The organism is Marisediminitalea aggregata (genome assembly GCF_900129565.1).
GTDB lineage: Bacteria > Pseudomonadota > Gammaproteobacteria > Enterobacterales > Alteromonadaceae > Alteromonas > Alteromonas aggregata.
In genome coordinates this window covers 346,030-461,372 of sequence record NZ_FQWD01000001.1, presented here as the reverse complement: position 1 = coordinate 461,372, position 115,343 = coordinate 346,030, and the positions used below count along the sequence as shown (strand labels likewise).

Annotated in this window: 97 protein-coding genes (2 of these 97 only partly in view); 46 read left to right on the top strand and 51 right to left on the bottom strand. The window is 49.4% G+C overall.

Annotation, left to right across the window (positions count from 1 at the left end):
• Positions 1-322: the 3' end of an O-antigen ligase family protein gene (locus BUB81_RS01925; protein ID WP_073317393.1), read on the top strand. Its footprint begins 1,085 nt before the window's first position; only the last 322 of its 1,407 coding nucleotides appear in the window; the start codon falls outside the window, past its left edge; its stop codon occupies positions 320-322.
• Here BUB81_RS01925 and BUB81_RS01920 read toward each other — a convergent pair.
• The gene (locus BUB81_RS01920; protein WP_073317390.1) at positions 310-987 is read right to left on the bottom strand and encodes a hypothetical protein; all 678 of its coding nucleotides are present in this window, start codon (positions 985-987) and stop codon (positions 310-312) included. The genes BUB81_RS01925 and BUB81_RS01920 overlap by 13 nt on opposite strands.
• Before the next feature lie 521 nt (positions 988-1,508).
• Between BUB81_RS01920 and BUB81_RS01915 the strand changes: the two genes are divergently transcribed.
• The 3 genes from BUB81_RS01915 (at position 1,509) to BUB81_RS01905 (ending at position 5,894) form a co-directional block, all read left to right on the top strand.
• Positions 1,509-2,624 carry a hypothetical protein gene (locus BUB81_RS01915; protein WP_073317387.1) on the top strand — a complete coding sequence of 372 codons (1,116 nt, stop codon included), beginning with the start codon at positions 1,509-1,511 and terminating at the stop codon, positions 2,622-2,624.
• 484 nt (positions 2,625-3,108) lie between these two features.
• The gene (locus tag BUB81_RS01910; RefSeq protein ID WP_073317384.1) at positions 3,109-4,965 is read left to right on the top strand and encodes a bifunctional acetyl-CoA hydrolase/transferase family protein/GNAT family N-acetyltransferase; all 1,857 of its coding nucleotides are present in this window, start codon (positions 3,109-3,111) and stop codon (positions 4,963-4,965) included.
• Entirely contained in the window at positions 4,962-5,894 is a 933-nt protein-coding gene (locus BUB81_RS01905) for a histone deacetylase family protein (RefSeq protein ID WP_073317381.1), read from the top strand. Before BUB81_RS01910 ends, BUB81_RS01905 begins: the two co-directional genes overlap by 4 nt.
• A gap of 33 nt (positions 5,895-5,927) precedes the next feature.
• On the opposite strand, the gene BUB81_RS01900 is transcribed toward BUB81_RS01905, so the two are convergent.
• The 5 genes from BUB81_RS01900 to BUB81_RS01880 form a co-directional block, all read right to left on the bottom strand.
• Positions 5,928-6,569 carry a hypothetical protein gene (locus BUB81_RS01900; RefSeq protein WP_217653439.1) on the bottom strand — a complete coding sequence of 214 codons (642 nt, stop codon included), beginning with the start codon at positions 6,567-6,569 and terminating at the stop codon, positions 5,928-5,930.
• A 251-nt stretch (positions 6,570-6,820) separates the two neighbouring features.
• The gene (locus BUB81_RS01895) at positions 6,821-7,348 is read right to left on the bottom strand and encodes a DUF6436 domain-containing protein (protein WP_073317379.1); all 528 of its coding nucleotides are present in this window, start codon (positions 7,346-7,348) and stop codon (positions 6,821-6,823) included.
• Positions 7,348-8,826, bottom strand: a complete 1,479-nt coding sequence (locus BUB81_RS01890) for a methyl-accepting chemotaxis protein (RefSeq protein ID WP_073317376.1) — start codon at positions 8,824-8,826, stop codon at positions 7,348-7,350. The genes BUB81_RS01895 and BUB81_RS01890 overlap by 1 nt, the downstream gene beginning before the upstream one ends.
• A gap of 255 nt (positions 8,827-9,081) precedes the next feature.
• A complete protein-coding gene (locus BUB81_RS01885) occupies positions 9,082-10,053 on the bottom strand; it encodes a zinc transporter ZntB (protein WP_073317373.1) in 972 nt (323 codons plus the stop codon).
• Positions 10,050-10,928, bottom strand: a complete 879-nt coding sequence (locus tag BUB81_RS01880; RefSeq protein WP_073317370.1) for a mechanosensitive ion channel family protein — start codon at positions 10,926-10,928, stop codon at positions 10,050-10,052. The genes BUB81_RS01885 and BUB81_RS01880 overlap by 4 nt, the downstream gene beginning before the upstream one ends.
• A gap of 116 nt (positions 10,929-11,044) precedes the next feature.
• On the opposite strand from BUB81_RS01880, the gene BUB81_RS01875 reads away from it, so the two are divergent.
• Together BUB81_RS01875 and BUB81_RS01870 are read left to right on the top strand one after the other, a co-directional pair.
• A complete protein-coding gene (locus tag BUB81_RS01875) occupies positions 11,045-11,566 on the top strand; it encodes a DUF1439 domain-containing protein (RefSeq protein ID WP_139241477.1) in 522 nt (173 codons plus the stop codon).
• A 4-nt stretch (positions 11,567-11,570) separates the two neighbouring features.
• Complete coding sequence (locus tag BUB81_RS01870; protein WP_073317365.1) at positions 11,571-12,443, top strand: ATP-grasp domain-containing protein; 873 nt, start codon at positions 11,571-11,573, stop codon at positions 12,441-12,443.
• 41 nt (positions 12,444-12,484) lie between these two features.
• Here the strand turns inward: BUB81_RS01870 and BUB81_RS01865 are convergent, their stop codons facing one another.
• The 4 genes from BUB81_RS01865 to BUB81_RS01850 all read right to left on the bottom strand — a co-directional run bounded on the left by BUB81_RS01865 (position 12,485) and on the right by BUB81_RS01850 (position 16,342).
• Positions 12,485-13,768, bottom strand: a complete 1,284-nt coding sequence (locus BUB81_RS01865) for a DUF3300 domain-containing protein (protein ID WP_073317362.1) — start codon at positions 13,766-13,768, stop codon at positions 12,485-12,487.
• Positions 13,769-13,891: 123 nt separating this feature from the next.
• A complete protein-coding gene (ribA, locus tag BUB81_RS01860) occupies positions 13,892-14,509 on the bottom strand; it encodes a GTP cyclohydrolase II (protein WP_073318621.1) in 618 nt (205 codons plus the stop codon).
• 91 nt (positions 14,510-14,600) lie between these two features.
• On the bottom strand, positions 14,601-14,930 hold the full coding sequence (locus tag BUB81_RS01855) for a DUF3630 family protein (protein WP_073317359.1): 330 nt from the start codon (positions 14,928-14,930) through the stop codon (positions 14,601-14,603).
• Positions 14,918-16,342, bottom strand: coding sequence for a protein adenylyltransferase SelO (locus BUB81_RS01850; protein ID WP_073317356.1), 1,425 nt, complete (start codon positions 16,340-16,342; stop codon positions 14,918-14,920). Before BUB81_RS01850 ends, BUB81_RS01855 begins: the two co-directional genes overlap by 13 nt.
• Before the next feature lie 126 nt (positions 16,343-16,468).
• Between BUB81_RS01850 and BUB81_RS01845 the strand changes: the two genes are divergently transcribed.
• Entirely contained in the window at positions 16,469-17,143 is a 675-nt protein-coding gene (locus BUB81_RS01845) for a glutathione S-transferase (RefSeq protein WP_073317354.1), read from the top strand.
• Between the two features lie 54 nt (positions 17,144-17,197).
• On the opposite strand, the gene recQ is transcribed toward BUB81_RS01845, so the two are convergent.
• The gene (recQ, locus tag BUB81_RS01840) at positions 17,198-19,051 is read right to left on the bottom strand and encodes a DNA helicase RecQ (RefSeq protein WP_073317351.1); all 1,854 of its coding nucleotides are present in this window, start codon (positions 19,049-19,051) and stop codon (positions 17,198-17,200) included.
• 127 nt (positions 19,052-19,178) lie between these two features.
• Here recQ and BUB81_RS01835 point away from each other — a divergent pair, with 127 nt between their 5' ends.
• On the top strand, positions 19,179-20,516 hold the full coding sequence (locus BUB81_RS01835; protein WP_073317348.1) for a magnesium transporter: 1,338 nt from the start codon (positions 19,179-19,181) through the stop codon (positions 20,514-20,516).
• A 39-nt stretch (positions 20,517-20,555) separates the two neighbouring features.
• Positions 20,556-21,443, top strand: a complete 888-nt coding sequence (gene rarD, locus BUB81_RS01830; RefSeq protein WP_073318618.1) for an EamA family transporter RarD — start codon at positions 20,556-20,558, stop codon at positions 21,441-21,443.
• Between the two features lie 40 nt (positions 21,444-21,483).
• Here the strand turns inward: rarD and BUB81_RS01825 are convergent, their stop codons facing one another.
• Positions 21,484-22,524 carry a zinc-dependent alcohol dehydrogenase family protein gene (locus BUB81_RS01825; RefSeq protein WP_073317345.1) on the bottom strand — a complete coding sequence of 347 codons (1,041 nt, stop codon included), beginning with the start codon at positions 22,522-22,524 and terminating at the stop codon, positions 21,484-21,486.
• Between the two features lie 144 nt (positions 22,525-22,668).
• Between BUB81_RS01825 and BUB81_RS01820 the strand changes: the two genes are divergently transcribed.
• Together BUB81_RS01820 and BUB81_RS01815 are read left to right on the top strand one after the other, a co-directional pair.
• Positions 22,669-23,136: an Lrp/AsnC family transcriptional regulator gene (locus tag BUB81_RS01820; protein WP_073317343.1), complete on the top strand. Its 468-nt coding sequence runs from the start codon at positions 22,669-22,671 to the stop codon at positions 23,134-23,136.
• A gap of 171 nt (positions 23,137-23,307) precedes the next feature.
• Positions 23,308-23,760 carry a nuclear transport factor 2 family protein gene (locus tag BUB81_RS01815; RefSeq protein ID WP_073317340.1) on the top strand — a complete coding sequence of 151 codons (453 nt, stop codon included), beginning with the start codon at positions 23,308-23,310 and terminating at the stop codon, positions 23,758-23,760.
• Positions 23,761-23,774: 14 nt separating this feature from the next.
• Here the strand turns inward: BUB81_RS01815 and BUB81_RS01810 are convergent, their stop codons facing one another.
• From BUB81_RS01810 to uvrD, 4 genes are all read right to left on the bottom strand, one after another.
• Positions 23,775-25,139 carry an MATE family efflux transporter gene (locus BUB81_RS01810; protein ID WP_073317337.1) on the bottom strand — a complete coding sequence of 455 codons (1,365 nt, stop codon included), beginning with the start codon at positions 25,137-25,139 and terminating at the stop codon, positions 23,775-23,777.
• A gap of 21 nt (positions 25,140-25,160) precedes the next feature.
• Positions 25,161-25,613 carry a MarR family winged helix-turn-helix transcriptional regulator gene (locus tag BUB81_RS01805; RefSeq protein WP_073317334.1) on the bottom strand — a complete coding sequence of 151 codons (453 nt, stop codon included), beginning with the start codon at positions 25,611-25,613 and terminating at the stop codon, positions 25,161-25,163.
• 180 nt (positions 25,614-25,793) lie between these two features.
• Positions 25,794-27,032, bottom strand: coding sequence for a GGDEF domain-containing response regulator (locus BUB81_RS01800; protein WP_073317330.1), 1,239 nt, complete (start codon positions 27,030-27,032; stop codon positions 25,794-25,796).
• Between the two features lie 10 nt (positions 27,033-27,042).
• Entirely contained in the window at positions 27,043-29,211 is a 2,169-nt protein-coding gene (gene uvrD / locus BUB81_RS01795; RefSeq protein WP_073317327.1) for a DNA helicase II, read from the bottom strand.
• A gap of 296 nt (positions 29,212-29,507) precedes the next feature.
• Between uvrD and cysE the strand changes: the two genes are divergently transcribed.
• Positions 29,508-30,317 (top strand): serine O-acetyltransferase, encoded by an 810-nt coding sequence (cysE, locus tag BUB81_RS01790; RefSeq protein ID WP_073317324.1) that lies wholly within the window; start codon positions 29,508-29,510, stop codon positions 30,315-30,317.
• Between the two features lie 81 nt (positions 30,318-30,398).
• On the opposite strand, the gene BUB81_RS01785 is transcribed toward cysE, so the two are convergent.
• Genes BUB81_RS01785 through BUB81_RS01750 form a run of 8 tightly spaced genes read right to left on the bottom strand, consistent with a single transcriptional unit; the run spans position 30,399 to position 36,669 of the window.
• Positions 30,399-31,118, bottom strand: coding sequence for an HAD-IA family hydrolase (locus tag BUB81_RS01785; RefSeq protein ID WP_073317321.1), 720 nt, complete (start codon positions 31,116-31,118; stop codon positions 30,399-30,401).
• Between the two features lie 23 nt (positions 31,119-31,141).
• Positions 31,142-32,065, bottom strand: coding sequence for a tyrosine recombinase XerC (gene xerC / locus BUB81_RS01780; RefSeq protein WP_073317318.1), 924 nt, complete (start codon positions 32,063-32,065; stop codon positions 31,142-31,144).
• A complete protein-coding gene (locus BUB81_RS01775; protein ID WP_073317315.1) occupies positions 32,065-32,763 on the bottom strand; it encodes a DUF484 family protein in 699 nt (232 codons plus the stop codon). Before BUB81_RS01775 ends, xerC begins: the two co-directional genes overlap by 1 nt.
• On the bottom strand, positions 32,760-33,590 hold the full coding sequence (gene dapF, locus BUB81_RS01770) for a diaminopimelate epimerase (protein ID WP_073317312.1): 831 nt from the start codon (positions 33,588-33,590) through the stop codon (positions 32,760-32,762). The genes BUB81_RS01775 and dapF overlap by 4 nt, the downstream gene beginning before the upstream one ends.
• Before the next feature lie 36 nt (positions 33,591-33,626).
• The gene (gene lysA / locus BUB81_RS01765) at positions 33,627-34,877 is read right to left on the bottom strand and encodes a diaminopimelate decarboxylase (protein ID WP_073317308.1); all 1,251 of its coding nucleotides are present in this window, start codon (positions 34,875-34,877) and stop codon (positions 33,627-33,629) included.
• A complete protein-coding gene (gene lptM / locus BUB81_RS21825) occupies positions 34,877-35,029 on the bottom strand; it encodes an LPS translocon maturation chaperone LptM (protein ID WP_139241476.1) in 153 nt (50 codons plus the stop codon). Before lptM ends, lysA begins: the two co-directional genes overlap by 1 nt.
• A gap of 52 nt (positions 35,030-35,081) precedes the next feature.
• The gene (locus tag BUB81_RS01755; RefSeq protein ID WP_073317305.1) at positions 35,082-36,149 is read right to left on the bottom strand and encodes an MJ1255/VC2487 family glycosyltransferase; all 1,068 of its coding nucleotides are present in this window, start codon (positions 36,147-36,149) and stop codon (positions 35,082-35,084) included.
• A gap of 1 nt (position 36,150) precedes the next feature.
• The gene (locus tag BUB81_RS01750; RefSeq protein WP_084526120.1) at positions 36,151-36,669 is read right to left on the bottom strand and encodes a phosphatase PAP2 family protein; all 519 of its coding nucleotides are present in this window, start codon (positions 36,667-36,669) and stop codon (positions 36,151-36,153) included.
• Positions 36,670-36,874: 205 nt separating this feature from the next.
• On the opposite strand from BUB81_RS01750, the gene rraA reads away from it, so the two are divergent.
• The gene (gene rraA, locus BUB81_RS01745; protein ID WP_073318612.1) at positions 36,875-37,360 is read left to right on the top strand and encodes a ribonuclease E activity regulator RraA; all 486 of its coding nucleotides are present in this window, start codon (positions 36,875-36,877) and stop codon (positions 37,358-37,360) included.
• On the opposite strand, the gene BUB81_RS01740 is transcribed toward rraA, so the two are convergent.
• The 3 genes from BUB81_RS01740 to mpl are packed head-to-tail and all read right to left on the bottom strand — an operon-like array spanning position 37,357 to position 40,160.
• Positions 37,357-38,154 carry a S1/P1 nuclease gene (locus tag BUB81_RS01740; protein ID WP_073317303.1) on the bottom strand — a complete coding sequence of 266 codons (798 nt, stop codon included), beginning with the start codon at positions 38,152-38,154 and terminating at the stop codon, positions 37,357-37,359. The genes rraA and BUB81_RS01740 overlap by 4 nt on opposite strands.
• Positions 38,155-38,175: 21 nt before the next feature.
• Entirely contained in the window at positions 38,176-38,796 is a 621-nt protein-coding gene (locus BUB81_RS01735; RefSeq protein ID WP_073317300.1) for a flavin prenyltransferase UbiX, read from the bottom strand.
• Positions 38,797-38,807: 11 nt separating this feature from the next.
• Positions 38,808-40,160: a UDP-N-acetylmuramate:L-alanyl-gamma-D-glutamyl-meso-diaminopimelate ligase gene (gene mpl, locus BUB81_RS01730; protein ID WP_073317297.1), complete on the bottom strand. Its 1,353-nt coding sequence runs from the start codon at positions 40,158-40,160 to the stop codon at positions 38,808-38,810.
• 201 nt (positions 40,161-40,361) lie between these two features.
• Here mpl and BUB81_RS01725 point away from each other — a divergent pair, with 201 nt between their 5' ends.
• The 4 genes from BUB81_RS01725 to BUB81_RS01710 all read left to right on the top strand — a co-directional run bounded on the left by BUB81_RS01725 (position 40,362) and on the right by BUB81_RS01710 (position 43,155).
• Positions 40,362-41,330, top strand: coding sequence for a class 1 fructose-bisphosphatase (locus BUB81_RS01725; RefSeq protein WP_073317294.1), 969 nt, complete (start codon positions 40,362-40,364; stop codon positions 41,328-41,330).
• Between the two features lie 119 nt (positions 41,331-41,449).
• Positions 41,450-41,983: an inorganic diphosphatase gene (gene ppa, locus BUB81_RS01720; RefSeq protein WP_073317291.1), complete on the top strand. Its 534-nt coding sequence runs from the start codon at positions 41,450-41,452 to the stop codon at positions 41,981-41,983.
• 72 nt (positions 41,984-42,055) lie between these two features.
• On the top strand, positions 42,056-42,538 hold the full coding sequence (locus tag BUB81_RS01715; RefSeq protein ID WP_073317288.1) for a DUF3299 domain-containing protein: 483 nt from the start codon (positions 42,056-42,058) through the stop codon (positions 42,536-42,538).
• Between the two features lie 83 nt (positions 42,539-42,621).
• Positions 42,622-43,155, top strand: coding sequence for a PH domain-containing protein (locus tag BUB81_RS01710; RefSeq protein ID WP_073317285.1), 534 nt, complete (start codon positions 42,622-42,624; stop codon positions 43,153-43,155).
• Between the two features lie 182 nt (positions 43,156-43,337).
• On the opposite strand, the gene BUB81_RS01705 is transcribed toward BUB81_RS01710, so the two are convergent.
• Positions 43,338-45,320, bottom strand: coding sequence for an alpha/beta hydrolase family protein (locus BUB81_RS01705; RefSeq protein ID WP_245819097.1), 1,983 nt, complete (start codon positions 45,318-45,320; stop codon positions 43,338-43,340).
• Positions 45,321-45,567: 247 nt separating this feature from the next.
• Between BUB81_RS01705 and BUB81_RS22070 the strand changes: the two genes are divergently transcribed.
• Positions 45,568-45,726: a hypothetical protein gene (locus BUB81_RS22070; RefSeq protein WP_175555753.1), complete on the top strand. Its 159-nt coding sequence runs from the start codon at positions 45,568-45,570 to the stop codon at positions 45,724-45,726.
• A 42-nt stretch (positions 45,727-45,768) separates the two neighbouring features.
• The gene (locus BUB81_RS01700) at positions 45,769-46,629 is read left to right on the top strand and encodes a CPBP family intramembrane glutamic endopeptidase (RefSeq protein ID WP_073317282.1); all 861 of its coding nucleotides are present in this window, start codon (positions 45,769-45,771) and stop codon (positions 46,627-46,629) included.
• On the opposite strand, the gene BUB81_RS01695 is transcribed toward BUB81_RS01700, so the two are convergent.
• A complete protein-coding gene (locus tag BUB81_RS01695) occupies positions 46,626-48,254 on the bottom strand; it encodes a family 43 glycosylhydrolase (protein ID WP_073317279.1) in 1,629 nt (542 codons plus the stop codon). The genes BUB81_RS01700 and BUB81_RS01695 overlap by 4 nt on opposite strands.
• Before the next feature lie 392 nt (positions 48,255-48,646).
• Here BUB81_RS01695 and BUB81_RS01685 point away from each other — a divergent pair, with 392 nt between their 5' ends.
• Entirely contained in the window at positions 48,647-49,933 is a 1,287-nt protein-coding gene (locus tag BUB81_RS01685; RefSeq protein WP_073317272.1) for an ammonium transporter, read from the top strand.
• A gap of 100 nt (positions 49,934-50,033) precedes the next feature.
• Here BUB81_RS01685 and BUB81_RS01680 read toward each other — a convergent pair whose 3' ends face one another.
• From BUB81_RS01680 to uvrA, 3 genes are read right to left on the bottom strand one after another with little or no spacing between them, the layout of a single operon-like run.
• Positions 50,034-50,726 (bottom strand): 2OG-Fe(II) oxygenase, encoded by a 693-nt coding sequence (locus tag BUB81_RS01680; RefSeq protein ID WP_073317269.1) that lies wholly within the window; start codon positions 50,724-50,726, stop codon positions 50,034-50,036.
• A 5-nt stretch (positions 50,727-50,731) separates the two neighbouring features.
• Positions 50,732-51,136, bottom strand: coding sequence for an acyl-CoA thioesterase (locus tag BUB81_RS01675; protein ID WP_073317266.1), 405 nt, complete (start codon positions 51,134-51,136; stop codon positions 50,732-50,734).
• Between the two features lies 1 nt (position 51,137).
• Positions 51,138-53,969, bottom strand: coding sequence for an excinuclease ABC subunit UvrA (gene uvrA / locus BUB81_RS01670; protein ID WP_073317263.1), 2,832 nt, complete (start codon positions 53,967-53,969; stop codon positions 51,138-51,140).
• Positions 53,970-54,145: 176 nt separating this feature from the next.
• Here uvrA and BUB81_RS01665 point away from each other — a divergent pair, with 176 nt between their 5' ends.
• The gene (locus tag BUB81_RS01665) at positions 54,146-55,489 is read left to right on the top strand and encodes an MFS transporter (RefSeq protein WP_073317260.1); all 1,344 of its coding nucleotides are present in this window, start codon (positions 54,146-54,148) and stop codon (positions 55,487-55,489) included.
• Between the two features lie 7 nt (positions 55,490-55,496).
• On the opposite strand, the gene BUB81_RS01660 is transcribed toward BUB81_RS01665, so the two are convergent.
• The 3 genes from BUB81_RS01660 to BUB81_RS01650 form a co-directional block, all read right to left on the bottom strand.
• Positions 55,497-55,958 (bottom strand): NfeD family protein, encoded by a 462-nt coding sequence (locus BUB81_RS01660; protein WP_073317257.1) that lies wholly within the window; start codon positions 55,956-55,958, stop codon positions 55,497-55,499.
• A gap of 5 nt (positions 55,959-55,963) precedes the next feature.
• Positions 55,964-56,899: an SPFH domain-containing protein gene (locus BUB81_RS01655; protein WP_073317254.1), complete on the bottom strand. Its 936-nt coding sequence runs from the start codon at positions 56,897-56,899 to the stop codon at positions 55,964-55,966.
• A 138-nt stretch (positions 56,900-57,037) separates the two neighbouring features.
• A complete protein-coding gene (locus BUB81_RS01650; RefSeq protein WP_073317251.1) occupies positions 57,038-57,445 on the bottom strand; it encodes a VOC family protein in 408 nt (135 codons plus the stop codon).
• Between the two features lie 204 nt (positions 57,446-57,649).
• Between BUB81_RS01650 and tkt the strand changes: the two genes are divergently transcribed.
• Positions 57,650-59,644: a transketolase gene (gene tkt, locus BUB81_RS01645; protein ID WP_073317248.1), complete on the top strand. Its 1,995-nt coding sequence runs from the start codon at positions 57,650-57,652 to the stop codon at positions 59,642-59,644.
• A 53-nt stretch (positions 59,645-59,697) separates the two neighbouring features.
• Here tkt and BUB81_RS01640 read toward each other — a convergent pair whose 3' ends face one another.
• Together BUB81_RS01640 and tal are read right to left on the bottom strand one after the other, a co-directional pair.
• On the bottom strand, positions 59,698-60,657 hold the full coding sequence (locus tag BUB81_RS01640) for a S41 family peptidase (RefSeq protein ID WP_073317245.1): 960 nt from the start codon (positions 60,655-60,657) through the stop codon (positions 59,698-59,700).
• Positions 60,658-60,791: 134 nt separating this feature from the next.
• Positions 60,792-61,742, bottom strand: coding sequence for a transaldolase (gene tal, locus BUB81_RS01635; protein WP_073317242.1), 951 nt, complete (start codon positions 61,740-61,742; stop codon positions 60,792-60,794).
• 214 nt (positions 61,743-61,956) lie between these two features.
• Between tal and BUB81_RS01630 the strand changes: the two genes are divergently transcribed.
• From BUB81_RS01630 to BUB81_RS01580, 11 genes are all read left to right on the top strand, one after another.
• The gene (locus BUB81_RS01630; RefSeq protein ID WP_073317239.1) at positions 61,957-63,615 is read left to right on the top strand and encodes a ribulokinase; all 1,659 of its coding nucleotides are present in this window, start codon (positions 61,957-61,959) and stop codon (positions 63,613-63,615) included.
• Entirely contained in the window at positions 63,612-64,304 is a 693-nt protein-coding gene (locus tag BUB81_RS01625; protein WP_073317236.1) for an L-ribulose-5-phosphate 4-epimerase, read from the top strand. Before BUB81_RS01630 ends, BUB81_RS01625 begins: the two co-directional genes overlap by 4 nt.
• 38 nt (positions 64,305-64,342) lie before the next feature.
• The gene (gene araA, locus BUB81_RS01620) at positions 64,343-65,842 is read left to right on the top strand and encodes an L-arabinose isomerase (protein ID WP_073317233.1); all 1,500 of its coding nucleotides are present in this window, start codon (positions 64,343-64,345) and stop codon (positions 65,840-65,842) included.
• Positions 65,843-65,965: 123 nt separating this feature from the next.
• Positions 65,966-66,550, top strand: a complete 585-nt coding sequence (locus BUB81_RS01615) for an HAD family hydrolase (RefSeq protein WP_073317230.1) — start codon at positions 65,966-65,968, stop codon at positions 66,548-66,550.
• A 131-nt stretch (positions 66,551-66,681) separates the two neighbouring features.
• Positions 66,682-67,887, top strand: coding sequence for an aldose epimerase family protein (locus BUB81_RS01610; protein ID WP_139241475.1), 1,206 nt, complete (start codon positions 66,682-66,684; stop codon positions 67,885-67,887).
• 15 nt (positions 67,888-67,902) lie between these two features.
• The gene (locus BUB81_RS01605) at positions 67,903-69,867 is read left to right on the top strand and encodes a glycoside hydrolase family 97 protein (RefSeq protein ID WP_073317223.1); all 1,965 of its coding nucleotides are present in this window, start codon (positions 67,903-67,905) and stop codon (positions 69,865-69,867) included.
• Positions 69,848-71,752 (top strand): family 43 glycosylhydrolase, encoded by a 1,905-nt coding sequence (locus tag BUB81_RS01600; protein ID WP_073317220.1) that lies wholly within the window; start codon positions 69,848-69,850, stop codon positions 71,750-71,752. Before BUB81_RS01605 ends, BUB81_RS01600 begins: the two co-directional genes overlap by 20 nt.
• A 225-nt stretch (positions 71,753-71,977) precedes the next feature.
• Positions 71,978-72,838: an alpha/beta hydrolase gene (locus BUB81_RS01595; RefSeq protein WP_073317217.1), complete on the top strand. Its 861-nt coding sequence runs from the start codon at positions 71,978-71,980 to the stop codon at positions 72,836-72,838.
• A gap of 118 nt (positions 72,839-72,956) precedes the next feature.
• Positions 72,957-73,604, top strand: coding sequence for an outer membrane protein (locus BUB81_RS01590; protein ID WP_073317214.1), 648 nt, complete (start codon positions 72,957-72,959; stop codon positions 73,602-73,604).
• Positions 73,605-73,904: 300 nt separating this feature from the next.
• Complete coding sequence (locus BUB81_RS01585) at positions 73,905-75,995, top strand: TonB-dependent receptor (RefSeq protein ID WP_073317211.1); 2,091 nt, start codon at positions 73,905-73,907, stop codon at positions 75,993-75,995.
• A gap of 142 nt (positions 75,996-76,137) precedes the next feature.
• Complete coding sequence (locus BUB81_RS01580) at positions 76,138-76,839, top strand: tRNA-uridine aminocarboxypropyltransferase (RefSeq protein WP_073317208.1); 702 nt, start codon at positions 76,138-76,140, stop codon at positions 76,837-76,839.
• 32 nt (positions 76,840-76,871) lie between these two features.
• Here BUB81_RS01580 and BUB81_RS01575 read toward each other — a convergent pair whose 3' ends face one another.
• The 3 genes from BUB81_RS01575 to BUB81_RS01565 form a co-directional block, all read right to left on the bottom strand.
• The gene (locus BUB81_RS01575; RefSeq protein WP_073317205.1) at positions 76,872-78,407 is read right to left on the bottom strand and encodes an alpha-N-arabinofuranosidase; all 1,536 of its coding nucleotides are present in this window, start codon (positions 78,405-78,407) and stop codon (positions 76,872-76,874) included.
• 11 nt (positions 78,408-78,418) lie between these two features.
• Positions 78,419-79,384, bottom strand: a complete 966-nt coding sequence (locus tag BUB81_RS01570) for a glycoside hydrolase family 43 protein (protein ID WP_217653444.1) — start codon at positions 79,382-79,384, stop codon at positions 78,419-78,421.
• A gap of 107 nt (positions 79,385-79,491) precedes the next feature.
• Positions 79,492-82,866 (bottom strand): LamG-like jellyroll fold domain-containing protein, encoded by a 3,375-nt coding sequence (locus tag BUB81_RS01565; RefSeq protein WP_073317201.1) that lies wholly within the window; start codon positions 82,864-82,866, stop codon positions 79,492-79,494.
• 368 nt (positions 82,867-83,234) lie between these two features.
• Between BUB81_RS01565 and BUB81_RS01560 the strand changes: the two genes are divergently transcribed.
• The 6 genes from BUB81_RS01560 to BUB81_RS01535 all read left to right on the top strand — a co-directional run bounded on the left by BUB81_RS01560 (position 83,235) and on the right by BUB81_RS01535 (position 93,144).
• Positions 83,235-86,030 (top strand): TonB-dependent receptor, encoded by a 2,796-nt coding sequence (locus BUB81_RS01560; protein ID WP_073318602.1) that lies wholly within the window; start codon positions 83,235-83,237, stop codon positions 86,028-86,030.
• Positions 86,031-86,272: 242 nt separating this feature from the next.
• The gene (locus tag BUB81_RS01555) at positions 86,273-87,694 is read left to right on the top strand and encodes an MFS transporter (RefSeq protein ID WP_073317198.1); all 1,422 of its coding nucleotides are present in this window, start codon (positions 86,273-86,275) and stop codon (positions 87,692-87,694) included.
• Positions 87,694-88,635, top strand: coding sequence for a glycoside hydrolase family 43 protein (locus BUB81_RS01550; RefSeq protein ID WP_175555762.1), 942 nt, complete (start codon positions 87,694-87,696; stop codon positions 88,633-88,635). The genes BUB81_RS01555 and BUB81_RS01550 overlap by 1 nt, the downstream gene beginning before the upstream one ends.
• A 24-nt stretch (positions 88,636-88,659) precedes the next feature.
• Positions 88,660-91,125: a glycoside hydrolase family 127 protein gene (locus BUB81_RS01545; RefSeq protein WP_073317192.1), complete on the top strand. Its 2,466-nt coding sequence runs from the start codon at positions 88,660-88,662 to the stop codon at positions 91,123-91,125.
• Positions 91,126-91,145: 20 nt separating this feature from the next.
• Positions 91,146-91,571 (top strand): FKBP-type peptidyl-prolyl cis-trans isomerase, encoded by a 426-nt coding sequence (locus tag BUB81_RS01540; RefSeq protein ID WP_073317189.1) that lies wholly within the window; start codon positions 91,146-91,148, stop codon positions 91,569-91,571.
• Positions 91,572-91,689: 118 nt separating this feature from the next.
• A complete protein-coding gene (locus BUB81_RS01535) occupies positions 91,690-93,144 on the top strand; it encodes a catalase (RefSeq protein WP_073317186.1) in 1,455 nt (484 codons plus the stop codon).
• Between the two features lie 60 nt (positions 93,145-93,204).
• Here BUB81_RS01535 and BUB81_RS01530 read toward each other — a convergent pair whose 3' ends face one another.
• The gene (locus BUB81_RS01530) at positions 93,205-94,290 is read right to left on the bottom strand and encodes an aromatic ring-hydroxylating oxygenase subunit alpha (RefSeq protein ID WP_073317183.1); all 1,086 of its coding nucleotides are present in this window, start codon (positions 94,288-94,290) and stop codon (positions 93,205-93,207) included.
• Positions 94,291-94,312: 22 nt separating this feature from the next.
• A complete protein-coding gene (locus tag BUB81_RS01525) occupies positions 94,313-95,266 on the bottom strand; it encodes a PDR/VanB family oxidoreductase (protein ID WP_073317180.1) in 954 nt (317 codons plus the stop codon).
• 131 nt (positions 95,267-95,397) lie between these two features.
• On the opposite strand from BUB81_RS01525, the gene BUB81_RS01520 reads away from it, so the two are divergent.
• Positions 95,398-95,865 carry a MarR family winged helix-turn-helix transcriptional regulator gene (locus BUB81_RS01520; protein ID WP_073317177.1) on the top strand — a complete coding sequence of 156 codons (468 nt, stop codon included), beginning with the start codon at positions 95,398-95,400 and terminating at the stop codon, positions 95,863-95,865.
• 18 nt (positions 95,866-95,883) lie between these two features.
• Here the strand turns inward: BUB81_RS01520 and BUB81_RS01515 are convergent, their stop codons facing one another.
• Entirely contained in the window at positions 95,884-96,819 is a 936-nt protein-coding gene (locus tag BUB81_RS01515; protein ID WP_245819096.1) for a LysR family transcriptional regulator ArgP, read from the bottom strand.
• Positions 96,820-96,874: 55 nt separating this feature from the next.
• Here BUB81_RS01515 and BUB81_RS01510 point away from each other — a divergent pair, with 55 nt between their 5' ends.
• From BUB81_RS01510 to BUB81_RS01500, 3 genes are all read left to right on the top strand, one after another.
• Positions 96,875-97,468 carry a LysE/ArgO family amino acid transporter gene (locus tag BUB81_RS01510; protein ID WP_073317174.1) on the top strand — a complete coding sequence of 198 codons (594 nt, stop codon included), beginning with the start codon at positions 96,875-96,877 and terminating at the stop codon, positions 97,466-97,468.
• Positions 97,469-97,661: 193 nt separating this feature from the next.
• The gene (locus tag BUB81_RS01505; RefSeq protein ID WP_073317171.1) at positions 97,662-98,396 is read left to right on the top strand and encodes a tetratricopeptide repeat protein; all 735 of its coding nucleotides are present in this window, start codon (positions 97,662-97,664) and stop codon (positions 98,394-98,396) included.
• A 287-nt stretch (positions 98,397-98,683) separates the two neighbouring features.
• Positions 98,684-101,917, top strand: a complete 3,234-nt coding sequence (locus BUB81_RS01500) for a TonB-dependent receptor (RefSeq protein WP_073317168.1) — start codon at positions 98,684-98,686, stop codon at positions 101,915-101,917.
• An 84-nt stretch (positions 101,918-102,001) separates the two neighbouring features.
• On the opposite strand, the gene BUB81_RS01495 is transcribed toward BUB81_RS01500, so the two are convergent.
• A complete protein-coding gene (locus BUB81_RS01495) occupies positions 102,002-102,388 on the bottom strand; it encodes a DoxX-like family protein (protein ID WP_073317165.1) in 387 nt (128 codons plus the stop codon).
• Between the two features lie 166 nt (positions 102,389-102,554).
• On the opposite strand from BUB81_RS01495, the gene BUB81_RS01490 reads away from it, so the two are divergent.
• Entirely contained in the window at positions 102,555-102,893 is a 339-nt protein-coding gene (locus BUB81_RS01490) for an FKBP-type peptidyl-prolyl cis-trans isomerase (RefSeq protein ID WP_073317161.1), read from the top strand.
• Between the two features lie 40 nt (positions 102,894-102,933).
• Here BUB81_RS01490 and BUB81_RS01485 read toward each other — a convergent pair whose 3' ends face one another.
• From BUB81_RS01485 to BUB81_RS01455, 7 genes are all read right to left on the bottom strand, one after another.
• Positions 102,934-104,451, bottom strand: a complete 1,518-nt coding sequence (locus tag BUB81_RS01485; protein WP_073317158.1) for a tryptophan halogenase family protein — start codon at positions 104,449-104,451, stop codon at positions 102,934-102,936.
• Positions 104,451-105,995, bottom strand: coding sequence for a tryptophan halogenase family protein (locus tag BUB81_RS01480; RefSeq protein WP_073317155.1), 1,545 nt, complete (start codon positions 105,993-105,995; stop codon positions 104,451-104,453). The genes BUB81_RS01485 and BUB81_RS01480 overlap by 1 nt, the downstream gene beginning before the upstream one ends.
• A gap of 27 nt (positions 105,996-106,022) precedes the next feature.
• Positions 106,023-107,534, bottom strand: a complete 1,512-nt coding sequence (locus BUB81_RS01475; protein ID WP_073317152.1) for a tryptophan 7-halogenase — start codon at positions 107,532-107,534, stop codon at positions 106,023-106,025.
• Position 107,535: 1 nt separating this feature from the next.
• Complete coding sequence (locus BUB81_RS01470) at positions 107,536-109,095, bottom strand: tryptophan halogenase family protein (RefSeq protein ID WP_217653438.1); 1,560 nt, start codon at positions 109,093-109,095, stop codon at positions 107,536-107,538.
• Between the two features lie 101 nt (positions 109,096-109,196).
• On the bottom strand, positions 109,197-111,785 hold the full coding sequence (locus BUB81_RS01465) for a glycoside hydrolase family 3 protein (RefSeq protein ID WP_084526113.1): 2,589 nt from the start codon (positions 111,783-111,785) through the stop codon (positions 109,197-109,199).
• Positions 111,786-112,338: 553 nt separating this feature from the next.
• Positions 112,339-113,574, bottom strand: coding sequence for an ABC transporter permease (locus tag BUB81_RS01460; RefSeq protein ID WP_073317149.1), 1,236 nt, complete (start codon positions 113,572-113,574; stop codon positions 112,339-112,341).
• Positions 113,568-114,230 (bottom strand): ABC transporter ATP-binding protein, encoded by a 663-nt coding sequence (locus BUB81_RS01455; RefSeq protein ID WP_084526111.1) that lies wholly within the window; start codon positions 114,228-114,230, stop codon positions 113,568-113,570. Before BUB81_RS01455 ends, BUB81_RS01460 begins: the two co-directional genes overlap by 7 nt.
• Before the next feature lie 212 nt (positions 114,231-114,442).
• On the opposite strand from BUB81_RS01455, the gene BUB81_RS01450 reads away from it, so the two are divergent.
• Positions 114,443-115,036: a DUF3299 domain-containing protein gene (locus tag BUB81_RS01450; RefSeq protein WP_073317143.1), complete on the top strand. Its 594-nt coding sequence runs from the start codon at positions 114,443-114,445 to the stop codon at positions 115,034-115,036.
• A 5-nt stretch (positions 115,037-115,041) separates the two neighbouring features.
• Positions 115,042-115,343 carry the 5' portion of a hypothetical protein gene (locus BUB81_RS01445; RefSeq protein ID WP_139241474.1) on the top strand. The gene runs 151 nt beyond the window's last position, so the window shows 302 of its 453 coding nt (coding positions 1-302); the start codon lies at positions 115,042-115,044; the stop codon falls past the right edge of the window.

Sequence of the window (115,343 nt, the reverse complement as noted above, 5' to 3'; positions counted from 1 at the left end):
AAATATTAGAGGACGGTATACTCAGGCGCACAATGATTATTTACAGTTTGCTATAGAGTATGGAATTCCGGTTTTAGTGTTATTAGGAGTATTTATTGTCCATGCTCTCTACACTACAACGACTGTTCTATTTAAAACCACCGATAAACGAATTGCAGGTGCAGCCGCTGCTTCTTTAATGGCAACACTCGGTATGTTAATGCACATGAGTGTTGATCTGCCTTTAGTTCTTCCAGCAATATCAAGCTATTTTGTACTACTTTTGGCTATCGGTTACGGCGCATTTTCTATTGAAAAGCAAAAAGCAATTCAGGCGCAGTGAAGCTTTTTTCTTGCTACTTTATTGTCGGCCATCCATTTACACATTTCGGCTTGAGCGGCATCTTGCTTTAATAACAATAATTGTAAGGACGAACTACTTTTACGATGAACTAAACCGTAACTTAGGTGGTGTACCAATAAATCGCGCTGCAGATCGGTTATCACCATGGAGTTATTGAGCATTGCCTGGCCAATAATCGCCATATTTACATGCACCATATAGTTATGTGGGCCATATTTGTGGGCTAACGTGAGATATCTGGCAAACTCTTCGTCATTCTGACCTAAATATATTTTTGCCTGCGCAATTAGTGCCCAGTAATTTCCATATGCGGGCTTCAGTTTCGTGGCCGCAAGGTAATAATTGATGGCCGTATGTAAGTACTTAGCCCGCTGGTTATTATCTTCAACGTATTGGTTCATCGATACATATATTGATGCAATTAAAGGGGCGTCGACGATGACGTTGTGACCAAGAAAGTTGCGGTAGTTTAAAAGCGAAATTGCTTTCAAGGCTTGTTGTTCATAGTTTTGCGCTGTGTTTGAACTTGCGTGCTGTATGATCTCTCTTGCCTTTTCTTCGCGAATCGCATTATTGAATTGTTGCCAGGCAGCAAAACAAAGGCAAAGCAATATTGTTGGCAAAAAAAGGCTCAGTAATTTCATAAAATACTCTTGTCCATAAGTAGTGCTTCGCCAGTCGTTCAATTTCTACCTTACAGCAGTGAGTTTGAGTGTAAATAGCTCTATTCATGTTTGTGTTACTGACGGTATTCTTTCCGGTATTTCCTAGCTAACGTCTTCCAACCTGTGTTCTACGTGTTGATATCCAAATTTCTCAAGGCCAAAACAGAGCTAGAGAATCCAATATTAAAAGCCCGCTCATTCGAAGCGGGCTTTTTGTGTGTTGGGATTGTGAACAATTCGCGAATGAAAGTATTAGTGAAGTCAGCTTTGAGCGAATAGCAGACATTCAGCATACTGCAAAAAAGTTTGGATCGAGATGCTATTTTTTCGATGTAGAGCAAGCTTGGGCGCCAATTAATATTCTGGTTAACGTTTAAACAGATACGTATTCATTTAGACATGAAAAAATTTGCTAGATTCACAAAGAGACAATGCTTACGATGCATGCGACGCCGTAAGAGATAGAGCAATAAAAGTTTGCCCTGGGGATTAACATATTCATGAGTTTGCAGAGATATAGAAAAGCTGCGTGTATTGCATTTGCCAGTATCGGGGTGTTAGTAGTTACACTTACTTATTTTTGGCAAAATAACAACAACGTTGATTTAGCGGTATCGACTTCTGAGAGTGGTGGTAATTCCGAAAGCATCACGTCTAAAAAGGTCACTGATGCTGGCTCGAATGGTGAAATTAATGACAGCTTTATCAGTAAAGAGGTTGCTTTGACACTTGATGACGAGTCTCAGCAGTATGTTATATCGAATAATCAAGATAGTGAATCCCGCGACACAGTTTTAACACTTGACGATAACTGGTGCGTTCCACGTGAACAATTGAGTAGTGAAGACGTAAGCTACTTGGCTAAAATTCAACAAGATTGGAATGAAATACAAGGGATTGCGCCGGCTTATACACCTGATGTTGGTTATGGGGACGAGCTCTACGACCAAAGTTCTGCCTATATTGACTCATATCTCGCTATGGAGATTGATAACTTGGAAGACTTGTCTCTTAGTGGTGATAAATGGGCGATGATTGCATATCTACAAAAGCCTAAGGCTTTGTCTAGAAGATCCCGAGAGCGAGAGGTGGCGAAAGAATTGTTAATTTCGGGCGCTACCTATCATGCGATTGAATTTTTGATACGGAACGAGTTCCTACAAGCGAAAACAAGCTTTCGAAACACAAAAAACGCAGAGGGTAGCAGAACACATTTGGTAAATGCAGCAGCATATACCATGCTTGGTTTAAAATACTACAACACTAGTGCTTTGACAGCTTATGCAAGCATGGTTGCGAATGATGAGATGTTTAAAAGTTTTTTAAACCCTTCATTAATTTTGAGCGAATCTAATGATGAAATAATCTCACGCTTTAGTGAGATAACCAAAGAGATTCGCTTGACAAGAAAATCACGAAATATACACGTTCCAGAAGTGCCTGACGAAATAAAGAAGTTGTTCTCATTGGACTTAGCTCATTTTGAGTTCCATCACAAAACAATTATGGCTCAGTTAAAATCATGGCAGGATGCTACGATTGGTGAACTGGGAATATCAGAATGCACTAACGAACACAAAGAAAGATTGGCGAAGATTTACAAAGGACGCAAATAGACATCCTAGGTAGTACATTTCACCAGTGTTTGGAGTCTATTAATCAATGTGGGTGTGTGTTCAATCAATTCACAATCTTCGCTGATGAAACACACTTCACTTATTTCAGACATAAAAAGCGATCTTAAAGTCGATGAAGTATTTTAACTGGGCAGAACGTATTTCGTTGTATTGGTTTACGACTATCCAGATGCAGAATCTAAAGCTTAACTTGCTCAAGTTTCTAAAGAAAAAAGTATAGATGACCGCAATTGACCTAAAGCTGCCATCCAAAAATGTCGACTATAGATTGTGTATCTAACCATTCTATTAGGTTCAATTTTCTGCTTTTCCCAGTCACCTAATCCATTGGTAGCAAATACCCTAAACCAGATCAATATTCCGCCAATTCTGTCTGTGCAGCGTCGTATTCTGTGGCATCATTAGTGTCACTTCATTTCAGGTGAATCGGTGTCAGGAAATACCGATAACAGGGAGCACAGCGATGACAGTAGCATTGCCCCCGCGACCAGACTGGTCGCAGCTAATTAAGTCCGGTTGCCGGGTGTTTGTTGGTGGTAACGCAGGCGTACCCTACGCACTAATTGACGACTTAATTGCCAACAGCAAGGCATACAGCGACATTGAGTTAGTTCATATGCTGGCGCTTGGCGATAACCGCTGGGCAAAAGAGGAATACCGCCAGCTGTTCAAGGTAAACACGTTTTTTATTCACGGTGACGAAGTACGCAGGGCGGTTGACGAAGGCCGCGCCGACTACACGCCGGTGTTTTTGTCTGAAATGTCGAGCTTATTCAGCGATGGCACGCTGCCACTGGATACGGCGCTGGTAATGGTAAGTCCGCCCGATGAATTCGGGTATTGTTCGTTGGGCGTGTCGGTAGACATTTGTATGTCGGCAGCCCGTCACGCCAACAAGGTAGTGGCGCAAATAAACCCACAAATGCCTCGTACAGCCGGGCACTCCTATTTGCATATCAGTGAGTTTGCCGCGGTAATTGAAGCCGACCAGCCGCTACAGGAAATCGAAGCCCCGCCAATCGACAGCGTGACTGAACGTATTGGTCAGTACGTGGCGATGCTGGTAGAAGATGGCGCAACGCTGCAATTTGGGGTTGGCAAAATCCCTAGTGCTACGTTGAAGTACCTGGAGCGCCACAAAGACCTGGGGATCCACAGTGAGATGCTGTCCGACAGCATTATGGAAATCATTGCCTCGGGCGCTATCAGCAACCGAAAGAAAACCTTTCACCCTGGCAAAGTTGTTACCAGTTTTTGTATTGGTAGTCGCAAGCTGTATGACTTTGTGAATAACAACCCGCATATTGAGTTTTACCCCAGTAGCTATGTGAATAAACCCACTAACATCGCTAAAAATGACAACATGATTGCCATTAACAGTGCGCTGGAAGTGGACTTAACCGGACAGGTGGTGGCCGATTCTCTAGGGTTTGATTTTTATAGTGGTATTGGTGGTCAGGTCGACTTTGTTTCCGGTGCGTCCATGAGCAAAGGCGGTAAGCCGATTATTGCCTTGCCCTCTACCGCTAAAAACGAAACCGTGTCGCGCATTGTACCATACATTACAGAGGGCTCAGGCGTTGTAACCTCTCGTGGTAATGTTCACTACATTGTTACCGAGTATGGTATTGCCTCGCTGCGCGGAAAAAGTATTCGCGAGCGAGCACTGGAACTGATTCGGGTGGCTCACCCTAAATTCCGCGCCAAGTTACTGGCAGAAGTGCGTCAGAACTACTGGGTGCCGCACTACCAACAGAAGTACCCCACCGATATTCCTGAGCTGGGCGCCATTCAGCTGCATAAAATGGTAGTGAACGGCGAGAAGTTCTATCTTCGCCCGCTCAATCCGGCGGATGAACGCCGTTTGCAGGAGTTCTTCTATTCGCATACCAAGGAAACACTGCGACTGCGTTACAACTACGATCCCAAACAGATGTCGCGGGAGAAATCCTGTAATTTGGTGAGTGTGGATCAAAGTTCAGATGCGGCCTTGTGCATTGTGCGTCAGGAAGGATCGCGAATTACCATTCACGCCGTTGGCCGGTTTTATTACAACGAGCACGACAATACTTGTGAAGCGGCCTTTGTAACCCGGGAAACCCAGCAGGGTAAAGGCATGGCCAGCAAGCTACTGACCACCCTCATTGATATCGCGCAAAAGCGCAATATCAACAAGATGCTGGCGTTCTGCCGTGCCGACAATAAACCCATGATAGCCATTTTTGAACACCACGGATTTAAACGACTGTTCAGCGGTGATCCGAGCGAAGTTGAACTGGCTCTACCCCTACAGGAAGCAAGCCAGGAGAAAAGCGCATGACCATCAAAATCTTTCGCGGCAAAGACTGTGTGCATCACGATGTGTCAGGAGAGCACCCGGAGCATCCCGACCGCTTGTACGCCATTGATGATCAATTGCTGTCGTCGGGGCTGGACATGGTGTGTCAGCACGCCGATGCAAAACCGGTTAAGCGTGAGAACCTGGCGCTTGCCCATGACCCTTACTACGTGGACAGTATTTTTCAGCGGGCACCTAAAACCGGCGTGATTTGGCTGGAACAGGATACCGGCATGACACCCATTACGCTGAGCGCAGCATTGTATGCCGCCGGCGCTGGTTGTGACGCTGTTGACTGGGTGATGGACGGTGAGAACCGTCAGGCATTTTGTGCAGTTAGACCGCCTGGTCACCACGCTGAATACGACAACGCAATGGGATTCTGCCTGTTTAACAACATTGCGGTAGCCGCGCGCTATGCGGTGAAGAAATACGACTTGTCACGCGTCGCGATAGTGGATTTCGATGTTCACCACGGTAATGGCACCGAGCATATCATAGCGGGTGATCAGAGAATTATGATGTGTTCCTCATTTCAGCACCCGTTTTACCCGCACAGTGGCTCGCCTGTATCTGCCAGTAATATTCTGTGTGCTCCGCTTGAGGCCGGCGCAAACGGCGAAGCCTTTCGCAAAGCCGTGAGTTACTGGTTCGACGCGCTGATTAACTACCAGCCTCAACTTATTCTGATCAGCGCCGGATTCGATGCTCATGCCGAAGATCATATGGGTCAATTACGCCTGCGTGAAGAAGACTACCATTGGGTCAGCCAGCAACTGCGCAAAGTCGCCGACAAGGTTTGTCATGGGCGCATTGTGAGTATGCTGGAAGGCGGTTATAACCTGAGTGCGCTGGGTCGTAGTGTGGTTGCGCATATCAAGGGGCTGCACGGAGACGATACCAGCCATTAGCTGAGTGTCTTGGCGTAGTCGTGCAGCCGTTGCTTATTTCATTGCAACGTTAGCTAACCAGGACGCAATCGGCCAGCCGGCAAGTAGACAATAGGTTATGCGGTTGGCGTTTCTTACTGCAAGTTTGACGTCTGACGTGGGGAGTAGGGTATTCAATTTCTTTGCTACCCAGAATTCTGACCACCAGGACGCAAAATAAAAAGGTACCAGCAGTACCAAGCCTGCAGCCGGTATCATCCAATGCAGATCGGTCTCGTAAGGGATCAACCAAGGGGCTTGCCAGGTAACCGCAAGCACTTTTTCAACGGGGGAGTCTATGCCGTAAGCCCTGCCTCCGCTTGTCGCTATTTGAACGCCGACCAGCAGTAACCAGGTAACAGGAATGCCAACCAGCGTTGAAGCAAGGTTGGATATGCTCACTGTTTTTAATGACTGTCCGAAGGACAAAGACAATCGCTGCGCACAATAAACGGACTCGATAAAGATAATGGGTAACAGCGACATGAGCAGGGCAGGCATCGCCAGAAATAGCATGGGCACGCCTGCGTTAGCGTTTGCCGCAAAGGGAAGCGCAAGGAAACACACCGGCAATACCAATATCCATGATTTTAACTTGCGCTGTCTATTTGGATGTCCGGGTAAGGAATCGGGATTGCGCTGCATAACGGGGAGCATTGGGTTGTCATCCTTGTTACACCAGTTGTTTACAAAGCTTTAGTGAATATTTTAATTGCAAAGTTCCCTTAAAATATCAGCGAGTGCTTTTGGACTATTGTTTGCCTCATTGGGGAGATGAAAGTCCAGAAAAAAGGAATTAGTGCCGATGTGGATTATTGTGCCCTGCAGACAGTAGCTATATAGAAAATTGGGTAAGGCTGATTAGTGAATCAATTTTTGACTATCTATTTTATGAAATAACTGCGTGTCTACACATTACAAAAACAACCGCGGGCCTCAGTGTTTACCGTAGCCCCGAAGTACTGCTCAGTGGTGGCGATTCGGGCAATATCGTCCACTAAGTCATTGCCCTTAAAGCAGCCAAAACCCGTTGCATAAGGGCCAACATAGCGCAGATTACCGTTGTTATCGATAACAGCAAGGGCGGGGAAGTGGCTGATGAGTTTGCTAATAGCCGGATTTTCAGACAGCGACAAGGTGTGAAACTCATAGCCTTTGTCGGCGAGTGATTGGGTTATATCGTATTGATGGCCCTTGCTAAGGTCATTGCAAAAGCAATTGCTGTCAGCGCTAAGATGCACAATAGAGCCGTTGCTCACACCTGCCTCTTGCAACATGCCTGTGAAGGCACTATCGAAGTCCTGCTGGCTGGCAGCTTGTGCCAGTGAGGCGTCTGGATCAAAGTCCTGCATCTGATTGCTGTTTGCTATGAGCAGGGCAACCAATATCGCGGTTGCCCAAACGCCAACCAGTATAGTTGTTTTACGGCTGCTCATTACACTACAAAACGTCTTACCATGGTTTGCAGTGTCTGACACAGAGTGGCCAACGATTGCGACTTTTGCTCCAGTTCCGCGGCGGTACGCGCTTCCTGGGTCGCCAGCTCGTAAATTTTTGCCGTGCTGGCCGCTATCGATGAGGACGCAGTTTCCTGTTCAACCGCCGAGGTTGCGACTTCCATCATGTTGTCCGAGGCCGCCTGGATTTTAGATTCGATGCCTTGCATGTGCGTGGCTGCGCGGTCTGATGCGCTTACTGCTTCGTCAACCAGTTCGATGCACTGATTCATCTGCGTCACTGACGACGCTGTGCTGGCCACCAATTGCTCGGTGATGGTAGAAATCTCGTCGGCACTTTCTTTAGAGCGTATTGCCAGGGTGCGGACTTCGTCAGCAACGACGGCGAAGCCCCGGCCGTGCTCGCCGGCACGGGCCGATTCAATGGCTGCGTTAAGCGCAAGCAGGTTAGTTTGTTCCGCTACGGCGGTAATTGAACGCATGGAATCAGAGATACTGGCGCATCGCTCGTTCAGCTCCTGGTTGGTTTGCGCGGCACTGTTTAATCTGTCGCGCAATGAGCTAATGGTGGTCTTGGTACTTTCAACGGACGTTCTCGACTCTGATGTGTTCGCTTTGGCTTCCTGAGTGATGTCATTGGCTGCGTTAGTGCGCTCAGATGTGTCTTGCATGGTGACCGCAATTTCTTCCGATGCGGCGGAAATACTTCCGATTTCCTGGTGACTCTGTTGGGCGTGCTCACTTAATTCCCGGGTAGCATTTTGCATGAAAGCACTAGTGTCAGCTACGTCATCTGCAAGCTTGGCGGCATTGCTCACCAATTGGCGTATAGCATCCAGTAGTTCGTCAAAGGTGCGCATTACGGGCACCGATTTGTCTATTTTCACCGCAAGGTTGAGACTTTCTTTGTCGCGAATGATGTCTGCAATGGCGGACTCCAGCAACGCGCCCCCTACACCGTCTTCATGACTGCGTTTGGTCATGTACATCAGGGTCAGGCCCTCTGCAAGGGCAAACGCGGCATGCAATAACAAAATGGAGAAGGTGATGTGGTTTTCTTCGAAAATGAATACCCCGGAACCGCCTGCTTGCATGAAAAAGAATAAAATGTGGTGCACCGCTACCGTCGCAGTTGACGTTGCAATGATGCGCCAGTTGCGGAAGTAAGCCAGCATGGCGAGCAGAACAAAAATCTCGAAATGAATTTCGATAAGCCCAAATGCCTGATGGATGTGCAGTGCCGTCATCAACTGAACGCCAATGCCAACAGCATGTCCGCTTATCTCTGATTCCGGGTTAGCATAGCTAAGGTACAAAGGGAGCGCGATAATCGGAATACCCAGCCAGAACGCTACCATTAGCTCGCCGGTAATCAATCCGATGACTACTGAGATAACCAACTGAACAATCAGAATAACTCTGAATATTTGATGGCCTTCTTTAACCCAAGAGAACATACAACACACTCCAATTTGCCCGTTACACGCTAATTGTAGGACAGCATTTACAACTCGCCAGTTAATTCACACAGCTTACGCACCGTCAGCAAAGGGAGCCTTGATTCGAATCAACTGACCATGAGAAAAAGTAAACGAGATTCAAAGACAGAAATAACGAAGTAAGTAATTATTAAATAAGGAAAAGGATCAGTCGATTAACCAAAAGTATGAAGGCGGGCATTGTTTGCCCGCTTTGAATGGTTTGTTTGCAATCTATAGCCAGCGTTTCCATAGCATGGCAATGAGCATGACAACGGCAATCCCGCCCATAGCCATCATGAGCGTTGTAAAGGCATCAGGGGCTTCGGTACCTGGCAGGCCGGCCACGTTCATACCAAATACACCGGTTAAAAAAGACAGTGGTAAAAATATGGCTGTGATCATCGACAGCACATACATGCGAATGCCTTGTTGATCAGCTATTTGGTTGCGTAATTCGTCCTGCAATACTAGTGAACGTTCCCTTGCCAGGTCGAGATCTTCAACGTAACGGGTCATGCGGTCGGCTTGGTCGCGCAATTCAAAAATCAAGCTGTCGTTGATCAGGTTTGGCAGTCGAATCAGCGTGTCCAGGGCATCGCGTTGCGGTGCCAGGTGGCGTCGAATAATCGCGGTTTGTCGACGTAACATAGCGAGCTGTTGTCGATCCTGTTTATTCAGGGCATCAGCTGTTTCGTATTGAGCAAGCTGTTCGTCAATATCTTCGATTTTGTCGTGTATGCGGTCGGCTATGCGGGTAAGCAAAGTGACTAGCAGCTCAGCAGTCGTCGCCGGGGCTTCGCCGCTTTCAATCATTTCCCGGGTGTCCTGCACACTCATCAGACGACGGTTCTGACGTCGCGCGGTCACCATCAGGGTTGGGGTTAACCACAAGCGCAATGACACCATATCATCAGGGTCGGCACCTGGATTTGCGTTAATGCCACGCAGGAAAATCAACGCGCCTTCTTTTATTGGTAGTACGCGCGGACGGGTCTGCAATGCCATCAGGCTATCGGCCACTGAAGACGGCAACGCGAGGGTATCTAATAGTTGCTCGGCATCAGACTCGTCAGACTGCAAATGAACCCATCGATAGGTGTTAGGCGCAATCGGTGTGGTGATGGCTGCTTTATCTACCGTGGCAATGGTGCCGTCAAAGCTAATATCGTACGCCCATAAAAAGGCCTGGTCTGCATTGCTCATGCATTTTCCTTAGGAGATTGAACAAGTTGTAACGTACCATCCAAATGCACATCGCGCTGCGGGTAGGCAATAACGATGTTGTGTTGGTTAAACAGTCCGTCGATGGTAAAGCGAATGTCACTGCGTATTTTGCGTAAATCGCGCTCTGCCGTAGCATTGATCCAAAAATACACCTCAAAAATTAGGGCGTTATCGCCAAAGTCATCAAAAATCACTATGGGTTTGGGCTCGGGCAGAATTTCAGTTTGTTCCAGTACTGCTTGTTCTATAAGACTGGCAACCAGCTTACAGTCTGAGCCATACGCCACGCCGACTTTTACGGTGGTTCGGGTAAGCAAGTCAATCAGCGTCCAGTTGATCACCGTGTTTTCCAACAATTTGCTGTTCGGAATAAGCATGTGTACACCGTCGACACGACGGATTCGTGTTGAACGTGTATTAATGGCTTCTACCACGCCGCGTGCACCGTCGACCTCCAGTACATCTCCGATGCGAATGGGGCGTTCCCACATGAGTATCCAGCCAGAGATGAAGTTATTGATAATGTTTTGCGCACCAAAACCCACACCAATCGCTACGGCACCCGACAAAAAGGCGAAGGCAGTCAGTGGCACATTCATCATATCCAGCGACGTAACGACCAGAATAGCCATGGCCAGGATATAGAAAATACGCTTAAACAGGTGAATGGTGTCGGGGCTGGCGCCCGACGAGCGCAGGCGATAGGTTGCCAGGTGCGCGAGTTTTCGAATCACCCAGATGCCAACCACATACAGCAGTGGCACGGCTATCAGCCCGCCAGTAGTAAACGTGATGTCGAACAGGGTAAATAACTCTGTAGATAAAAAGTTTTTAACTTGTTCAAATGTTTGCATGGTTAAAACCGTTGGATGTATTTGCGCCACATAATACTGGCGCAGCCTCTGGCGGGGCAATTCTTTTATACAAAAACATGTTAGAATGCGGCAAATTTACTGGTGTCTATAAATCTATGAAGTACCTCTTTGCCGGCGCATTGGCGCTTTGTTTGTGGGCCGTTGGCGGTATGCATCAGGCGCACGCATTTATGCTTACCTTGTCTGAGTCACAGCTAAACGCCATGGTGTCAGCTGTGTTTCCGCAAACCCGGGTGTACGAAGACACCCAGTTCACGTTTTCTAACCCTGCCGTCGACCTTGATCCGCTGGAAGATGAAATCAGTGTGAACGTGACCGTTCTGGCAGAACGGGATGGTTTACAGCTCAAAGCGACAGCGACATTGTCGGGTGAATTGTTCTATCACGCGCAATTGGGTCAGTTGCAAATCAAAGAGCCGACACTGGATGAACTCGAGTGGGCCGAACACGGTAATCTGGTACCCGAGTCGCTGTTAAACAGCCTGAAGCGAATGGAAGGCAAACGCTTCCCGTTAATCCTGTTGCTCGACTTCGAACAGTTAGACTTATCGGCCTGGGGTATCCGTCAGCCCAAGCGAGTCGAAATCACGCCAAACGGCCTGTTGATAGAAATCTGATCCCATGAAAAAAATCGCGTTTCTGTCGATGGATAGCCTGGAAGACTTTTTTGTGTACGATGACCTACTTATCGAGCCGTTTGCCAACAATGGCTATGACATCGAAACCGTGTCGTGGCGTAATAGCAGTTGGGATTACAGTGATTATGAGTCGGTTATTGTGCGCAGTCCGTGGGACTATCAGCAGGCACCAGAGGCCTTTATGGCTTGCCTGGAGCGGATTGCAGAGCAAACTCAGCTGATTAACCCGCTGGCGCTGATGCAATGGAATCTGGATAAACGCTATCTGCGAGACCTGGAAGCCAGTGCAGTGGCTGTACTACCGACTATTTGGCTTGATGACTACGATCATGATTTACTCGCGGGTGCTTTTGCCGATTTCGATTGCGATGAGATTGTCATCAAGCCGTGTATCAGTGCAAATGCCGACGATACTTACCGTTTAACCCGCGACACCTTAACGGCTCAACAAGACACACTGGCAGCTGTCTTTACCCGCCGTCCAGCTATGGTACAGCCGTTTGTGACCAGTGTTGTTGAACAGGGCGAAGTGTCGTTATTTTACTTTGCGGGTGAGTTAAGCCATGCCATTCTGAAAACGCCGAAACAAGGTGATTTTCGGGTGCAGGAAGAGCACGGTGGCAGTCTGGCAGTGATATCTCCTGATCAGGCAATGCTAAACAGTGCAGAGCTGGCTTTGCAGGCGATGCCAACTGAGTATTTGTATGCCCGGGTAGACTTGCTTCAACACAACGGACAGTGGTGCATTATTGAGTTAGAGCTCATTGAACCGTCGTTGTATTTTAATCTGGATACGCACTCTCCTCAGTGCTTTGTAAGTGCTTACTTGCGATATATGTCCAATAAAATAAAGTGACAAAAATAAGGCATACCGAGGTATGCCTTATTACTTTGCAGTTAGTGTTGCTTAGAGTGTTGCCTGTTAATATGCGACGCGCTTTGACGCTGAGACTGTTTTACCTGGCGTTGCTTAGACGCCTGACGTTGCTGCGACGGTTGACGGTGCGCTGTCGTTTCGCGCTTCACCTTTCGCTCGTGCTTTTCCTGTTTGTATTGCGGCTTAGCGGGTTTAGAATGTACCGGCTGCGTTGGTTTGTGTTGCTGCGCGACATTCGGGTGAGTACGTTGTGGGTTCACTGCCCGGTGCTCAGCGGCCTGGCGTTGAGGCTTATTGACCTGGGTATAACGCTTTTGCTGTTCGCGAGCGGTCGGTTTATGCGCTTGCAGTTTGAGTTTTTTCTCTATTCTTTGCTGGTGAACCACAGGGCGAACCAGGCTTCTGTCAGGCGCTTGTGCCGAATGATAACGCACGGTCTTGTGCTGCTTAATTACCGACGGCTTACGTTCAACCACGCGGTGCGAATAGCGGGCATGTCGGTTGGCACTATTGTGTTGCCAACGATGGTATTCCCGCACGTTGTAACGCTTACGGTAAGACACACTTGGGTAGTGATGAACGGTTCTGTGACTAACAACAATATGGCGGTCTGGCCAGAATATATGCCCGAAGTAAAAGCCCGCGCCAATGGTGACCCGACTTCCCCAGTAAAAGCCATGATGCAAGCGCACGTTCACATAGCCTGGCCAAATGACCGGGGCGATTGGATGGTGCCAGTGACCATAGGTGATCATTGGATCATAATAGGGCACATACACTACGCGAGGCTGACGCGGCTCTATAACAATGACCCTGTCTTCGTAGCTAACGCGCTGGTAGTCGTTAGTTTCCAGGTTACCGTGCTGCCAGGCTTGTAAACGCAGTGCCTGGACCCGGTCCAGTACCCAGTCCTCATCGGTGAGTACAGCATCACCTACTGATTCCAGCCAGTTCAGGTCCTGACTCATGCGCGACAGAATATCCGGAAATGGCACCAGGGCCTTCACGCTGGGATCCCAGGTTTTAGTTTCAAGCAGCTCGGCCAGCGTATCGTCACTGAGATTGTCATTGCTCTGCTGCCAGCGCTGGGCATCAATGACCTGCAGCGGGTAGGTACTGGCTATCAGAATATGGGTAACCACAGAATCAGGGTACAGGGCAATCGGGGCGAGCAGGGCGTCGAGCTCGGCTTCAGAGACGCGTTGGCTCTGCACCAGTTCGGTTGATTCAGGGGCGCTCATGGCCTGAACCTGTGTGCTTTCCAGCAGGGAAATCAAAATCAAAGACAGGATGCGTTTGTGCATACAGACTCCTCGCGCAAATGCGCTGTGTAATTGGTCTGTATACCGTTATACGCGTGGGTAAATTAACTTTACCTGAACCAAACACAACCCGTTGGTTCAGGTTTACACGCCGGTTAGCGGGGGTTAGTCACCGAGGACGTGCGGATCAAATGCATGACCCAGTTTTTCGGTTTTGGTGCGGATATAGTGTTTGTTGTCTTTGGTTACGCCGTGATCAATGGGTTTACGTGCGACCACATTAATTCCTAACGCTTCCAGCGCTGCCGTCTTGCGGGGATTGTTGGTCATAAGCTCAACGTTTTTGACCTTCAGGGTATCCAGCATCACTTTACACATGTCGTAGGTACGCATGTCGGCATCAAATCCGAGGTGTTCGTTTGCTTCTACCGTGTCCATGCCATTGTCCTGCAGGTGGTATGCGCGGATTTTGTTGATTAAACCAATGCCCCGACCTTCCTGGCGCAAGTACAGCAATACACCGTAACCACGCTCCACAATGTTTTCCATTGCCCGTTCCAACTGGAAGCCACAATCGCAACGCGTTGAAAATAAGGCGTCGCCGGTTAAACATTCTGAGTGGATACGAATCGGCACAACGTCGTCGGGTTGCCAGGAACCATAAGACAGAGCAACGTGTTCAGTGCCACCCTCTTCGACAAAACCATGAATGGTAAACTCGCCTTTGCGGGTGGGGAGTTTGGCTGCGCTAACAAAACGATACTGTGGGGATGTACTGGTCATGAAACTCAATGCCGGTTTAAATCTGACTGTGCTATATGGGGGTTGGGCAGCCCTTTGCAAGGCCTGTAACTGATTTAATATAGCACTTTTTTCATTCATTAGCCACGCGGCAGAGCAATGCTTGCAGCGCCTCAGTGGCGTTTTGGTAATCCTGTGTGTAACCCGACGGGGTGAGCCACATGGCCTCGCACAACCATTCGGCTTGCAGTAACAAATCCATATCGGGGAGTAAATATCGGGCCTGCGCCCGGTCTGCGCCCCATTCCAACTCCGTGGGCGGCTGGTCGAAAACCTTGCCGAGTCCTTCACATAAACGGGTAAATGCCAGCGGTGTGGCTGGCAAGGGAAGGTTAATCATCAGTTGGCCATTGTCGCTTAAGCTGAGTGCTTCAGTGAGGGATTGCGTGGTTAACTGCTGCATGACAAACTCACTGTTTCGCTGCTGTCATCCGGCTGTTCAAAAGGCTCGCTTGCTGTTGTCGACTGATACGGCGTCTGCAACGCTAGCAACAATTGCTTTGCAATCGAAAAATCGCCTTGTTCTGCCGCTGCAATGGCTTGCTGCAGGGTATGGGTACGGGCAATCACCGCAGGGTTTCTGGCTAGCATGCTTGCCTGGCTCTCAGTAGAAGACTGGCGGCGCTGACGATAGTCCTGCCACCATCCGTCAAAGGCATTGCGGTCGATAAAGTGATCGCGCAGCGCCGGTGTTAATGCGTCGTGGTCGGTACTGGCAAGCCATCTGAAGCTTTGCGTGTAGTCGATAGGGTTTTGAGCCAGCATCGCGAGCCACTGATTCAGACAAGCCTCGTGCTCTTTGTCGTTGTCTAAGCCGATACGCGCCAGCATGGTTTGGCGATACACAGCTAAAAAAGCAGGTTCAAACTGCGTCAGGCAGTCTTTGATATCATCAATACTCATGTAGCGAGAAAACGCGTACGCCATGGCATTTAAGTTCCACAGCGCAATTCCGGGCTGGCGATCAAAAGCATAGCGACCTTCGTGATCAGAATGATTAAACACCGCGTCCGATTTAAATTGCTCCATAAATGCATACGGGCCATAGTCGAAAGTAATGCCGTGAATCGACATGTTGTCGGTGTTCATCACCCCATGAACAAACCCATGTACCTGCCACAAGGCTACCATTCTGGCAGTGCGTAATGTAATTGCTTTCAACAAGGCTTTGTGGGGTTCTGCCTGCGACGCACAGTCCGGGAAATGGCGTGTCAGGGTGAAGTCCATGAGCTTGTCTAAAATGTCGAACTCTTTGCTGTGAAAGTAGTATTCGAAGTGCCCGAAGCGCAGGTGACTGGGCGCCATTCTAATCATCATGGCACCCGGCTCGGGTAGTTCCCGGTATACGCGTTCATTGCTTGTGAACATACACAACGAACGTGACGACGGAATGCCGAGATGATGTAAGGCTTCAGAACCAATGTATTCCCGTAACGTTGAGCGCAAGACGGCCCGGCCATCGGCATGACGGGAATAAGGCGTCTGCCCCGCACCTTTGAGATGCAGATCAAATTGCGCACCCTTGTCATCGGTCACTTCGCCAAGCAGTAACCCACGCCCATCACCCAGATACGGATTCCACTGACCAAACTGGTGTCCGCCATACTTTTGCGCCACCGCTTGTTTACCGAGGGCGCCCTGCTCAGAAAAAATCTGTTCAATGATCCCCTGGTCGGTAAACCAGTCGGTTGGTAAATTGAATTGCTCTGCCAGTGCCGTATTTGTCAGGCATAAAGTCAAATCGCTGAGCGGTTGTGGTGTGACCGCACTGACGGTTTCAGTCAGGTCGGTGGCGTAATGGTGACTTAGCTGCATAGAAAACCCAAATACTGATTATGTGCGTATCCTACCATTGAGATGTGCATTTCCGTAGTCAAACAATCTGTTGATCGGTTTGCAGTGCTTGGGCGTATACAATAGGTTTATATCTAAGGAGCCATCATGACAACTTCACCGGAAATCGTACTTCACCACCTTAATAACAGCCGCTCTCAGCGTATTCTTTGGCTTCTGGAAGAACTGGGACTTGCGTACACGGTGAAACACTATCAGCGCGATGCAAAAACGAATCTGGCTCCGGCTGCACTGAAAGACGTGCATGCATTAGGACGCTCGCCGGTACTGACCCATGGCGATCTGGTGTTGGCGGAATCCGGTGCCATCATTGAGTTTCTGGTAGACACCTATGCGCCTCATTTAAAACCGGCGTCTACGGCAGATTTAATCCAATATCGTTTCTGGATGCACTTTGCGGAAGGAAGCCTGATGCCGCCGTTAGTTGCCCGCCTCGTTCTCGGTAAGGCTAAGGAAAAAGCAGGACCGTTTTTCATTAAGCCTATTGTAAACAAGCTGGTCGACGGCATTATTGCTGCCTATTACGGCCCTAACCTTGAACAAAGCCTGAAATACGTGAACGACTACCTGTCTGATCACGAGTGGTTTGCCGGCGATGCACTGAGCGGCGCAGACTTCCAGATGAGCTTCCCGCTTGAGGCAATGCAAGGGCGTGTTGGAAAAGGTCTGTATCCGGGCATAGACGCATTTGTTCAACAAATACACGCGCGTGAAGCCTACCAGCGGGGGCTGGAAAAAGGCGGTGAATACGCTTACGCGTAGCCTTGTTCGCTTCGTATCAAATGGGACATTGTAAGGGGTTAAAAGCGCGGTGACTTAGTCGTCGCGTTCCAGATAGTCCTGAATCAGTTGTAAAAAGGCGTCGCCGTACCGCTGCAGTTTGGTTTTGCCCACGCCACTGACTTCAAGCAGTTGGGCTTCGCTGGTGGGTTTGGCGTCTGACATTTCAGCCAGGGTCGCATCACTGAAAATAACAAAAGGCGGTACATCGTGCTCCTGAGCAAGGACTTTTCGCAAATGTTTCAGACGAGCAAACAGGGCTTTGTCGTAGTTTTTCAGGGCGCCGCGCGCGGGCTTATCCTGTTTGATTTCCAATCGTGGTGTCGCCAGTTCCACTGGGACTTCGCCTTTTAATACTGCCCGGGCGGCTTCTGTCAAACGTAACACTGCATGGTTAGCAACATCGATACGTACATAGCCCCGGTGAATTAACTGGTTAATAATATTGTGCCAGTACTGGTCGCTTTGCGACTTACCAATCCCCCAGGTCGAGAGCTTTTCGTGGCCGGATTCCTGAATGCGTTTGTGTGATTTACCGCGCAGCACGTCAATGACGTATTGTGTGGCAAAGCGTTGCTCCAGTCGAAGAATACAGCTGAGCACCATCTGTGCCGTCACCAGTCCATCGAACGGACGGGGCGGATCCAAACAGATATCACAGTTACCACAGGCTTTGTCACTGAATTGCGAAAAGTAGTTCAGCAGTACCTGACGACGGCAGGTCTGTGCTTCCGAGAACGATTCCATGGCACTGAACTTCTGGAGTTCAATCGCATTGCGCTCGGCATTTTCGCCCTGGTCAATCCATTGCTTCACCCGTGCACTGTCTTTTTCGTCGAACAGCAACATGGCTTCCGCAGGCAAACCGTCACGCCCGGCCCGGCCGGTTTCCTGATAATAGCTCTCAATGCTACGCGGCACGTCATGGTGAACAACGTAGCGAACGTTGGATTTATTGATGCCCATACCAAAAGCGACCGTGGCGACCACAATGTCGATTTTATCGGTAATAAACTGCCGCTGAACAAAGGCGCGTTCATCTGCCTCCATACCCGCGTGATAGGCCGCGCAACGCATGCCCTGGCGGTGAAGCTTGGCGTTTAAATCATCCACCTTGGCGCGTGAATTACAGTAAATAATCCCGCTGCCATCCTGTTGCTTGATATAAGTAACAATCTGGTCGAATGCTTTGTATTTTGGTACCACCCTGTAGCGAATATTGGGTCTGTCGAAGCTTCCCCGATACACCAGTGGATCGATTAATCCTAACTGAAGCAGGATATCCTGCTGCGTGGTGGTGTCTGCCGTGGCGGTTAAACCAATGAGGGGCACATTTGGGAAGCGCTGCTTGAGTAAGCCTAAGCCCCTGTAATCCTGACGGAAATCGTGGCCCCAGTGGGACACACAATGCGCTTCGTCCACCGCGAATAAGGCAATCGGTAACGAAGCCAGCATATTCAGAAAATATGGTTGTAACAGACGTTCAGGTGATACATACACCATGTCGTATTCGCCGTCTTTCAACCCTTGCGTAGTACAGTGTAGTGTTTCCGGATCCAGGCTCGAATTGATATAAGCCGCTTTTACACCGGCTTCGCGTAGTTGTTCAACCTGATCCTGCATGAGAGAAATGAGAGGCGACACCACAATGCCCGTGCCATCGCGTACCATGGCCGGGATCTGGTAACACAGCGATTTTCCGCCACCAGTGGGTAACAATACCAACGCATCTGCGCCGTCAATCAGTTGTGCTATGACTTCAGCTTGCCCATCGCGGAACTCGCGATAGCCGAAGGTATCTTCCAATACTTGTTGGGCACGCGCGAGCGCCTCGGTGTTGTCCGAGGGGAAATCTGACTGTGGAGCAGGGGATGGGGATGTCGCTATCATTGGGCGAAGATTTTACGCGTTTTTGAGGAAATTATCAGGCCTTTTTAAGATCAGTTTTTCCCATTCGGAATTTAAGGAAAAGTGCTATAGTGACGCCCAGTTAACTTGTACCTAGGCGGAGTGCGCTATGGCCGAACCATTACCTAATCTGATTGAAGAAATTGTTGCCGACAACGGAAATGACGATCTGCAATCGGTGGCGGAATCGTTACTGCCCGCAGAACATGTAGAAATAGCAACGCTACTGGAATCACTGCCGGTTGAAGAGCGTTTGTCGTTGTGGGAAGCCCTGCCGGATGACCGCAAAATTGACGTGCTGGTAGAAATGCGGAGCGACCCTCGTGAAGTGCTGATTTCAGCCACCGAGGACGATCAGTGGAGCAAAATCCTCACTGGTATTGACGCCGAGGACTTACTCGAGCTGATGGATTCATTGCCTGCCAAGCTGATGGAGCTGGCATTTCAGGCACTGGACGACCAGCAACAGGGCTACTTCCGCGACGCGACACAGTTTCCCGACGAGCAAATTGGTCACTGGATTTCGCACGACGTACTGGCAATGCCATTAAATGCCAAAGTACGCGACGGTTTGCGCCGCATTCGCCGTAATGTGCCACAGCATTGTGATACGATCTTTTTGATCAACCGTTCCGGACAGTTTTCTGCCGCTGTGAAGCTAACCAAAGTGTTCGGTGCACCAGAGCATTTGCCGCTGGTGGAACTTACCGAGGAGTTTATTCCGGTAATTAAAGGCTCTGACGACAGTACTACCGCGTCTTTACAGGTGCAGCGCAGTGGCTTTGCTGCGTTGCCGGTGGTCGACGATACCAACAAACTGTTAGGCCGGGTCGACATTTTAAGTGCCAGTGAACTGGTCAATGAAAACTACGAGCGTCAGGTGATGGCCACCGCGGGTATGGATGAAGACGAGGATTTATTTGCGCCCGTCGCTAAAAGTGCCCGCAGTCGCGCGTTGTGGTTGGGGATCAACCTGCTCACCGCATTTCTGGCTTCCTGGTTTATTGGGTTGTTCGAAGCAACGTTACAGCAAGTTGTGGCGCTCGCTGTGCTGATGCCTGTGGTAGCAAGCATGGGCGGGATTGCAGGAAGCCAGACGCTAACGCTGATTGTACGGGGTCTGGCACTAGGCCAGGTTACAGGTGCGAACCTGAAAGCTCTGATGACCAAAGAACTGAAAGTCGGCGGGGTGAACGGCGTTATCTGGGCGTTAGTTATCGGCATTGTGGCGTTTTTCTGGTTTAGTGACCCGCTGCTGGGCTTGGTGATCTGCCTGGCTATTTTTATGAATATTCTGGCCGCTGCTCTGGCCGGTGTATTGCTGCCTGTGGTGTTGGATAAGTTGAAAATCGATCCTGCGCTTTCCGGGTCGGTTATTCTCACCACGGTTACCGATATTGTGGGATTTGTTGCATTCCTTGGCCTCGGCAGCCTGTTTTTATTGTAGGGAGATAGTGTGTCAGCCAAACCGGTTGCTTTTGCGGGTATGTTTTACGCTATCGCGGCGTATACCATGTGGGGTATTGCACCGCTGTATTTCAAGCAAATTACTGAGGTTCCGCCTACCGATATTTTAATGCACCGGGTGATATGGTCGGCGTTATTGCTGTGTGTATTGCTGGTGGCGTTAAAGCAAATCGGCAAAATGAAGGCGATTTTTGCCAGCAAAAAGCTGATGCTAAGCCTGGCCGCGGCCAGCGTATTGCTGGGTGCAAACTGGTTGCTATTCATCTGGGCCATTAACAGCAACTACATGCTGGAGGCCAGTTTAGGCTATTACATCAATCCCATTATTAACGTGTTTCTCGGGCGGTTGATTCTGCAAGAACGCCTGCGGCCATTGCAAAAGTTTGCTGTATTGCTGGCCATCGCCGGTGTGGTAAACATTATTGTTGCGCACGGTACGCTGCCCTGGATAGCGTTGACGCTGGCGTGTACCTTCAGTGTCTACGGCTTAATCCGCAAGCAGATCCCGGTAGAGCCTATGCCGGGCCTCTTTATGGAAACCCTGGTATTGTTACCCTTCGCAATACTGTACTGGGCAATGTTCGCGGGTGAGCAAAGCAATATGCTGACCAATGACTGGGAGCTCAATGGCTGGCTGCTTGCTGCCGGTGTTGTGACGACCATGCCATTACTTGCCTTTAACGCTGCGGCAAAACGCATCCTGTTCACTACCCTGGGCTTGTTTCAGTACATTGGCCCTACCCTGATGTTCATTCTGGCGGTATGGCTTTATCAGGAGCCACTTGAACCGGCTCGATTAACCACTTTCGCCCTGGTGTGGGTTGGTTTGCTGTTGTTTAGCATTGATGCCTGGCGCGGCTTTAGGAAGCAGCGCAAAGTGGTTGCCAGTGTGGTGACTGAAGAGTAAACACCAGAGCGATTTACTAAACATTCGCTCTGGCTTCTGATCAAAAGTGAGTCACTACGGTCACGCCAACAGATGTTGATGTGTCCATGTCTACCATTGCATCAATAGCGTCTTCCAGCGCAATGGTTTTGCCAAGTAGCTTTTCAGGTTGAAGTTTACCTGACAAGATTAGTGCCATCATGGCGGTGTAGCGAAAAGCCTGCATCCCATGACTACCAAGAATTTGCAGTTCGTTAGCAACGACATTATCCATCGGGATCGGCGGTGTAGCATGTTCAGCCAATAACAAGCCCACCTGAATATGTTTACCGAGTTTACGCAAACAGTTTATTGAATTCACACAGGTAACGGGATGTCCTAGCGCATCTAATGAAACATGTGCTCCGCCTTTTGTTACCTCTTTGATAGCGGCAGCAACGTCATCGGTAGTATTCGCATTTAACGTGATGACAGCACCCAGTGATTTAGCCAATGCCAGTTTGTCCTCGGCAATGTCCACGGCGATGACATTTGCACCTGCTGCGCTTGCGATCATGATTGCAGACAGCCCGACACCGCCACACCCGTGAACAGCAACCCATTGTCCGGCAGATACTCCGCCTTGGTCTACGACAGCTCTGAACGCAGTCACAAAACGGCATCCCAGGCTGGCTGCTGTAGTAAAATCCATGTGTTCAGGCAGTGTGACCAAATTAACGTCAGCGTGGTCGACAGTCGTATATTCCGCAAATGACCCCCAATGGGTAAAGCCTGGCTGAGTTTGATTTCCGCACACCTGATGATTGCCTGAATGGCACTCATTACAATTTCCACAGGCATTAATAAATGGCACGGTTACCCTGTCACCTACCTTGAATTTAGACACGTCTTTACCAACAGCTTCAACAATACCTGCAAATTCGTGACCCGGTACATGGGGAAGTACTACATCCGTGTCATGCCCTTGCCAGCAGTGCCAGTCACTTCGGCACACACCTGTTGCTTTTACACGAATAACAACTCCATGACTGTTAGGTGTAGGGTCAGCTACCTGTTGAATTGATGGACGTTGAGAAAATTGTTCTATGAGGACAGCTTTCATGGCGAGTCATACTCCCAATGGTCAAATTTTAGATGGGTTAAATGATAGACAGTTGTATTGAAATTACCTTGTTTTGTTGCGTTGAATTTTCATAGGTTGTGAAATAGTCTTTTAATAGTTGTTTATTTATAGGGGATTCTTGCTATGAGTGGTTTGGACGAAACAGATGTATCTATTTTGCATCATTTGCAGGAGGATGGCAGGCTGACTAATGCCAAGTTGTCTACGCGCCTTTCACTTAGTGAGACACCTTGCTGGCGCAGGCTAAAGCGGCTTGAGTCGGAGGGCTTTATTAACAGCTATCAGGCTAATCTGGATAGACGCAAGCTTGGGTTCGGGGTTCTCGCTTTCGTACAGCTCTCATGTACACATCATGATGAGGAAAGTACTCGGGCGTTTGAACAAATTATCACAAACTCCGAGAATGTATTGTCGTGCCATAATACAACGGGTGAGTCAGATTTCATGTTGCAAGTTGTTGCTAAAGACCTCGACGATTACAGCGTGTTTGTGGAAAAGGTGTTGCGTAAATTACCGGGTATTTCGGCAATTCGTTCAAACATTTCGTTGCGTGAAGTCAAAGCGTCCAACCGTTTGCCCTTGTTAGGTTAAAGGGCAGAGTAATCCACCAAGACTAATGAAAAGGGCTGGAAGTTAGTTCGATGCACGGCTTTAGTTCACGACGTTGCTGGTGACATGATTGGTAACAGTTCGCCAGTTTACAGCCCATACAATTACGTTTAGTTTTTTGGCTACTATTTCTGTGTGGAGAAAGGAAGCCAAATGATGAAGACTAAACGATGTGGTTTACTGGTATGGTTTGTAGCTGCGCTGTGGACGTCACTTGTACATGCCGCAGAACTGGATCCTGAACAGGCTAAAGCCCTGGTACAGCAACAAGTTGACGCGCAACTAGCGTTTGATGCCACTACGCTGCAACGTATATTGCACGATAGCTATCTTGAAGTCTCTCCGGTCGGTGAAATCGACACCAAAGCAAAGGTTGTGGCGTTTTACGATCCGGCAAAAAAACGCTCAGGGCCTGTTGCGACACTCAGCGATCTCAATGTGCGCATTTATCAGCAAACCGCGGTGGTGACCGGGCATGTCGTATTTGCGATGACGATGCCGGACGGTAACGAAAACCGCTTTACGATGACCGGCAGTTGGGTAATAGCAGAGCAAGAAGGTGCTGCTTCAATTGTATCGGCACACTATACGCCGGTACGAAAATAGCGAGCACCCTTGCCTCAGCTGGCGCTGGTCGGTATCGAACTGGTGTCAGGTTGGAGCGGACGCAAAACACGTCTCACTAAAAACAACGACAAGGCTGATTGCACACACACGGTCGTTACCGACAAATACCAGACTTGCTCAATATAAAAGTCGGGCTGTGCAGTTAGCCACATCAGCGGCACCGCAAAGGTGACCAGTCGTGTGGCAGAGCTCCACAGACTCGGCCAGGTATTACCAACCCCCTGAAAAATGCCCGAACAGCTAAAAATCACGCCGGATGGCACAAAGTTAAAGCACACAATGCCGAGGAAGCCTGCGCTGACAGCCAGCACCGCTGCATCGTTGGAGAATGCGTCCAGAAATACGCCGGGTTGCCAAACACAGAACAACGTGAGTGCGAGCATGAGTGCACAGCAGATACCGACTGCATGCCTGAAAGCATCTTTCACCCTGTGCGGCAATTGCGCACCAAAATTCTGACCGGCAACCGCGGGCAAAGCGAATGCCACCGCCATCGCGGGTAACAGAAGTGCCTGCATCATTCTGGAGCCGATCCCAAAGCCCGCTGTTGCGCTTGCGCCAAACCGCTGAATTGCCCAATACACCAATGCCATATAGGTGAACATAAGGAAAAACTCAGCACCCGCCGGAAAGCCAATTTTAAACAAGCGCTGCCAGGTTGACGGATGAGGAGCCAGGTGTTGTCTATTCACGCTGAGGTATTGTGTCATGCGGCTGAAATAGCGCCACAGCAACAGCGTGGCAAACAGCGCCGATAGCGTACTGGCAAGTCCTGCGCCCGCTACGCCCATGGCATAGCCCGTAAGCCAGCCGTGGATCAGAATTGGTGTCAGTACAATATTGACCAGCAATGACAGCATTTGCACCTGCATTGCCGGTTTTACAATGCCTGTGCCTCGCATGGCGGCGGTCATAGCAACAATGGCAAATTGCAACGCCAGGCCGGGCAGGAACCAGTATAGATAATTGGCCCCCAGTATTTGAACCTGCGGGTCAAGGCTCATGGTATTCATATAGGGTTGGGTCATCGCAATACCGGCAATCAGAACCAGAGCCGCCATAACTGCTGACAGCGTAAGGGACTGGTTAAACACCTTATTGGCGTCATGCTGATCTTTGCGGCCTACCGCATGGGAAATTAACGTTGCCGTACCTATATTCAGCATTTGCGTGAGTGCCAGTACAAACATCGAAATGTTAGCAGCGGCGCTGACACCAGCCAGTGCGTGTTCACCGAGTTGCCCTACAAAATACAGGTCTATCATGAGGTACAGTGTATGCACCAGCATGCCAATGGCCATGGGAACGGCAAGCTTAATAAGATGTTTGGGAATCGATCCCTGAGTCAGGTCTTCCATGTGTTTCTCTTTATTTCGCGGTTAGGAGAGTTGAGCAGCATCGATGGCTGACAGGTGCAAACTCGACAATAGCCCCATACATTGTTCCACCTGTTGCTGGTTCATCATATTGGTCACCCGGTTAGCGGCATGTTCGATACTGTTAGTTGCTTGTTGATACGCTTCCAGCCCTCCAGATGTAAGTCTTACCAGGCTAACCCGGGCATCTCTAGCATTAGTCACGCGTTCTACCCAGCCGACTTTTTCCATGGGCAATAGCAAACGCGTTACCCCGGAGGCCGTAACACCAATTGCGTCGGCCAACGAGACGCGTTTAATAGTGTGATCGCTGGACTGGTATAGGCGGTGCATAACCAGCCATTCGGTAAAACTGATGCCATGCACAGACAATGTACTTTCCAGAGGTTTGAGTACCTGACCCTGTGTTTTCACCAGCGTTAAAATTAACTGCATGGAGTGTGTGAGTGAAGACATAGTGGTTCCTTAACATTAAACTATTTGCATAATACTTGAGTAATCAAGTTTATTGCAAGTAATAATTGATCGTTTTTTGAACCGTGATGTTAAGCAAGTAGTATTGGTTGCTGGTTTGACAGAGCAGAAATAGGTAGAAGCTATTGATATTCGCAAAGAAAAAGGATTTCTTGTGAGGGACTAGTCGTGCGCCACCTGATTCCTTCCGCCGGTTTTCGCCTGATATAAGAGTTTGTCAGCACGGGTAAGCATCTCATGAACGTTAGTGGAAGATGCTGTCGTTAGCCCAATACTGGCGGTCACGGGTAACATCTGGTCCTTAAAGTTCACGGGGTTTGAGGCAATGTGTTGGCGCAGCGCTTCGATTCTCTCTATTGCTGCTTCAGAGGGGAGGTCGGGCAGATACACACAAAACTCTTCACCGCCAAAGCGCGACACTACCAGGTCGGCACAGTGACTCGCAATACGTCTGGCGACGGCTTTGAGCACAGCGTCCCCCGCATCGTGACCGTACGTATCGTTGATTCTTTTAAAGTGGTCCAGATCAATCAGTGCTACTGACTGGTGAGACAATGGGGCCTGTTGATATTGGTCTACGGTGTAAAAGAAATGCCGGCGATTCGGCAGTCCGGTAAGGTAATCGGTGTTTGCGGTTCGCCGAATCGTTTCGACTTTTTCAATCAGGTCTATGTTGAGCGTGATCCGGCATAGCAACTCTTCGTGACAGAACGGCTTTTTTACAAAATCATTGGCGCCGCTCTTTATGAAGCGAGCTGACAGCAAATTGTTCTCGTCGGCCGATAAGCCTAGTATTGCTAACGTTTCTTTGCTGTATGTTTTGCGCAGGTGGGCAACAAACTGCGTGGCCAGTTCGCCTTTTATTTCGCTGTCGATAAGTAAGAGCTTCACGTTTGGATGTTTGCCAAGAAGCGTTTCTACGTCTTCAGTTGTGGCGCATTCCAGCGTAATAAAGTTATGTCGGCGCAATAACGCGGCCATGGCAGTACGGTTTTGCCTTTTAGGGTCGGCCACAATGACTTCGATGCCTTTGTTTTTTTCCAAACGAGACAGCAGTCTCATCAGGTAGTCGAATACCTGGGCATTTTCCTTGGGTATGTAATCAACCACATCTTTTGCCAACACCCGGTTGCGGGTATCTGCATCGAGTTTACCCGTTGACACAATGGTGGGAATGAAACTTTCTATTGCGTAGTCGATGGCCTCGCCATTAGGCGCATCCGGCAAATGGTAATCTACAATGGCACACAAATAGTGTTCCGGATCACTGTGCAAAAAGATATGACGCGCTTCTGCCAGTGTCGTGGCGACAACCGGTTTAAGTCCTGCTCTCTCTACCAGTTTCTTTAGTAGAGCCAGACTGGTACTGCTGTCTTCGATTATCAGGACTTTTTGTTGCATTGAGGTTTCCTCATGCCGGTTCGAGTTTTGCGAAACTTAGTACCAGCCACTTACTGCCAAATTCGTCAAAATTCACCTGAACCCTGGCGTGATCACCGCTACCCTCATAGTTTAGCACAACACCTTCACCAAACTTTCTGTGTCGGACGCGTTGTCCCAATGTAAAGCCGCTTTGTTCAAAACTCTCGTGAGACACTGAGCGACTAAAGCGGTTCGGCACCGGGCGGGAAACGGTGGTCTTGAGTCTTATCTCTTCTACGCACTCAACCGGGATTTCGCGCAAAAAACGCGACGCAGTGTGGTATTTTTCTTGTCCGTACAGACGGCGCATTTCTGCATAGGTCATATACAGTTTCTTCATGGCGCGGGTCATGCCTACGTAGCAGAGTCGGCGTTCTTCTTCCATGCGACCCGGTTCTTCATTGGTCATTTGGCTTGGGAACATCCCTTCTTCCACGCCAGCCATAAAGACCAACGGAAACTCCAGACCTTTTGCGGTATGGATAGTCATCAACTGCACTGCGTCCTGCTCGCCGGTAGCCTGGGTTTCGCCTGCTTCCAATGAGGCATGAGCCAAGAATGCCGCCAATGGTGTCATCTCATCGGCTTCTTCCGGCACCACAAATTGCTTACAGGCGGTGACTAGTTCTTCTAAGTTTTCCAGTCGTGCCTGGGCTTTTTCGCCTTTCTCGGCCTGATACATCGCGTACAAACCAGACTGCCTGAAAGCGTATTCCGCTTGTTCTTCTAACGGCAGTTCTGCACAGGCCTCATCCATGGCAGTAATCAGGTTAATGAACTGCTCAAGGGCATTGGCAGCACGGCCTTTCAGACCTTTTTCCTGCAATAACTGCAAGCTGGCCTGCCACATTGAGCAGTTCTGAACGCGGGCGTGCTCACGGATAGTGGCCAGCGTACGTTCACCTAATCCGCGGCTTGGGGTATTAACGACTCGTTCAAACGCTGCGTCATCATGGGCATGGCTCACTAAACGCATATAGCCCAGCGCGTCTTTAATTTCCTGACGTTCGAAGAATCGCAAACCGCCGTAAATACGGTATGGCAGTCCTTGATGAAGCAAGGCCTCTTCCAGCACACGTGATTGTGCGTTGTTGCGGTATAAAATGGCACTTTCGCGCAATTGATTGCCCTGGTTCTGCCAGTCGGCAATTTGCGAAATAATAAACCGGGCTTCGTCGAGTTCGTTGAACCCGGCATAAATGGAAATGGGTTCACCATTGTCTCCGTCGGTCCACAACTCTTTACCCAAACGCCCCTGGTTGTGTTCAATGACCGCGTTGGCGGCTTTCAATATAGTGCCGGTTGAGCGGTAATTTTGTTCCAGACGAATTGTGGTGGCGTCGTTGAAGTCACGCAGAAAGTGCTGAATGTTATCGACATTTGCGCCACGCCATCCGTAAATAGACTGGTCGTCATCTCCCACAATCATAATGTTGTTATCGTGGCCGCATAGCAGACGTAGCCAGGCGTACTGTATGTTGTTGGTATCTTGGAATTCGTCTACCAGTACCGCGCGGAACCGGCGTTGATAGTGGCTCAGTAGTTCCGGGTTTTTGACCCACAGTTCGTGGGCACGCAGTAAGAGTTCTGCAAAGTCGACTAACCCCGAGCGGTCACAGGCATCCTGATACGCCTCATAAATATCGCGCATTTTCTGCTGGGTGTGATCGCCGTGGGTTTCAATGTGCTGCGGGCGAAGGCCTTCGTCTTTGTTGCCGTTGATGTACCACTGAATCTGACGCGGTGCCCAGTGTTTCTCATCCAGGTTCATGGCTTTTAATACGCGACGCACCAGCCGGTATTGATCGTCAGAATCCAGGATCTGGAAGTTTTCCGGTAAATTGGCCTCGGCGTAGTGTGCGCGCAGCAACCGGTGCGCTAAACCGTGGAATGTACCAATCCACATAGTGTTAAGCGGACGCCCCATCAAGCTTTCGATACGCCCGCGCATCTCTCTGGCGGCCTTGTTGGTAAAGGTTACTGCAAGAATGCTGTAGGGCGCGATGTTCTCGACCTGCATTAACCAAGCGATGCGGTGCACCAGAACACGGGTTTTACCACTGCCTGCACCAGCCAGGATCAGGCTGTTAGACAAAGGGGCGGCAACGGCTTCGCGTTGTTTATCGTTTAATTCGTCGAGTAACTCGGAGACATCCATAAGATCGAAAATGCCTGTATTTTTATTCAGGGGTTAGTTAATGGTGAGAGTATGCCATTAATGCGCAGTGCATTAAACCTTAAAGCCAAAGTGAATAAACCGCTTCATTCAACACGATGAAATTATAGTCATCTTTATGGTATGCTCTCGCGTATTCATTGCGGTTGACCTGTTAAGCATTCAAAACGATGTTGTCTTGTGCTTACGGGTTTTCTGCGCTTGAATTTTTTTGAACAGGCACTATCTCCTCGTCGTTATCAGGAACAGTCGTCCGCCTTACACATTGGGAAAGTCACATGCAAGCAATGACCGCTACAGCCGATTTTTGGCTAACGCTAAAGCACGAAGCAAAACGTATCGTTGAGCAAGAACCGCTACTGGCGAGCTTTATTCATGCCTGTATTCTCACGCACCATAATTTTGAGTCGTCGCTGAGCTTTATTCTGTCGAATAAAATGGCTGACGATATTATGCCGGCGTTGGCTATTCGTGAAGTGTTCGACGAAGCTTACCTGTTAGAGCCCGCCATTGTTGAAGCGGCCATCGAGGACATTCGCGCTATCTTTAATCGCGACCCAGCGGTAAAAGATTACATGACGGTGTTAATTCACTTCAAAGGGTTCCAGTCTGTTCAGGTCCATCGCCTTGCGCATTATCTGTGGCAGCAAAAGCGCTATCAGCTAGCGTTGTTCTTGCAGAGTCGCAATTCGGAAGCCTTTGCCGTGGATATTCACCCTGCAGCGACAATTGGGAAAGGCGTCATGTTCGATCACGCCACGGGTATCGTGGTGGGTGAAACTGCCGTCATCGAAGACAACGTTTCGATTCTGCAAAACGTTACCTTAGGTGGTACCGGGAATGAAAGCGGTGACCGCCATCCGAAGATTCGTCAGGGCGTTATGTTGGGCTCAGGCGCGAAAGTACTGGGCAACATTGAAATTGGCGAAGGCTCTAAAGTCGGCGCGGGTAGTGTGGTACTGAACGATGTACCTCCCCATGTTACGGTGGTGGGTGTACCTGCCAAAGTGGTGGGCCGTCCCTGTTGCAGCCGCCCATGCGACTCCATGCAACAAAACGTACTGGAAGACAATCAGCCGGTGGATTAAGCGGGGTTATTGAGGTCCCGAATTTTCCTCCCCTGTCATCCCGGCCTTGTGCCGGGACCCATTGACATCTTGTGTCGGGATCTAGTCAACCATCAGCAACAACTCGTCCAGTGAGGACAATTGCACCCCTGGCAGGACAGCCAGTTTTTCTGCGCCTAAATCCATTTCCCGGTTACAGGCGAGCCAGGCAGTTTGCATACCGACTTTGTGGGCACCCAGCACATCTTTGATCAGGTTATCGCCAACGTGCATGATGTGCTGTGGAGGCAGCGAAAGGTGCTCAATGGCTTCTTCAAACATGTCCGGGTAGGGTTTGCGAGGGCGGGTCACACTGGCGTGTAGCGTTAAGCTAAAAAATGGAGCAAGGCCAATTTTTCCGGTGTCTACGTTGCCATTTGTGATTGCGACTAGCGGGACTTTTTCAGCCAGCTTTTCCATTACCGCGATAATGTCCGGTGCGACCTGGAAATCACTACGAGCAGCATAGAAAAAATCGAACAACTCACTTGCCGCCTGAGCACGTTCAGTATCAGGTAGCTGTGCTTTACCTAACGCGGTAAATAACGTTTGCCAGCGCAATTTACCCATGTCTGATGCGAGTTTCGGGTTTTTGTTAATGAGGGCTTTTTTAATGGTAAACCAGTCGTCGTTGGTCATTGCGCTGAGTGCTGGATAATCGTTTCGAATCTTCTGATTCAGGGCGGCATCAGCGTGCCGAATAACAGGTTCGTTGTTGTATAGGGTGTCATCCAGGTCGAAGGTTAGGGCTTTAACCGGGTGCACCGGGCGATAACATTGCATAACAGACTCCTGAAGACGATGAATTACTTTTTACGGGCGCGAGGATGAGCGTTGTCGTACACTTTAGCCAAATGCTGAAAATCCAAATGGGTGTACACCTGAGTGGTAGACAAATTGGCGTGTCCAAGCAGTTCCTGCACTGCGCGCAAATCTCCGCTGGACTCTAGTACGTGCGTGGCAAAAGAATGGCGCAGTTTGTGTGGGTTTACGCCCTGACTCATGGCCTGGCGTTTGGCCATTTCGTTTAATCGGTTTGCTACCTGGCGATTCGAAATACGGTTTTGTCGCTTGCTGATGAACAGCGCAGATTCGCCTTCTTTGGTAACCCATTGCCGTCTTACCTCAAGCCATTTCGCAATGGCTTCGCGGGCCTTTTTGCCGACCGGCAGCAGCCGCTGTTTGTTGCCTTTACCGGTTACCCGGACCTGATGGTCCCGGGTGAAATCAAATACGTTCAGCGAGGTCAGCTCGTTCAGACGCAATCCACAGCCATACATCAATTCGAACATGGCCTGATCGCGGATCAGAATCTCTTCGTCGTCCTCGTCATTTAACAGCACCGCCATATCATCGACCGACAGTTGTTTGGGGAGCGGTTTGTCAGCCTTCGGTGCAGGTACGCCGTCCACGGGGTCGGTGTCTAATATCCCCTGCTGCATTAAATACTGCACAAACGTGCGCAGTGAAGACAGGCGCAGCGCAATACTGCGCGGATGTAGATTTTGTTTTCGGGCAATGGCTAATGCTTGCTTTACTTTGGTTTGCGTCAGGGCCCGCCAGTCCTGAATTTCCAGGGACAGTGCGACCTGAGTGAGCTGTCGCTCATAATTACTCAGAGTATGTGATGATAAGCCGCGTTCATAGCGCAAATGCCCTAGAAATTTTTGCAGCCAGTGCGCGCAATCGGGGGCAAGCTGCAGGTCGGTTTCTGCGGCTTTCTTTGGCATTAGTACGGCAGTTTTGTGGGGAGTATGTAGTTAAGCACTTCGCGCAACTGGTTTAAAAGCAGCGTATCCATGTCGGGAGTGAAGTGTTCTGCGTTGCGGCTGCCTACAGCCAGAATGCCTGCGTCTCGCAGGTTGCCCAGCAAAATAAGCGCAGCGGACTCCGCTACCTGTCCACCAAACATAAGCTGGCGTTCATGCTCGCTTAAACGACCAAAGAAGTAAGGCGAGTCTTTAAAGCGTTTTTCTAGAAACAGCCGGCGTTGTAATTCAGGTAAAGCGTTGGGGCCTTTGAACGGTTTAAATTCGACGGTGGCTAACCCCAGTTCTTCCTGCAGCGTCTCCTGGAGAGCCAGTAAAATATCGGCCATTGTGTCACAGGTAAGTAAACGCAGGTTCAAATCAGCATAGGCGCGGTAAATTTTTTCGTTTTGTTTGGCAATGCTGATCAGTTGGGTGAGCTTGTAGTTAAGCAGACGCACTTTTTTGCGAAGTTGCTCGCTTTGGATTTCAACCAGCGACACGCTGCCTTTCTGGGCATGGGGAATTTGTAGCTGTTCCAGGATACTGGGGTGTTGAATGAAGAAGTCAGGGTTTTCAATTAAGTACTGACTTACTTGTTCAGCCGTGACATCACCGACTTCCGGAAACTCGGTGTCGAACTGTAACGAAGTATTGCCCTGACCTGATAACTCATTCATATATTTATTGTTCCGTCGTATACATGCTCAGCAGGGCCTGTCATTTTTAACGGGCTTCCCGCACCCTGCCAGCGAATTCGTAAACTGCCGCCGGGCAGATCAACCCGGACGTCCTTGCTTAATTTACCCTGAATCTGGCCTATTGCAACTGCTGCGCACGCGCCGCTGCCACAAGCCAGAGTTTCGCCAGCACCGCGTTCAAACACGCGCAGGCGAATATGTTCTGCATTCACTACTTGCATAAAGCCCACATTGACGCCTTCAGGAAAACGTTCGTGGCGCTCAAGAGTCGGACCTATTGATTCCACCTCGGCTGTGTCTACATTGTCGACTTCCAGCACACAGTGAGGGTTGCCCATGGAAACCGCACCACAAAAGAAGGTGCTGTCATCGGCGCGAATCAGATAGGTTTTTTCTTCTTTGTTGGCTTTTAGTGGGATCTCTGCCGGCGTAAAGTTCGGCACGCCCATGTTCACCGTTACCTGACCGTCTTTCTCAAGATACAGGATCATTTTACCGGCTTTGGTGCTCACCACAATTTTATTGCGGTTGATCAGGCCTTTTAATTTCACAAAGCGGGCAAAACAGCGAGCGCCGTTCCCGCACTGCGACACTTCGGAGCCGTCCGCGTTAAAAATACGGTAGTGGAAATCCTGGTCCGGATCGTAAGGGGGTTCAACCATCAAAAGTTGGTCAAACCCAATGCCAAAGTTACGGTCGGCGAGCTGCTGGATTTTCTCTTTGGAAAAGAAAACATTCTGGGTAACGTTATCGATGACCATAAAGTCATTACCCAGACCGTGCATTTTAGAAAAATTTACCAGCATTTCAGCGCAACAAGAATTATTAGAATTCCCTCTAGTTTACGTAAGTTTATGCTCACCTTTCCAGAGATCTTTTAGATTTTCTCGTTCTCGTACAACATGAACGTCGCTTCCATCTACCATAAGTTCGGCCGGACGGCAGCGGCTGTTGTAGTTTGACGCCATAACAAAGCCATATGCGCCGGCACTTCGCACGGCCAGATAGTCGCCGCTTTCGATGCCTAGCTCCCGGTCTTTACCAATGAAATCACCGGTTTCGCATACCGGCCCTACAACATCGTAATTGTGTGTTTCACGGTCCAGCCCTTCGACTACCGGAATAATGCTCATCCAGGCGGAATACAAAGACGGGCGAATCAGGTCGTTCATGGCAGCGTCGACAATGGCGAAGTTCTTTTCTTCACCAGATTTAACGAATTCTACTTTAGTGACCATGATGCCCGCATTGGCGGCAATCGCGCGGCCAGGCTCCATAATCAGCGTCAGGTTTTCACGGCCTTTCATTTTTTCTGCAATGGCAGCGGCATATTCACGAGGATGAGGCGGTGTTTCGTCGCGGTAGGTTACGCCCAATCCGCCACCGACATCGAGGTGCTTAATGTGAATGCCTTTCGATGCCAGCTCGTCGATGAGTACTAACAACCGTTCCAATGCATCTACAAACGGACCGGTTTCAGTCAGTTGTGAACCAATATGGCAGTCCATACCGACGACGTTTAAGTTAGGTAAACTGTTGGCTAGCTCGTAAACCGCAATAGCACGCTCACGGGCAATACCGAATTTATTGGCTTTAAGGCCAGTAGAAATATACGGGTGCGTTTTAGCATCTACATCGGGGTTGATACGCAACGAAATAGGCGCTTGTTTGCCCACTTTGCCTGCAACTTCGTTGATGCGATGCAGTTCTGGCTCAGATTCAACGTTAAAACAGTGAATGCCTTCTTCCAGCGCAAATTCGATTTCTTCCGGGGTTTTGCCCACGCCGGAAAAGACGACTTTGCTCATGTCGCCGCCAGCGGCTTTTACACGGGCCAGTTCACCGCCTGATACGATATCAAAGCCCGAACCCAGTTTGGCCAGCACACTCAGCACGCCAATGTTCGAATTGGCTTTTACCGCATAACAAATCAGGTGTGGGTGGTCGCCTAAGGCTTCGTCAAACGCTTTCCAGTGGCGCTCTAACGTAGCGCGGGAATAGATGTACAGAGGTGTACCGTATTGACTGGCAAGGTCTTTGACACTGACATCTTCAGCGTGCAGCGTTTGATTTTGATAACTGAAGTGATCCACTAGCGAACATCTCCGGATGATGGGGGAGTAGCTTGTGCACCTTTATTGGCGGGTGTCGCAGGGGCTTCTTTGGGCAAATACAATGCACCTCGATACCCACAGGCGCTCAGCATAAATACCAGCGCCATTACCACACAAACACGTTTCGCCACGCGCCTACTCCCAGAGCAAAGAAAAAGGAGCCGATATCATCGCAGAGCGAAATTAAAATGCAAGCGACATCAACCGTTCGCGCGTCTTTGGACCAAATTTAACCTGCTTCCACAATGCGCTGCACAGTGGTTTTGTGTCAGACCAGTTCCCGGCCACTAACCAGTCAAGCATGGGCGTCGGGTCGTTGGGAAACTCAATGCCTTCGTTGTCGGGCTCGCTTAACCATTCTTCAACGGTATCGGTATCTAATTGATACAGTGGCTGACACAACCCCAGTGTGATCAGGGTTCGAAGGTTAGAGAGTTGCTCAAACTGGCCATGCAGCGGCTTTACCAGCAGCTTTTTGCCGAGTTGCAATGACTCACTGGCTAATTCAAATCCGCCGTTGCTGATCACCCCGGAACAGTGTTGCAATGCTTGTCTGAAGCCGGGCTTAGATGGCGGATTCCACTGAATATGGCCTTGTTTTGACGCAGTCTTTATTTTGGGGTGAAAACATACAAACTGCTGCTCGGTCAACGGCTCAAGCAATTGCTGAATATCCTGTAACTCTTCAAACGGCAAATACACCAGTGTGTGGGCTTTGCTGGGGTGTATGGCGGGTTTATCGATGATAAACGGCGGCACGATGGGTTGATCAAAATGGTACCAGTGCACGCCTAACTGAATATCGGTTGGTGCGAATGCACGCATAATTAAGCGGTCGCTCAGGCTTTCGCCTTCCCGCGGCACATCGTACGCAAACGCGGCCTGATGACTAACGGAAATCGAAGTCAGCCCCCGCCGTCTTGCAGCCCACGCAGTAATAGGCTCAAAATCGTTGAGCAGCACGTCGTAACCTGAGACATCAAACTGGTTAATATCGCGAAGCAGCGTAAGCGGTTTGGCCTGTTTCAGGGTCTGCCACTGGCTGACCTTGCCTTTTGCAGTAACAAAAGTGAGACCGTTGAATGTGCGATAGTTACCAAAACATTCCATGTCAAAATAGCCATCGGGCTCCCGTCCTGAGAACACAAAATCTACGTCTATGTCGTCACGCTTGGCCATTGCTTCGGCCATAATGCGAGCACGGGCAATGTGACCGTTGCCGGTACCCTGTACACCATATAAAACTTTCATGCTAAACCAGAATTGTCAGACTCAGTTGTGCGATTGTGATGCCAAGCAAGGTGCCGGCAATGACGTCGGTAGGGTAGTGCACGCCAAGTAAAATGCGTGACAAACCAATCAGTGTTGCCCAGGTATAAGCCAAGACAGCGAATGGAGGATAAAAATGCGCAATAATGGTGGCCATCAGCCAGGCGGCTGCAGTATGGCCCGAAGGAAGGCTAAATTTATCGGAAGGCGTAACATGTGCCGTCAGGTTACTAATAAAGTCACAGGGGCGAGGGCGTTTAAAGGCGCGTTTTAACACCACGTAAATTGGAAGTTCCAGACCATAGGCCATAAGTGCGGTGTAAAGGAAAAGCTCACCGTACTCCGGTTCAAACCACATCAGCGCCAGGCCAATGACCAAGTACAAATACCCGTCACCGGTGCGTGATAACCAAATAATCGCGCGGCAATCGCGATTCAGGGTTAATCCGTATAACCAGTGAAATAAAACAGTATCGTATTTGGTAACGCTTTTCAGGCCCATCCCGAAGGCTCCTGTTTTTCGACTGTTTCAGGTTAAAAAGCCTCTGTGAAGTCCGGGTTACACTTTTGCGAAACCTTTATGACAATGTCACTGAGTAAAATTAATCGCATAATTTGTTGATTTAGCGCATGCAGGCCCTAGCTGTTATGGTCGCACCAGTGCTATGCTTTACTCACACACGCTTGTTTCTTATGAAGGTATTACCATGGACTACAACACTTCTGAGTTATGTGATTTATTCGCCGATAATGTGGATGTGGTGGAGCCAATGTTCACCAGCTACGGTGGCCGCTATTCATTTGGCGGAGAGGTGACTACCGTTAAGTGTTTCGAAGACCGCGAATTGATCGACCGTATTCTAAGTGAGCCGGGCGACGGCAAAGTGTTATTGATTGACGGTGGCGGCTCGTTGCGTCGCGCATTAATTGACACTGAGTCTGCACAGCTTGCGGTTGAAAATAACTGGGAAGGTATCGTGTGTTACGGGTGTGTGCGTGAAGTCGATAACCTGGCTGATTTTGACATTGGCATCTTTGCTATCAACGCCATTCCGGTAAATGCTGACTGTCAGGGTATCGGTGAAGTAGACATTCCGGTGAATTTTGGTGGGGTGACCTTCCTGCCGGAAGATCACCTGTATGCCGACAGCACAGGCGTTATCTTGTCGCCTGAGCCGCTTGATATTGATTAATCCGCGAATACTGCGTTTAAGTAAGCTGCAATCCGGATACCTGCCTGCTGTAAGCGTTTTTTCGCAGTAGGCAAATGTTCGTACTGGTAGTCCCATGACATACGGTTAGCATCTTCAGGGTAGATCGTATCCCGAATCACGGTACTTTCTGTAATCCATACTTCCGGGTCTGTGGTTGACCAGTCCTTGATGTCCTGCTCTGTGATTTTGCGATCAAGCCAGTTACTCCATTCGGTATATGACAGGTCGCGTTGATCCAGCATTTGAGAATCCCATACGCGATGCAGGTTTGAGTCCTGCCAGAAAAAACGCACTTTTACGTCGTTTCCGCCTTTATCGGTGCCGTTACCTGCGTGCAGTGGTTGGTGTAAATCACCGATGATATGCACAATAAAGCGCAGCGCTAATTGCTTGTCGGCAACCGACGCTTTGGGATCTTTCAACGTTTTAGTGAATGACGCCAGCGCCGATGCCGCATCGCCTTGTTCCGGGGCACCAACTTCGTGATAGTGCTTGCCTGCTGGAACCGTAACATAGTGCCAGGGCCCGGCGGTTTTCTGCCAGAAGACATCCGGGTTGGATCGCATGTCATCGGCATAGGTCGAGGCCTCTGCCAATGATTCATTGGGAATGAGCGCTTCAATGTGTTCTTTTGCTGAAGGTGTCAGGTGACGCTCGGCAATTTCGCCGGTAACCCGGTGGCCGGTTTGCCCCCAGCCAAGCGCAGGTAAACTCATTACCATGGAAACGGCGCACACCAGTGAAGCTGATTTAGAAAAGGCGCGTTGGAACATTCTGTCTTCCTTTAATACTTGTTATTTTGAATCGGGTTGATATCCCCAGCGTGCCATTAATGATTGGTCCACGCCCAGGTGGTCGAGAATCCTGGCGACAACAAAATCAACCAAATCACTGATCTGTTGTGGTTGATGATAGAAACCGGGCGCTGCCGGCATAATGGTTGCGCCCATCTTCGACAGTTTTAGCATATTTTCTAAATGTATCGTCGACAGCGGCATTTCCCGAGGGACCAGTATAAGCTGCCCACGCTCTTTGAGCACTACGTCTGCACTGCGTTCTATCAGATTATCACAGGCACCTATCGAAATTGCCGACAAGGTGCCAGTGGAGCAAGGGCACACGACCATTTGTTTCGGCGCGGCAGACCCTGAGGCAACCGGGGCAAACCATTCCTCTTTGCCGCATACGCGTATCTGGCCCGGTTTGGCATTAAATCGATTAGTAAAAAACTCACTGGCCGCGTCGGGTTGCGCGGGGATTTTTACGTTTTCTTCAGTGGCAAACACCACTTTTGCGGCAGACGAAATCAGTACGAATATTTCCTGATAGTCTGCTGCTACTAACTGTTCCAGTAAGCGCAGGGCATAGGGCGCGCCGGACGCGCCTGTAATGGCAAGGGTGATAGACTTTTTCATAATGGCCTTTATTAAGCTTTACCGGCTAATACATCCAGCAGCTTCTGATGGATCCCACCAAAACCGCCGTTACTCATTATTAGCACGTGGTCGCCTGGCTGCAACTGGGTGGTTAGCTGATGAATAATCGCATCTACGCTTCTGAACACCTGACAAGGGGCCGTGCTTTGCTTGGCCAGCTGAGACAGCGACCAGCCCAGGTTGTCGGGTTCAAACAGAAGTACTTCATCGGCGGCTTGCCACGAGTCTACTAATTGCTGTTTGTGTACGCCCATTTTCATAGTGTTGGAGCGCGGCTCCAACACGGCAAAAATACGTGCGTCACCCACTTTTTTGCGCAGACCGTCAATGGTGGTATCGATGGCTGTGGGGTGATGGGCAAAGTCATCGTAAACCGTGATGTTCTTCACGCAGCCGCGAACTTCCATACGGCGCTTCACATTCACAAACTCGCCCAGAGCGGCAATGGCATCGGGTAAGGTTACCCCGGCATGATGTGCCGCAGCGATAGCCATTAGGGCGTTATCGACATTGTGCTGACCCAGCAACTGCCAGTGTACTTCACCTACTTTATCCTGTTGGTAAAACACTGAGAACGCAGAACCGTCCTGATTAATGAGTTCAGCGTGCCAGTGACGTCCCAGATACTGTTGTTCACTCCAGCAACCCCTGTCCAGAACGGTTTGCAAATTCTCATCTTTTTCCGGAGAAAGCACCAGGCCGGTTGCGGGCACGGTACGAACCAGATGATGAAACTGGGTTTGTATCGCCGCCAGATCTGCAAAAATATCGGCATGGTCGAATTCAAGGTTGTTCATTACCAGCGTGCGTGGACGGTAGTGCACGAATTTAGAGCGCTTGTCGAAGAATGCACTGTCGTACTCATCGGCTTCAATTACAAAGAAAGGGCTGGCGCCAACACGGGCTGAAATGCCAAAGTTTTGCGGAATACCGCCGATCAGAAAGCCGGGTTCGAGACCCGCGTATTCCAATATCCAGGCTACCATGGAAGAGGTGGTGGTTTTCCCGTGGGTACCGGAAACCCCTACCACCCAGCGGTCGGTGAGCAGGTTGTCCAGCAACCACTGGGGCCCACTGGTGTAGGGGAGGTTGCGGTCCAGTACATATTCTACAGCTGGGTTACCCCGCGACATGGCATTACCAATGATCACCATATCCGGTACCGGGTTAAACTGTGCCGGGTCGTAGCCTTCTGTTAGCGTAATACCTAACGATTCCAACTGTGTGCTCATAGGAGGATAAACATTGCGGTCGGAGCCGGTCACCGTGTGGCCTAGTGATTTAGCAATGGCGGCAATACCCCCCATAAAGCTACCGCAAATCCCCAAAATATGTACGTGCATTAACCTTCCTGCAGTAATTTCATATCCGGATACTTTAACAGAAGCCTGCGGTGTTGCCTAAACATCTGATTTCCTTTCGGGGCTCAGTCAGTTTACAATCTATACAGGCTCGATTGCTGGCAGGCAGCAACGGAGAGAGCCAGCATTATTCTCCCCGTTTAATGCGAAGTTACCCTACACAAATAAAGGCTTACACAAACCATGAAACGACTTAACTCTCAACTGCAAAAAGACGGCGCACCGCTGGAACTTATTTTGTTGATCAGAACTCTGCTGGCAGGCTGTAAGGAAATTTCCTTCCGGGTTAGCCAAGGCGCATTGGCAGGCGTGCTGGGCTCAACACTGAGTGAAAACGTACAAGGCGAAACACAAAAGAAGCTGGATGTGATTTCGAACCAGATTCTGAAAGACATTCTGAAAGAATCAGGCTATGTGAAAGCCATCTCCTCTGAAGAGGAAGACGACGTGGTGGCTTGCCACCCGGACGGAAAATACCTGGTGAGCTTTGACCCATTGGATGGCTCATCAAACACAGAAATTAACAGCCTGATTGGCACTATCTTCTCGATCTCACACGCGCCGCAGTGGATGGAGCCGGATGATCCTTCTGCGTTCCTGCAGCCTGGTACTCAGATGGTTGCAGCGGGTTACGTGCTGTACGGTCCGTCAACCATGCTGGCGATGACCACTGGCCGCGGCACGCATATTTATACGCTGGATAAAACCCACGGTGGTTTCCTGCTGACGCACCCTAACATTGAAGTGCCGACCGAAACGAAAGAGTTTGCGATAAATGCGTCAAATCAGCGTCATTGGGAAGCGCCAATGCAAAACTACATCACCGACTTGTTGGCTGGTGAAGACGGCCCACGCGGCAAAGACTACAACATGCGCTGGGTTGCGGCCATGGTCGGTGACATTCACCGCGTGCTTTGCCGTGGCGGTATCTTTATGTATCCCTTCGACAAGCGCAACCCGGCTAAGCCCGGTAAACTGCGTTTATTGTACGAAGCCAACCCTATGGCCTTCCTGATGGAACAAGCAGGTGGCCTGGCGTCTACCGGCGAATGCCGCATTATGGAAGTGATGCCCACCGAAATTCACCAACGCGTGCCCGTTATTCTTGGCTCTAAAGACGAGGTTGAAGCCTGTCTGAGTTATTACGACTAATTGGTTAGTGAAAATAGCCCATGAGTATGGCCGAATATGGCCTCATGGGTTTTTATTTTTGTTGTGTTGGCCTTATACTTGACGCACATTTTTTTTGATTAACGAAAGGACAATTAAGCATGAGCTTGAATGCCGTACCTGCAGGTAAGAAACTGCCTGATGAAGTAAACGTAATCATTGAGATCCCAGCACATGCTGATCCAGTGAAATACGAAGTAGACAAAGACACCGGCGCGATTTTCGTTGACCGCTTTATGGCGACTTGTATGCACTACCCTACTAACTACGGTTATGTGCCTAACACACTGTCTGAAGACGGTGACCCGGTAGACGTGCTGGTAATCACGCCTTTCCCTCTGCTGGCAGGTTCTGTGATCAAGTGTCGTCCAATCGGCGTACTGAACATGACCGACGAGTCTGGTAAAGATGCGAAAGTATTGGCTGTACCTATCGATAAACTGTCGACTTTGTACCGTGAAGTATTTGAAACGTCTGACGTGCAGCCGTTATTATTAAAGCAAATCGAGCACTTCTTCGAGCATTATAAAGATCTTGAAGCAGGTAAGTGGGTTAAAATCGACGGCTGGGCCGACGCTGCCGCTGCCAAAGCTGAAATCGTAAACAGCGTTAAGCGTTACGAAGAAGGCGAGTAAGTCGCTTAAGCGCATCAAAAAATTATGCATAAAGGCTCGTGAAAACGGGCCTTTTTTATTAGTGGAGAATTCATGATTAAGTTGTCGTCATTCCGCGTGTTATGGGCAGGTTTTCTTCTGTGTCTGACGGTCGGTGCTGCCAAAGCAAGCGAGCCGATTGAACTGTATTGGGAAGACTTAGTGCCACCGGACTTTAATGAACTGGCACCTCAATCAACCAATCACGACAATAAAATGGCTCAGCTTCAGCCAGACGCGCCGGTGGTGTCCTTGTATAACAACAAAAGGGTTAAGCTCCCCGGTTTTATTGTACCGCTGGAAGGCACTGCCGAACTGACTACCGAGTTTTTACTCGTTCCTTTCTTTGGCGCGTGTATTCATGTGCCACCGCCAGCGTCTAATCAGATTGTCTATGTCAAAATGGATGAAGGCGTACCGGTGGAAAGCCTGTACGATGCGGTGTGGGTCGAGGGCGTGTTTAATACCATGCGTTGGGAAGGCGATATCGCCGCCGCCGGTTACAGCATGCAAGGGAAAACTGTAACAGCGTATTAACTCTTGCTGCCCTTACATTGCAACTTTCTGGCGCGCATGAGATAACAGCAGACAACTTTTAGCGTTATCAAGGAGCGATTTCCATGTCTGAAAACGTGTTATTACGTGCTTCGTTTAACCCTGCCGTTAAAAAATACTGGCTGGTGAGCTGGTTAATTGTGTCGTTTTTTACCGTTATCGGTATACCGCTGCTTATCTTATCTATTCCTATCTTTTTGTTTATCAGCGGCAAAATGCTGAATGCCATGTCGGCGACGCTTACTGAGCGCAAGCTGGTAGTAAAGCGCGGTATTCTGTTTAAAGTGGAAAAATCTATCCCACTTGAAAAGATTACCGACGTGGCTATGAGCCAAGGGCCGCTCATGCGCGCCTTTAACTTACAGCGATTGAGTTTTGAAACGGCCGGGCAGTCTGGCCCGGGCGCGCTGGTGTCACTGATTGGAATAGAAGATGCCGCAGAGTTCAGAGAAAGCATTCTATCGCAGAAAGACAAAATGGGTGGTGATGCCAAACCTGTAAAGGCAAGCTCAGAGCCATCTGAAGGTGACCTTGCTGAGTTGACCGCCAGCGTAAAACGTATCGAAGTGTTGTTGGAAAAGCTGGTGGCGTCCAAGTAACACCACAGTTCAGACAACGCCACTATTCAGACAACGGCACAAACCAGACCAGGGTAATCAACGACATTGCTGTCGCCAGACAGAGAGCAACACCGCCTGCGAGTTTTTCACCCTGTAGAGATGAGAGTTAGGTATGCACAACACGCAACGTTCTGCGCATACCTGAATAGCTATATCTGAGGTTATTTTAAGTGCTCATTCAGAAAATCCAGCAGACCCTGATATAGCTCTTGTCGATTTTCCTCATCAAAGACACCATGGCCTGCCTGAGCATATTGGAGATATTCAGCAGGGTTGTTTGCCTGCTCTAGTTTTTCGGCGAGCACTTCCGAGTTGATCTCCGGTACACGTTTGTCTTTCGAACCATGGATAAGCATAACCTTTGCTTTGATGTCATTGACATGGTGAATCGGCGAATATTCTTTTAGCTGTTGCGCGTCTGTACCTAACACGCGTTTTAAGTAAGTTCGTCCGCCCCAGCTGTTAGGTATGTCACTTTCTGAGTACATGTACTGCAAGTCATAAACGCCAACATAACCGATAGTACAGCGATACAGGTCCGGTGCTCTAACCACTGACATTAATGCAGCATAGCCGCCATAGCTAGCTCCGTAAGCACAAATTCGCTGACTGTCTACCAGCCCTTGACTGGCCGTCCACCTTACTGCGTCGTTAATGTCTTTAATCATTGCGCCACCCCACTCCCGGTAACCCAGACGCTCAAAACGGGTACCATAGCCATCGCTACCCCGGAAGTTGACACGTAACACGGCAAACCCTCGGTTGGCGAGAAGTTGAGTTTCTGCATCATAGCGCCAGAAATCCCGGGTGCCCGGCTGATGAGGGCCACCGTGGATAAGCACAACCAGAGGTGGTTTAGCCGATTTGGATTGCCCGGCCGGAGGCAGGGTCAGATAGCCATGCAGCGTTTCACCATCTTCGGTGGGAACAGCAATAGGGTGCATGGGTTGCAGTGTTCTGGGGTCAATCCAGGAGCTGTTCGCCCATACAAAGCGCGCATTCAGGCTGTCACTGTCAAACAAGTAGTATTCGCCAGGATTAATATCACTGCTTACATGAACCAGTAGAGTTTTCCTATCCTTGGTGCTGCTGGTAATATTAACGGTTTGACCTTCAAAGGCTTGAGTCAGCTTTTTGTGTATGGTTTTAATTCTGCTGTTGGCCGCAGCATACTCATAAGCAGATTTATCAGGGTAAGTTATCCCGACTGCAGGCATACCATTGCCGTCAAGAATCACGCTTTCGATATCCGTTTTATGATCACCAAAGATTCTGGTGTACTCTCCTGATTGCAAGTCGAGGGAATAGAGCGTATGGATACCCTCCTCGGAATACCTGCCAGATAAGTAGAGTGATTTACTGTCTTCGCTAAGTCCTAATGGTGTGAGCCCCTGAGCTTGTTCAAATGCTTCACCCAGCGGAGTCCATGGTGCGTCATTATTGTCGCGAAAAGCAGAATGCAAATCACCTTTTTCATCCGTCCAGGTCATAAATTTAACCTGTCCATTTTTCGTAGCAAGAGCGCGACTGGAGCCGTGAGGTAGGGTGTCGATTTTACGCTTTCTTCCGGTGTGGATATTTAACTTACTGATTATCGGTTGTTTGACTCTGTCATCGTAATAGACATTCCCTCGCATAGTCCAAGGGTATTCAATAATCAGAATATGCTCATCATCGTTTTCAAGCAGGCTTAATACTTTCTGGCTGGCTTTGGCATTTTCTTTTGATGAGATTCGAGAACGCGTTGATTTGTCGCTGGCCCGATAGCCGTAGAGCATTTCGTTCTTTGAGCCATCCAGATTTACCGCAAACAGCTCGCCAGTAGGGACCGGACTATCGATATAGCTTTGTTTTTCGGCATATTCGTAAACTAGCCTTTCATTGTTAACCCAACTGACGTGGTGAATTATGTCATTGTTGAACGGCTTAACGCCTCCCACCATTTCCATCGTGTCACTGTCTAAAATAGCCAGGAACACTCTGCCGTCGTGTCTGACCCGGGCAGCTATATGTTTACCGTCGGGGGATAGTTTCAGGTTGAGGTAGTCACCGTGCTTTATAAAATATTCGAGGGGTAATTCTTGCGAAGCGTAAATACCAATACTAAACACCAGCATTAATGCCGTGAACAAAATCCTTTTCATGCGATTCCCTGTTAACAACTTATCATTGATTCAATGGTGAGATAATTTCACTAATGAAAATAGTAATATAGATGTTAAGGGTTTTGAAGGAGACTGTTTCTAGCTATGCCCTATTTCTTGTAAAGGGTGATTGGCAGCAAACGAACAACTGTACTCAGGTCGCGTATTTTCAGTGGCGTTTCAGGTGGATACTAAACAAGCATGAATAGTCATGCTTTGTTTCAACTTGTAAAGGAAAAATCACACGATGAATAATGACGTAAACGAGTTACTGCCACATGAGCTTGAGTCTGTTGTTGGAGGATACTGGTTAGATAACCCACAGTCTGAATTCGGCAAAACACTGAATGATTTAGGTAACCTGGGTGCCGATTTTGGCATTTGGCTTTATGACATTACCCACTAATATCAAAAGCTAATTCCAAGCGAAAATAACCAGGGAGGGGGTATGCTCAACGCCATGAAAGGAAACGTGTTTATCCGGTTACTCAGTTTCTACGTTTGTGTGACAGTCGGCATGTTTTTAACAGAGCTAACGCTTTCAAAACCGCTGGAGTATTATCTTTCACCTTTTTCAGGGTATGCTGTTCAGATTGCTTTTAGAATCTGTAATTTGTTGGTTTTACTGTTGTTTGTTCAGCAGTTTCATAAACACTGTGACGGCGTTTCTTTACGGCAAACGACCTTATTGAAACCAGTCAACGTTAGGCTGGTATTCGGCTTCGGACTACTTGGAGCAGGACTGCTTTCATTGGTCGCCTTGATCCTGTTTGCAGCGGGTATAACAACGCATTCGCTAACAACTGACGCTACATCAGAAATTTATCCCTTGGTTGTCCTTTTAACGCTCGCAGCGCTGTTTGAGCAAATACTACTGAATGGCGTGTTGCTTGTAAGCTTAGTGAGAAAAATACGGCCTGAGTTTGCCCTGTTAATAGCCGGAGGATTTTTCTCGTATCTCCACCTCAGTAACGACCATTTTTCTCTCGTAGGCGCGGTAAATACTTATCTTGCTGGCTGTTTATTTGGTGTGATTTTTCTTAAAACTCAAAGCTTATGGCCAGCGCTGGCTTTTCACTTGTGTTGGAACGTGTCACAAAGTCTGATTTGGGGTTTTAATGTGAGTGGTTACGCATTTATAAGCCTTGTTTCTACGCAATCTGCGGGGCATCCCTTATTGACCGGAGGAAACTACGGCCTTGAAGGTTCTCTGGTGACATTGGCAGTGAATGCCGCCCTTATCTGGTTTCTCTTTAAAAATACCAGTACACCCTGGTGGCGTCGGCGTAACGCCACCGTTTTAAATTAAAGTGTTTCTTCTATCGCCCGATACTGGAAATCCCGTAAAGTCACACTTCCCTCGCCAGTACAATAAAGCGCAACTTTAAGGCTTAAGAATCCACCGAACACGTTGTGATGCATGCCCGACACTTCCATTCTGGTGCCGTGCAGGTGCCAGGTTTTGCCGTTATCAAATGAATAATGATACGTCACTACATGGCGATTGTTGGTGAGTTTGAAGCGCACTTCCCGGTTGTTGATTGGACGCCCTGCCCACTTGAGTTCTTCAGAATATTGATACAGTTTTAGAACCTTTTGAGTAAAACCCAGTCCCACGTAGGCTTTATGGTTATAGAACAATAATATGCCTGCTTCCGTATTTGTGTTATCCGATAACGTCATGGCGACTTCTATTTCATAGGCTCTATCGCTTACCGGACAGGTTAATGGCGCGCTGTCTGCTGGGGAACTGCCATGGGCAGATAACAGCAATGCTTTGTCGCCATACCGTACCCGAGCCATCTCTTCAGGGCGTGGGTTGTGAAAACTCCACTGAATGCCAAATTTGTTTTGGCTGAAGTCGTCAGACAAGGCGAACCCAGATGTGGAAAGGGCTTTTCTTGTGGGTTTGGGTAACGGCTTCGACAAGTCACCCCCGGTTGCATAGAACCAACCATCTTCCCGCCATTCAATCGGTTCAAGCAGGGTCTGGCGACCGAGTGTTCTGAAGCCGTTTTCGTAGCCGTGGTAAACCATCCACCAGTCACCTTCCGGGCCTTGAACCACCGTAGCATGTCCTTTTGACCACCAGGGTTCTTGTTCAGACTGGGTGCGAACTAGAGGATTGTGTGGACAGTGTTCCCAGGGGCCGTGAATGGACTTTGAACGCGCCGCAATGACCATATGGCCTGTTACCGGGCCAGCCGTGCCACCCACTGCAGTCACCAAATAGAACCAGTCGTTATGGCGAAATAATTTAGGCCCTTCAGGCGCAAAGTTCTCTACTATCCAATCGCTGGGGTAGCGCCAGGGGTCGTAGGCCATTTCCAGTTCACCGTCGGTGGCCAGTCCATCGTCGGTGAGTCTGATCTTACGTATGCCGTTCACAAACAGATAGCGTTTACCGTTTTCACCAACGATATGACCCGGGTCGATACAGCCGTCGATGTGAAGGTTAACCGGCTCACTCCAAGGGCCTGCTATATCATCTGCCCAAATTGCGTAAATAGACCAGCCTTCGCCTTTCGGGTCAGCGGGAATATAAATGAAGTAGCGATCATCGTGCTTGCATAGATCCACTGCCCAGATAACCCCTAGCGACGTGGTTAGCGTTGGGCCAATTGGGGCCCAGTTAACCAAATCTTTCGAATGCCAGATAATCAGACCCGGATAGGAGTAAAACGACGAAAACGTCATGTAGTAGTCGTCACCGTCTTTTAAAATAGTGGGGTCCGGATGATCACCGCTCACAATCGGGTTTAAGAATGTACCGTTGCCTAAATCGGCTTTGCGTTGGCCTTCAACGCCTGGAGGCCAGACTTTTGCTGGCTTGTTGCATGCTGATTGCGTTGAGCTGGCGGCTAACAGTGAAAACGGTGCGGCAGTGGCACCGGCGACCATCGACTTTAAGAGGGTCCGTCTGCTGGTGGTCATAAGTTTCGTAATCCTGGGGTTATACCTTCAGACGAACAGGCGTCTGAAAAAACATCACAGCAGCTTAAAAAGTCACCAGTAATTCTCATTTACTTAATTTAATAGCGCCGTTGCGAAAATTAAGAAGCCACCTCATGCTGCAACATTTGGCGGCTATTTCACCAAAAATGCATAATGGTGAATAAATATGCATAAATTTAGACTTTTTAATAATACGTCTGTCAGGTATATTTTTGCTAAAAATACGCTTCGTAAAAATAATTCTAAAAACGCGCGGCACGGAACGAGGTTTTGATGTGTTTTCACTGAGAATGCCACGGCCCACAAAAATAAAATAAGCGCCAATAAGGCGTAAAAATCCAAAACTCATTTTTACAATTCAGGACAACAATATGCGTAACTGGCTTTTAGCTGTTGCTTTACTTTTGCCGTGCTCGGCATTTGCGCAGGAAACCGCAGACAGCGGCGACACTGCATGGATCCTTACCTCTACCGCACTCGTGTTATTTATGACGTTACCCGGCTTGTCGTTTTTTTACGGTGGCCTGGTTCGCAGTAAAAACGTGCTGTCGGTCCTTATGCAGTGTTTTGCTATTGCATGTGGTGCGTCACTCATTTGGCTGATTGCCGGTTACAGCCTGGCGTTTACCGAGGGCAATAGCTTTATTGGGGATCTGTCGAAGGTGTTCCTTGATGGCGTGACTAAAGAGAGCCTGTCGGGCACTATTCCTGAGCCACTGTTTTTTATGTTCCAACTGACCTTTGCCGTTATTACCCCGGCGTTAATGGTGGGCGGCTTTGCTGAACGCATGAAGTTCTCGTCTGTGTTGATTTTCGCCCTGGTTTGGCTTGTGCTTGTTTATTTACCTGTGTGTCACTGGGTGTGGGGCGGCGGCTGGCTGGCCGAAATGGGCCTGTTAGACTTTGCTGGTGGCACGGTGGTGCATATTACAGCCGGTGTGGGCGCCTTGGTCGCAGCGCTGGTGATTGGTAACCGCAATGGTTACGGCAGTGCGTCACTTATTCCACACAACCTTACGATGACGGTCGGTGGCGCGGGTATGCTATGGGTTGGCTGGTTTGGCTTTAATGGCGGCAGTGCTGTGGCAGCAAATGGTGATGCGTCTATGGCTATGCTGGTAACACACATCAGTGCGGCAACGGGTTCTCTTGCCTGGATGACGCTGGAATGGTTGAAATACGGCAAACCTTCGGTACTGGGTATTGTAACGGGTATGGTGGCGGGCTTGGGTACCATTACCCCTGCCTCAGGTTTTGTTAGCCCGGCAGCTGGCCTGGTCATTGGTTTATCTGCTGGTGTGATTTGCTTCTACTGTACCGTGCTAATTAAACAGAAGTGGAAAATCGACGACTCGCTGGACGTATTCCCGGTGCACGGTGTCGGCGGTATTTTAGGTACATTGCTGGCAGGCGTATTCTGTTCACCTGATTTGGGGCTGTTCAGCGGCTACGGCTTCGGTGGTGACAATGCCAGTATTGGTGATCAGGTAACCGTGCAAACCATCGGTATCGTTAGCGTATTTGTTTACACTGCGGTGGTCTCCTGGATTCTGCTTAAAGTGGTCTCTGTGTTAACCAAAGGCCTGCGTGTAGACACGGAAACTGAGCATCAGGGTCTGGATATTTCTAGCCACGATGAGCGTGGTTACAACTTGTAATTCAGTACAGGTTGAAGAGATAAAACAATGCACCGCTAGCCGGTGCATTGTTGTTTTAGAAGGGAGCTACTTGTTTTATGTGCTGAAGGCGCTCTAATCGTTAGCCATACAACTGCTCTGCGCGATTAAACAATACCCATGAAGTCAGAATATATTTGTCGTCAGAGACCGGGATTTGGCCCCTGTGGGTGTGGGTGAAATACGCGGGAGCAATGACCATGCGGCCGGCTTTGGGCTGAATGGACGCATCCTGGTAGTAAAAATCCGTGCTACCGCCTTCTTCCACGTCATTCAGATAAAACATGAACAGTAGAATACGGTGCAGCGCTTCATTGTGCTGGGCCTGCGGATACACTTCTGAATGCCAGTAAGGGTAACCGCCATTGCCTTTTTCATAGCGCTGGGCATTGATGTCACCCATTCGGAAAAGGTGCTGAATGAGCATGGGTAATTGTGGCAGGCCGAGGGTTTCAAAATTCTCTGCCGTGAGCTTAACCGGCTGGCCAGTGGTCGGTTCAGGAAGGGTTAAACCCAACGGGCCGACTATCGCAAAATAATACTTTTTCAGGTAATTAAAAATCCCGTTGCTGCAGGCTTCAAATACGGCCTGGTGATGGGCTTTGAATTCCGGGTTTTGTGAGAATGACACATCCATTGAGCGCTTTTTGTCGGTATCCACACCACCGCCGGTGCGTCCTGGTGCCAGTTTCTGACTGGTATCAAAGGTATCGATAATGTCCCTGCACAACTGTACAGGTAGGGCGTTATCAATCACTTCAATGAATGTTGTCATACTACTTACTCATGATCTTCCGGCAGCAGGTGTTCACTTAGCGCGGCTCGAATGTTGTCGGGGATTGCTGCTGTTTTCTGTGTCTCATAATTGTAGTGCACCATGGTGGTAGTGCCAGAATTACAGCGCTTACCGCTCTGCCATGCTTCCTGATAGGCCTCAAAAGAGCTGTTGCCGATACGCTTCACCCAGGTTTTGATTGTAACCGGCTCACCATAGAAAATTTGCGCATGAAAATCGACCTGATAGCTGGCCAGTATTAACGGCCAGCTGTCCAGCGCCAGGGTAGGGGTAAACATTTCGAATAATGGAGTGCGGGCTTCTTCAAACCACACCACCATTACAGTATTGCCCACGTGACCTGCGCCATCGGTTTCACTGAAGCGCACATTGGTTGTCATTTCAAACATACTACACCTGCTTTAATAGCGGTTTTAAGAAACGGCCGGTGTGCGATACCGCACTTTCTGCGATGTCTTCCGGGGTGCCTTCGGCAATGATTTGTCCACCACCAGAACCGCCTTCAGGGCCGAGATCCACTAAGTAATCCGCGGTCTTGATGACGTCTAGGTTATGCTCAATGACCACCACGGTATTGCCGTGATCGCGCAGGCGGTGCAGCATGGCCAGCAACTGTTTGATGTCGTGGAAGTGCAGGCCAGTGGTTGGCTCGTCCAGAATGTACAGAGTTTGGCCGGTATCGCGCTTAGACAGTTCTTTGGCTAGCTTCACGCGCTGTGCTTCACCACCTGATAACGTGGTGGCGGCCTGACCCAAGCGGATATAAGACAAACCGACATCCATGAGTGTTTGCAGTTTACGGGCAATGGCGGGAATCGGGTCGAAGAACTCGCGGGCGTCTTCAACGGTCATTTCCAGTACTTCGTGGATGTTTTTGTCTTTGTATTTTATTTCCAGTGTTTCGCGGTTGTAGCGCTTGCCTTTACACACGTCACACGGCACGTACACGTCGGGCAGGAAGTGCATCTCAACTTTGATAACGCCGTCACCCTGACAGGCTTCACAGCGTCCGCCTTTCACGTTGAAACTAAAGCGTCCTGGCTTGTAACCGCGTGAGCGGGCTTCCTGAGTGCCAGCAAACATTTCACGAATAGGCGTGAAAATGCCGGCATACGTGGCTGGGTTTGAGCGTGGGGTACGACCAATCGGGCTCTGATCGATATCGACCACTTTGTCGAGCTTATCCAGGCCGGTCATTGACTTGTACGGCGCGGGTTCGCTGGTAGTCGCATTGTTCAGTTCACGGTGCGCAATGCGGTAAAAGGTGTCGTTGATCAGGGTAGATTTACCCGAACCAGACACACCCGTAATACAGGTCATCACACCCACCGGGATACGCAAATTTACGTTTTTCAGGTTGTTGCCAGTGGCGCCTTTTAATTCCAGCCACTGATCGTCTTTGGCTTTATTACGTTCAGCAGGTACTTCAATTTTTTCGCGTCCGGACAGGTACTTTCCGGTTAACGAGTCTTCGTTACTGAGGATGTCATCCAGACTACCCTGCGCAATGATCTGACCGCCGTGAACACCGGCGCCCGGACCGATATCAATAATGTAATCCGCTTCTTTGATGGCGTCTTCGTCGTGTTCTACCACCAGTACCGTGTTACCCAGGTCGCGCAAATGGGTAAGGGTTTTTAACAGGCGTTCGTTATCACGCTGGTGCAATCCAATTGAGGGTTCGTCGAGTACATACATCACCCCAACAAGACCCGCACCAATCTGACTTGCCAGACGAATTCGCTGGGCTTCTCCACCAGAGAGGGTGTCGGCACTGCGGGACAGGGTCAGGTAGTTCAGACCGACGTTAACCAGGAAGCGTAAACGGTCGAGGATTTCTTTTAATATCTTGTCGGCGATTTGGGCGCGTTGCCCCGACAAATTCAAATGCTCGAAAAAGTCATAAGCGCCGGCAATCGACATTTCAGCAATGGCCGGCAAGTTGGTGTCTTCAATAAACACGTGGCGGGCTTCCGTACGCAAGCGGGTGCCGCCACAGCTATTACAGGGTTGCTGGCTTAAAAACTTAGAGAGTTCTTCGCGTACGGTATTCGATTCCGTTTCCCGGTAGCGGCGCTCCATGTTTGGAATGATGCCCTCGAACGGATGCTTGCGCTCCATGATGTCGCCGCGATCGTTGATATAGCGGAAACTAATGGATTTGCCTTTAGAGCCATAAAGTACGATGTTCCTGTGCTCGTCAGACAACTCACCCAATGGTACGGTAAGGCTGAAACCATAATGGTCGGCAACCGCCTGAAGCATCTGGAAATAATAGTAGCTGCGCTTGTCCCAACCACGGATTGCACCACCAGACAGGCTCAGTTCGTCATTGGTGACCACTTTAAACGGGTCGAAGAACTGGCGCGTGCCCAGACCATCACAGGTACCGCATGCACCAGCCGGGTTGTTGAACGAGAACAAACGCGGTTCAAGCTCACTGATGCTATAACCACAATGCGGGCAGGCAAAGTTAGCCGAGAAGATAATCTCAGGTGTATCCGGTTCGTCCATATACGCTACTTTGGCGTTACCTGCAGACAGCGCCAGCGCGGTTTCGAAACTTTCTGCCAGACGTAATTGTAGGTCGTCACGCACTTTGAAGCGGTCGATAACCACTTCAATAGTGTGCTTTTTATGCAAATCCAGTTCAGGTGGATCCGACAGGTCACACACGTCACCGTCAATACGCGCCCGAATATAGCCCTGGGCAGCTAATGACTGCAGGGTTTTAACGTGTTCACCCTTACGGTTTTGCACTACCGGCGCTAGCAGCATCAGCTTGGTGCCTTCCGGCAATTCCAATACCCGGTCGACCATTTGAGAAATGGTTTGTGCATCCAGTGCCACGTCGTGATCCGGGCAGCGAGGTGTGCCAACACGGGCAAACATCAAACGCAGATAATCGTATATCTCGGTAATCGTACCCACGGTTGAACGCGGGTTGTGCGAAGTGGATTTTTGCTCAATGGATATAGCGGGCGACAAGCCTTCGATGTGATCAACATCGGGCTTTTCCATCATCGACAAAAATTGGCGGGCGTAAGCCGACAGCGATTCAACGTAACGACGCTGACCTTCAGCATACAGCGTATCAAACGCCAGGGAAGATTTTCCTGAGCCTGACAGTCCGGTGATCACCACCAGTTTGTCACGAGGAATAGTGATATCGATGTTTTTCAGATTGTGGGTGCGGGCACCGCGAACTTCTATGTTATCCATTCGAACCTGATTGCGAGACAAAAGAAACAGTATGCCATAGTCGGCGACCTCTTGAATATGCCACTTTGCCGAAATCAGATCAGTCTGTGTATACAAAGGCCGGGTGGTAGGTACACTGCAGCAAAATGTGCTACACTGCGCGCCCCTTTTAATCGAGCAACAGAGAATCTACTGCCTTGAATGCCTTAGAAGTCCGGGCCGCTTGTACACTAGCGCTGGTTTACGTATTGCGTATGTTAGGGTTGTTTATGGTCATGCCTGTGCTGGCCGTTGCCGCAACGCAGTTCCCTGATTATTCCCCCATGATGGTAGGCATTGCCATTGGTGGGTACGGACTTACTCAGGCCGCGTTGCAAATTCCCATGGGGATGATGTCTGATCGCTGGGGACGCAAGCCTGTAATATTGCTCGGTCTTACGGTATTTGCCCTTGGCAGTATTGTTGCTGCGATGGCCGACACCATGGCCTGGATGATTGCCGGGCGCGTGCTTCAAGGCGCAGGCGCGATTGCCGGGGCTATCATGGCGCTGGCGACGGATGTGGCTCGCGAACAACAGCGCGCCAAAGTCATGGCGATCATCGGCATTGCTATCGGATTTTCTTTCTACATAGCTGTATTAATCGGCCCTGTCATTGCCGACAGTTGGGGTATTGCTGGCATCTTCTGGGTAACCGGCGTTCTGGCTTTGGCCTGCCTGCCTTTAGTGAAATGGGCCGTACCAAACAGCCCGCAGCGGGTAAGCGCTGAAACCCTCCCGCGTGGCGATCAGGTCTGGGCCATGTTTACCTCGTCACAGCTATGGCGGCTGAATGTCAGCGTGATGCTGCTGCATATGATGATCACCCTGTTGTTTGTACAGATTCCGCTGTCGCTGGTTTCGCTGGGTATGGCACTGGATAGCCACTGGTCGTTGTATTTACCCGTATTGTTGGTGTCTGTGGTACTGCTGGCGGGTATGATGCGCAGTAGTCGCGGCAAGGCGCCAAAAAGCATGCTAATGTCTGCCATTGTAATGCTGCTTATCGCGTTTGCTATGCTGGGAAGTGGAATGCTTAACTGGTGGCTAGTGGTTACAGCCATGGTGGTGTTTTTTACCGGTTTTAACTATTTAGAGGCAAATTTGCCTGCGTTAGTGTCCAGCATAGCTCCTGCGGGTCAGAAGGGCACTGCAATGGGTATTTATGCCAGCTTCCAGTTCTTTGGTGCTTTTCTGGGTGGTGTTGTATCGGGTTCTCTTGCCATAGCGTTTGGTTCTCAGGGCGCCTACATCAGCGGTATCATCGTGGCTGTTTTGTGGGGGGGCATTATGATGGGACTACGCACAACCGATAAGTTCAAACGCGTTACATTATCGCTGGATAAAGCCATTCAACCTACTTCTGATCAGGTGCATTCGTTGGAAGAACAGGCGGGTGTTATTGAATGCGCAGTCGATGCGCAACAGGGCCTGCTTTTCTTAAAAGTCGATGGTGACTTTAAAGAACTTGAGGCCCGCGCCCTTATTAAACAATGGGGCTAATGTAGTGTCAGGCGTTCGAAGCCGGCACAACGTAAAAGACGCCTACTTCTACATTAACCACTTCTACTTCGGTGCCGGCATCAATGGGTTGCGTGCTTTTTACCGTCCATTGAATACCTGAATAAGCATGGGTGGTTGTCGACGCCGGGCCGATGGCTTCTGTAATAACAAACCGAACACCGTTGAAGTCGCTGGTAACCGGTTTCTTTTCTACCTGCTTTTGCATTTGTTGTAGTGGGCGGTATAACACTGCAGCAGACAGCGCTGTAATCACTCCCACACTGATCATGGCATTCAGGTATGTCGCTGGCACAATATCCAGATAAAACAGCCCTGATGTAATCAGTGCAGCAATGCCCACAAACAGCAGTACAAACGTAGCGAAGCCCAATACGGCAATCTCGATAGCCAGCAGCAATAACCCTATTACTGCCAGTGTGGATGCCAGGTTGTCTGATAACCAGTCCATACCCGTTACTCTTTGTTCATTTTATTGATGATAGCCATGGCTTGTGTGACTAAGCTGGCCGCTTCGGTTGAACCATCGGGTAACAACACAATAGACGATTCCCGGGCAATTGCTTGTTTAGCTTCAATGGCTTTAGTGGCCAAATCCAGCTGAATGGCTTTTTGACCTTCTTCGGTATCGGCGGCTTCACCGACTTTGCGCAGTGCTTCTGCTTGTGCCTCAGCAACGGCAAGAATGGCCTGGGCTTCACCTTCGGCTTTTAATACCTGCTCCGCCTTGTCGGCTTCGGCGGCCAGTACTACAGACTGTTTGGCACCTTCTGCGCGGTTAATGGCTGCCTGACGATCACCCTCTGATTCCAAAATTTGCGCCCGCTTTACCCGCTCTGCTTTCATCTGGGCTTCCATGGCTTCCATTACAGAATTGGGCGGCACAATGTCCTTAATTTCATAGCGAAGTACCTGAATACCCCAGGGGCCGCTGGCTTCATTAATTGAGGTCACTATGTTGGTATTTAACTGGTCGCGCTCTTCAAAGGTTTTATCCAGCTCCATTTTACCCAGCTCTGAACGCATGGTGGTTTGCGCCAATTGAGTAACAGCAAATACATAGTCGTCTACGCCATAAGTGGCCTTGTACGGATCAAGTACGCGAAAATACAGTACGCCGTCTACATGCAGCGAAATGTTGTCTTTGGTAATGGCGCTCTGCTCAGGCACGTCTACGGCCTGTTCTTTCAATGAGCGATCGGCGGCTACTCGGTCGATAAACGGAAAGATAAAGTTTAAACCCGCTTCTTTGGTTGATTGGTATTTACCGAATCGTTCAATCACGTAGGCGCGGTTTTGTGGTACGAACTTGATGGAGATTTTCAGTAATATCACCACCAAAACCAGTACGAATAACTGGGGAGTAACAATGTAATCGAGTAATACTTCCATGCTCAACATCCTCTTGTTTTCTTAACCCTGGAACAGGGCAGGCAGTTGAAGCATATACGATATTGATTACTTTAAACAATCTCTACTGTACGAAATAAGCGTTTGAAAGTGGAAGGTGTGACCAACGGCGCGAACCGCCTATTCCTCGTCTTTTACCTGCAGTAAATCCCACTTGTTGCCATACAGGTCTTCGAAAATAGCAACGGTGCCATAATCCTCATCGCGCGGGGTTTCTATGAAGTTCACACCTTTGCTTTGCATGCTTTTGTAATCCCGCCAGAAATCATTGGTTTGCAGTACGAACAAAACCTGATCGCCTGCCTGTTTACCCACTACCATTTCGTCCAGTTTGGATTGCGCCAGATTTACCATGATGCCGGTATTGGATAAACCAGGTGGATGTAATAATACCCATCGGATGCCATTGTCATGGGCCTCATTAGCCAGTAAGTCGAAATTCAGCTTTTCAGTGAAGAATGCAATGGCTTCATCGTAGTCAGTGACCAGTATCCCTACGGCATTAATGCTTTGAATTCTTTCACTCATGCTTCGGTCTCCGCTGAAAATTAAAAGTAATATCGGCTAACGGTTTGACTAACATAGCGAATTAGCACAGCGGGTGAAAGTAGCCATTTACGGAAATATGCATAATTGGTAGTAATTTACCGGGTTTTGTCACTTAGCGGTTGTGTTTAACACACAGTTCACATTATTATTTGTACTATAATAGTAATTAAAGGTGAGTGACGCATGTCTACAATTCAACGCTCTGCCAATGCCATCCGCATGTTGGCAGTAGATGCAATTCAAAAAGCAAAATCCGGCCACCCTGGCGCGCCAATGGGAATGGCTGACATTGCCACTGTCTTATGGCAACAGTTTTATCAGCACAACCCGGGCAACCCGAAATGGGCAAACCGCGACCGTTTTGTCTTATCGAATGGGCATGCTTCCATGTTGCAGTATGCGCTGCTACATTTAAGTGGTTACGACTTGCCTGTAGAAGAACTTAAGCAATTCCGTCAGTTGCACTCAAAAACGCCGGGCCACCCTGAATATGGCTACACCGAAGGCGTTGAAACCACAACGGGTCCGTTAGGAGCGGGTATTGCCAATGCCGTGGGTATGGCAATTGCTGAGAAAACCCTGGCAGGGCAGTTTAACCGTGAAGGTTTCCCGCTTGTTGACCACTACACATATTGCTTCTTGGGCGATGGCTGCCTGATGGAAGGTATCTCCCACGAAGCCTGTTCACTGGCTGGTACGTTGGGCCTGGGTAAGTTGGTTGCTTTCTGGGATGACAACGGTATTTCTATTGATGGCCACGTTGAAGGCTGGTTTACCGACAACACGCCAGCGCGCTTTGAAGCCTACGGCTGGCACGTCATCAAAGATATCGATGGTCATGACGAAGCTGCATTGAAAGCGGCGATTGAGGTGGCGCAGTCGGTAACGGATAAACCCACACTGATTTGCTGTAAAACCCTGATTGGTTTTGGTTCACCGAATAAATCAGGTAGCCATGACTGTCACGGTTCGCCTTTAGGGGATGATGAAGTGGCGGAAGTACGCAAGCAACTGGATTGGCCATATGCGCCATTTGAAGTACCAGAAGACGTGTACGCTCAGTGGGATGCAAACGAGAAAGGTGCTGAAGCGGAAGCGCAATGGAACAAGCTGTTTGAGGAATACGCCGCTGCTTATCCTGATTTAGCCAAATCTTTCAAGCGCCGTGTTATTGAACAGGCACTACCTGCGGACTTTAACGAGAAAGCAGACGCTTTTGTGCGCCAGTGTCAGGCAGATATGCAGGATATGGCCACTCGTAAAGCGTCGCAAAATGCGATTGGATTCTTTGCTAATCAATTGCCAGAAATCATTGGTGGCTCTGCGGATCTGGCTGGCTCAAACTTAACACTGTGGCCACAAGCCAAAGGTCTTCAGGACGATGCAGCCGGTAACTACATATTCTATGGTGTGCGTGAATTCGGCATGAGTGCTATCATGAACGGCATTGCATTGCACGGTGGGTTTATCCCATTCGGCGCGACCTTCCTGATGTTTATGGAATACGCGCGCAACGCGGTACGTATGGCGGCGTTAATGAAAGCAAAGTCTATCTTTGTGTACACCCACGACTCCATCGGTCAGGGGGAAGACGGCCCAACGCACCAGCCTATCGAACAACTGGCTAACTTACGCTTAACGCCGAACCTGACTACCTGGCGTCCGTGTGACACGGTCGAAGCCGCAGAAGCCTGGCGCCAGGCTCTAGTCAAGCAGGATGGCCCAAGCGCGTTAGTCTTTACCCGTCAGGGTACCAAGACGCAGGCACGTAGCGAAAGCCAACTGGCTGACGTTGCAAAAGGCGGTTATGTATTAAAAGACTGCGCAGGCAAAGCTGACATTGTGTTGATTGCAACGGGTTCTGAAGTGTCACTGGCCGTCGATGCCGCAACGGCACTGGGTGAGCAAGGTGTGGGTGCACGAGTTGTCTCCATGCCAAGTACTGAGCAATTTGATGCGCAGTCAGCAGAGTATAAGCTAAGCGTATTGCCTGCGGGTACGGTTAAACTGGCTGTTGAAGCCGCGCATACCGACTTCTGGTACAAATACGTCGGCCTGGACGGTGATGTCGTTGGCATGCAAACCTTTGGTGAGTCTGCACCAGGTGGTGAATTGCTGAAACACTTCGGCTTTACCGTTGACAACGTAGTAGCAAAAGCCAAGGCGTTGCTTGCGTAAAATAACTAGTAATATTGAAAAGCCTGCGTGATGCAGGCTTTTTTTTATGGATGTTATTTATTGCCAGCCAGCTTCTCACGAAGAAGTGAAATTGCCGTCTCCAGCGCAACATCTTCACTAACCTGAATGTCGGGTGCAACGCCTACACCTTCCCAGTTGGAATGGGTTATCGGGTTTATCGCTTTTCTGGTGGGGATCCCAATCCTGTAATCGTATCCCGGAATAGTAAACCACCTCCAGGGATTGGCGCCGCCTTTGCTGGTTTCTCCAACAATAGTGGCGCGGTTCAGTTGTTGTAGATTGTAAGCAAATTCCTCGGCTGCTGAGAAGGTCTCGTGACTAGTCAGTATATAAAGCGGTATGGTTTCTAAATGATCGTTGTCTATATCTTCGCTGGTATAGAAGTGATGCCAGCTGTTTGATGTGCGGGTGTAAAATGAATTCATGTGGACACGGCCATTTAAAAAGTAGCTGCTCAGCCAACTTACCATTTCGCCACTACCGCCTCCATTTTGGCGTAAGTCAATAATCAGCCCTTCGGCATGTGTGAAGGTGTTCATGACGTTTTGTACTTTTAACCTGGACTCTCTCGTAAGCTGGGCAAAGCCCCAGAAGTTGACATAACCAATATTGGACTCGATAACGTCATAGTGAGTAAAGCCATACTCGTCCTGTTCCAGGCGTTCGAACCAACTAGGCGCTTTGGCTACATGTGCGGGCGTCTCAGGAGACAGATATTCAACGGTAAAATGTTTATCGAAGCGGGTTAAATACTCAGTGAGTATGTCTGCAACAGCAGCTTGGTCCTGTATATCTGATATGTCTGGAAAGTGAGATTTTAACTCGTTGGCTAAACCCGGTTCGATATAGTGTGTATCAATCTTGGTGAGAATCGCGTCCGACAAGGTGGTTGAATAACTGAAAGGCGAGAACAGCAATCCGGCTAGCAGACATTGTTTAAGATTTATTGCTATGCGTTGGGCTACAAAGCGTTTTTTTGGTGTAAAGGTCATTGTTTGGCACAATTAAGTTTCAATGTACCTTAATACATAATGCCAATCAGGTGAAATAGCGGTAAAAAGTGATGTAATTAAAAAGCCCCGGACGTTGAAAAACAACCGGGGGGTTTATTTATTAAACGCTGACGTTACGCCAAATCAGCCAGCATGGCTTCCAGGGTTACCTGGTCTTTAGCGAACTGGCGAATACCTTCTGCCAGTTTGTCGTTCGCCATTTGCTCTTCGTTCATATCCCAGCGGAACGCCTGCTCGGTTAATGCAGCAGGGGCGGGCTTAGGCGAATCAACCGGGTTCAGTTTACGTTCAAGCTTGCCTTCTGTATTGGCCAGTTCATCCAGCAGTGCAGGACTGATGGTTAAGCGATCACAACCTGCCAGTTCCTGAATTTCACTGATGTTGCGGAAGCTCGCGCCCATTACGATAGTGTCGTAACCGTGAGTCTTGAAGTAGTCGTAAATACGGCTAACCGACTTCACACCCGGATCATTGGCACCGGTAAAGTCCTCATCTGGCTGGTTGGCTTTGTACCAGTCCAGGATTCGGCCAACGAATGGCGAAATCAGAAATGCTCCCGCTTCGGCACTGGCGCGAGCCTGAGCAAATGAAAATACCAACGTAACGTTGGTTTTGATGCCCTGAGACTCAAGAATGCGCGCAGCCTGAATACCTTCCCAGGTCGCGGCGATTTTGATCAGTACGCGACTGGTATCGATGCCCTGGTCACGGTACAGCGCCAGCAGGTGATTGGCCTTTTCTACAGTCGCCATAGTGTCAAAAGACAAACGGGCATCCACCTCAGTAGATACATACCCTGGTACCTGTTCCATTAATTTACTACCGATTGACACTGCCAGCTTGTCTGCAGCTGCACCGGCAACATCTGTCACATTGTCCTGGGCTGCAGCCCATTGCACCGCTTCAGCTGCTAAAGGGCGATACTTTTCGATTTGTACTGCTTTTAAGAGCAGTGAAGGATTCGTTGTTGCGTCTTGTGGCTGATAGCGTTTGATGGCTTCAAAGTCACCGGTGTCAGCCACTACAGTCGTCATGGCCTTTAATTGATCGAGTTGGGTCGTCATAGCATTTTCCATTCAACGGTTAAAACAGACTGGCGCGGTATCACAGCTTTCCACTGGCAACATGAGCGCCAGCTATTGCATTAAGTGATGAAAAACTAGCCACCACACCATTAATATTAATTTTATATTACCTTTACATTTGCGTATTATTGATATTATCATACAATTAAATTTGGTGGCTAATTTTGTTAGCAGTTCGTGGAATAGAATTATTATGTCTCGTTATACATTAGGGCTCGATTATGGCTCTGATTCGGTCAGAGCACTTTTGGTTGATGTCACAACCGGTGCAGAGCTGGCCAGCCATATGGTCAATTATCCGCGCTGGGCGGAAGGTCGCTATTGCGTACCCGCCCGCGACCAATACCGTCAGCATCCTCTGGACTATATCGATAGTCTGGTAGAAGTGGTCAATGCGCTGTGGGAAAAAGTGCCCGCTGGTACGGCTGAAAATGTGGTGGGAATGAGCTTCGACACAACAGGCTCAACACCAGTAGCAGTGAATGCGGAAGGTGTGCCTTTAGCACTGACCGACGCGTTTGCAGAAAACCCGAATGCCATGTTTGTGCTTTGGAAAGATCATACCGCGGTAAAAGAAGCCAGCGAGATCACCAAAGCAGCCAACGAAAACGATGTGAACTACCTGTCTTATATGGGCGGTATCTATTCGTCTGAATGGTACTGGGCAAAAGCACTGCACATTTTCCGCAACGATCCGGAAGTGAAAGCGGCTACTTATAGCTGGGTAGAGCACTGTGACTGGATGACTGCGCTTATGTGTGGCACCACTCACCCATCGCAAATGCAAATGGGGCGCTGTGCTACCGGCCATAAATTAATGTGGAACGAAGCCTGGGACGGTTTCCCGCCAAACAGTTTCTTTGCCGGAATCGATCCATTGCTGGACGGTGTGGTAGACACCCTGAATCCAAACACACAGCCAAGTGACAAAGCTGCTGGTAACTTAACCGCAGAATGGGCTGACAAACTAGGTTTGCCTGCCGGTATCGTAGTGGGTTTTGGTGCGTTTGACTGTCACATGGGCGCGGTTGCGGCCAATGTACGCGAAGGCGTGCTGACTAAAGTAATGGGCACCTCCACCTGTGACATTACCGTCACAACGCCGCAAACACTGGGCGATACCTGTGTGAAAGGTATCTGCGGCCAGGTTGATGGCTCGGTTATCCCGGGTATGATTGGCCTGGAAGCTGGTCAGTCCGCCTTCGGCGATCTTTATGCGTGGTTTAAGAATCTGGTGTTATGGCCAACCCAAAATCTGCTGCACGAGCTGATGGAAACCGGCGCCAGTGAATTAGCCGATAAAATCGAAGCCATTACCTTACAGCGCTTATCTAATGAAGCCGCATTAATTCCGGCCAGTGCGCATGACATTACGGCGCTGGACTGGGTGAACGGACGTCGTACTCCCGACGCCGACCAAACGGTATCCATGGCGATCACCGGCATCAAAATGGGAGCCGATGCGCCAAAACTATTTAAAGCACTGGTTGAAGCCACTGCCTTTGGAGCGCGCGCAATTACCGAGCGCTTCCGTTCAGAGGGCGTGCCCATTGAATCAGTGGTGGTTATCGGTGGAATCTCGAAAAAATCCGACTACGTCATGCAGACCTGTGCCGATGTATGGAACTGCCCCATCGACGTATTAGAAAGTGAACAGAGTTGTGCCTTAGGCGCCGCTATCATGGCTGCTGTGGCTGCTGGCGAATACCCAACTGTCGCCGACGCTCAGGCCGTGATGGCGTCGCCTGTCTGCAAACAGTACCTGCCTAATCCTGAAAATGTAGGTGTGTACGACGAACTCTATCAAAAATACCAAACCCTTGGTGCCTATGTCAGCGGAGGCCAGCCATGAGTTATACCGAACTAAAACGCGAAGTGTATGAAGCCAATATGGAGCTTCAGCACCGCAATCTGGTGATTTATACCTTTGGTAACGTGTCGCAGGTCGACCGCGCCAAAGGTGTGGTTGCGATTAAGCCAAGTGGCGTATCGTACGACCAGATGAAGCCCGAAGACATTGTGATTGTTGATATGGAAAACAACATTGTCGAGGGCACTATGCGTCCGTCATCAGACACCAAAACGCATACGCATTTGTACCGTGCGTTTGACAACATTGGCGGCGTGACTCACACCCACTCAACCTATGCAACGGCATGGGCGCAGGCCAAGCAGAGCATTCCGTGTCTGGGGACCACCCACGCAGATTATGTGCATGGCGATATTACCTGTACACGCGAGTTAACCGATGAGCAGGTCAACGGTGACTACGAAGAAGAAACCGGCGTGCAAATTACCGATGCGTACACCGACCGCGATCCGCTTTCCGCCCCCATGGTGATTGTAGCCGGTCACGCGCCCTTTACCTGGGGTAAAGACGCGGCACAGTCTGTGTATCACGCTGCATTGCTCGAAGAAATTGCCCGTATGGCTTATTTAACCCGCACGCTGAGTCCGAATGCGGCGCCACTAAATCAGGCCATCCTGGATAAACACTATTTACGCAAGCACGGCAAAAACGCTTATTACGGTCAGGAATAAGCTGCCGTCAGGCACCTTTATCTATAGAGGACAGAATTATGACTACAGTACAAAAAGAAGTTTGGTTTATCACCGGTTCACAGCACCTTTACGGCCCTCGTGTACTGGAAGAAGTTGCGAACAACAGCCAGGCGCTGGCTGCTGGTCTGAATGAAAGCATTCAGCCGGTTAACGTGGTTTACAAAGACACCGTTAAAACCCCATCAGAAATCCACCAGGTTTGTCAGGCTGCCAACAGCGCACCGAACTGTATTGGTGTGATTTTATGGATGCACACCTTCTCGCCTGCGAAAATGTGGATTGCCGGCCTGAACGAGCTGAAAAAGCCATGGTTGCACCTGCATACCCAGTTTAATGCTGGTCTGCCTTGGAGCAGCATCGACATGAACTACATGAACACGCACCAGAGTGCTCACGGTGACCGCGAATTCGGTTTCATCGGCACGCGTATGCGCAAAGAGCGTAAAGTGGTTGTTGGTCATTGGCAGGATCCGAAAACCGTTAAACAAATCGACGGTTGGTGCCGTGCTGCATTAGGTTGGGCAGAAAGCCAGTCTATGAAGGTGGTACGCTTTGGTGACAACATGCGTCACGTTGCGGTAACCGAAGGTGACAAAGTTGCAGCACAAATTACCTTTGGCTACGAAGTACATGCGCATGGTCTGCAAGAATTGGCTGACGTAGTGGAAAGCATCAGCGATGGCGATGTAGCTGCACAGCTGGATGCGTACTATCAGGAATATGACGTAAGCAAAGAACTGCTGACCGATGATTACCAGCGTGACCGCTTAATGAAAGAAGCGCGTCTGGAACTGGGTATGGAAAAATTCTTCGTTGACGGTGGTTTTGGTGCATTCACCAACTGCTTTGAAAACCTGGCTGGCTTAACCGGCTTACCTGGTCTTGCAACACAGCGCCTGATGGCCAAAGGCTACGGTTACGGCGGTGAAGGAGACTGGAAAACTGCGGCCATGGTTCGCATCATGAAAGTCATGGCAAACGGCCTGGAAGGCGGTTGCTCGTTCATGGAAGACTACACCTACAACTTTACCGGCGGCACAGATCAGGTACTGGGTGCGCACATGCTGGAAGTGTGTCCGTCGATTGCCGGTAAGAAGCCTCGTCTGGAATTGCACCGCCACACCATTGGTGTGAAGTGCGATGTACCCCGTCTGTTATTCGCGGCTAAAGCGGGTCCGTCTATCAACGTATCGCCAATCGATATGGGTAACCGCTTCCGCATTCTGGTTAATGAGCTGGATACGGTTGATCAACCTGAAACGACACCTAACCTGCCAGTTGCATCTGCACTGTGGGAGCCTAAGCCTAGCCTGGAAGTGGCTGGTGCGGCCTGGATTTATGCTGGTGGTGCTCACCACTCTGCTTACAGCCAGGCCATTACCGCAAGCATGATCGAAGATTATGCTGATATGGCGGGTGTGGAAACGGTAGTTATCGACAGTGACACTAATCTGCGTACCTTTAAGTCTGAGCTGCGTTACAACGCCGCTTACTATCAGCTAAAGCAAGGTATTTAATCGACCTGTTGGTACACCTGTACGGTGAGCTGACATGATAATATTACGATTCATTGTAGTATGAATAAGACCGGTGCACTCAGCACCGGTCATTGTCTCTTGAACCGTAACGAAGGAGTTTTCATGGTCGATTTATCTGCCTACCAGGGCATTGTTTTCGATATGGATGGCACGCTGGTCGATTCTATGCCGTCGCACATGGTGGCCTGGGAGCGCGCATGTAACGCGTTTGGCTATCCGTTTGATGCAGACTATATGAACTCCCTGGGTGGAGTGCCCACGCAACAAACTGTCGTAATACTGAACGAAAAATTCGGCATGGATCACGATCCGAAGGCTGTGGCAAAGTTCAAGCGCGAGGCATGGGAAACCATGGATCTTGAGCCTGTACTGATCCCGTCTACCATGGCGGTGTTTGAGCATTATCGTCCAACCCTGTCGATTGGTATCGGGACCGGCGCAGAGCGACCTCACGCCGAACACCTGCTGGCAAAACACGGGCTGTTGGCGCGAATTGATTCACTGGTTACCGCCTCCGATGTAACACACGGAAAACCGCATCCTGAAACGTTTTTGACGGTTGCCGAACAAATGGGTGTAGCACCACAACATTGTGTTGTGTTTGAAGACACCGAGATTGGCTACCAGGCCGCCAGAGATGCGGGAATGGATTGTATTATGGTGAAACAGGGCGAAATTCAGCGCTAACTTCATGATTAACGCAGACGTGTTTTCCGTTCCAACAGCGGAACACGTCTGTCACTTAGCTGAATCATTACTTGCATTCCCTGTTATAATTGTAATATAAAAGTATAAAAATAATTATGGGAATGTTAACCATGTCTACGCTTTCGCTTACTTCAATACGTCCTGCACAACTATTTACTGCCTCCGGCAGCCGCGCTAAGTGGCTTCTGGCGGGTGTATTGTCACTTACCTTTGGCTGCAGCAGCCAGGTGATGGCGCAAAAAGGACAAACAATGACAACGACTCCCTCTGCAACAATCAGTGCTTATGGTGTGCTAAGCGACGCAACACCGGTTAAGCAAGTCACGCTTAAAAATAGCAATAACATCGAAATCGATGTCATCAGTTATGGTGGCATTATCACTCGCATGTCGGTACCCGACGCTAAGGGTCAGTCGGGTAATATCGTGTACGGTTTCGATTCACTGTCAGATTATGAAACCAAAAACCCGTACTTTGGTGCATTGATTGGCCGTTATGGCAACCGCATTAAAGACGCTAAGTTCTCGTTGTTTGGTACCGAGTATCAGTTGGCGACGAATGACGGCGACAATCACCTTCACGGCGGCGTACAGGGTTTCGACAAGAAAGTCTGGAGCATGGAGCCGTTTGCAACGAAAACCAGCGCTGGCGTGAAATTAACGCTGGTAAGCCCGGACGGCGACCAGGGTTACCCTGGCGAGTTGACCACAGTCGTCACTTACACGCTGACTGACGACAACACGCTGGACATGCAGTTTATTGCTACGACTGACGCGCCAACCATTGTTAATCTGACCCAGCATACGTATTTCAACCTTGCTGGCAAAGGCGACATTCTGGATCACAAATTAACCATTAACAGTGAAGCAATTACCCCGGTTGACAGTGGTTTGATCCCTACCGGTGAACTCATGCCTGTTGCAGGGACCGCATTTGATTTCACGTCAGCCAAAGCCATTGGTAAAGACATCGGCGATAGCCATAAGCAGTTAGCGTTAGGTAAAGGTTATGACCACAACTATGTGCTGAAAGACCAGCCTGACAATACCCTGATTGAAGCTGCTTCGGTATACGATCCAGCATCAGGCCGCGTATTGCGTGTTCTGACTGAAGAGCCTGCCGTGCAGTTTTACTCGGGTAACTTCCTGGACGGCAGTACCAGCGGCATGGGCCAGCAACATATCTTCCGCGGGGCGTTCTGCCTTGAACCTCAGCACTACCCGGATTCACCGAATCAACCGGCGTTCCCTAGTACAACCTTGTTACCGGGCGACGTGTACTCAACGCGTATTGTGTACGCATTCGACACTAAGTAAACCGGGCTGATTCAAATGTGGCAACGTACTGTTAAGCTGATACTGGCGGTGTTACTCACCGTCGGTACAACGGGGTCGGTTTGGGCTAAGGCTATCGTCAGTCTGCATAGCCCCAATCACGAGCTGAGTGTGCAGGTTTCCCTGAACAGCAAAGCAACACTGGTCTATCAGGTGAAGCGCAGAGGTGATGCTGTGATCCAGCCCTCTGCACTCGGTCTTACCCTGGCAAACAGTTCGTTTGCGGATAACCTGACGCTGAAAAATGTCAGTGAAGTCAGCGCCATCGCATCGGCTTATTCATTGGTTCATGGTAAGCAGCGAAATATTGAATATCAGGCCAATGAAGTTCTGGTCAGCGTGGAAAACACGCGCGGCGACATGCTGTCTGTGCGCTTCCGACTTAGCAACGATGGTCTGGCGTTTCGCTATGAGTTGATGGGTAAATCGACCGATACCCGGGTTGTCATCAGCGAACAAACCAGTGTGGGTATGTTTGCGGACACTCAGGGTTGGTTGCAGCCCAAGGCGGCAGCGCAGTCAGGTTGGATGAATACCAATCCATCCTATGAAGAAGAATATCAGCACGGCGTTGTGGGTAAGTTAACGCCGCAATTCGACAATGGATGGGTGTATCCGGCCTTGTTCCGACTCAGAGATACCTATCTGGTGATCAGTGAAGCTGGCATAACCGAAGGCTATGCCGCTTCCAACCTGCTAAGCAATGACGAAGGTGTCTTCACACTGACGTTCCCGCACCCGGCTGAAACCGTAACAAACGGCCAGCTTTTACCCGAACACACATTGCCCTTTACGTCGCCGTGGCGACTGTTGTTAGTGGGTGAACTGGACACCATTGCAGCCTCTACGCTGGGTACTGATGTCGCTAACGCTTCTGCGCTTAGCGAAACTGACTTTGTTGAACCGGGGCTTGCAGCCTGGAGCTGGGGATTGTTGAAAGACGAGTCTGTTAACACCGAAACGCAAACTGCGTTCATTGACTACGCTGCCGACATGCAATGGCCTTATGTGCTGGTGGACGTGAACTGGGACCAGAATATCGGCTATGACGGCATTGCCAAGCTAGCTAAATACGCCGGGTCTAAAAACGTGCGTTTGTGGTTGTGGTACAACTCTTCAGGACACTGGAACCAGACTGTATATAGCCCCAAAGGGCAACTGCTTACACAAGCTGACCGTCGCAAAGAGTTTGCTCGTCTCCAGGCAATGGGGATTGCCGGTGTAAAAATTGATTTCTTCCCCGGCGACGGCGCGTCCGTATGGGAATACTTCAAAGCCATACTGCAGGATGCTGCAGACTTTAAACTGATGGTGAACTTCCACGGGGTAACATTGCCGCGGGGGCTACAACGTGAATACCCAAATTTAATGACGGCTGAAGGCATAAAAGGCCAGGAAATGATTACGTTCTTCCAGGACTTTGCTGACCGTCAGGCTTATCACGCCACTTTACTGCCCTTTACCCGCAACTTATTTGACCCAATGGACTTTACGCCTACGGTGTTGGGGGATATCCCCAATATCGAGCGAAAAACCTCAAATGCGTTTGAACTGGCTGAAACCGTGTTGTTTTACTCTGGCGTGCAGCATGTCGTAACCACGCCTGAGCAAATGCAAAACGTTGAGCCTTACGTTAAACAGTTTCTGCAAACCGTACCTGCGAGCTGGGACGAGACTCAACTGATTGCTGCCAGTCCCGGCGAATACGTTGTGTTGGCGCGTAAATCACAGTGCCGCTGGTTTATTGCCGGGATTAACGCGCAAGCCACACCACAACAGATTGTGATCCCGTCGGACAGCTATGCATTAGCCGGCGCAACTTTATTAACGAAGGGCGAGGGCGCACGTCAGACCCGGATTCAAACCTTGCCAGCAGGCGATCTTCAATTAATGTTATCTACAAACGATGGGTTTGTGTTGACCACACAAAGAGAGAGTACCAATGATTGTAAAGTCGATTAAACGGCTGACTACCGCAGCGTTATTACTGGCTGCGTTAGGCGGATGTAGCAGCACCGCACCGGAGGCAGAAACAGCCGCTAAGCAACCAGATAATGTCGCTACGGAAGCATCGGGGATCTTTACTAATCCGTTATTTCCCAATGGCGCCGATCCGTGGCTGGAATACTGGGACGGTAACTACTACCTCACCACAACCACCTGGACATCACAGCTGGTCATGCGTAAATCGCCTACGTTGGCCGGCCTGGCAGACGCCACACCGGTTAATGTATGGTCGTCAACTGACCCGGAGCGTTGTTGTAACTTTTGGGCGTTTGAATTTCATCGTTTAAAAGGCCCGAACGGATTCCGCTGGTACATGATGTATACCGCAGGTCAGGATGGCACGTTGGACCATCAGCATCTGAATGTGCTGGAAAGCGTTGGTGACGACCCAATGGGCCCGTATCAGTACAAGGGCGCGTTAATGCCTGATGTATGGAATATCGACGGTAATTATTTAGAACACAACGGCAAGCTCTATGTGATTTACTCGCAGTGGCGTGGTGATACCCAGCTCAATATTATCGCCGAGATGGAAAACCCGTGGACGTTAAAGGCTGATCAACCTCACACCGTGCTGACCACGCCTGAACTGGATTGGGAAATCAGCGGCCGTAAAGTGACCGAAGGGGCCGAAATCCTTCAGCGCAATGGCCGTACTTTCATGACTTATTCTGCCAGTTTCTGTAATACGCCGGATTACAAACTGGGCTTGTTGGAGCTGGTGGGCGATGACCCCATGAACCGCGAACACTGGACTAAGTACCCAGAGCCCGTATTCAGCCGCACCGAAACTGTATTTGGCCCTGGTCACAATGGTTTCTTTACGTCGCCGGATGGCAAAGAAGACTGGTTGGTGTATCACGGCAATGACTCAGTTGAGCATGGCTGCAGTGCCACACGTTCTTTGCGCGCACAAAAATTTACCTGGAACGAAGACGGCACGCCGCAATTTGGTGAGCCTCTGACACCGGGTGTTGAAGTGGCCCCTCCTGGTGGCGAAAACGGCCCTCTGGTGACACGAGTGCAAGGTCAGCGTTATCACTTAGTCAATGCGACCAGCGAGTTGTGCCTGGACATCTCCTCTGATCCGCAGGACAACCGCGCTGTGCAACGCCAGTGTGCCGGTACCAACGGACAGTGGGTGCTCGACTCCACCACTGACGGTTTTGTGCGGTTAGCCAATCGCGAAGACAGTAAGTTTCTTGAAGTAGCTGCATGCAGCACCGCCGACAATGCACGCGTGCAGTCTGCGGCATGGCGAAACAATTACTGTCAGCAATGGCAGGTCGCGCCTGGTATTGATGGCAACGTGACTATTACCAATCGCTATTCTGGCAAGCCTCTAGCCGTTGCGGGATGTTCAGCATCCGCTAATCAGGCGGTATTACAGCAAAATACCGATAGCGCCTGTAATCAATGGCAGCTGCGCCCGGTAGGTGAGGTTGCACTCATGAGTCAGCAGAGCGGCAAAGCTATTACCGCTTATGAAGATAATGTCGTGCAACGCGCGTTTAACTACCTGGATGAGCAGACCTGGGTGTTCCAACCGACTGATACCGGATATCTACGCTTAAAAGTAGAAGCAGAAAGTGCTCAGTGCCTGGGTGTGGTGAATAATCAGGTCGTGCCAGGTGCCAATGTTGACATGGTGAACTGCGACAATAAAACCGCACAGTGGCGTTTAGCGCCGGTTGAGGGCGGCGGTATGATGCTGTTTAACCGTTATACCCGTTTACCGCTGGGATTAACCGACTGTGGTTTAGCTGAGCAAACCAACATTGCTCAGCAGCCTGATTTGGCTACCCGTTGTCAGGTGTTCCATTTGCGCGAACCTAAATAACATTTGAACAGGATGTCCGGCAACGGCTGGACATCGCCTGAGTTGTTCCGGGGGCGGCACCGAGTAGGGCGGTGTTGCCCCTTCTTTTTTCTGGTCGGTGTTGTCGTTATCACAGTGGGCAAGTGCTAAATTAATTGATAGGCTGATACTCAAAACTTCAAGTAGCCTCTATACTTATGGTATAGGCGTTCATTTTCAGCGGAATTCACTTTGGCAAGGACAAGCATGCCCAATCGCATTTATCTTTCTCTTTTTCTAGGCCTCTTACTTGTAGTGGTGTCTGGCTGCGTCATTAACGTAACCCCGCAAAACCTGATATATCAGTCTCCCAACGTCGAAAAGCTCGACCTCACGCATTTTCAGGGTAAAGCGTTTAAAGACGGTATCTCGGTGGCGGTAAAGCCGGTAACAATTACCGGTGTGCGAGGAAACCAGATACGCGGGGTTCAGGCTCTGTATCACGGTGCGAAAGCCAATATAGTTTTGTTCGGCGGCAACGCATCAACCATCAATAAATCTGCCAGTAAGCTGCACCGTTTAGGCAGTATTCCCGCTAATATTATCTGGTTTGACTACCCAGGCGCTGGGATTAGCGACAAGCCTAAAGACATGAACCCTGAATTTATGCTGCAGGATGCCTTGGCCATTTACGACTTTGCTGTAGATAAGCTGCGTAATGACAAGCCAATGTTGGTGCATGGGGTTGAGCTGGGCACAGCGGTTGCTACGCATATTGCACTGCAACGCAAACCCGATGGTTTGGTACTGGAAGGGCCGGTAGTGAATTTAACCCAGTTGATTTACGACAACTCACCTGGTTGGACGGCCTGGCTTACTCGCTATAAGCTGTCTGACAGCCTGAAGTCGGTAGATAATGCCTACCAGGTAGGCAGTTACAAAGGCCCGTTACTGTTAATTGTGGGTGAAAAAGATCGCAAAACACCACCTAAATACAGCGAGATCCTTTACCGGGTATCGCCCTCCGACAATAAAAACCTCGTTGTCGTGGAAGGGGCAGAGCATAATAACGTGCTGACCTCGCCTATTGCTGTAGAAGCCTATCAGGCATTCATCAAGAGTCTGTAAAAGCGTTATTAAAGGGCAATAATATTTGCCCTTTACATTTCACCTTCTTTTCACTCCCGTACACTATCATAGCGGTTTTCAACACCGGGTTACTCAGACCCCAATATCGGGATATAACATGAATAAAAAAGGAATCTGTGCGTTTGCACTGAGTGCTGCTGTACTCGTGCCTAACGCGCATGCTGATAACAATAATTGGTTCGTAGAAGGTGCTGCTTTTACCAGTGTGTATAACTACAACGAGAGCGATGCTCGCAAAGAATTGCCGGAGAGCGTGACCCAGTATCTCGGTGATCATGAGCTGACGGGCAGCGACAATGACCTGGTTAATTACCAACTGGCATTGGGTTATTACCTAACATCAGATACCAGTTTAAAACTCACATATGCGAGCGGCATTGAGTTGGGCTTTTTGGACGGATTAGATTGCTTATTCTGTTCACAGGATTCTGAACGCTATGATACCAACGCAGACCTGACTATCCTCACCGCAGAAGTGACCCACAGGTTCTATCAAATCAGTGAGTCTTTTCACGTCTATGGCAAAGCAGGCGTCGCCTATTATTCAATCGACAGTACTACCAGACAACGGCAATCCTCAGAATGGACGCCAATAGGCAGTGAGACTACTAATAAATGGGGAGTCGTGGGTGGCCTGGGTATCGCATGGGATATCACTGAAAACCTTTCATTGAACACAAGTGCAAGCTTGCATCAGTTCATGGCAATGAAACAATACAGCATGACGGTTGAATATCGTTTTTAGCACTGGCTTGACGACTGTCTCAGAGAATTTTGGATTTACAGAATGCTAACTTTTGTTTGCAAGCTATAAATGCAGGACTAAATTAGCCCTTTATTCACTGTATAAAGGGCTTTTATTTGCGTGATTTTGACGCATCTATTCTTTCGGAATAATCAATTCTAACCAATTCTTAACATTGGTTGAAATTAATAATAGTTCGCATTAACATTCTTTCCCGCGATCGCACTCAACAAAAATAAAAACCGCCTCGCAGCTAGGCTCCGGCCTTAAGAACGCACTCAAACAAATGGAGAATATGACTTGAAATTCCAACTATCTGCGATCACCGCAGCGTTGCTGTTTAGCAATGCCGCTGTGGCAAATACCCAGGACGATCCCGAACACATTGTTGTGGAAGGACAGTACTTGTCGTTTAATCAATCGAACTCGGTAAAAACCCCTACGCCAATCATTGATGTTCCTCAGAGTTTGTCCATCATGACTGCAGACGAGATCATTGCTCGTGGTATCACCAGCATTGGCGAGATTATTGATTATACGCCCGGTGTGAATACCTCAATGGGTGAAGGTCACCGTGACTCAGTGGTATTCCGTGGTGTGCGTTCAACTGCTGACTTCTATATCGACGGTAACCGCGATGACGTGCAGTATTTCCGTTCGTTGTACAATGTTGAGCAGGTAGAGATTTTACGCGGCCCTAACGCGCTGCTGTTTGGTCGTGGTGGTACTGGCGGTATCCTGAATCGCGTGTCTAAGAAGGCGCAACTGGATGACACCTTTACGGGTTACAAAGCGACGTTAAACACCTTTGGCGGTTACGGCGTGGAAGTGGATACAAACACTGATATCAGCAGCACGTCTGCGGTGCGCGTTAATGCAATGTATGAATCGCTTGAGAATCATCGAGATTTCTTCGACGGTGAGCGTATTGGCTTTAATCCTACAGCACGTTTTGAGTTAGCGACTGACACCGTACTGGATGTGTCTTACGAGTACATTAATCACGAGCGCTTTATCGATCGTGGTATTCCTACGGGTGACAACGGTAAGCCGGTTGAAGCCTTAAAAGACATCACCTTTGGTGATCCGGCTAATAACTATCACGAGCTGGAAGCGCACGTATTCCGCGCCAATGTGCAGCATCAGTTTGCTGACAATATTAAAGGTAACGTAAACGCGTTTTACGGCGATTACGACAAAGTCTATTCAAACTTCTACGCTAATGACTTTGATGCTGCCGCAAACACGGTTGAGCTTGACGGCTATATCGATAATACCCAACGTGACAATCTGATCCTGTCGGGCAACCTGATCGGTGAATTCCAGACCGGTGGTATTGGCCACACTGTAATAGCGGGTACCGAGTTTATTCAAACAAACTCAGATCAGAACCGCTTTAATCCCGTGTTCAGCACAACGGGAAATGACAAGGAAGTATTCACGCTGGCGCGTCCGTTAAATATTCGCAACATGGCGGGTGTTAACGCAGACGGCACACCATTTACGGTGGCATTCAGCGCGTTGAATGACGATACCCGTGTGTCGTTGGATGTGTTCTCTTTCTTCTTGCAGGACGAGATTGAGTTATCTGAACACTTTGACCTGGTATTGGGTGCGCGTTTTGACAGCTTCGATATCGAAGTGTTCAATGCTAAAGCAGATGAAAACCTCAGTCGTAAAGACGACCAGGTTTCTCCGCGTGCAGGCTTGATCTATAAGCCTCAGGAAAACATCTCAGTTTATGCCAGCTACAGCGAGTCATTCCTGCCTCGCAGCGGTGAACAGTACACTGATATCAATGGCAGTAAGAGTCAGTTAGACCCGGACACCTACAGCAACCAGGAAATTGGTCTGAAGTGGGACTTTGCCCAAGGACTTAGCTTTACGGCTGCGGTGTTTGAGAATGAACAGAAATCTCCCCAGGTCGCTGACGAAGACCCGGCAACACTGGACGTGATCAACTCTGAAATTTCCGGTTTTGAGCTGCAGTTAAGTGGTGCTCTGTCAGAAGACTGGCATGTATCGGTAAACTACAGCAACCTGGATGGCGAAATTGTTGAGCGCTCCGGTCCAACCGGCAGAACGCCGCGCGAATTACCAGAGAATACGTTCTCGGTATGGTCGACATACCAAATCAATGACCGATTCGGTATTGGCCTGGGCGCGACCTATCAGGACGAGAGCTTCATTAACAATAGCAACAGTGCTGTATTGCCAAGCTATACCCGTGTTGATGCGTCGGCCTACTACGATATTTCCGACGATCTGCGCGTGCAGTTAAATATTGAAAACCTGACTGACGAAGTGTATTTCCCGAATGCACACTCAACACATCAGGCTACAGTGGCTGCGCCAATCAATGCCATGCTGACATTGGTTGGACGTCTGTAAACAACGTCTGAACGCAAGTTTTCGCAGGCCCATCGGGCCTGCGTTTATTTCACACCGCATTGTGTACCCATTGTTTTAACTACTGCTATTCAGCAGGGACATCAGCTATACTCTCGTTTCCTTCATTGTTAAGTTCCTTGCATTGCACAACGCCATTTTAGCCTTACGTCAGAGAGAACTGGCGGCATCAACAAAACCCTTCATTGCTCGTGGCGGTAAAGTTAAGCGCTGCGAGGGTTGTCTGTTGCCGGTTAAGGACTGCATGTGCGATGCAGTACCATCGCCAACGGCTAACAGCGCGTTTCTGTTTTTAATGTTTAAAGGGGAATGCTATAAGCCGTCGAATACCGGGCGACTTATTGCCGATGTCGCGAAAGCGAATTTTGCGTTTACCTGGCACCGTACCGAGCCTCAGCAGGCGTTATTGGATTTACTGCAAGACCCGCGTTACTTGCCAATGATTATCTTCCCGCACGAGTACGCAGAAGCCGACAGGTGCATTAGCCGTGTTCCGTCGGGTCATAAGGGGAGAATACCTTTGTTTATTATGTTGGACGGCACCTGGCGAGAAGCCCGTAAGATGTTTAAAAAGAGTGCATATTTACAGCACTTGCCGGTGCTAGGTGTGACACCCAGTGAGCAGTCGGACTATTTGCTGCGTGAAGCAGCACACGACTATCAACTTTGCACTGCGGAAGTAGGTATAGAAGTGCTCAGATTAGCAGGAGAAGGACAGTCTGCAGATGCGCTAAGCCGCTATTTCAAGCACTTCAGACGTCAATATTTGAAGGGTAAGCCGCACCTGACAGATAAAAACGAACAGGCAGAAAACGGCCTGGATTAAGCCGTTTCTGCTCGAAACCAAAGTGTAGCCGATTACTGCAGGCGACCCACCAATACCGATTTTGCAGGTAGGGTTAAGTCACTTAGCGAGGCACTGAATGAAACAGGCTTTACGACCTCTTTGTGCTCAAAGGTGTTTTTGGCTGTCATCGCGTCATGGGTCAACAGTTCACCGGTTAACTTGCTGAAGTTAGCGTTGCTGAAGTTAAGTGCAATACTCGCTTCGTTCTCCGGATCCAAGTTCACCAGTGCCAAATACACATGGCCATCTGTGCCTTTCGCCAAAGACGCAGTTACTGCGGGAAGTTGCTTTTCGCCGTGCTGATACACATCACTGTCGATGGTAAACGGAATAGCGGTTGCATCCTGGAATACCTTGTACATACCAAACACGTGGTAGGTCGGGGTAACCAGCATATCTGCACCGTCAGTGAGCACCATGGCCTGCAATACGTTAACCATTTGCGCAATGTTGGTCATGTGGACGCGTTCGGCGTATTTGTTAAACAGGTTAAAGTTAACTGCAGTCACAACCGCGTCGCGCAAGGTATTTTGCTGATATAGAAAGCCGGGCTCACGACCAGGTTCCGGATCATACCAGGTGCCCCATTCATCCACGTAAAGACCAATTTTGCCTTCCGGGTCATTTTTATCCAGCTTTGCAATGTTAGCTTTCAGGTAGTCGTCCATGCGATAGGTGCGTTCCATTGTGGCAAACCAATCGTCATTGTTGAACTCAGTAGCATGACCTTTGTTCTGCCAGTCACTGTTAGGCAAGGTGTAGAAGTGGTAGCTGATACCGCTCATATTGCGTTCGATATTCGCACTCAGTACATCTGTCCATTCTGTGTCTTCAGTGTGACCGCCACTGCCAACCAACTTCGGTTTTTTACCCGGTGGTGTTTTGATGAATGTGGCGTACTGATTGTACAAATCGACATAGTACTCCGGGCTCATGTGACCGCCGCAGCCCCAGCTCTCATTACCGATGCCGAAATAGGCGATATCCCAGGGTTCTTCACGGCCGTTTTTACGGCGCTCATTGGCCAGTGTGGAGTTTTTGTCGGAGGTCATGTATTCGACCCACTCCGCCATCTCACGCACGCTGCCGCTGCCCAGATTGCCGTTGATGTAGGCATCTGCGCCCAGCAGTTCAATGAAATCGAAGATTTCGTGGGTGCCTACTGCGTTGGTTTCTTCCACACCGCCCCAGTGGGTATTTACTTTAACCGGGCGTTTATCTGGATCGCCGATGCCGTCGCGCCAGTGGTATTCGTCAGCAAAGCAGCCGCCGGGCCAGCGCACCAGCGGTACTTTTATTGCTCTTAATGCATTGAGTACATCATTGCGAAACCCCTTGGTGTTGGGAATATCAGAGTCGGGTCCTACATAAATCCCTTCATAAATACCCCGGCCAAGGTGCTCGGCAAATTGCCCGTAGATGTCTTTGTGTAACAGCGGGCCTGTTTCTTTCAGGTTCGCAGTGAGGGTGACGTCGTGTTGTTCCGACACGCAGCCGAATGACAAACCAACGCCGAATAACGTGGCTACCAGCAATTTGCTTTTCATGATGTAACTCCTTAAGGCTGAATACCTTCCGTTGTCATGACGACGCGTTTAAGCGTGCCATCTTCGTTGTAATAAAGCGGGTCTATGGCAACTGAACGGCGGAAGCGGCCGCCACTGGGTTTACCATCGATAGGCGGCACTGCACCTGTGTGATAGATGAAGTAATCTTTACCTTTAAACTCGATGATCGACTGGTGATTGGTTTCTGTGTTACCCGCGATCTCGTTCAGAATGCCTTTGTATTCCCATGGGCCATGAATACTCTTACTCATGGCATAACAAATCTTTTCCGGGAATTCACAGGCATAGCTGAGGTAATAATTATCGCCCTTTTTATGTACCCACGACGCTTCGGTGTAATTGGGTAAATCGAGTACCTTAATCTCACCGTCAAGCTCAATCATATTGTCTTTAAGCTTCACGTACTTGGGAACTAAATTACCAAAAAACATATAGGTATCACCATTTTCCTCAATGAAAATGGCGGGGTCGATGTCATCCCAGTCGTTTGGCGTATGCTTGGTCATATCATCGGTGATCAATGCCTTGCCGATGGCGTCTTTAAACGGACCGGTAGGCGAGTCTGACGTTGCGACACCAATGGCGAATCCTGGCTTGTCGTCTTTATGACGAACGGTGGTGTAGAAGTAAAAGGTACCGTCTTTTTCTACCATGTGTGCTGCCCAGGCATCACCTTTCGCCCATGCGAAATCGGTGGCCTTCATGATAGGGCCATGGGCTTCCCAGTTCACCATGTCGGTAGAGCTGAATACCAGCCAGTCATGCATTTGGAAGAACACGTCGTTGTTGGGCGCTTCATCGTGACCGGTATACAGATAGACTGTATCGTTATGTACTAACGCTGCAGGGTCGGCAGTAAAAACATCGGTAAACAGGGGGTTATTGGCTTCCAGCGCTGTAGTCGGGGCCGGGGTATTTACCTCAGATTCGCCCGAGCAGCCAGTCAAGGCAACCATGGCCAATGCTAAACTGATTTGTCGCATAATAATCCTTAAATTAAAAAACAGAGAAAACGAAAAAACCGGCACCGAAGTGCCGGTTAGGTTATTAGCGTAATGCGCGCCTATTCGGGCTTTTGCGCATTGTAAATTTGCATTACATCGGTGGCGGTCAGTGCATCGTCGAATACGTACACCTCATCCAGTTGGCCGTTAAACGCGGCATCCCAGAAGTTTGCACCTAACGAGAATGACGTTACTGACACTGGCGAGAATACATCCGGGAAGCCTGCGCCACTGAAGCCCTCTTCACCGTTGATGTAAATCGTCATGTCGCCCTGGTTGTTCACCATAACCATGTGATACCAGGAACCAGTCTCAAGTACCTGGTCAGTAAAGGCGTCATACCATGCTGTACCAGACCACACCATTGCGTTACTTGCACCGTGGTGACCACCTGGAATCATACTGATCCAGCTGTCGGTGTTGGCGTAGCCGAAGAACACGGGCGAATAAAGGGCCAGTGAATCCGGGTTAAACCACACGGAAATCGCATAAGTGTTGTCACCAATCAGGTTGTCTGGCAACTGCACACCGTACGTACCGTCCAAATCTAGCGCTTTACCAGCAATACCGTCTGCGTACACTGCTGCACCGCCAGCTTCCGTTAGCAATGCGCCTGTCGTTGTACCCGCGTCGAAGTTACCAGTAGCATCGGTTAAGTCTTCGTTATCGAAGCTGTAGTGAACCACTGGATCCGGCAGACCAAGTGCACGTACTGTTGCTTCAAACGTTTTGGTTACCGATGAACCTTCCAGTGTGATTGTTGCTGTTAATGTAACAACTGCATCGTCTTCACCGTTGGCCGGACGTGTCACCACACCCTTAGTACTTACCACAGCAGGGTTCGAGGACTCCCAGCTGATTGCAGAGGCATAAGGGCCTGATACCGTCATTGGCAGGTCAGAAACCACTGCGCTGATATCACCCAAATCGAGCAGTTCTTGTGCAGATGCCAGCAATTCCGAGGTACTTAGTGGGGTAACGTCCAGGTTCTTCACTTCACCTGCAGTTAATGCAGTGTCGTAGAACTTAACGTCGTCAATCATACCTACAAACGGGATATCAAATGGGTTCGTACCCAGGGTAAATGTCGCATTCTGGCCCGTAAAGATGTCCGGTAAGCCGCCAATTTCAGTAGTTTGCACACCGTCTACGAACACTTTAACAATGCCTTTGTTTACCGAGAACGCAACGTGGGTCCAGGTATTCAGTGGCATAGGAACGCCAGTAATACCATCAAACCATGGGTTAGCGCCTTTCAGTGCTGAGTTACTCCACAGCATGATGTTGCCATCCCAACTGTGCGGCGCCAGGTTGATCCAGCCATTCGCCCCGGCATCACCAAATAATGCCGGCGTAAAGATGGTAGTTTGCGAGGCGTTCAGCCACATGGACACTGTGTAATCATAGGAATCGATGATGCCGTCAGGCAAGCGAATACCGTTGGTTCCATCCAGTACGGCTGCCTGACCATTTTGGCCAGCGGCAAAGGTAACAGTGCCATCTGTGCTGTCCGGGCGGATACCCGTTTCAGTTGCAGCGCTGTAGTTACCGATGCCGTCGCTTAAGTCACTGTCGAAACTAAAGTGTGCCACGCGGTTGTACGCGACGCGAGCCGGTACCACTACTTCATAGCTTTGTGTCTGCGTAACACCGTTCAGTGTTGCGCTTGCAGTCAATGTAACGGTAGCGTCGTCGTTACCTACATTCGGACGTGATACCGTGCCAGTGTAGCTGGCATTAGGCTGTTCCGGCGTACCTTTTACTTCGATGTAATCAGGGTGACTTGAGGTCCAGGTAATGGCTGCGCCATTTGCGCCGACCGCTGGCAAGTCAAGGTTGAAGGTTGTCTGCTCCGGGAAGTTGATGGCTGCCAGCGTGTTGGTCAGCGCTGTGCCTTCATCTGTAGTCGAGGTTTTGCTGCCCCACAATGAAGAGCCATCTTCACCTACCGCAGTAAAGGTTGGAACAAACTGACCCATGTTATCGTTGTACTGCCAGGAAGAAACACCTTTATAGGTGCCCAATCCGTCGATGTACAAGCGAACGGTGTTGTCTGCTTCGTAGTACCATTTACCGCTGAAGTCGCCGCTTATGACGTTGTAATCTTCCAACGTCATGTAGCTGGAAATTTTGGCTTCGCGAGCAATGTCGGTTTCGTGGTTAATGACTCTAAATGTGCCGATCAGGTCGGTTTCGTCGGCGATATTGTCGCCTTCCTGAACCGGTACGTATCGATGCGGCGCAACCACCATCCAGCCGTCTTCGTTGACGAACATCTCGTGAACACGGACGTTATGGATTTCGCCAGTACCCGGGAAGCGGGTATGGAAAATCACAAAATACTGACCGGTTGATTCGTCGAAGTAAACCGAGTTGTGGCCAGGTGACATATAGCCGTGGTCTGAACCTGCTTCACCAGGGTTTACATCGTACAGGTGACCACCCATGATCTTGTTACCGTAACCTTCGATAGCTGACCATGCGCCTGCGGCACCGATCATATCCTGACCCTTGATGTCTTCAAACGGACCGTCCGGATTACGCGAGCGTGCGATACGCATGTTGTAACCATCAGCGTTATTGAAGCCACCAAACGAGGTAAACAGGTAATAATAATCAGACTCCGGGCTGTACAGCATATTTGGCCCTTCGATGGCGCTGTAGAAACCGCCCATCAACTTGGTGCCGTAACCCTGATCAGGTAATGCTTTACCGGTTTGAGGATCCATTTCCATGATCCAGATACCGCCGGAATAAGAGCCGTAAACCATCCACAAGCGGCCTTCTTTATCAAAGAATACGTCCGGGTCGATAGCATTCGGATGAATATTGCCATCGTAGTTTTCGCCGTTGATACCCGGGTTTTCATCACCTACATGACCACTGGTAACAATCAGACCTAAATCTTCATATGGGCCTTCAACATCATCTGATACCGCGACGCCTAAATAAGAACGGGATACACACTCACCATTTTCTGGTAACGCGCAATGGTTGTAATAAAAGTAGTAGCGGCCGTCTGCCAGCTGAATAACATCTGAGGCCCATGAGCCAACCCAACCGCCTACCCAGTCAATACCCTCAGCGACTTCTGAGCCGTAGGTATTAAAGAGCGGTGTGTCAGCCGCTGCGGCAGCATTGTCTGCTGCTGCGGGGTTTAACTGAGTCCAGTTGACCAGGTCGGTGGAACTGGCATAAGCCATGTGTGAACCGAAAACGTAAAAAGTACCGTCATCAAGACGAATAACAGAAGGGTCGTGTACGCCTGCATCAGTAAAAGTTACTTCTGTTGGGAATACAGGGTCAGCTATACTAACAGGCGCCGTGTTATCAGGTGCCTGTACAATACCTTCAACTTTTTGTTGTGTTCCGTCTCCGCATCCGCCCAATGCGGCAGAAATACTTACGGCTAACAACACTTTGTTCCATTTCATGGTTAAACCTCATCAAAGTAATATTGTATTATCAATATAACATATCACCTACATGGGACTATGTAAATCTGTTGTTAAATATAATATGCTGTAAAATATAAATAAAACACATAAATAACTGTTTTTAATGGTTATTTGTCAATTATAAATTCAATTTTTGTTAAACTATAAGCTGTGTTAAGTGGATTTGTTAAGAATTGTTAATAGTTTTAACAGACTTTGTTGACACCAATTAAATCATACAATAATATCTACCGATAATTTATCGTTCGGTTACGAAAAATAACAATCTTTTTATTTTGCAGTTAACGCACTTACTAGGTTACTGCCTGGAGTATTAACCGCTCCCAGTAATGGAGGTTTACCGTATGTTTAAGAGAACACATTTAGCAACCGCAGTTGTACTGGCACTTAACAGTACATTGCTGCAGGCTCAGGAAGCAGATACCACCCAGGAAGATGCCTCACAAGAAGTTGAGGTCATTGAGGTATCTGGTATTCGCGCCAGTTTAAATAAAGCTATTAATATTAAGCGTCAGAACATGCAAATTGTTGACGCTATTGTGGCTGAAGACATCGGTAAATTCCCAGACAATAACGTAGTAGAAGCGCTTCAGCGTGTTACGGGTGTACAGGTAACTGACCGTGCGTCTGGTGAGGTAAATACGGTATCAATCCGCGGTTTGACCGACGTAACAACCACGGTAAACGGGCGGAATATCTTTACGTCTACAGGTCGCTCCATTGCGTTAGCAGATATCCCAGCGGCATTACTGCAAAGTGCAAACGTTTATAAAACCCGCTCAGCGTCACAGTTGGGTAGCGGTCTGGCTGGGCAAATTGACGTTAAAACACAGCGTCCGTTTGACTTTGAAGACTCCAAGGTGGTGCTGGCTGCACGTGCGATTGAACAGGAACAGGCTGATTACTACGATCCGAACGTGAGCCTGTTAATGAGTGACCGCTGGGAAACTGACTTCGGTGAAGTCGGTGCGCTGGTGAACGTGGCTTATGCCAGAACGCGTTTCCGTGACCAGAGCATTACCGCGGGTGCCATGCTACCTTATTTCACGAAGAACCCCCCGGAAGGTTACGATATGCTGACGCGTATCTCTTCTGAGTTCTGGACGCCAGGTCTGGAAGAAGGCCTGCCCTTCGCCGCGGGTTCAACACTGGATATTAACGGTGTAGACGCAGAATATTACCTTTCCCGTGATGCTATTTTTGGTATCGACAAGTACGGTGATCGCGAGCGTCCGGCTGTGAGTGTGTCATTGCAATGGGCACCAAACGACTGGTCAGAATATCTGTTTGAAGCGTTTTACAACGGCTTCCGCACGGACGACCAAACCACTATGTTCTTCAAAAACGTTGAGCATACCTATTTACTGGATCCAAGCACACCGCTTTACTTGTTTGGCGGAACTAACATCGTAAAAGCTGGCTCAGCAATGGATTCGCAAAACATTGGAAATAACTTTACCAGTGGCGACTACTTCACCGGAAAAACAGACGGTTTCCTTTATGCATTGGGTGGAAGCTGGTATTTAACTGATGACATTCAGGTTAAATCTGAACTGATTTACCAAACCAGTGAATACTCAAATATGTTCTTCGCCATGCGTGGTGTACCTCAGCACCTGACGGGGACTCTGAACTTTGACTTTAACGCAGGCGGTGGCATTCCTTCACTGGAAGTGATTGATAATCCGAATACGGCCATTGACGAGTCAGATCTGACTAACCGTGCGCTATGGCAAACGGATGGGCTGTTTGACAACTCATACCGTGGTGAAGGTGATGCACTGACCTTTAAAGTGGATACTGAACAGTTTGTTAACTTGGGTCCAATTGAAAAGTTGAAATATGGTTTGCGCTACGACAAGCGCACAGCGGAAGATTACGATTACCTGGGTGCTGGTGGTAATGTTGCAATGTCGTTGACAGAGTTTGATGATGGCTTCACTTACATAAACAGCGACTTCTTTGACGGCCGTGCAAACTTCCCGGGTACCTGGGCAGCGGTGAACGCTAAATACATCGCACAGAATCGTCAGGAAATTCGTGCATTACACGGCTATGACGATGTAACCGACCAGGCCCCAGGCATTAATTTTGAAATTGAAGAAGTGTCTAAAGAAGCCTATGTAGAAGCAGACTTCGCTATGGAAGTCGGCGGTAAGATTCTTGACGGCCAGTTTGGTGTACGTGTAGAAAGAGCCGACCGCGAAATGACTTTCTACGATGGCGACCTTGTATCAGAGGGCGAAGGCTCAAGCACTTCAGTATTGCCAAGTTTTGTTGTGCGTTATCACCTGGCTGACGACATTATTACTCGCTTTGCGTATACCGAAACTGTGCGTCGTCCGGATTTCGCTGCTCTTAACCCGACGATTTCTTACGGTTCTAACCTGACAGGACTTGAGCTGAAAACGGCCGGTCAGGGTAACCCGGATCTGGGCCCGGTTGAATCAACCAACCTGGATATCTCGGTTGAGTGGTATTTCTCGCCACAGAGTTCAGTTTATGCAGCCTGGTTCCAACGTGATATCGAAGGTTTCGTTTTTGACTCCAAGCGCAAAGTAACGCTGCAAGGGCCTGAAGACGAAGAGCCAACGGGTTATGTTATTACTCAGCCGGGTAATGCGTCTGACGGTAAGCTGAACGGTTGGGAATTAGGTCTGGTTTACTTCCCGGAAGACTTGCCAGACGTGCTGGATGGCCTGGGTGTACAAGCTAGCTACACGTTACTTGATTCAGAGCAGGATATCCCGGAATTTGACGTAGATGAAAACGGCGACATTTTCGTGTCTCGCGTACTGTCTCGCAGCATGTTTGCAGTTTCTGACAAGTCTTATAGTGTGGTTGCTGTGTACGAAAAAGAAGATTTCGACATGCGTTTGTCTTATGTATGGCGTGATGACTTCCTGAATAACTACGAAGCAGCGATTTTTGCTAACCCGTTGGGCGTGTATCGTCGTCCGGAGCAGAGTCTGAACTTCCAGATGAGTTACGACGTGAGCGAAAACCTGATGCTGACGTTTGACGCAACGAACCTGACTGATGAGGTATATCAGAGTTATTACCAATACCCAACCACCAATAACTTTGGTAGTGCTATTATCAGCAGAACCTTTGCACTGGGTATGCGCTACAGCATGTAATTCAGTGTGAATAAATCGTGAAAGACAGCCCGGCTTGCCGGGCTTTTTCTATTTAAAAGTGCTTTAAAAATCAGCGGCCAGATGAGTATTTGCGACAAAATACTTGTTATTTTAAAAGTATGATAATAGTATATTTGCTATTAACATTTGGTTTGCAAATGTCGTTAACACAGGGCTAATGTACAGGCTCGGTATCCATTCATAATTACCTGCTTTGGCAGGTATTCAGTCGGAAGCGCGGTATGGTTTCGCAGAAGTTAACACGGTTAGAGAAAGTCGGATTTGGCGCCGGGGATATGGCAGTCAATGTGGTGATCTCCTCGATGATGTTGATCATCACCTTCTTTTACACAGATATATTCGGACTAAAGCCATCTGACATGGCTTTAATGTTTTTGTTGGTCCGCATCCTCGATGCCATCAGTGACCCTCTCATGGGTATGGTGACCGACCGCTACACCAGCCGATGGGGTAGATATCGTCCTTACTTCCTGTTTTTGTCGGTACCGTTTGGTATTTCCGTGTTCCTGACATTCAGCACGCCAGACGTCGACTACAACGCCAAGCTTGTCTGGGCGTACTCAACCTATATTTTTGTCACGCTGATGTTTACCGCGGTGACCATTCCTTATATATCACTGATTGGCGTTATGACCGCTGATCCGAAAGAAAAGCTATCGGCAAACGGTTATCGCTTGTTCTTCGCTAAAGTCGCGGCATTTCTGGTAACTATTATTGTGCCCTGGATGGCGGGCGCGGATATGTGGAACGGCGATCGGGCGGCCGGCTATCAGGCGGCTATGGGCCTAATGGCTGCGCTGGCTGTAGTGATGTTCCTGTTCTGCTTCTTTGCCACCACCGAGCGACTTGAGCACGAAGTTGAAGAAAAGCCATTAAAAGAGCAGCTCTCGTTATTGTTCAAGAACGACCAGTGGCTGATCCTATGTGGCGTGTGTGTACTGGGAACTATCGGTTATGTGGTTCGCGGTTCGGTAGCCTTGTATTACGCTAAATATTACCTGGGCGGCGACTCGGGCATGCAGTCATTGTTCTTATCAACTGGCGTGGGCGCGGCCATTCTCGCCATGATTGCCTCAACGTGGATCACGAAACGTTACTGCAAGGTAAAACTGTTCCGCTTTAGTCAGATGGCAGTCGGTCTGCTATCTGTGATCATGTATTTCGCGGTTGGTCCGCAAGATGTGGTGTTGGCATTTGTACTGTTCTTCCTCATCAGCTTTGTAGTGGATTTACACGCCCCTATTTTCTGGTCTGCCATTGCAGAAGTGGTTGACTATGGTGAAAGCAAAGAAGGTAAGCGCGTGGCCGGTCTGGCATTCGGTGGTATCTCATTCTGTCAAAAAGCCGGAATGGGTGTGGCTGGAGCCTTGGTTGGCTGGCTGCTGGCGTATTTTGAATACACGCCGGGCACAGAGCAAAGCGAATTCACGCTTACCGGTATTGTGCTGATGCTAACAGTGATTTCAGGCTTCTTCCATTATCTGGTGGGCTGGCTGATGAATCGCTATGTGATCACCGACGACGAATATGCAAAGCTTGCCAAAGTGGTTGCAGACAACCGTGCAGCAACGGCTAAGGCGGAATCAACCGCAAGCGACACCGTGCCTTCTACCTCTAACATGACACGTGGAGTTCAGTCATGATGAATACCAATGAGCCGTTGATCCCTCAACGCGCTGACCCGTTTATTTTCAAGCACACTGATGGTTTTTATTACTTTACTGCGTCAGTCCCTGCCTACGATGGAATTGAGTTACGCCGTGCAGAAACAATCGAAGGCCTGGCGCAAGCGCCGACGCGTATGGTTTGGACTAAGCCCGACACCGGCCCCTACAGTGAGCTTATCTGGGCACCCGAGATCCATTTCAACGAAGGCGCGTGGTATGTGTATTTCGCCGCCGCCCCGAGCCGTGAAATCAAGGATGATCTGTTCCAGCACCGGATGTACGCCATCAAGTGTGACGCCGCCAACCCGGTAGACGGCGAATGGGAATTCTGTGGTCAGATTGAAACGCCATGGGATACCTTCTGTCTTGACGCCACCACCTTCTATCACAACGACGAGTTGTACTATTGCTGGGCGCAGAAAGAGCCGGGTATCCGCGGCAACTCAAATCTGTATCTGGCGAAGATGGAAACCCCAACCAAAATTACCGGTGATATCGCACGATTAACTGTGCCTGAGTTGCCGTGGGAAATCATTGGTTTTTGGGTGAACGAAGGGCCGAACGTCATTAAGCGTAACGGCAAGATCTTCATGACCTATTCCGCCAGCGCCACCGACGAAAACTACGCCATGGGTTTGTTGTACGCCGACCTGGACAGCGATCTCATGGACCCTGCCAGCTGGACTAAGTCGCAGGAGCCTGTGTTCCTGACAAACGAGCCTAAAGAAATGTTCGGTCCGGGCCACAACAGCTTTACCGTTGATCAGGATGGCAATGACGTGCTGGTGTATCACTGCCGTCAGTACACTGAAATCGAAGGCGACCCGCTGTGGAACCCAGACCGCCATACGTTTGTGAAACACCTGAAGTGGGACGAGAACGGCATGCCGATTTTCGGAAAGCCCGGCCAGCCATAAACACACAACAATAAGCAAAACGCTATGATGAATCCTGTCTTTAAAAAATGGTGTCTGGCGTTTTGCGCCAGCGCCCTGCTGCCGACATTGTCGGCATGTACTGCTGATAGCGCCAATCCCCAAGCGCAAGTCACTGCTGAGCAGGCAAGCTCAGCTGCCGCCCACCATACTATGCCGGTAGGCAAATTATTCGACCTGTCTCAGGTACGCATAACCGATGGGCCTTTTGCCCATGCAATGCACACTAATGTCAGCTACTTGCTCGCCATGGAGCCAGACAGGTTGCTTGCGCCCTATTTACGTGAGGCAGGCCTGACACCGAAAGAAGATTCCTACGGCAACTGGGAAAATTCCGGGTTGGACGGCCATATCGGCGGTCACTATTTAAGTGCATTGAGTCTGGCGTATGCGTCAACGGGTGATGAAGCGCTGTTGCAGCGTTTGCAATATATGCTCAATGAACTGCACCGCGCCCAACAAGCGACGGGCGGGTATCTTGGCGGTATTCCAAACAGTCAGGCTATGTGGGCGCAAATTAAAGCCGGCGAAATCAAAGCGGATTTGTTCAGTCTGAACGACCGTTGGGTACCGCTATACAATATTGACAAGATTTTTCACGGATTACGCGATGCTTATGAGATAGCGCATCAGCCCTTGGCAAAAGCTATGTTAAGTTCGTTGGGTGAATGGATACTCGACACCACGGCTAATCTTACGGATGAGCAATTTCAGCAGATGCTGTACTCAGAGCACGGCGGACTCAATGAAGTGTTTGCCGATATGGCCGCTATTTTCAACGACCCGCGTTATCTGAAACTAGGCCAGCAGTTTACTCATCAGAAAATCATTCAACCGTTAATTGCAGGTCAGGATCAACTGACCGGTTTGCACGCCAACACACAAATTCCAAAAATCATTGGTGCCCTGCGTGTCGCAGAGCTGAACGATGACGCCGCCTGGGAAAAAGCAGCGACGTTCTTCTGGGATACCGTGAGTCAGCATCGCAGCGTGAGTATGGGGGGCAACAGTGTGCGTGAACACTTCCACGATGACAACGATTTCACCCCTATGGTGGAAGACATAGAAGGGCCGGAAACCTGTAACACCTACAACATGATGAAGCTCAGCAAAATGCTGTTTCTTCGCACGGGTGATGCTCGCTATCTGGACTTTTATGAGCGCGCCACATACAACCACATTCTATCTAGCCAGCACCCGCAGCACGGTGGCCTGGTGTACTTTACATCCATGCGTCCGGGTCATTACCGCATGTATTCCTCAGTACATGACTCTATGTGGTGTTGTGTCGGATCAGGTATTGAAAACCATAGTAAGTATGGAGAGTTAGCGTTTACTCACTCAAACGACGAGCTATGGGTAAACCTGTTTATGCCAGCCTCATTACACTGGCCGGAAACCGGCGTTACCGTTACTCAGCGAACCGCCTTCCCCGACAATAACGCGGTGATTTTAACGGTGAATACTGAACGCGATGACACGCCATTTACGCTTAACCTGCGTCAACCCGGCTGGTCAGAAGGCGAGTTAGCGATTAGCGTTAATGGCCAACCAGTGAGTGCTGTACTCACAAACGGTTACTGGCAAGTAACGCGAGACTGGAACATGGGTGACACAGTAACTTTCAAATTAAACCCAACGCTCACCACTGAGCAGTTACCGGATGGTCAGGACTACTATTCCGTAATGTATGGGCCCGTCGTCATGGCGACGCCTGTTACCGCATTTGAAAATGAAACGCTGAACTTTGTGGCTGACGACAGCCGCATGGGTCACATTGCCGCTGGACCTGTATGCCCGCCTGAGGCGTTGCCTATTATGCTGGGTGAGCCCGACGCATTCTTGCAACAGCTCCAACGCCCCGATCCAACGTCATTGTCTTTTGTTGCCAGTGGTAACGTGGCTATTGCGAATCCGGTTGATCAAAACGCCGTTACGCGCCTTATTCCCTTCTTCCGTTTGCACGACGCCCGTTATCAGGTGTACTGGCCGCAAATGCCGGAAACCGCGTTCGATGATTACGTAAAAAGTGCTAATGCAAAAGCGGCTGAACTGGCCGCACTAAAAGCCATGACAGTAGATGCCATTACGCCTGGAGAGCAACAGCCAGAAGTAGAGCATGACTTCCGTGGCGAACAAACACGTGCCGGGGTGAACAACGGCATGCACTGGCGCGACGCCACTGGCTTCTTTGAATACCGTTTAAGCAATAAAGCCCTTGAGGCTGGCGTATTGCGGATCACGTACTTCAAAGGTGACGTAGGCAGACAGTTCTCGATTTCACTGAACAACGAGCTATTAGCAGATGTATCGCTACCGGTTGGTGAACCTGAGACGGATTTTTACACGGTGGATTACCCGTTAAGTCCGGCCATGCGCAAGGCAAACGTGCTTACACTGCGCTTTAGTGCAGCCTCTGGCTCTGTTGCTGGTGGTATTTATGGGATACGCTTGCTGAAAGATCCAAACTAAAATAAGCAAATTTAATAGTAATGGCAAAACAAAAGAAACAAGCAAAAGGCTCCCGGGGAAGTAACCGTAATCTGACCCAGGAAGTGTTAGCGAAATACCGTCAACGCCCCGATACCACCGAAACCGCATCGGGGCTGATTTACCGCATTATTGACGATGCGCAAGGTGAACAGCCTGGTCCGCATCATCGGGTTAAGGTACATCAGCGCATTATGCTGGGCGACGGTACGGTTATCGACGACACCTACAAGAAGGGCTTACCCGAAGACTTTGCGATTAGCGAAGCCATTGAAGGGCTTCAGGAAGCCTTGCCGATGATGTCAGTAGGCGCGCGCTATGAGTTCGTGATCCCGCCGGAACTGGCTTGGGGTAAACGGGGTAACAGCGGCGCAATCGGGCCGAATGCAGTGATGATTGTCGACGTGCGGTTGGTCGATATAGAGTGATTCCAAAAACTGATTAGCATGATTGATATATATCGATATATCTAATTAGTGATTGTTGTTAGGATACTTCCATCAAATAAATGGTTTTTAATTCATAAAACCAATTGGAGGAACTATCATGACAAAACGTTGCCCATTAACTACCAGTTCAGGTGCGCCAGTTGCGCACGACAATCAAAGCCGCACAGCCGGTGCCCGTGGCCCGGTGACGTTCGACAATCATTACCTGTTTGAAAAGTTGGCTCACTTTAACCGTGAACGTATTCCAGAGCGTGTTGTGCATGCTCGCGGGAGTGCCGCGTACGGTACTTTCACGCTAACCAAAAGTCTGAGTGATTACACTATCGCTGATTTCCTGCAAACTGAAGGTCAGCAAACGCCGGTATTTTTGCGCTTTTCTACCGTCGGCGGTGGTCAGGACTCCAGCGACTACGCCCGTGATCCCAGAGGTTTTGCTGTGAAGTTTTATACCCAGCAAGGTAACTGGGACATGGTGGGCAACAACACGCCGGTGTTCTTCCTGCGTGATGGCATTAAATTCCCTGACTTCATTCATTCGCAAAAGAAAAACCCGCGTACCAACCTGCCGGATCCACAGGCCGTGTATGAGTTTTGGGCGAACAACCCACAGTCGCTGCATCAGGCCACTATTCTGATGTCGGACCGCGGCATTCCGGCCTCGTATCGCCACGTTAACGGCTATAGCTCACACACATTGAGCTTCTGGAACGATAACGGCGAACGTTACTGGGTTAAATGGCACTTTAAAACCAACCAGGGCATTCAAACTCTGACTAACGAAGAAGCGGCCACTAAGCCCGCCTTTGGTGCGCAGCAGGATCTGGTGGAAAGCATCGATAAGGGTGACTTCCCTAGCTGGACGGTGAAGGTGCAAATCATGACCGAAGCACAGGCGCAGGATTACTACATTAACCCGTTTGACGTTACCAAAGTGTGGCCGCACAGTGACTTCCCGCTGATTGAAATTGGCCAGCTTGAACTGAATCGCAACGTGGATAATTTCTTTGCGGAAAACGAACAGGCCGCATTCGCGCCGAGCAATTTGGTGCCGGGAATTGGCGCGTCGCCAGACCGTATGTTGCAAGCCCGGTTGATTGCATACCAGGATGCGCAGCGCTACCGCATGGGAGCGAACTATAATCAAATTCCGGTGAATGCGCCGCGTTGTCCGGTACATCACTACCAGCGTGATGGCGCGTTTGCAGGTATCAATCCGGCGGTTGCAGGAAGCGGGGCTAACTTCTATCCGAATGACCGTGCTGAACAGGGTGCCCCCGCAGAAGTGCCGGACGTGGCCGAGCCACCCATGCCGCTTGAACAGGACGCTTGGTTGGGTATTCACGACAACCGTGATGACGACAACTTCTCACAGGCGGGTGATTTGTTCAGGCTGATGAGCCCGTGTCAGAAAGGACAGTTGGTTCACAATATCGCAGCCGGGCTACACCAGTGTACCGACGATGTGCAGCAACGCATGCTGGCTCAGTACGAACAAGCAGATCCGCAGTATGCGGCCATGGTGAAGCAGGCCATTGCGACTTATGAAAAATAAGTGAGCATTAAATGAAACAAACAGCCCGGAACGGGCTGTTTGTTTATGGGTTTATGATATTTACGCCTGTTTCAATGATTCAATAATACGGCGGGCCCGGTTTGCGCCCACATCCACGTGAATATCAATCATCTTCTTGCCGTTAAAGCGCTTCATATTTTCGTACTGGGCTTCAATCACTACTTTGTCTTCGTCGAAGGTAAAGGCCGTTTGGTCGAACACCTTTTTCATGGTGTCTTCCACGTTTTGAGTAGGGTTGCTGGCCATGGTCCACAGGTAAAAGCAGCTTTCGTCGGTTTCAGGCGTTAGCCCGTGAAAACCGCGCATGTGAAAGCCGCCACGGTCCGGTGAATCAACCGGTTCGCTGCCTTGTTCCACCGCGCCTGTCCAGATTTCCAGATGTGAGGGGTGAAATACGATTTCCTGCCAGCGGTCTATCTTGCCACTGAACGGGTAAGCGGCACTGTATGTCGGTGGTGGCGTTGAATTCAGCATATGCCGCACGACTTTCACGCTGTTGCCATCCTGAGTGACATCCATTTGCGCATTCATGTGAATACTGGCATTACCACCAATGGTTTTAAGGTGCACGTAACCTAAATGGCTCAGATCCAATAAATTATCATGGACTAACTGATAGGGCGCGTTGTAGTGGAATACATCACCGCTGTAATGGTAAGCGGGATTATTGTGAACCGGGTAGTGCGGTGGTTCACAGGTGGGTTCGCTATTTACCTCGTTGCCAAACCAGATCCAGATCAGTGCGTCTTGTTCTTTAACGACATAGCGCTGTACTTTCGCTCGCGAAGGGACTTTTTCCTGTCCTGGGATTTCGATGACTTTACCGTCGCCGTTAAACAACAAACCATGGTAACCACAGCGTACGCCGTTGTCTTCCAGTGTACCTGCAGACAAGGGTAAAAACCGGTGACAGCAGCGGTCTTCTAACGCGTTTACCGCTCCGTCGGCAGTGCGAAATAGCACTACGGGCTCATTCAACAGCGTTCGGCCCAGTGGCTTGTCGGTCAATTCACTGCTTAACGCGGCAACATACCACATATCCAGAGGGAAGTTGTGGCGTGTGCCTGCTGTGCTTTTTGTCGGGGTTGGCGACGCTTCAGTTGGGGAAAATTGTTGTACGGTCATGGGTTATATCTCGGGTGTAGGGTTATAAATCCAGTGTCAGCGATGCCGAAACAGCACGTGAACAGCAGGGGGTAAACTGATTGTGTTGCGACTTTTCCTGTTCGGTGAGATAGCCATCGCGGTGGTCAACTTCACCATCCAGGACGTTCAGTAAACAGGTGCCACATACGCCCTGTTCACAGCTGGCATCGACCTCTATACCGGCGTCATCCAGTGCTTCAAGTGCGGTTTGGTCTGCTTTTACCGGTATGCTGACACCAGCGCGTTTTAGGATCAGCTCAAAGGGCTTGTCTCCATCGGTATCCGCTTGCTCCAGGCCGAAGCGCTCCTGATGCAATGCGTTTGCCGGCCAGTTAAGTTCATTGGCGATGGAAAAAACTATCTCCATAAAGCTGTTTGGGCCACAGGTATATAACCCGCTTAGCGCGGCATATTCACCGATGTTCTGTGCCAACCACGCTTTGACTTGTTCGCGGTTGTCTGGCTGAAGTATCCGTACGCGATCAGCAAAAAAACCATGTTGTAGTTCAGTGTCAAACGCAACGCGCTGGTCGGGCTTGTTGACATACAGCAAGGTAAATTCCTTGCCTTGTTCTGCCAAAGTATGTGCCATCGACATAATGGGGGTAATACCGATGCCGCCAGCTACCAACACGGTTTTTGCATCTTCCGGGTTCAGGGCAAACAGGTTTCTGGGCGCGGAGATTTGAACACGCTGACCAGGCTGAAAAGAAGCGTGGATTGCCGCAGAGCCACCGCGAGAATTCGGGTCTCGAAGCACGGCAACACTATACGCATAGCGCTCAGACGGAGAACTACACAGGGAATACTGGCGCGTAATGGCATCATTTACACGAACATCAATATGGGCGCCTGCTTCAAAGGCCGGCAAAGGCTGGTTTGCCGGATCTGTGAAGGTAAGCTTGAGCACCGATTCGGATAACGGCGTTATGGCCTGAAGATTAACATCGAGCATAAAGGCTTCTTGGTTTAACTAATCATTAACAAATATTAAATGTTAATATAGTTGATATGTCAACTATATTGGGGCTACTCAATAGCCAGAATTGCCGTTAAGATGAGTTTTTTAGCTTTCCAATACCCTTCATGTCTGAACAAAACCGAAATAAAAACAAACAGCTGGACTTAGAACGTTATGTACCCGCCTTGATTACGTATTTGGCCAATAAATTATCAAGCGGCGCGTCTCAGCACTATCGCAGTGAATTTGGTGTGGGGGTGGTCGAATGGCGGGTTATGGCGTTACTGGCGGTAGAGCCTGCAATTACCGCTAATCGGGTATGTAAGGTTATCGGACTGGACAAAGCGGCAGTGAGCCGCGCCATCAAAAGCCTGGATAGCGCAGCGTTGATCACGTTAGAAAAAAGCGACAAAGATGCCCGTCAGATTCTGATAAATCTATCGGCTGTCGGGCGAGAAAAACACGACGCTATTTTAGATGTCGCGCTCGCCAGAGAAGCAAGATTACTTGATGTGTTGTCCGTGGATGAACGAGAGCAACTCATTGTTATGCTGCAAAAGCTGAATGAGCAAATTCCCAAAGTAAACGGCTGAAATTACGAGCGGCTGAAATTAAGAGACACCCGGCTGAATTAACCGACGTTTTGCCACGTTCAGGGCATGGGCCCGTAAGCTCGCTAATAACGGGCTCTCGGTTTGCCAGTAATGCCAGTAAAGGGGGGTGTCGAGTGTGTAGTGAGGCGCTAAATCCACCATTTCTCCACGTGCTATGCCATCGCCGATTTGTAGCTCTGGCAACAATCCGTAACCTAACCCTGCTACTACTGACTGCCTGAATCCCTCCGAAGACGGGCACAGGTGTATGCGTTTTGGCGTGGCTTTAACGATATCGGTTAAAAACTCATGCTGAAGCTTGTCGTGCTCATCAAACACTAAACACGGGGCGTCTGCCAAATCTGCTACCGACTGAATGTCATGAGCTGCTACAAACGCCGGGCTGGCAACCGCGCGATATCGCAACGCGCCTAAATAACTCACTAACCCACCGTTTACCGGCTCTGCGGTAGAGGCTATACACACCATAACTTCACCGGATTTCATACGATTCAGTACAACCGTTTGGTCCTGCAGCACGATCTCAAATTGTAAACGTGCGTTGATTTCATTGTTGGCTGTTACCAGTGCTTCAGGCAACCAGGTGGCAATGGAGTCTGAGTTAGCTGCAAGCCGAACAATCAGTGGTTTTTGTGGATCGCTATCGAATTGCAATGCGTTAATACCCAGGCCGTATTCCAGTTGCAGTACCTGTTGCAGGTGATTCAGCAAGCGCGTGCCAGTGGCGGTAGGTTTGGGCGGTTGTTGTCTTAGCAAAACCGGCTCGCCCAACTGCGATTCTAACTGCTGAATGCGCCGGCTTACCGCAGATTGGGTAATAAACAGCTTGCGGGCGGCACGTTCAAATCCACCTTCGTTAATCACCGCAGACAGGGCGTGCAGTTGTGCGTAATCAATCATGAGTTTTGTGCATGTGTAAAGAATATTATTCATTAGATTAATAACACCTGATACGTAAAATGCAAACCAAATTACGACGGGGGTGGTCATGTCTTTTATAGCAGGTGTGTTGTTGGGGTTGAGTTTAATTGTGGCAATTGGCGCACAAAATGTGTGGGTGCTGAGCCAATGTATGGCGGGGGCAAATCGACTCGCCATCGCATTAACCTGCATGCTGTGCGATGCCGCGTTAATTGTCATTGGCGTGTTTGCGGCGAACCGACTTACCGAAGTTGCTCCTTTTCTGCTGCCCTGGCTAACCGGCGGCGGCGTGGCTATGTTGCTGTATCTGGCATGGCAGGCGGGTTACCGGGCCATAAAAAGTAAATCGGGTTTGCGTACTGAGCAGGTAAAGCCTCAGCATTGGTGGAGAACAGTAATGGCTGCGCTGGCAATCAGCTTGCTTAATCCACACGTATATTTGGATACCGTTGTGTTACTTGGTTCTATCGGCGCTCAGCAAACTAACCCGGCTTTGTTTGCAGTGGGAGCTTGTACTGCTTCCGTAATGTGGTTTGGTGCTTTGACAGCGTTTTCGCCAAAATTGAAAACCTTACTCAGTTCACCGTTTCGCTGGCGGGTTTTCGATAGTGCCATTGCGTTGATTCTCACCGGCATGGCCGTGAAGCTTTGCTTCGTGTGAGTAACGTATTGGCGTATTTTAGGCTGCGAAGTTAACCGTGTCCTTCAGGAAAAGGACTTGCCTCGGCAAGTCCTTTTTATTTATTCCCCATTTTACTGTTGGCGAAAAGTTAATTAATTGTTATTAATGGCGGTGGAAAGTTACTGGCATGCCGTTCAATGTCATTCAGTTAATCTAATCGAGGGACCACAGAATGCGAAGTCAAAGGGTAAAAACACGTCATTATTTAATCGGCTTAATGGCAGTCGGTACGCTATGTAGCGGGCCGCTATTTGCTGCTGTTCAGGACGATCCTCAAACCAATAATAACGATGAAGACATTGAAAATATCACTGTCACAGCCAGAGCCGGCGATGCAGCCATGCAGGCTTTTAATGCCGGTAATTTTGAATTGGCAGAAATTAAGTTTAAAGAAAATGAACGTTGTGCACTCAGAGTAGAGCGCAATCGACAGGCGTTTATTGAAGGGGTAAGAGAGTCTCAAATTAGCCAGGAAGTCAATGGGGGAGGTGTTAACACCGGAAGCTCCATGACTGACTCAAACGCAGCCAGAGTGGAAGGAAATTCCTCAATGAATGCAATTGCCGCTAAAACCCAAAAAGCCGAAGACAAAGTGCGTGAAAACACCTGCGAAAATCGCGCTTTTCAAATCTACATGGCTGGGATGTCTCAGTTGCAGCTTGGTCGGGCAGAAGACGCGGAAGCAAGCTTTGAGCGCGCTGTTGCTTTAAGTCAGATTCAATACGATGCCCATTATCGGCTGGCTTTAATGAAGCTGTTACGCCAGGACAAATCGGGCGCTGAAGGCCATTTAGAGGCAATCAACAGTATCTTAAAACGCTGCTACAACTGTGATGCCCGTGAAGAGATCGTGCGGATTTCTGATTTCTTGCAAAAAGCTGTGGATGGGAAGATAAAGCTCAATTAAGTGATTCTTTATCTTTGTATCAATCAGTTAGCGTAATTCAATCAAACAAAAATACTGGCTTTTATTAAAATAAAATTTGCTTGAAAAATAACCTTGAAAATAATATGGTAAAAAAATGTATAAAAATTGTTACATTGTTTTGTCAGTTTTATACATAAATATTTGCTTCGGAGTTGTGAGCGTCTAGCGCTTTTTTTTAGCACTGTTTTGAAAGCGCTTACATTGAAGTGAATTGCACGGAATAAAATAACAATAAGTTCAGCTCGGGTGCGTGTATGGAGATGAAAATGGATAAGAGACACACTCAACAAAAAAGTTCGGATGGAAAGTTTAAGAAAAGTTTAATTGCCATGGCAATTGTGGGATTCACACAACAGGCATACGCTCAGGAAGCGCCTGCAACACAAGAGGAAGAGACTGAACAATACGAAACGGAGGTCATTGAAGTTAAGGGTATAAGGGGCGCATTAGAAACTGCCGCTGATCTGAAACGCTCGTCAAAAACCTTCGTTGATTCAATTACTGCAACAGATGCAAACGTACTGCCGGATTTGTCCGTTGCAGAAGCACTAGCGCGTATACCGGGTATCACGGTTACGCGATTTACCGCAGGGGCCGACGATTTTCCTTCACCAGAAGGCTCAGGAAACCTGATCCGTGGTTTGGGTTTTGTCCGCTCTGAATTTAACGGCCGCGATGCATTCAGTGCAAATGGTGGTCGTGCACTGGATTGGTCTGCTATCCCGCCAGAGCTGATTGGCGGCGTTGATGTTTATAAAAACCAATCTGCAGACCTGATTGAAGGTGGTATCGGTGGCTCAATTAACTTAAGAACACTGGAACCGTTCGACCGTGAAGGTCGGATTCTGATTTTTAGTGCAGATACTACCTACACCGACTTACGCGAAGAGTGGAGCCCTTCATTCAGCGTTGTCGCGGGTGACAGATGGAAGAACTCTAAAGGTGAGTTCGGCTTGTTGGGATCATTCTCAACGTCTGATCTGGCTTCTGAAATTCATGGTTTCCAAACCGCTGCACCAAACCCGCGTGACAACATTCCTCAGGATGCGTTTACCGGGGATTATATTCCTGAAGCAGGCTCTGTCGTTGCTGTGCCTCAGGGTTTCCAGCTACGTACCAACCAGGTAGACAGAACACGAGACAGTTTTTACGTGGCTGGTCAGTGGCGCAGCCCTGACAACGATACCGAATTAACCGTAAAATATATCCGCGTAGAAAATGACAGCAACTCTGTTGAGCGTACGACAGAATCCTTTACCGATGCCAACAGCTGGAACCGGTTTGAATTAAGCGAGCTGGTTGTTAAGCCATTTACTTCAGACGGCATTGCGCGCTGTAACGGTAACAACGAAAGCCCGGTGGGTTTCTGTGATGAAACCGTGCCGGTTACCGGTGGCCTGATGGAACAAGGTATGCTGACCGATTCAGGCGACTCCTGGTATGGCGCATACGGTTTGCAGTTGAGTAACCTGGGAGTGGGTATTCAGCAAGAATCAATGACCGACGATTTAAGCTTTAACCTGAAAATGCGTCCAACGGACAACTGGATGGTCGAAGTTGACGCTCACCATACAACCGCTGACTCGAAACGTCGTGAGTTATGGGTTGGTTCGAATACCTTTGTGCAGGCGTTTTACCGCCCGGATCTCGACAACCCTTATCTGGAATTCTCGCATGATCCGCGCTTAGCGATTGGTGACTTCATTTTTGATGAGGGCAATAACCAAAATGCCTGGCAGTACCCAACCAGTACCGCGGACGCCGGCTCTACGTTTATGCCGTTTATCTCTGATGGCTTCCAGGATGGTGAAGGTGAGTTAACCGCAGTACGTGCTGATGCAACCTACCAGTTTGAAGGCGACTCGTGGTTTGAATCTGTGAAGTTTGGGGCGCGCTATTCTGAACGCGAGCAGGTCAATCGCGACGCAGGTATGAACTGGCAGGCCGCATCACAAGCGTGGAATGGCGGTATGGCTATGTACAATAACTTCGATACCGTTGCCCATGAAGTGGTGGATATGTCTAACTTCTACCGCGGCGGCGTGTTGGGTGGAGACAACACTTCCTTTGTCTTTGTGGATTCCAACTTGTTGCGCAATCCGCACCAGTTCTTCGATTTCTATCAGAACGAGCCTGACTTAGCGAATGGTGCCTGGAACCCTTACTCGGCCAATGGCATTGAAAGACGCACCCAGGATGGCAAATATACGCCAATTTATGAGCCAAATCAGATTTCCGATATTACGGAAGAAACACTGAACCTGTACGTGCGATTGGATTTCTATCATCAGTTGGGTGATGGCATGGATATCGAAGGTAACGTGGGTCTGCGATATACCCGCACCCAATCGATGTCTGATGGGGAGCTCAGATACAATCAGGTTTGGGAAGACACGGATGATGTTGACTTGCCTGATTACCCACAAAGCGCAGAAGATCGCGACCATCCGGCTGACTTTTTGCCGGAGTCCGTTGCGTATTTGGAGCAGGCGTCAAGTGACAGAACAGTTGACTTAACTGACGATCATTTCCTGCCTTCATTGAACGTGAAGTGGAACTTAAACGACGACATGTTACTGCGCTTTGGCGTGAGTAAAGCTGTGACGCGTCCGAATATCCAGGATCTGAGAGCCGCGCAAACGGTGTCTGGCGCATTCACAACTGTGCAGTTTGACCCGCTGCCTGAGGATGATCCGAACTTTGGTATTGCGCGCGGAGCGGAAGATATCTTCCTGCGCTCAATTAACGTAAACGGTGGTAACCCTGACCTTAAATCCACAGAAGCGGTAAATTGGGACTTGTCGTTTGAATGGTACTTCGAAGACGGTGAATATTTCAGCGCGGCTGTGTTTAATAAGGATCTCAAAAACATCATCACCTTTGGTGTTGATGTACAGGATACCATTACGCTGGATGGCGAGTCGGTTAACTATCAATACGTTGGGCCGGTTAACCAGGCTGATGCAGAAATTCGAGGTATAGAGTTCTCGTATCAGGACTTCTTCGACGACCTGCCGGGCATTTGGTCTAATTTAGGTGTGCAGGCTAACTATACCTATATCGATGCGTCGGCCACACCGCCGCCAGCATTTTTGGATGCCGATGATGACGGTCAGCCGGATGAAGGCTCATTTGCCAATAACCTGCGTTTCGGGCGTTCTGATCTGGTTGGGCAATCACGCCACACGGCAAACCTGATTGGTATTTATCAGGATGATAAGTTTGAGGTACGTATTGCGTACAACTACCGCTCACACTACCTGAATAACTACCGTGACTGGATTACGGGTGATCCTCTGTTCCAAAGACCAACGAGTTTTGTTGATGTGTCACTCCGCTATGATGTGACTGACAACGTTCAGCTAAGCTTCAACGGTGCAAACATCTTCGACGAGAAGAGCAGCTCCGAGGCGCAAATTGACCAAAGCGGTCAGCGTTACATGCGCTCAAGCTTCCTGAACGATCGTCGCTTTAAGTTTGGTATTCGCTATACCTACTAATACTGTGATAACGGTTGTAACTTAGTGTTCATATAAAAAGAGTGTGCATGTAAAAAGGCCAGGCAACTGGCCTTTTTTATTTGTTTATTGCTGTAAAGACGCCTTTGTCGTTTCTATTGAAAACAGATATACACCCAATGCGATGCAGGGAATATTGGTTGTAACCGGATTAAATGCTTCAACAAGCAACGAAGGCTGCAACACCGCGCTGACAAGAAGTAAGCCAGCTAACGCCAGGATATTCAGCATTAACAGGGGTTTTGACTGGTAGTATTTGATGAGCAGTAACCCGAAGATGACTTCACCTGCGCCTGCAAGCTTAATAAACCAAAATGTAGCGTCAGCAGAGAGCCCAATGCTGGATGATAGTTGCCACTCCAGTGGTGCTATTGTGAATAACTTTGGTACCAGCCCCTGATAAATCCACATTAAACCTAATGTGAACCTGGCTATATTAATGTGCTTTGTCATATCTGCTCGCTAATAATGAGAAATCAGTAAAATTCAATGAACGGGTCATGATTATTCTCGTTGAATTAATAGGGACAGAATTGCTAACGATATCTCACTCGGCCAGATTCCCCAAGCTTAAAACCTGCGTTACCATGCGCCCAATATTGAATAAATGAGAATAAGCATGACTGAGCAAATCCGAATTGAAGACGTTGTTGTGGGCGAGGGCTGTGAGGTGAAGAAAGGTGCGTTGATCACTGCGCATTATCGCGGGTTTTTGGATGACGGCACTGAGTTTGATTCATCCTATGAAAAAGGCCGTCCGTTTCAAACGGTATTATCAAAAAACAAGGTGATTCAAGGGTGGTTTCAGGGCTTACAGGGGATGCGGGTTGGCGGAACGCGTAAGTTGTGGGTACCGGCAGAGCTGGCATACGGCGAAAGGCAGGTGGGAAAGATCCCTCCGAACAGTAATCTGTACTTCGAGATTGAATTACTGGAAGCCCTTAATCGCGACGATTAACGGGTTTGTACAATCTCCTGCTTTTGCCGGGACAAATCGGTTAACCTGACGAACTGGCTTTGCAGTGCTGCGCAATAAAATCCTCGTGGCCAGGCATCACCTGCAGACACTTGCCTGTAACCGTATGAATTTCTTCCATACGGCGGTGTAGCTCATCATCCGGTAGCATATCGGCAATGGGGTGATAGCGCTCAGGGTGAATGCCCTGACCGTGCATGACCGCAAACCAACTGACGTGGTTAAACAGCTCATTGTCGTGGCGGTATAAGCGAGCATTTTGTTTGTAGATCTCAATGCGTTTATGCAGCGAGTCGGGAATATCCATGGTGCGGCAGTAATGCCAGAACGGGCTGTCGTTTCGACGTGTGGCTTTGTAGTGCAAAATCAAAAAGTCACGTACCTGCTCGTACTCAAGCCGGGTGCGCTCATTGTAATAATCAATATCGTGCTGATTAAACAGCTTGTCGGGGAAATTCGTCATTAACCGGGCAATGGCGGTTTGAATTAAGTGTATTGACGTGGATTCCAGTGGCTCTAAAAAGCCAGATGCTAATCCCAGCGACACCACATTCTTGTTCCAGGGCTTTTTGCGGATCCCGGCTTTAAAGCGCAGGTAATTGGGCTCGGAAATCGGTTCGCTGTTCAGGTCGGCGTACAGACTTTGCAATGCCGTGTCGTCGTCCATAAACTTGCTACAATACACGTGACCGTTGCCGGTGCGAGACTGCAACGGAATTCGCCATTGCCAGCCAGCTGATTTTGCCGTAGCACGGGTGAAAGGGGTCAACTCGTCGAGCTTGTTGCTGGCTACCGCAATGGCCCGGTCGCAAGGCAAATAATGGGACCAGTCTTCGTAGCCGCTATTTAAGGTTTGTTCGATGAGCAGGCCTTTGAAGCCCGAGCAGTCGATAAACAAATCCCCTTCAATGTGATGGCCGTTATCGGTATCCACACTGGCAATATGGCCGTTTTCCGGATGCTGATTTACCCGGGTGATTTTACCCTCGGTACGCACAACACCATTGGCTTCTGCTATGCCGCGTAAGTGCCTGGCGTACAGCATGGCATCGAATTGAAATGCGTAGGCAATGGTGCTCAGCGGTGAACCTTGCAGTTCAACCTGCGCGCGCTGAAACTTATTGGCCTGGGCTGCCAGGATTTGCAGGTTAAATTCATCGATGGGTTTAGCCTGACCCATTTTTTGCTGGCGGAGCCACATGTGATGAAAGTGGATGCCTTCCATGTCCATGCCGTAAGGGCCAAATGGGTGAATATAAGACTCACCGGTTTGCCCCCAGTCTACAAATTCGATCCCCAGCTTAAAAGTACCGTTGGTGAACTTAACGAAGTCGTTTTCGTTAATGCCCAGCAACCGATTAAAGTACAGAATGTGCGGAATGGTTGCTTCGCCCACGCCTACCGTGCCGATTTGTTCTGACTCGATAAGCTCAATAGTAATGCTGTCGTCATGCAATAGCTTTGACATGGCAGCGGCTGCCATCCATCCGGCAGTACCACCGCCTACAATGACAATCTTTTTAATACGGTGCTCTGACATTATTGTCTTCCCATTGAAAACGTTGGGTTTGGTTGCATGGCGGTGTATTTTTCAATAAACATTGCATGGTCGGGAAGGCGCGCAACAGATTGTTCCATGGCCTGCTTCATGGAGTTCAGACTACGCTGAATATCCGCCACCGGGATATTAGCCAGAATCGGGTCGAAGGTTTTGGGGAAAATGCCCTGACCAACCATTACCGCTACCCAACTGGAGCGGGTAAAGAGTTCATGATCGTCTCTGAATACGCGGCCGCCTTGCTGGAATAGCGTCATTTTGTGGGTTAGCGAGTCTGGTATCTCCATATCTCGCACATAGCGCCAGAACGGGCTGTCATCGCGGGTGGTGGCTTTGTAATGCAGAATAATGAAGTCGCGAACCTGCTCGAATTCCCGGGTCATTAAGCGGTTGTATTCGTTGCGGATCACAGGGTGTAGCCCGGCATCCGGGTACAGGGAAATAAAGCGGCTGATACCCTGCTGGATTAGAAACAACGAGGTAGATTCCAGCGGCTCCAGAAAACCGGCCGACAAGCCGATACCAATGCAGTTCTTCTCCCAGAAGGCTTCCTGACACCCTGTTTTAAACTGAATGGTACGCACCTCTGAAATGGGCTTGCTGTCGAGTCCATCGAGCAGAATCTGACGAGCCAGGTCGTGACCCATAAAACGGTCACAGTAGATGTGCCCATTACCGACGCGCTGCTGGGTAGGTATGCGCCATTGCCAGCCAGCGGTTTTTGCGGTTGAACGCGTGAAGGGGAGAACTTTGTCGGTTTGTTCTGTGGCAACGGTTTGCGCCGTGTTACACGGCAGCCAGTGGCTCCAGTCTCGGAATTTCACGCCCAGTGTGTCGCCGAGTAATAAAGATCGGAATCCGGAGCAATCGAAAAATAACTCACCGCCTACGGTGGTGCCATCTTCCAGTGTCAGGCCCGCAATATTGCCGGTGTCTGTGTGTTGCTGCACGCTGGCAATTTTGCCTTCAATGCGTTTTACGCCACGCTGTTCCGCGTATTTACGTAAATACGCGGCATAAGCAGTGGCATCAAAATGGTAGGCATAGCGCAAATGCGAGAGCACCGAGTTGGGGTTTTGCTCAGGCAGCACAAACTTGTTCTGCTTCGCGGCGACCGCACAGATACTGTAGTCTTCAAGATCACAGGTATTCCCGGCGGCCAGGGTGTGCAGCCAGTACTGATGAAAGTCGACGCCATTCATATCAACGCCGTGTCCGCCAAACGGGTGGAAGTAGCTGTCGCCTAATTTACCCCAGTCGTTAAACTCAATACCGAGTTTAAAGGTGCCGTTGGTGGCTTTAATAAATTCACTCTCGCTGATGCCCAGCAATTTATTAAAGTTGATCATATCGGGGATCGTGGCCTCCCCTACACCAATGGTGCCAATCTGTTCAGACTCCACCAGAGTAATCTTAACGTCGCCAGTGGGCAGCATGCGAGACAGCGCGGCGGCGGTCATCCAACCGGCGGAGCCGCCACCAACAATGGTTATCTGTTTTAGTATATTTGGCGTTGAGTCTTTCATTTTATTCTTCGTGACCTTACTGCGTTCTTATTGGTTGCGCTTTTGAGACAGATAAGCCATTAGCTTTTCCAAATAAATTCCGTGGGGTGGCATTTGGCTCACCACTTGCTGAATCACATTGCCCATGCCGTTTAATTGATTCGCCATCTCCGCGCGTGGCACCTGATCTGCCACTATGTCGTAAGTTTGTGGGCGGCGCTGCATGCCACTGTGCAGAATTAACCAGTCCTGCTCATTAAAAGGCTCTAAATCGTATTTCACCAGAATGCCCCGGTGATGATATTGAGTCAGCTTGCGGCTAAGCTTCTCACTTTGCACAAACTGCGCAGCCTGTTGCCAATAAGCTTGCTCTGGCAATGAGTCTGGCAGATGTTCAAGCGCAAACAGCGCACCTTGGAATAAACCGGTATGTTCGACGTCGGCAATAAAGCGGCGATTATATTCAGTTGCCTCCGCCGACATACTGTTGGTTACCGGAATGAGCTCCAGCAAGCGCTGAATATCGCGCATCAGCATCATCAGTGGGGCAGGTGTAAGTGGCTCTATCACGCTGGCTGCCTGACCGATAGCGACGCAGTTGCCTGTCCAGGCTTGTTGCCGGTGCCCGGCGCTAAACGCCATGGCAATACTTGCCTCAATGCCGTGAGCGTCTATCGCCTGTGACTTCTGTTCAGGTGTACACACGGTTAATCGTTGAATGCTGTCGCGCAGATAGGTGTCGGCTTGCCAGCCAAATTCACAAGCGCGAATGCGCCTGTGTGTAGGCAGTGCCTCGCCGCGTTGCAATGTGCTGTGAATCGCAAACAGGGTTCGTGCACTCTTTTGTTGGCTGTTGGCGTCCTGGCTGTTTTGTTCGAGAGCGGAATACACTTTGGCATTTGGCCCGGTGCAGTCGATGTATAAATCCGCTTCAATTCGCTGCCCGTTGTCGAGTTGCAAGCCGGTAATGTTTATATTTCCGGTGCTATCTGCTGCTGGGTTTGTAATCACGTCGGCAATGCTCGCATTGATCACCGTTACCTTGCTGCTGAGTTTACTTGCATACAGCGCGCTTAATGCGCTGGCATCAAATTGATAGCCGTATTCTGCTCTGGAAAGCGGATGGCGATTATCTTCAGGGGGGTGGGCAAACTTACCGGTTTTGTCGGCCTGTGTATTGATCAGATAAGATGCCAGCTCGGTTTCGCCATGGCGGGTAACAAAGTGATGTAAACCGACGCCGCGCATGGCGGGAAACGGTAAATGAAAGCCCTGTAACCATGAGCAGGGTGTCATGGCCCAGCGGTCAAAATAATTACCCCAGCAGAATGTACTGTTGGTGTTAAACAACAGGTCAGGCTCAGATACGTTTAGCATCAGATTAAACGCGTACATGTCTGGTGCGCTGGTGCTGCCATACAAACAATCCAGATCGGCATATTTTGCACTGTTAATCAGGGTCAAATTGATGTCAGGTGGCAACTGCTGCTGTAACGCAAGCGCGGTCATGTTTACTGCAAGGCCATTACCTGCAATGACGATGTGCTTTATGCCTGACATGCTAATTGCCCCCCGACGTTGTTGATGCCATCGCAGACTTAAGTGGCTTACTGTTTGACGCCGCGCCATAGCCGGTAAGGAATTCGCGGTGTAACGGCGTGTTATTTACGGAATTAAGGATGGCCTTGCGCATGCGCTCGCTGGTTTGGATAAATTCCGCATCTGAGGTGTTATTGACCCGCGGATCGAATCCTGTCGGCATCAAATTCTGCCCCAGTAAAACCGCTATCCAGCTGGGAGGCAGGAATACGCCAAACTCGTAACGCTGAATGTAGCCGCGACTCAGCCACAGTTCGATTTTAGTTTGCAGGCTGTCGGGCAGGGTAAGGTTCCGGAAGTATCGCCACATGTCACTGTCGTCGCGCTTCGTCGCAACATAGTGCAGTAACAGGAAGTCTCTTACGCGTTCGAAGTTAAGCGCCATTCGGCGGTTGTATTCGTCGGCATCCTGTTGCTGAACGCGTTGCTGCGGGAACAGCTCAATCAGGGTGGTGATCCCTTCCTGAATTAAGTGTATCGACGTGGACTCTAGCGGTTCTAAAAAGCCTGAAGACAGGCCAATGGCTACCACATTCTTTTCCCAGCATACATTGCGTCGACCGGCTTTAAAGTACAGCTGATTAGGCTCGGCCAGCGGCTTGCCATCCAGAGCACTCAGAAGCTGACTACAGGCCTCGTCGTCGGAGATATGCTCGCTCCAGTACACAAAGCCATTGCCGGTGCGGTGTTGCAGCGGAATTCGCCATTGCCACCCTGCCGCTTTAGCGGTTGCCCGGGTATAAGGCATCAGTGGGTTGGTACTTTCACAGGGGATCGCCACGGCGCGGTTACAGGGTAACCATTCAGACCAATCGTCGTAGCCCGCGTGTAAGGTTTGTTCTATTAATAAGCCTCTGAAGCCAGAGCAATCAACAAAGAAGTCGCCTTCAATAATCGCCTGGTTATCCAGCGCCAGTGAGACCACTTCGCCGGTATCGTTGTGTTGTTTAACCTCAACGATTTTGCCTTCAGTACGTATTACGCCTTTGGCCTGAGCATAGCGTCGTAGAAATTTCGCGTACAGTGAGGAGTCAAACTGATACGCGTAGCCGTAGTGTTGTTCGATGTTACTGGAAGACGGTTCGGGTATGCGGAATTTGTTGTGTTTTGCCGACATAACGCCCGCAGCATATTCGTGTAATGGTGTGGTGATGGCGCCGCTCTGAAAATGCTTTAGCCAGTGTTGGTAAAAATCGACATTGTTAATAGGCAGGCCAAAGTCGCCGAAGGGATGAATGTAGCTCTCGCCCACGTTGCCCCAGTCACAAAACTCGATACCCAGTTTTATAGTGGCTTCGGTTTCCCGCATAAATGCGGCTTCATCAATACCCAGCGCGGAATTAAAAAAGCGTATGTGGGGCAGCGTGGCCTCACCGACGCCTACAGTGCCGATACTGTCAGACTCGATGAGCTCGATATCAATAGCCAGCCCTTGTAGCTTGTTGGCCAGTGCTGCGGCGGTCATCCAACCGGCAGTACCTCCACCCACAATTACCACACGCTTAATGTCATTCCGGTTCACGTTGCTTATTCATTCCTTTTGGCGCAATGATGCAAATAAGCTCCCATCATTGCGCATGTTGCAGGCCCTCACAAGTCATTCGGGCCGACTTTTATTGTTGGCTACTGACAACTCAGCGTTGCGGCATCAGCCTTACCAGGTACGCTGGCAATGTTGGTGACACTCAGGTCGACATTACCTTCCATGCTTAAGGCAAATGGCACTACGATGTCGCCTAAGCGAATCCCTTGTGCGGTAAAACACGCTAAGTCGACGGACATCTCACCCCATTCGCCCTGAGGCAATTGCTGCAAGTATTCGGTGATATCCAGATAGGCTCTGCAAGATCCTTCAGGGTCCGCGGTGCCTTCGCAGTTCATGCCCAGCTTAATACTCGCGTTGTCGATGTCGTCTGCTTTTACTTCAAAGCTTAACGCTGCATTGGCTTGTAAATCAGACAACATGTCCTCGCGGAAATGACTCTTGCTGACAATGCGCAGTTCCGCTGGTTGCGTGCCGTCTACGGTTAATTTAACGGCATCTTCCTGCACCACTTTGTCTACGGTACGGAAGGTTAACGAGCCCAGCGTATGCACACTAGCGCTGACATTGACGTACTGACCGCCAGAGAGCAATGCCATTTCCCAAGGGGCGTGCATGGTACCGTCAAACATTTTACGTACCTGCACGTCATCCATATCGAGTTCAAAGCTTTCGTTCAGGTTGTCGGCCAGTACGTTCTCGTCGCCATACGTCAAACCAAAGCCATAAGGCAGCAGCGGTGCGTAGTCATCGTCTCCGCGGTTAAGCACTGCCTGCGTTGGGCTTTTCGGCCAGGAATAAGACAATTTCCCTTTGAAGTCGTGTTGCAATGATCCGTCTTTGTTTGCCAGTAGCACATCGGCAATGGCCAGCCCTTCAGAGCCAGGTAACCAGGCTGCCACAAACGCATCGGAACTGTTCAGTTCGGCATTTACCCACATAGGGCGTCCGCTGATGAACACCGAGACCACAGGAATGCCCTGGGACTTAAGCTTTTTCAGTAATGCTAAATCCGTTTTATTGCCGCGCTGGTATTCAAGATTTTCACGGTCGCCGTGCCCTTCTGCATAAGGCTCTTCACCAAACACCACAATGGCAACATCCGGCTTTTGCGAGAAGTTACCTTGTTCGCTGAGTGTTACTGTACCGCCTGCAGCTTCAACCTGTGCTTTGATGCCGTCGTAAATAGACGAACCGCCCGGGAAATCCGCATTGGTGTTATTGGTTCCCTGCCAGGTAATGGTCCAGCCGCCAGATTGCTTACCAATGTTATTGGCACCGTCACCCGCTACCAGAATCGTTTGGGTGGGATCGAGGGGCAACAGGTTTGCTTTATTTTTGAGTAGTACCAATGATTCGCGTACCGCCTGACGAGCCACTTCGCGGTGGGCGTCCTGACCAATAAGTTCCGTCTTACCCGAGAACTTGCGCTTGGCCGGGCTGGGCTTGTCAAACAACCCAGCACGCAATTTTACGCGCAGAATGCGCGTTACCGCATCATCAATACGTGATAGCGGAATCGTGCCGTCCTTAACCTGAGCGATGGTGTTTTCGTACAAGGGTTTCCAGGCTTGAGTGGGCACCATATACACATCCAGCCCTGCGTTAACTGCCTGTGGGCAGTTGTCGTTAGTACAGCCTGCAATCTGCCCATGGCCATTCCAGTCACCTACCACAAACCCATCGAAGCCCATACGGTCTTTCAATACATCTGTAAGCAGGTACTTACTACCGTGTATTTTCCTGCCATGCCAGCTGTTAAATGATGCCATAACGGTTTGCGCGCCAACGGTTAAGCCTTCCACGTAACCTTGCGCATGAATATCGAAGAGTTCTTGTTCGGATGCAACATTGTTACCCTGATCATCACCGCCTTCCGTGCCGCCATCGCCTAAGAAGTGCTTAACCGTGCTGATTACCCGGTTGTCACTCAGAAAGTCTTTATTTGCATGGCCCTGCAAGCCGTTAATAATGGCCTTGGCGTATTCACCCACAATAACAGGATCTTCTGAGTAACCTTCATAGGTACGCCCCCAGCGGTCATCCCGAACCGTTGCGACGGTAGGTGCGAATACCCAGTCGATACCGGTTACCATGACTTCCGTTGCAGTAACGTTGGCGATTTTCTCAATTAATTCAGGATTGTTTGCTGCGCCCAGGCCGATGTTGTGAGGAAATAGCGTTGCGCCAATCACATTGTTATGGCCGTGCACTGCGTCGGTACCCCACATGGTTGGGATGCTTGAACCATCAAGCGAATCATCAACTGATGCCTGGTACATGTCTTCGGCTAACTGAATCCAGTCGGCTGGCGTAGCGTGTTTATTATTGTTGGGGAAGGCGCCGCCGCCGTTAAGGTATGAACCAAATCCATATTTGCGCATGTCTTCAACAGTGATGTCGCGTATTTCAGGCTGGATCATCTGGGCGACTTTTTGTTCCAGCGTCATAGACCCAAGCAGTTCTGCGATTCTGGCTTCTATGGCAGGGTCCTGTTTTACCACGATATCCAGCTTGGGCCAGATATCTGCTGTCTGATTACTGTTATCGGGTTGGCTGCTTTCACCGGGCGTAGTGGGGTCGACAGTGTTGCTCTGTTCCTGATCTTTGGCGCACCCAGCCAGCAATAAAGTGGTAACGCTTGCTATTACTATTGATTTGATTTCCATTAGCAGTATTCCATGATTATTTTTGTATAACGTGCTCGTTGACTTTCAAGTCATCAAAAACAATGGGTAAGTAGCAGCTAATTCGCCGGAGAGATGAAAGAAGCACTTCATAGGTGTATTTGCACATCCCAACCACGAGTTATGGCAAGCACCTTTTGAAGTGTGTAATTGAGACAGCATTGTCCCGAACTTCCACGTTCCAACGTTACGTTTTTTATTATTAGACTTGCTCGACGGCCGATCAGACTATTTCTCTGATATTGTGCCGGTTTTTTCAAATTGAAAGCGCTTACAATATTATGTGTGTAATTTAAAATTACAACTAAATATTCTCCGTATTTGCTGAAATATCAGGCATTAAATGAGGGTTTTACGAGCACTTCATTGACAAGTGAAGTAACTGAGGATGTGTAAGGTATTGAATTTTATTGTGAAAATAAAAGTCCTTTCAGAGTATATAGGGTCTCTTTTTTGTTAACTTTTTCGAAATCTTTTTTTTACATATTGTGAGACCAAAGATGAAAAGGTTAGGCGGCAATGGGTATCATCGCCGCTATAACTTGTGGTTAATCGCTCCCCGATAGGCATCGATAGCAGGGACTAAACTGCAAATAAGCGTTGCGCCCAGAATGATCCCAATTACGAGCAGGTTGTGCAGGTTAAACACGTTTGCCGAGATAAACATACCGTACTCGCTGGCTAACCAGTCTGCCGTCAAGGTGAATAACGCGAACACCAGTAATAAGGCCGTCGCGCTGGCGGCTGCAGACAGCAACAAGGCTTCGGTTAATATGAGTCGAAATATCGTACCTGCACCGGCACCAATAATGCGCAGTACCGCAATTTCCTTCTCCCGCTGCTGCATGGAGGCCAGTAACATGGTGGACAGCCCGAACAGGGAAGACAACATGATCAACAGGCTGATAAACCGCAACAGGTTTTCAATGCTCGACATCATCTGCCACATTTCAGCCAGTGCAACGCCGGGCAGAATGGCCATGAGGCGGTCGTCCGGGTAATTGTTTAACTCTCGCTGTAAGGTAAACGTCGCAAATTTGCTGGTGAGCCCCAGCATGATGGCGGACACGCTGTCTACTTTCAGAAGCTGAGCGTCTGCTTCTTCAGGGTGTTCCAACAACTCGTGTAATTGCGCTGGTGGGAGGTGCATGGCTTCAATACCAGCCAGTGAAACGTGTACGGTTTTGTCTACCGGTGTGCCGGTTGGCGCCAGAATCCCGGTAATGGTAAAGGGGGATTCGTCGTGATTGTGAAAGCTCACCGCGCCCATACCATGTGCGATAACAATGTTATCGCCGACCTGGTAGTTGAGGGTGTTGGCAACATCTGCCCCAATTACGGTTCCGAAAGTGCCAGAAAACGTATTGCCTTCAGCGAAGGTCAGCGGTTGTTTATTACCATATTTATAGTGTTCGAAATAGGCTTGCGTAGTGCCTAGTACACGGTAGCCTTTGTGGGAATCACCCAGAGAAATTGGAATAGCCCAGCTCACCTGCGGGTGGTTTTGCAGCATGGTGTAGCTTGCATAATCAATATTGTTGGTAGGCGAACCCATTCGAAATACGGTGTACAACAACAGATTGAGCTGGCCACTGGGTGCACCCACTATCAGGTCGACGTCGGACACGGTGCGGTTGAAGCTGGCTTGGGCCTGTAATCGAACATGCTCTACACTGAGTAACACACTGACGCTGATCAGCAGAGACAAAAACGTCAACGCTAGCGATTTGCCCCGGCTTTTCAAGCTGCTGATGGCGAATGACATTAACATGAGCTGGTCTCCACGGAAGCGAACAAGTCTTCAACGGAAACACGGGTCGTCAGGTAATCACTCAACGCCGCATCATGGCTAACAAAAATAAGTGTGGTGCTATGCACTTCACATAATTCAATAAGCAGGGTCATGAAGGCGTCTCTGGCATCGGCGTCCAGGGCGGAGGTAGGTTCATCCACCAGCAAGATTTCTGGTTCGTTCACCAACGCGCGTGCAATAGCAACGCGCTGCTGTTGACCCACACTCAATTGTCGGGCTTTTTTATTCAGCACATCAAGTGGGAGCTGTAAAGCGATAAGCAGTGCCGTTAACCGTGCATTGTCGAGGTTTTTATTACCAGCAAAGTGCGCAGCTAACTGAATATTCTGTGCAACAGATAAATGCGATACCAAATTGAACTGCTGAAACACCACACCAATATGACGGGCGCGAAAGCGATCGCGTTTAGACTCTGATAATGCGGAAAATGGCTCGTCGAGAATCGTAATACTGCCCTGTTCTGGGGTGAGAATGCCCGACAGCAGATTCAACAGAGTGGTTTTGCCCGAGCCAGACTTTCCGTGTAAAAAAATACGCTCGCCTTGTTTTACCTGCCAGTCGTTGACCTGGATCTGCACTTTACTGTTGGGGTATGTAAAAGACACCGACTGCATGTGTATTGCAGTAGAAGCCGAATGTTCATGGGGAGTTTTAGTATTCACTACAAATAAGTCTGTGGGTTAAAAGTACGGGTATAGTCATATCGTTGCTGCTCACAGTGTAGAACTTTACGCTCGCTGATACAAAGCGTTGACGATACTATTCTTCTTATTGGTAAAATGTTATAACATAACTATAATTATCTGCCAATCGGATTGCATTTGTTATGGCTTTACACTGTGCTTACGCCCGTATTTCCTTGTTTTTACGAAACATAGCAGGCGTACTGTCGCTGATATTCATAGTAGCGTTCCCCAGTCTCTGCGCCGCGGTAGAGTATACCGAGGTGGAGTGGACAGATTTGATGCCAAAAGACGATCTGGACGCACTGCTGGCACCGCCAGAATACCTGAATGACATTGCCGATGGTTCACAGCAGGACTCCGTTGCGGCACTGAATCAAAAAGAGTCGGTTGACGCACAAACAAAACGGTACCGGGATGCCCTCAGTTCAACGCGGGTCATGCAGGAATTTAACGGGAAGCAAATTCGCATTCCCGGTTACATGGTGCCGCTAGAGCAAAATGACGAGCGTGAAGTCACTGCGTTCTTTATTGTGCCGTACTTCGGCGCTTGCCTGCATATGCCGCCGCCACCGCCAAATCAGATTTTGTATGTGCAATACGAGGATGGCATTGCACTGGAAGCCTTGCAGCAGCCGTTTTGGTTTGAGGGCACACTGAATGTGGCCCTGAACGAAAATGCATTAGGTACATCGGCTTACACGTTAAACATCGACGATTATCGACTTTATGAGTAATGATTATGGAGACCAGATTTGTTGTTTCAACGCTGACTGCTTTGCTTTGTATGGGGGCAATTTCAGCGTCAGCCTGTCAATTACATGCTAATGGTTTTGGGTCGTTTGCTGCCTACCATAGCAATATTATGGAGCGTGACCTGGCCGCCATGGCCGACAACTACCCAAGTGTCACACTTGCCCGGCGAACTGCGGTAAAGGTGGGTACTGAAAATTCGCGAAGCGTTCGAATTCATGTGCCGCTGAGCTATACCAATGTAACCTTGTCGGTGACTGGCGGCGATGGTATTGAGTTGTTGTCGAGCAG

Bases quoted from the DNA above. Each gene is read 5' to 3' on its own strand.
- BUB81_RS01920 (WP_073317390.1), bottom strand. From the start codon at position 987: ATGAAATTACTGAGCCTTTTTTTGCCAACAATATTGCTTTGCCTTTGT.
- BUB81_RS01915 (WP_073317387.1), top strand. From the start codon at position 1,509: ATGAGTTTGCAGAGATATAGAAAAGCTGCGTGTATTGCATTTGCCAGT.
- BUB81_RS01910 (WP_073317384.1), top strand. From the start codon at position 3,109: ATGACAGTAGCATTGCCCCCGCGACCAGACTGGTCGCAGCTAATTAAG.
- BUB81_RS01905 (WP_073317381.1), top strand. From the start codon at position 4,962: ATGACCATCAAAATCTTTCGCGGCAAAGACTGTGTGCATCACGATGTG.
- BUB81_RS01900 (WP_217653439.1), bottom strand. From the start codon at position 6,569: ATGCTCCCCGTTATGCAGCGCAATCCCGATTCCTTACCCGGACATCCA.
- BUB81_RS01895 (WP_073317379.1), bottom strand. From the start codon at position 7,348: ATGAGCAGCCGTAAAACAACTATACTGGTTGGCGTTTGGGCAACCGCG.
- BUB81_RS01890 (WP_073317376.1), bottom strand. From the start codon at position 8,826: ATGTTCTCTTGGGTTAAAGAAGGCCATCAAATATTCAGAGTTATTCTG.
- BUB81_RS01885 (WP_073317373.1), bottom strand. From the start codon at position 10,053: ATGAGCAATGCAGACCAGGCCTTTTTATGGGCGTACGATATTAGCTTT.
- BUB81_RS01880 (WP_073317370.1), bottom strand. From the start codon at position 10,928: ATGCAAACATTTGAACAAGTTAAAAACTTTTTATCTACAGAGTTATTT.
- BUB81_RS01875 (WP_139241477.1), top strand. From the start codon at position 11,045: ATGAAGTACCTCTTTGCCGGCGCATTGGCGCTTTGTTTGTGGGCCGTT.
- BUB81_RS01870 (WP_073317365.1), top strand. From the start codon at position 11,571: ATGAAAAAAATCGCGTTTCTGTCGATGGATAGCCTGGAAGACTTTTTT.
- BUB81_RS01865 (WP_073317362.1), bottom strand. From the start codon at position 13,768: ATGCACAAACGCATCCTGTCTTTGATTTTGATTTCCCTGCTGGAAAGC.
- ribA (WP_073318621.1), bottom strand. From the start codon at position 14,509: ATGACCAGTACATCCCCACAGTATCGTTTTGTTAGCGCAGCCAAACTC.
- BUB81_RS01855 (WP_073317359.1), bottom strand. From the start codon at position 14,930: ATGCAGCAGTTAACCACGCAATCCCTCACTGAAGCACTCAGCTTAAGC.
- BUB81_RS01850 (WP_073317356.1), bottom strand. From the start codon at position 16,342: ATGCAGCTAAGTCACCATTACGCCACCGACCTGACTGAAACCGTCAGT.
- BUB81_RS01845 (WP_073317354.1), top strand. From the start codon at position 16,469: ATGACAACTTCACCGGAAATCGTACTTCACCACCTTAATAACAGCCGC.
- recQ (WP_073317351.1), bottom strand. From the start codon at position 19,051: ATGATAGCGACATCCCCATCCCCTGCTCCACAGTCAGATTTCCCCTCG.
- BUB81_RS01835 (WP_073317348.1), top strand. From the start codon at position 19,179: ATGGCCGAACCATTACCTAATCTGATTGAAGAAATTGTTGCCGACAAC.
- rarD (WP_073318618.1), top strand. From the start codon at position 20,556: ATGTTTTACGCTATCGCGGCGTATACCATGTGGGGTATTGCACCGCTG.
- BUB81_RS01825 (WP_073317345.1), bottom strand. From the start codon at position 22,524: ATGAAAGCTGTCCTCATAGAACAATTTTCTCAACGTCCATCAATTCAA.
- BUB81_RS01820 (WP_073317343.1), top strand. From the start codon at position 22,669: ATGAGTGGTTTGGACGAAACAGATGTATCTATTTTGCATCATTTGCAG.
- BUB81_RS01815 (WP_073317340.1), top strand. From the start codon at position 23,308: ATGATGAAGACTAAACGATGTGGTTTACTGGTATGGTTTGTAGCTGCG.
- BUB81_RS01810 (WP_073317337.1), bottom strand. From the start codon at position 25,139: ATGGAAGACCTGACTCAGGGATCGATTCCCAAACATCTTATTAAGCTT.
- BUB81_RS01805 (WP_073317334.1), bottom strand. From the start codon at position 25,613: ATGTCTTCACTCACACACTCCATGCAGTTAATTTTAACGCTGGTGAAA.
- BUB81_RS01800 (WP_073317330.1), bottom strand. From the start codon at position 27,032: ATGCAACAAAAAGTCCTGATAATCGAAGACAGCAGTACCAGTCTGGCT.
- uvrD (WP_073317327.1), bottom strand. From the start codon at position 29,211: ATGGATGTCTCCGAGTTACTCGACGAATTAAACGATAAACAACGCGAA.
- cysE (WP_073317324.1), top strand. From the start codon at position 29,508: ATGCAAGCAATGACCGCTACAGCCGATTTTTGGCTAACGCTAAAGCAC.
- BUB81_RS01785 (WP_073317321.1), bottom strand. From the start codon at position 31,118: ATGCAATGTTATCGCCCGGTGCACCCGGTTAAAGCCCTAACCTTCGAC.
- xerC (WP_073317318.1), bottom strand. From the start codon at position 32,065: ATGCCAAAGAAAGCCGCAGAAACCGACCTGCAGCTTGCCCCCGATTGC.
- BUB81_RS01775 (WP_073317315.1), bottom strand. From the start codon at position 32,763: ATGAATGAGTTATCAGGTCAGGGCAATACTTCGTTACAGTTCGACACC.
- dapF (WP_073317312.1), bottom strand. From the start codon at position 33,590: ATGCTGGTAAATTTTTCTAAAATGCACGGTCTGGGTAATGACTTTATG.
- BUB81_RS01755 (WP_073317305.1), bottom strand. From the start codon at position 36,149: ATGAAAGTTTTATATGGTGTACAGGGTACCGGCAACGGTCACATTGCC.
- BUB81_RS01750 (WP_084526120.1), bottom strand. From the start codon at position 36,669: ATGGGCCTGAAAAGCGTTACCAAATACGATACTGTTTTATTTCACTGG.
- rraA (WP_073318612.1), top strand. From the start codon at position 36,875: ATGGACTACAACACTTCTGAGTTATGTGATTTATTCGCCGATAATGTG.
- BUB81_RS01740 (WP_073317303.1), bottom strand. From the start codon at position 38,154: ATGTTCCAACGCGCCTTTTCTAAATCAGCTTCACTGGTGTGCGCCGTT.
- BUB81_RS01735 (WP_073317300.1), bottom strand. From the start codon at position 38,796: ATGAAAAAGTCTATCACCCTTGCCATTACAGGCGCGTCCGGCGCGCCC.
- mpl (WP_073317297.1), bottom strand. From the start codon at position 40,160: ATGCACGTACATATTTTGGGGATTTGCGGTAGCTTTATGGGGGGTATT.
- BUB81_RS01725 (WP_073317294.1), top strand. From the start codon at position 40,362: ATGAAACGACTTAACTCTCAACTGCAAAAAGACGGCGCACCGCTGGAA.
- ppa (WP_073317291.1), top strand. From the start codon at position 41,450: ATGAGCTTGAATGCCGTACCTGCAGGTAAGAAACTGCCTGATGAAGTA.
- BUB81_RS01715 (WP_073317288.1), top strand. From the start codon at position 42,056: ATGATTAAGTTGTCGTCATTCCGCGTGTTATGGGCAGGTTTTCTTCTG.
- BUB81_RS01710 (WP_073317285.1), top strand. From the start codon at position 42,622: ATGTCTGAAAACGTGTTATTACGTGCTTCGTTTAACCCTGCCGTTAAA.
- BUB81_RS01705 (WP_245819097.1), bottom strand. From the start codon at position 45,320: ATGAAAAGGATTTTGTTCACGGCATTAATGCTGGTGTTTAGTATTGGT.
- BUB81_RS22070 (WP_175555753.1), top strand. From the start codon at position 45,568: ATGAATAATGACGTAAACGAGTTACTGCCACATGAGCTTGAGTCTGTT.
- BUB81_RS01700 (WP_073317282.1), top strand. From the start codon at position 45,769: ATGCTCAACGCCATGAAAGGAAACGTGTTTATCCGGTTACTCAGTTTC.
- BUB81_RS01695 (WP_073317279.1), bottom strand. From the start codon at position 48,254: ATGACCACCAGCAGACGGACCCTCTTAAAGTCGATGGTCGCCGGTGCC.
- BUB81_RS01685 (WP_073317272.1), top strand. From the start codon at position 48,647: ATGCGTAACTGGCTTTTAGCTGTTGCTTTACTTTTGCCGTGCTCGGCA.
- BUB81_RS01680 (WP_073317269.1), bottom strand. From the start codon at position 50,726: ATGACAACATTCATTGAAGTGATTGATAACGCCCTACCTGTACAGTTG.
- BUB81_RS01675 (WP_073317266.1), bottom strand. From the start codon at position 51,136: ATGTTTGAAATGACAACCAATGTGCGCTTCAGTGAAACCGATGGCGCA.
- uvrA (WP_073317263.1), bottom strand. From the start codon at position 53,969: ATGGATAACATAGAAGTTCGCGGTGCCCGCACCCACAATCTGAAAAAC.
- BUB81_RS01660 (WP_073317257.1), bottom strand. From the start codon at position 55,958: ATGGACTGGTTATCAGACAACCTGGCATCCACACTGGCAGTAATAGGG.
- BUB81_RS01655 (WP_073317254.1), bottom strand. From the start codon at position 56,899: ATGGAAGTATTACTCGATTACATTGTTACTCCCCAGTTATTCGTACTG.
- BUB81_RS01650 (WP_073317251.1), bottom strand. From the start codon at position 57,445: ATGAGTGAAAGAATTCAAAGCATTAATGCCGTAGGGATACTGGTCACT.
- tkt (WP_073317248.1), top strand. From the start codon at position 57,650: ATGTCTACAATTCAACGCTCTGCCAATGCCATCCGCATGTTGGCAGTA.
- BUB81_RS01640 (WP_073317245.1), bottom strand. From the start codon at position 60,657: ATGACCTTTACACCAAAAAAACGCTTTGTAGCCCAACGCATAGCAATA.
- tal (WP_073317242.1), bottom strand. From the start codon at position 61,742: ATGACGACCCAACTCGATCAATTAAAGGCCATGACGACTGTAGTGGCT.
- BUB81_RS01630 (WP_073317239.1), top strand. From the start codon at position 61,957: ATGTCTCGTTATACATTAGGGCTCGATTATGGCTCTGATTCGGTCAGA.
- BUB81_RS01625 (WP_073317236.1), top strand. From the start codon at position 63,612: ATGAGTTATACCGAACTAAAACGCGAAGTGTATGAAGCCAATATGGAG.
- araA (WP_073317233.1), top strand. From the start codon at position 64,343: ATGACTACAGTACAAAAAGAAGTTTGGTTTATCACCGGTTCACAGCAC.
- BUB81_RS01615 (WP_073317230.1), top strand. From the start codon at position 65,966: ATGGTCGATTTATCTGCCTACCAGGGCATTGTTTTCGATATGGATGGC.
- BUB81_RS01610 (WP_139241475.1), top strand. From the start codon at position 66,682: ATGTCTACGCTTTCGCTTACTTCAATACGTCCTGCACAACTATTTACT.
- BUB81_RS01605 (WP_073317223.1), top strand. From the start codon at position 67,903: ATGTGGCAACGTACTGTTAAGCTGATACTGGCGGTGTTACTCACCGTC.
- BUB81_RS01600 (WP_073317220.1), top strand. From the start codon at position 69,848: ATGATTGTAAAGTCGATTAAACGGCTGACTACCGCAGCGTTATTACTG.
- BUB81_RS01595 (WP_073317217.1), top strand. From the start codon at position 71,978: ATGCCCAATCGCATTTATCTTTCTCTTTTTCTAGGCCTCTTACTTGTA.
- BUB81_RS01590 (WP_073317214.1), top strand. From the start codon at position 72,957: ATGAATAAAAAAGGAATCTGTGCGTTTGCACTGAGTGCTGCTGTACTC.
- BUB81_RS01575 (WP_073317205.1), bottom strand. From the start codon at position 78,407: ATGAAAAGCAAATTGCTGGTAGCCACGTTATTCGGCGTTGGTTTGTCA.
- BUB81_RS01570 (WP_217653444.1), bottom strand. From the start codon at position 79,384: ATGGTTGCCTTGACTGGCTGCTCGGGCGAATCTGAGGTAAATACCCCG.
- BUB81_RS01565 (WP_073317201.1), bottom strand. From the start codon at position 82,866: ATGAAATGGAACAAAGTGTTGTTAGCCGTAAGTATTTCTGCCGCATTG.
- BUB81_RS01560 (WP_073318602.1), top strand. From the start codon at position 83,235: ATGTTTAAGAGAACACATTTAGCAACCGCAGTTGTACTGGCACTTAAC.
- BUB81_RS01555 (WP_073317198.1), top strand. From the start codon at position 86,273: ATGGTTTCGCAGAAGTTAACACGGTTAGAGAAAGTCGGATTTGGCGCC.
- BUB81_RS01550 (WP_175555762.1), top strand. From the start codon at position 87,694: ATGAATACCAATGAGCCGTTGATCCCTCAACGCGCTGACCCGTTTATT.
- BUB81_RS01545 (WP_073317192.1), top strand. From the start codon at position 88,660: ATGATGAATCCTGTCTTTAAAAAATGGTGTCTGGCGTTTTGCGCCAGC.
- BUB81_RS01540 (WP_073317189.1), top strand. From the start codon at position 91,146: ATGGCAAAACAAAAGAAACAAGCAAAAGGCTCCCGGGGAAGTAACCGT.
- BUB81_RS01535 (WP_073317186.1), top strand. From the start codon at position 91,690: ATGACAAAACGTTGCCCATTAACTACCAGTTCAGGTGCGCCAGTTGCG.
- BUB81_RS01530 (WP_073317183.1), bottom strand. From the start codon at position 94,290: ATGACCGTACAACAATTTTCCCCAACTGAAGCGTCGCCAACCCCGACA.
- BUB81_RS01525 (WP_073317180.1), bottom strand. From the start codon at position 95,266: ATGCTCGATGTTAATCTTCAGGCCATAACGCCGTTATCCGAATCGGTG.
- BUB81_RS01520 (WP_073317177.1), top strand. From the start codon at position 95,398: ATGTCTGAACAAAACCGAAATAAAAACAAACAGCTGGACTTAGAACGT.
- BUB81_RS01515 (WP_245819096.1), bottom strand. From the start codon at position 96,819: ATGAATAATATTCTTTACACATGCACAAAACTCATGATTGATTACGCA.
- BUB81_RS01510 (WP_073317174.1), top strand. From the start codon at position 96,875: ATGTCTTTTATAGCAGGTGTGTTGTTGGGGTTGAGTTTAATTGTGGCA.
- BUB81_RS01505 (WP_073317171.1), top strand. From the start codon at position 97,662: ATGCGAAGTCAAAGGGTAAAAACACGTCATTATTTAATCGGCTTAATG.
- BUB81_RS01500 (WP_073317168.1), top strand. From the start codon at position 98,684: ATGGATAAGAGACACACTCAACAAAAAAGTTCGGATGGAAAGTTTAAG.
- BUB81_RS01495 (WP_073317165.1), bottom strand. From the start codon at position 102,388: ATGACAAAGCACATTAATATAGCCAGGTTCACATTAGGTTTAATGTGG.
- BUB81_RS01490 (WP_073317161.1), top strand. From the start codon at position 102,555: ATGACTGAGCAAATCCGAATTGAAGACGTTGTTGTGGGCGAGGGCTGT.
- BUB81_RS01485 (WP_073317158.1), bottom strand. From the start codon at position 104,451: ATGTCAGAGCACCGTATTAAAAAGATTGTCATTGTAGGCGGTGGTACT.
- BUB81_RS01480 (WP_073317155.1), bottom strand. From the start codon at position 105,995: ATGAAAGACTCAACGCCAAATATACTAAAACAGATAACCATTGTTGGT.
- BUB81_RS01475 (WP_073317152.1), bottom strand. From the start codon at position 107,534: ATGTCAGGCATAAAGCACATCGTCATTGCAGGTAATGGCCTTGCAGTA.
- BUB81_RS01465 (WP_084526113.1), bottom strand. From the start codon at position 111,785: ATGGAAATCAAATCAATAGTAATAGCAAGCGTTACCACTTTATTGCTG.
- BUB81_RS01460 (WP_073317149.1), bottom strand. From the start codon at position 113,574: ATGTTAATGTCATTCGCCATCAGCAGCTTGAAAAGCCGGGGCAAATCG.
- BUB81_RS01455 (WP_084526111.1), bottom strand. From the start codon at position 114,230: ATGCAGTCGGTGTCTTTTACATACCCCAACAGTAAAGTGCAGATCCAG.
- BUB81_RS01450 (WP_073317143.1), top strand. From the start codon at position 114,443: ATGGCTTTACACTGTGCTTACGCCCGTATTTCCTTGTTTTTACGAAAC.